Source organism: Massilia sp. Se16.2.3, from assembly GCF_014171595.1.
Classification (GTDB): Bacteria; Pseudomonadota; Gammaproteobacteria; order Burkholderiales; family Burkholderiaceae_D; genus Telluria.
Window position 1 is genome coordinate 4,209,077 of the sequence record NZ_CP050451.1, and the last position, 115,343, is coordinate 4,324,419.

At 63.1% G+C, this 115,343-nt stretch carries 95 protein-coding genes, 6 tRNA genes and 9 pseudogenes (2 of these 110 running past the window's edge); 42 read left to right on the forward strand and 68 right to left on the reverse strand.

Translation table 11 applies throughout. The features are described 5' to 3' along the window. Together G4G31_RS19215 and G4G31_RS19220 are read left to right on the forward strand one after the other, a co-directional pair. Positions 1-2,593, forward strand: partial view of an efflux RND transporter permease subunit gene (locus tag G4G31_RS19215; RefSeq protein WP_182988971.1) — the 3' portion only. The gene continues 578 nt to the left of window position 1, outside the view; the window shows 2,593 of its 3,171 coding nt (coding positions 579-3,171); the start codon falls outside the window, past its left edge; the stop codon is at positions 2,591-2,593. 276 nt (positions 2,594-2,869) lie between these two features. After that, positions 2,870-3,163, forward strand: a complete 294-nt coding sequence (locus G4G31_RS19220) for an H-NS family nucleoid-associated regulatory protein (protein ID WP_082493945.1) — start codon at positions 2,870-2,872, stop codon at positions 3,161-3,163. A 58-nt stretch (positions 3,164-3,221) separates the two neighbouring features. On the opposite strand, the gene G4G31_RS19225 is transcribed toward G4G31_RS19220, so the two are convergent. From G4G31_RS19225 to G4G31_RS19280, 12 genes are all read right to left on the reverse strand, one after another. Then, positions 3,222-4,616 (reverse strand): hypothetical protein, encoded by a 1,395-nt coding sequence (locus G4G31_RS19225; protein ID WP_182988972.1) that lies wholly within the window; start codon positions 4,614-4,616, stop codon positions 3,222-3,224. Positions 4,617-4,623: 7 nt separating this feature from the next. Further along, entirely contained in the window at positions 4,624-6,969 is a 2,346-nt protein-coding gene (locus tag G4G31_RS19230) for a heavy metal translocating P-type ATPase (protein WP_202033660.1), read from the reverse strand. Between the two features lie 239 nt (positions 6,970-7,208). Further along, on the reverse strand, positions 7,209-7,538 hold the full coding sequence (locus G4G31_RS19235) for a four-helix bundle copper-binding protein (protein WP_182988974.1): 330 nt from the start codon (positions 7,536-7,538) through the stop codon (positions 7,209-7,211). Between the two features lie 79 nt (positions 7,539-7,617). After that, on the reverse strand, positions 7,618-8,334 hold the full coding sequence (locus G4G31_RS19240) for a DUF305 domain-containing protein (RefSeq protein ID WP_182988975.1): 717 nt from the start codon (positions 8,332-8,334) through the stop codon (positions 7,618-7,620). A gap of 701 nt (positions 8,335-9,035) precedes the next feature. Then, on the reverse strand, positions 9,036-9,746 hold the full coding sequence (locus tag G4G31_RS19245; RefSeq protein WP_182988976.1) for a copper resistance D family protein: 711 nt from the start codon (positions 9,744-9,746) through the stop codon (positions 9,036-9,038). Between the two features lie 189 nt (positions 9,747-9,935). After that, complete coding sequence (copC, locus tag G4G31_RS19250) at positions 9,936-10,304, reverse strand: copper homeostasis periplasmic binding protein CopC (RefSeq protein ID WP_056344022.1); 369 nt, start codon at positions 10,302-10,304, stop codon at positions 9,936-9,938. Positions 10,305-10,328: 24 nt separating this feature from the next. Next, a complete protein-coding gene (locus G4G31_RS19255; RefSeq protein WP_056344019.1) occupies positions 10,329-10,757 on the reverse strand; it encodes a DUF4440 domain-containing protein in 429 nt (142 codons plus the stop codon). A gap of 92 nt (positions 10,758-10,849) precedes the next feature. Then, positions 10,850-11,470, reverse strand: coding sequence for a DUF305 domain-containing protein (locus G4G31_RS19260; RefSeq protein WP_056344016.1), 621 nt, complete (start codon positions 11,468-11,470; stop codon positions 10,850-10,852). Positions 11,471-11,563: 93 nt separating this feature from the next. Continuing rightward, positions 11,564-11,914 carry a copper-binding protein gene (locus tag G4G31_RS19265; protein ID WP_056344013.1) on the reverse strand — a complete coding sequence of 117 codons (351 nt, stop codon included), beginning with the start codon at positions 11,912-11,914 and terminating at the stop codon, positions 11,564-11,566. A gap of 87 nt (positions 11,915-12,001) precedes the next feature. Next, positions 12,002-13,393: a multicopper oxidase family protein gene (locus G4G31_RS19270; protein ID WP_182988977.1), complete on the reverse strand. Its 1,392-nt coding sequence runs from the start codon at positions 13,391-13,393 to the stop codon at positions 12,002-12,004. A 13-nt stretch (positions 13,394-13,406) separates the two neighbouring features. Further along, positions 13,407-14,825, reverse strand: a complete 1,419-nt coding sequence (locus tag G4G31_RS19275) for a TolC family protein (RefSeq protein WP_182988978.1) — start codon at positions 14,823-14,825, stop codon at positions 13,407-13,409. An 828-nt stretch (positions 14,826-15,653) separates the two neighbouring features. Then, entirely contained in the window at positions 15,654-16,091 is a 438-nt protein-coding gene (locus tag G4G31_RS19280) for a hypothetical protein (protein ID WP_182988979.1), read from the reverse strand. Positions 16,092-17,473: 1,382 nt separating this feature from the next. On the opposite strand from G4G31_RS19280, the gene G4G31_RS19285 reads away from it, so the two are divergent. Next, on the forward strand, positions 17,474-17,680 hold the full coding sequence (locus G4G31_RS19285; RefSeq protein WP_182988980.1) for a heavy-metal-associated domain-containing protein: 207 nt from the start codon (positions 17,474-17,476) through the stop codon (positions 17,678-17,680). A gap of 143 nt (positions 17,681-17,823) precedes the next feature. On the opposite strand, the gene cueR is transcribed toward G4G31_RS19285, so the two are convergent. Both cueR and G4G31_RS19295 read right to left on the reverse strand, forming a co-directional pair. Further along, positions 17,824-18,225 (reverse strand): Cu(I)-responsive transcriptional regulator, encoded by a 402-nt coding sequence (cueR, locus tag G4G31_RS19290; protein WP_056343996.1) that lies wholly within the window; start codon positions 18,223-18,225, stop codon positions 17,824-17,826. Continuing rightward, on the reverse strand, positions 18,225-20,648 hold the full coding sequence (locus tag G4G31_RS19295; protein WP_182988981.1) for a heavy metal translocating P-type ATPase: 2,424 nt from the start codon (positions 20,646-20,648) through the stop codon (positions 18,225-18,227). The genes cueR and G4G31_RS19295 overlap by 1 nt, the downstream gene beginning before the upstream one ends. A gap of 612 nt (positions 20,649-21,260) precedes the next feature. Between G4G31_RS19295 and G4G31_RS19300 the strand changes: the two genes are divergently transcribed. From G4G31_RS19300 to G4G31_RS19310, 3 genes are read left to right on the forward strand one after another with little or no spacing between them, the layout of a single operon-like run. Further along, on the forward strand, positions 21,261-22,577 hold the full coding sequence (locus G4G31_RS19300; protein WP_182988982.1) for a TolC family protein: 1,317 nt from the start codon (positions 21,261-21,263) through the stop codon (positions 22,575-22,577). Next, positions 22,574-24,193, forward strand: a complete 1,620-nt coding sequence (locus G4G31_RS19305) for an efflux RND transporter periplasmic adaptor subunit (RefSeq protein ID WP_182988983.1) — start codon at positions 22,574-22,576, stop codon at positions 24,191-24,193. The genes G4G31_RS19300 and G4G31_RS19305 overlap by 4 nt, the downstream gene beginning before the upstream one ends. Further along, positions 24,190-27,324, forward strand: a complete 3,135-nt coding sequence (locus tag G4G31_RS19310; RefSeq protein WP_182988984.1) for an efflux RND transporter permease subunit — start codon at positions 24,190-24,192, stop codon at positions 27,322-27,324. Before G4G31_RS19305 ends, G4G31_RS19310 begins: the two co-directional genes overlap by 4 nt. 1,125 nt (positions 27,325-28,449) lie before the next feature. On the opposite strand, the gene G4G31_RS19315 is transcribed toward G4G31_RS19310, so the two are convergent. Next, a complete protein-coding gene (locus G4G31_RS19315; protein WP_182988985.1) occupies positions 28,450-28,836 on the reverse strand; it encodes a hypothetical protein in 387 nt (128 codons plus the stop codon). A 162-nt stretch (positions 28,837-28,998) separates the two neighbouring features. On the opposite strand from G4G31_RS19315, the gene G4G31_RS19320 reads away from it, so the two are divergent. Both G4G31_RS19320 and G4G31_RS19325 read left to right on the forward strand, forming a co-directional pair. Next, positions 28,999-29,226, forward strand: a complete 228-nt coding sequence (locus G4G31_RS19320) for a helix-turn-helix domain-containing protein (protein ID WP_182988986.1) — start codon at positions 28,999-29,001, stop codon at positions 29,224-29,226. 62 nt (positions 29,227-29,288) lie between these two features. Next, positions 29,289-29,975: a hypothetical protein gene (locus G4G31_RS19325; RefSeq protein ID WP_182988987.1), complete on the forward strand. Its 687-nt coding sequence runs from the start codon at positions 29,289-29,291 to the stop codon at positions 29,973-29,975. Between the two features lie 757 nt (positions 29,976-30,732). On the opposite strand, the gene G4G31_RS19330 is transcribed toward G4G31_RS19325, so the two are convergent. The 7 genes from G4G31_RS19330 to G4G31_RS19360 all read right to left on the reverse strand — a co-directional run bounded on the left by G4G31_RS19330 (position 30,733) and on the right by G4G31_RS19360 (position 38,982). Next, positions 30,733-32,973, reverse strand: coding sequence for a hypothetical protein (locus G4G31_RS19330; protein ID WP_182988988.1), 2,241 nt, complete (start codon positions 32,971-32,973; stop codon positions 30,733-30,735). Next, on the reverse strand, positions 32,970-34,562 hold the full coding sequence (locus G4G31_RS19335) for a site-specific integrase (protein ID WP_182988989.1): 1,593 nt from the start codon (positions 34,560-34,562) through the stop codon (positions 32,970-32,972). The genes G4G31_RS19330 and G4G31_RS19335 overlap by 4 nt, the downstream gene beginning before the upstream one ends. Further along, entirely contained in the window at positions 34,513-35,640 is a 1,128-nt protein-coding gene (locus G4G31_RS19340) for a tyrosine-type recombinase/integrase (protein ID WP_182988990.1), read from the reverse strand. The genes G4G31_RS19335 and G4G31_RS19340 overlap by 50 nt, the downstream gene beginning before the upstream one ends. Before the next feature lie 268 nt (positions 35,641-35,908). Beyond that, complete coding sequence (gene yiaA / locus G4G31_RS19345; RefSeq protein WP_182988991.1) at positions 35,909-36,301, reverse strand: inner membrane protein YiaA; 393 nt, start codon at positions 36,299-36,301, stop codon at positions 35,909-35,911. Between the two features lie 175 nt (positions 36,302-36,476). Further along, positions 36,477-36,851, reverse strand: coding sequence for a fluoride efflux transporter CrcB (gene crcB / locus G4G31_RS19350; protein ID WP_182991844.1), 375 nt, complete (start codon positions 36,849-36,851; stop codon positions 36,477-36,479). Then, positions 36,848-37,327 (reverse strand): molybdopterin synthase catalytic subunit MoaE, encoded by a 480-nt coding sequence (gene moaE / locus G4G31_RS19355; protein WP_182991845.1) that lies wholly within the window; start codon positions 37,325-37,327, stop codon positions 36,848-36,850. Before moaE ends, crcB begins: the two co-directional genes overlap by 4 nt. 35 nt (positions 37,328-37,362) lie before the next feature. Beyond that, a complete protein-coding gene (locus G4G31_RS19360) occupies positions 37,363-38,982 on the reverse strand; it encodes a DUF349 domain-containing protein (RefSeq protein ID WP_229425117.1) in 1,620 nt (539 codons plus the stop codon). Here G4G31_RS19360 and G4G31_RS26865 point away from each other — a divergent pair. Together G4G31_RS26865 and G4G31_RS19370 are read left to right on the forward strand one after the other, a co-directional pair. Next, entirely contained in the window at positions 38,981-40,033 is a 1,053-nt protein-coding gene (locus tag G4G31_RS26865) for a hypothetical protein (RefSeq protein WP_229425118.1), read from the forward strand. The genes G4G31_RS19360 and G4G31_RS26865 overlap by 2 nt on opposite strands. A gap of 385 nt (positions 40,034-40,418) precedes the next feature. Next, entirely contained in the window at positions 40,419-40,988 is a 570-nt protein-coding gene (locus tag G4G31_RS19370; protein ID WP_182988994.1) for a hypothetical protein, read from the forward strand. 156 nt (positions 40,989-41,144) lie between these two features. Here the strand turns inward: G4G31_RS19370 and G4G31_RS19375 are convergent, their stop codons facing one another. The 3 genes and pseudogenes from G4G31_RS19375 to G4G31_RS19380 form a co-directional block, all read right to left on the reverse strand. Then, entirely contained in the window at positions 41,145-41,798 is a 654-nt protein-coding gene (locus G4G31_RS19375) for a DUF2804 family protein (RefSeq protein WP_229425119.1), read from the reverse strand. A 23-nt stretch (positions 41,799-41,821) separates the two neighbouring features. Further along, complete coding sequence (locus G4G31_RS26870; RefSeq protein ID WP_229425120.1) at positions 41,822-42,124, reverse strand: DUF2804 family protein; 303 nt, start codon at positions 42,122-42,124, stop codon at positions 41,822-41,824. Further along, a pseudogene (locus G4G31_RS19380) lies at positions 42,121-43,361 on the reverse strand (winged helix-turn-helix domain-containing protein). The gene G4G31_RS26870 and the pseudogene G4G31_RS19380 overlap by 4 nt, the downstream one beginning before the upstream one ends. A 129-nt stretch (positions 43,362-43,490) precedes the next feature. Between G4G31_RS19380 and G4G31_RS19385 the strand changes: the two are divergent. From G4G31_RS19385 to G4G31_RS19435, 12 genes and pseudogenes are all read left to right on the forward strand, one after another. Further along, positions 43,491-44,732, forward strand: coding sequence for an exonuclease SbcCD subunit D (locus tag G4G31_RS19385; protein WP_182988995.1), 1,242 nt, complete (start codon positions 43,491-43,493; stop codon positions 44,730-44,732). Then, positions 44,729-45,121, forward strand: coding sequence for an AAA family ATPase (locus G4G31_RS26875; protein WP_229425121.1), 393 nt, complete (start codon positions 44,729-44,731; stop codon positions 45,119-45,121). The genes G4G31_RS19385 and G4G31_RS26875 overlap by 4 nt, the downstream gene beginning before the upstream one ends. 3,056 nt (positions 45,122-48,177) lie before the next feature. Further along, complete coding sequence (locus tag G4G31_RS26880) at positions 48,178-48,489, forward strand: SbcC/MukB-like Walker B domain-containing protein (RefSeq protein WP_229425644.1); 312 nt, start codon at positions 48,178-48,180, stop codon at positions 48,487-48,489. Positions 48,490-48,607: 118 nt separating this feature from the next. Beyond that, complete coding sequence (locus G4G31_RS19395; protein WP_182988996.1) at positions 48,608-49,855, forward strand: hypothetical protein; 1,248 nt, start codon at positions 48,608-48,610, stop codon at positions 49,853-49,855. A 435-nt stretch (positions 49,856-50,290) separates the two neighbouring features. Further along, on the forward strand, positions 50,291-50,500 hold the full coding sequence (locus tag G4G31_RS19400) for a hypothetical protein (protein ID WP_182988997.1): 210 nt from the start codon (positions 50,291-50,293) through the stop codon (positions 50,498-50,500). After that, positions 50,493-51,640: pseudogene (locus G4G31_RS19405) on the forward strand (methyltransferase). The gene G4G31_RS19400 and the pseudogene G4G31_RS19405 overlap by 8 nt, the downstream one beginning before the upstream one ends. An 86-nt stretch (positions 51,641-51,726) precedes the next feature. Then, positions 51,727-51,803 (forward strand) — tRNA-Met (locus G4G31_RS19410). A 66-nt stretch (positions 51,804-51,869) separates the two neighbouring features. Further along, on the forward strand, positions 51,870-52,121 hold the full coding sequence (locus G4G31_RS24710) for a hypothetical protein (RefSeq protein WP_210283916.1): 252 nt from the start codon (positions 51,870-51,872) through the stop codon (positions 52,119-52,121). Positions 52,122-52,155: 34 nt separating this feature from the next. Further along, positions 52,156-53,562 carry an ATP-dependent RNA helicase DbpA gene (dbpA, locus tag G4G31_RS19420; protein WP_182989000.1) on the forward strand — a complete coding sequence of 469 codons (1,407 nt, stop codon included), beginning with the start codon at positions 52,156-52,158 and terminating at the stop codon, positions 53,560-53,562. A 127-nt stretch (positions 53,563-53,689) separates the two neighbouring features. Then, positions 53,690-55,066 carry a hypothetical protein gene (locus G4G31_RS19425; RefSeq protein WP_182989001.1) on the forward strand — a complete coding sequence of 459 codons (1,377 nt, stop codon included), beginning with the start codon at positions 53,690-53,692 and terminating at the stop codon, positions 55,064-55,066. Then, complete coding sequence (locus G4G31_RS26885) at positions 55,063-55,236, forward strand: hypothetical protein (protein WP_229425122.1); 174 nt, start codon at positions 55,063-55,065, stop codon at positions 55,234-55,236. Before G4G31_RS19425 ends, G4G31_RS26885 begins: the two co-directional genes overlap by 4 nt. Positions 55,237-55,246: 10 nt before the next feature. Next, positions 55,247-55,723: a TssQ family T6SS-associated lipoprotein gene (locus G4G31_RS19435; RefSeq protein ID WP_182989003.1), complete on the forward strand. Its 477-nt coding sequence runs from the start codon at positions 55,247-55,249 to the stop codon at positions 55,721-55,723. A gap of 71 nt (positions 55,724-55,794) precedes the next feature. Here the strand turns inward: G4G31_RS19435 and G4G31_RS19440 are convergent, their stop codons facing one another. From G4G31_RS19440 to G4G31_RS26890, 4 genes and pseudogenes are all read right to left on the reverse strand, one after another. Next, on the reverse strand, positions 55,795-57,333 hold the full coding sequence (locus G4G31_RS19440; RefSeq protein WP_182989004.1) for an amidase: 1,539 nt from the start codon (positions 57,331-57,333) through the stop codon (positions 55,795-55,797). Between the two features lie 231 nt (positions 57,334-57,564). Further along, complete coding sequence (locus tag G4G31_RS19445; RefSeq protein ID WP_136218665.1) at positions 57,565-58,140, reverse strand: elongation factor P; 576 nt, start codon at positions 58,138-58,140, stop codon at positions 57,565-57,567. Positions 58,141-58,208: 68 nt separating this feature from the next. Further along, positions 58,209-59,374 (reverse strand): annotated as a pseudogene (gene earP / locus G4G31_RS19450) (elongation factor P maturation arginine rhamnosyltransferase EarP). Between the two features lie 313 nt (positions 59,375-59,687). Next, a complete protein-coding gene (locus G4G31_RS26890; protein ID WP_229425123.1) occupies positions 59,688-60,356 on the reverse strand; it encodes a hypothetical protein in 669 nt (222 codons plus the stop codon). On the opposite strand from G4G31_RS26890, the gene G4G31_RS26895 reads away from it, so the two are divergent. The 3 genes from G4G31_RS26895 (at position 60,342) to G4G31_RS19465 (ending at position 62,965) form a co-directional block, all read left to right on the forward strand. Further along, positions 60,342-60,695, forward strand: coding sequence for a hypothetical protein (locus tag G4G31_RS26895; protein ID WP_229425124.1), 354 nt, complete (start codon positions 60,342-60,344; stop codon positions 60,693-60,695). The genes G4G31_RS26890 and G4G31_RS26895 overlap by 15 nt on opposite strands. Positions 60,696-60,778: 83 nt before the next feature. Beyond that, on the forward strand, positions 60,779-61,030 hold the full coding sequence (locus tag G4G31_RS19460) for a hypothetical protein (protein ID WP_182989005.1): 252 nt from the start codon (positions 60,779-60,781) through the stop codon (positions 61,028-61,030). Between the two features lie 204 nt (positions 61,031-61,234). Beyond that, entirely contained in the window at positions 61,235-62,965 is a 1,731-nt protein-coding gene (locus G4G31_RS19465) for a S8 family serine peptidase (RefSeq protein WP_229425125.1), read from the forward strand. A 448-nt stretch (positions 62,966-63,413) separates the two neighbouring features. Here G4G31_RS19465 and G4G31_RS19470 read toward each other — a convergent pair. The 13 genes and pseudogenes from G4G31_RS19470 to apbC all read right to left on the reverse strand — a co-directional run bounded on the left by G4G31_RS19470 (position 63,414) and on the right by apbC (position 75,769). Continuing rightward, positions 63,414-63,489 (reverse strand) — tRNA-Glu (locus G4G31_RS19470). 44 nt (positions 63,490-63,533) lie between these two features. Continuing rightward, positions 63,534-63,609: transfer RNA gene (locus G4G31_RS19475), tRNA-Glu, on the reverse strand. Between the two features lie 40 nt (positions 63,610-63,649). Beyond that, a tRNA-Ala gene (locus G4G31_RS19480) sits at positions 63,650-63,725 on the reverse strand. A gap of 86 nt (positions 63,726-63,811) precedes the next feature. Beyond that, positions 63,812-63,887, reverse strand: a tRNA-Glu gene (locus G4G31_RS19485). Between the two features lie 27 nt (positions 63,888-63,914). Beyond that, positions 63,915-63,990: transfer RNA gene (locus tag G4G31_RS19490), tRNA-Ala, on the reverse strand. Positions 63,991-64,130: 140 nt separating this feature from the next. Then, positions 64,131-65,528: a glutamate--tRNA ligase gene (gltX, locus tag G4G31_RS19495; RefSeq protein WP_182989006.1), complete on the reverse strand. Its 1,398-nt coding sequence runs from the start codon at positions 65,526-65,528 to the stop codon at positions 64,131-64,133. Between the two features lie 276 nt (positions 65,529-65,804). Next, positions 65,805-67,679, reverse strand: a complete 1,875-nt coding sequence (locus tag G4G31_RS19500) for an acyl-CoA dehydrogenase family protein (protein WP_229425645.1) — start codon at positions 67,677-67,679, stop codon at positions 65,805-65,807. Then, positions 67,571-69,538, reverse strand: a complete 1,968-nt coding sequence (locus G4G31_RS26900; protein ID WP_229425126.1) for a fatty acyl-AMP ligase — start codon at positions 69,536-69,538, stop codon at positions 67,571-67,573. The genes G4G31_RS19500 and G4G31_RS26900 overlap by 109 nt, the downstream gene beginning before the upstream one ends. Further along, positions 69,531-69,662, reverse strand: coding sequence for a hypothetical protein (locus G4G31_RS27735; protein WP_267873686.1), 132 nt, complete (start codon positions 69,660-69,662; stop codon positions 69,531-69,533). Before G4G31_RS27735 ends, G4G31_RS26900 begins: the two co-directional genes overlap by 8 nt. A gap of 18 nt (positions 69,663-69,680) precedes the next feature. Then, positions 69,681-70,795: pseudogene (locus G4G31_RS26910) on the reverse strand (aminotransferase class I/II-fold pyridoxal phosphate-dependent enzyme); the annotation flags it as partial. Positions 70,796-70,951: 156 nt separating this feature from the next. After that, positions 70,952-73,486 carry a diguanylate cyclase domain-containing protein gene (locus tag G4G31_RS19510; protein ID WP_182989008.1) on the reverse strand — a complete coding sequence of 845 codons (2,535 nt, stop codon included), beginning with the start codon at positions 73,484-73,486 and terminating at the stop codon, positions 70,952-70,954. Positions 73,487-73,645: 159 nt separating this feature from the next. Beyond that, positions 73,646-74,664 (reverse strand): annotated as a pseudogene (locus G4G31_RS19515) (RNA methyltransferase). 16 nt (positions 74,665-74,680) lie between these two features. After that, the gene (gene apbC, locus G4G31_RS19520; protein WP_182989009.1) at positions 74,681-75,769 is read right to left on the reverse strand and encodes an iron-sulfur cluster carrier protein ApbC; all 1,089 of its coding nucleotides are present in this window, start codon (positions 75,767-75,769) and stop codon (positions 74,681-74,683) included. 144 nt (positions 75,770-75,913) lie between these two features. Here apbC and metG point away from each other — a divergent pair, with 144 nt between their 5' ends. The 6 genes from metG to G4G31_RS19550 all read left to right on the forward strand — a co-directional run bounded on the left by metG (position 75,914) and on the right by G4G31_RS19550 (position 82,665). Continuing rightward, positions 75,914-78,064, forward strand: a complete 2,151-nt coding sequence (metG, locus tag G4G31_RS19525) for a methionine--tRNA ligase (RefSeq protein ID WP_182989010.1) — start codon at positions 75,914-75,916, stop codon at positions 78,062-78,064. A 201-nt stretch (positions 78,065-78,265) separates the two neighbouring features. After that, positions 78,266-79,582 carry a hypothetical protein gene (locus G4G31_RS19530; RefSeq protein WP_182989011.1) on the forward strand — a complete coding sequence of 439 codons (1,317 nt, stop codon included), beginning with the start codon at positions 78,266-78,268 and terminating at the stop codon, positions 79,580-79,582. Between the two features lie 73 nt (positions 79,583-79,655). Beyond that, on the forward strand, positions 79,656-79,856 hold the full coding sequence (locus G4G31_RS19535) for a DUF3460 family protein (RefSeq protein ID WP_182989012.1): 201 nt from the start codon (positions 79,656-79,658) through the stop codon (positions 79,854-79,856). Positions 79,857-79,868: 12 nt separating this feature from the next. Beyond that, complete coding sequence (locus G4G31_RS19540; protein ID WP_182989013.1) at positions 79,869-80,795, forward strand: ScpA family protein; 927 nt, start codon at positions 79,869-79,871, stop codon at positions 80,793-80,795. A gap of 41 nt (positions 80,796-80,836) precedes the next feature. Further along, positions 80,837-81,676, forward strand: coding sequence for a pantoate--beta-alanine ligase (gene panC, locus G4G31_RS19545; protein ID WP_182989014.1), 840 nt, complete (start codon positions 80,837-80,839; stop codon positions 81,674-81,676). Between the two features lie 224 nt (positions 81,677-81,900). Further along, positions 81,901-82,665, forward strand: coding sequence for a PilZ domain-containing protein (locus tag G4G31_RS19550; RefSeq protein ID WP_229425127.1), 765 nt, complete (start codon positions 81,901-81,903; stop codon positions 82,663-82,665). 464 nt (positions 82,666-83,129) lie between these two features. Here G4G31_RS19550 and G4G31_RS19555 read toward each other — a convergent pair. The 15 genes and pseudogenes from G4G31_RS19555 to flhD form a co-directional block, all read right to left on the reverse strand. Next, positions 83,130-84,337: pseudogene (locus G4G31_RS19555) on the reverse strand (EAL and HDOD domain-containing protein). A gap of 69 nt (positions 84,338-84,406) precedes the next feature. After that, a pseudogene (gene cheZ, locus G4G31_RS29460) lies at positions 84,407-85,049 on the reverse strand (protein phosphatase CheZ). A gap of 2 nt (positions 85,050-85,051) precedes the next feature. Further along, positions 85,052-85,444, reverse strand: a complete 393-nt coding sequence (gene cheY / locus G4G31_RS19565) for a chemotaxis response regulator CheY (protein WP_182989015.1) — start codon at positions 85,442-85,444, stop codon at positions 85,052-85,054. 125 nt (positions 85,445-85,569) lie between these two features. Continuing rightward, positions 85,570-86,634 carry a chemotaxis response regulator protein-glutamate methylesterase gene (locus tag G4G31_RS19570; RefSeq protein ID WP_182989016.1) on the reverse strand — a complete coding sequence of 355 codons (1,065 nt, stop codon included), beginning with the start codon at positions 86,632-86,634 and terminating at the stop codon, positions 85,570-85,572. Between the two features lie 19 nt (positions 86,635-86,653). Further along, entirely contained in the window at positions 86,654-87,247 is a 594-nt protein-coding gene (gene cheD / locus G4G31_RS19575; protein ID WP_182989017.1) for a chemoreceptor glutamine deamidase CheD, read from the reverse strand. 42 nt (positions 87,248-87,289) lie between these two features. Beyond that, entirely contained in the window at positions 87,290-88,144 is an 855-nt protein-coding gene (locus tag G4G31_RS19580; protein WP_182989018.1) for a CheR family methyltransferase, read from the reverse strand. 61 nt (positions 88,145-88,205) lie between these two features. Further along, positions 88,206-88,694 (reverse strand): chemotaxis protein CheW, encoded by a 489-nt coding sequence (locus tag G4G31_RS19585; protein ID WP_182989019.1) that lies wholly within the window; start codon positions 88,692-88,694, stop codon positions 88,206-88,208. Positions 88,695-88,714: 20 nt separating this feature from the next. After that, entirely contained in the window at positions 88,715-90,847 is a 2,133-nt protein-coding gene (gene cheA / locus G4G31_RS19590; RefSeq protein ID WP_182989020.1) for a chemotaxis protein CheA, read from the reverse strand. Positions 90,848-90,896: 49 nt separating this feature from the next. Further along, positions 90,897-91,262: a response regulator gene (locus G4G31_RS19595; protein ID WP_136218645.1), complete on the reverse strand. Its 366-nt coding sequence runs from the start codon at positions 91,260-91,262 to the stop codon at positions 90,897-90,899. A gap of 44 nt (positions 91,263-91,306) precedes the next feature. After that, positions 91,307-91,855 carry a chemotaxis protein gene (locus tag G4G31_RS19600; RefSeq protein ID WP_182989021.1) on the reverse strand — a complete coding sequence of 183 codons (549 nt, stop codon included), beginning with the start codon at positions 91,853-91,855 and terminating at the stop codon, positions 91,307-91,309. 25 nt (positions 91,856-91,880) lie between these two features. Further along, a complete protein-coding gene (motB, locus tag G4G31_RS19605) occupies positions 91,881-92,819 on the reverse strand; it encodes a flagellar motor protein MotB (protein WP_182989022.1) in 939 nt (312 codons plus the stop codon). Positions 92,820-92,881: 62 nt separating this feature from the next. Beyond that, positions 92,882-93,742, reverse strand: a complete 861-nt coding sequence (motA, locus tag G4G31_RS19610) for a flagellar motor stator protein MotA (RefSeq protein WP_182989023.1) — start codon at positions 93,740-93,742, stop codon at positions 92,882-92,884. Between the two features lie 139 nt (positions 93,743-93,881). Next, positions 93,882-94,454: a class I SAM-dependent methyltransferase gene (locus G4G31_RS19615; protein ID WP_374011264.1), complete on the reverse strand. Its 573-nt coding sequence runs from the start codon at positions 94,452-94,454 to the stop codon at positions 93,882-93,884. A gap of 239 nt (positions 94,455-94,693) precedes the next feature. After that, positions 94,694-95,260, reverse strand: a complete 567-nt coding sequence (gene flhC / locus G4G31_RS19620) for a flagellar transcriptional regulator FlhC (protein WP_182989024.1) — start codon at positions 95,258-95,260, stop codon at positions 94,694-94,696. A gap of 102 nt (positions 95,261-95,362) precedes the next feature. Continuing rightward, positions 95,363-95,680, reverse strand: coding sequence for a flagellar transcriptional regulator FlhD (flhD, locus tag G4G31_RS19625; protein ID WP_182989025.1), 318 nt, complete (start codon positions 95,678-95,680; stop codon positions 95,363-95,365). A gap of 632 nt (positions 95,681-96,312) precedes the next feature. Here flhD and kynU point away from each other — a divergent pair. The 5 genes and pseudogenes from kynU to G4G31_RS19650 all read left to right on the forward strand — a co-directional run bounded on the left by kynU (position 96,313) and on the right by G4G31_RS19650 (position 100,159). Beyond that, entirely contained in the window at positions 96,313-97,569 is a 1,257-nt protein-coding gene (kynU, locus tag G4G31_RS19635) for a kynureninase (protein WP_182989027.1), read from the forward strand. A 17-nt stretch (positions 97,570-97,586) separates the two neighbouring features. After that, positions 97,587-98,429, forward strand: coding sequence for a tryptophan 2,3-dioxygenase (gene kynA / locus G4G31_RS19640; protein ID WP_182989028.1), 843 nt, complete (start codon positions 97,587-97,589; stop codon positions 98,427-98,429). A gap of 24 nt (positions 98,430-98,453) precedes the next feature. Further along, positions 98,454-98,651: pseudogene (locus tag G4G31_RS28630) on the forward strand (RBBP9/YdeN family alpha/beta hydrolase); the annotation flags it as partial. A 71-nt stretch (positions 98,652-98,722) separates the two neighbouring features. After that, the gene (locus G4G31_RS28635; RefSeq protein WP_308621752.1) at positions 98,723-98,998 is read left to right on the forward strand and encodes an alpha/beta hydrolase; all 276 of its coding nucleotides are present in this window, start codon (positions 98,723-98,725) and stop codon (positions 98,996-98,998) included. Positions 98,999-99,067: 69 nt separating this feature from the next. Next, positions 99,068-100,159: an acyltransferase gene (locus G4G31_RS19650; RefSeq protein WP_182989029.1), complete on the forward strand. Its 1,092-nt coding sequence runs from the start codon at positions 99,068-99,070 to the stop codon at positions 100,157-100,159. Positions 100,160-100,330: 171 nt separating this feature from the next. On the opposite strand, the gene htpG is transcribed toward G4G31_RS19650, so the two are convergent. Continuing rightward, complete coding sequence (gene htpG, locus G4G31_RS19655) at positions 100,331-102,250, reverse strand: molecular chaperone HtpG (protein WP_182989030.1); 1,920 nt, start codon at positions 102,248-102,250, stop codon at positions 100,331-100,333. Between the two features lie 154 nt (positions 102,251-102,404). Beyond that, positions 102,405-103,202: a hypothetical protein gene (locus G4G31_RS19660; protein WP_182989031.1), complete on the reverse strand. Its 798-nt coding sequence runs from the start codon at positions 103,200-103,202 to the stop codon at positions 102,405-102,407. A gap of 221 nt (positions 103,203-103,423) precedes the next feature. On the opposite strand from G4G31_RS19660, the gene G4G31_RS19665 reads away from it, so the two are divergent. The 4 genes from G4G31_RS19665 to G4G31_RS26920 all read left to right on the forward strand — a co-directional run bounded on the left by G4G31_RS19665 (position 103,424) and on the right by G4G31_RS26920 (position 105,838). Then, a complete protein-coding gene (locus G4G31_RS19665) occupies positions 103,424-103,885 on the forward strand; it encodes a RidA family protein (protein WP_182989032.1) in 462 nt (153 codons plus the stop codon). Between the two features lie 131 nt (positions 103,886-104,016). Then, entirely contained in the window at positions 104,017-105,222 is a 1,206-nt protein-coding gene (locus G4G31_RS19670; protein ID WP_182989033.1) for a PLP-dependent aminotransferase family protein, read from the forward strand. Between the two features lie 185 nt (positions 105,223-105,407). Further along, on the forward strand, positions 105,408-105,590 hold the full coding sequence (locus tag G4G31_RS26915; RefSeq protein ID WP_229425128.1) for a hypothetical protein: 183 nt from the start codon (positions 105,408-105,410) through the stop codon (positions 105,588-105,590). A 44-nt stretch (positions 105,591-105,634) separates the two neighbouring features. Further along, positions 105,635-105,838 (forward strand): hypothetical protein, encoded by a 204-nt coding sequence (locus tag G4G31_RS26920; protein ID WP_229425129.1) that lies wholly within the window; start codon positions 105,635-105,637, stop codon positions 105,836-105,838. Here G4G31_RS26920 and G4G31_RS19680 read toward each other — a convergent pair. From G4G31_RS19680 to G4G31_RS19705, 9 genes and pseudogenes are all read right to left on the reverse strand, one after another. After that, entirely contained in the window at positions 105,747-106,151 is a 405-nt protein-coding gene (locus G4G31_RS19680) for an EF-hand domain-containing protein (RefSeq protein WP_182989034.1), read from the reverse strand. The genes G4G31_RS26920 and G4G31_RS19680 overlap by 92 nt on opposite strands. After that, positions 106,148-107,737: a S10 family peptidase gene (locus tag G4G31_RS19685; RefSeq protein ID WP_182989035.1), complete on the reverse strand. Its 1,590-nt coding sequence runs from the start codon at positions 107,735-107,737 to the stop codon at positions 106,148-106,150. The genes G4G31_RS19680 and G4G31_RS19685 overlap by 4 nt, the downstream gene beginning before the upstream one ends. A gap of 468 nt (positions 107,738-108,205) precedes the next feature. Further along, entirely contained in the window at positions 108,206-108,571 is a 366-nt protein-coding gene (locus G4G31_RS19690) for a hypothetical protein (RefSeq protein ID WP_182989036.1), read from the reverse strand. 133 nt (positions 108,572-108,704) lie between these two features. Then, on the reverse strand, positions 108,705-108,866 hold the full coding sequence (locus G4G31_RS26925; RefSeq protein WP_229425702.1) for a hypothetical protein: 162 nt from the start codon (positions 108,864-108,866) through the stop codon (positions 108,705-108,707). Between the two features lie 90 nt (positions 108,867-108,956). Beyond that, positions 108,957-109,816, reverse strand: a pseudogene (locus G4G31_RS27740) (FGGY-family carbohydrate kinase); the annotation flags it as partial. Then, positions 109,771-110,268, reverse strand: coding sequence for an FGGY family carbohydrate kinase (locus G4G31_RS27745; protein ID WP_267873632.1), 498 nt, complete (start codon positions 110,266-110,268; stop codon positions 109,771-109,773). The gene G4G31_RS27745 and the pseudogene G4G31_RS27740, both read right to left, overlap by 46 nt. Next, on the reverse strand, positions 110,258-111,046 hold the full coding sequence (locus tag G4G31_RS28640; RefSeq protein WP_308621756.1) for an FAD-dependent oxidoreductase: 789 nt from the start codon (positions 111,044-111,046) through the stop codon (positions 110,258-110,260). The genes G4G31_RS27745 and G4G31_RS28640 overlap by 11 nt, the downstream gene beginning before the upstream one ends. Then, entirely contained in the window at positions 110,935-111,882 is a 948-nt protein-coding gene (locus G4G31_RS28645) for an FAD-dependent oxidoreductase (RefSeq protein ID WP_308621758.1), read from the reverse strand. The genes G4G31_RS28640 and G4G31_RS28645 overlap by 112 nt, the downstream gene beginning before the upstream one ends. 8 nt (positions 111,883-111,890) lie before the next feature. After that, positions 111,891-113,486 (reverse strand): FAD-binding oxidoreductase, encoded by a 1,596-nt coding sequence (locus tag G4G31_RS19705; RefSeq protein WP_182989037.1) that lies wholly within the window; start codon positions 113,484-113,486, stop codon positions 111,891-111,893. A 70-nt stretch (positions 113,487-113,556) separates the two neighbouring features. Here G4G31_RS19705 and G4G31_RS19710 point away from each other — a divergent pair, with 70 nt between their 5' ends. Both G4G31_RS19710 and dapC read left to right on the forward strand, forming a co-directional pair. Next, a complete protein-coding gene (locus tag G4G31_RS19710; protein ID WP_182989038.1) occupies positions 113,557-114,606 on the forward strand; it encodes an AraC family transcriptional regulator in 1,050 nt (349 codons plus the stop codon). Between the two features lie 83 nt (positions 114,607-114,689). After that, on the forward strand, positions 114,690-115,343 hold the 5' portion of the coding sequence (gene dapC, locus G4G31_RS19715) for a succinyldiaminopimelate transaminase (RefSeq protein WP_182989039.1). The gene runs 567 nt beyond the window's last position; 654 of the gene's 1,221 nt are visible here — the first part of the coding sequence; it begins with the start codon at positions 114,690-114,692; its stop codon lies off the right edge, out of view.

Consider the following 115,343-nt stretch of genomic DNA (forward strand, 5'->3'; position numbering starts at 1 on the left):
GTACCACGTCGCCCCAAATCCGCAACGCCTGGCCGCATACGGCTTTACGATGAAAGACATCGTCGAGGCGATTGACCGTAACAACAGCACGGCAGGCGCCGGATATATCGAGCGCCGGGGCGAACAGCTTCTGGTTCGCGCACCGGGACAGGTACGGTCACTTGATGAGATTGCAAGCATCACGTTGGGAAACGCTCAGGGAATCCCAATTCGCGTTCGAGATGTGGCTGAGGTAAGTATTGGCCAGGAGCTTCGTACGGGCGCCGCGACTGACAACGGGCGCGAGGTAGTGCTTGGCACGGTCTTCATGCTTATCGGGCAGAACAGTCGCGCCGTGTCCCAGGCGGTCGACCTGAAGATGAAGGAGATTAATCGAACCCTCCCGAAAGGCGTGCATGCAATAACGGTCTATGACCGAACCGTGCTGGTCGACAAGGCCATTAATACCGTCAAGAAGAATCTGGTAGAGGGCGCGTTGCTCGTCGTCGCAGTGCTGTTTCTCTTCTTGGGGAACATCCGCGCTGCAATCATCGCTGCGATGGTCATACCGCTTTCGATGCTCTTCACCTTTACAGGCATGGTCACGTACAAGGTCAGCGCTAACCTGCTCAGCTTGGGCGCCCTGGACTTCGGCATCATCATCGACGGGGCTGTGGTTATCGTCGAAAACTGTGTGCGAAAGCTTGCAGAAGCGCAGGGACGGCTCGGTCGCCCTCTCACTCGAGCCGAACGCTTCGAACAGGTCTTCGCTGCGTCTCGCGAAGCGCGCCGGCCCCTTCTCTTCGGCCAGCTCATCATCATGGTGGTCTACCTGCCCATCTTTGCCCTCTCTGGGGTTGAAGGCCGGATGTTCCATCCGATGGCGATAACCGTCGTCATCGCCCTGCTCGGAGCCATGATTCTTTCGATTACTTTCGTTCCTGCCGCCGTAGCGCTGTTCATCGGTAAGTCGGTGGCGGAGAAGGAAAGCAGATTGATGCACCAAGCCAAGCGGCTCTACGAGCCGCTCCTTCGCAAGGTCATGGCCAACGGTGCTGTTGTCATTACGTTCGCTGTGGTCAGCATCGTACTCTCGGGCCTCCTAGCGACGCGTCTTGGCAGCGAATTTGCGCCAAGCCTGAACGAGGGAGACTTTGCCATCAACGCAAACCGCATCCCGGGTACAAGCTTGTCCCAAACAGTAGCTATGCAAGCTCAGCTCGAACGTGAGCTGAAAGCCAAGCACCCGGAAATTGAACGGGTGTTTGCCCGCACAGGAACGTCTGAGGTAGCCTCTGACCCGATGCCGCCAACGATGTCTGATGGTTACGTGATGCTCAAGCCAGAAGCACAGTGGCCGAAGCCGAAAAAGTCCCGCGACGAGTTGCTCGAGGCGATTCAAGCAACTGCAGCAACTCTGCCTGGTAACGCCTACGAGTTCTCTCAGCCAATCCAGCTCCGGTTTAACGAACTCATCTCTGGGGTCCGTAGCGACGTTGCTGTCAAAGTGTTCGGTGATGATATGGAGGTGCTCACCGAAACTGCTGAGCGACTGTCCAAGGCCTTGGCGAAAGTCGCTGGCGCGACTGATGTGAAAGTTGAGCAGGCAACCGGCTTGCCGACGCTAACGATAAATATCGATAGAAACAAAGCATCGAGATATGGCCTGGACATAAGCGATGTCCAGAACGCTGTCGCTACTGCTGTAGGGGGTACGGAAGCGGGACCGGTATTCGAAGGAGACCGTCAATTCGGCATCGTAGTCCGGCTTCCGGAGGGCACTAGGAACGATTTGGATTCGATGGGACGCCTGCCAATTGCGCTCCCACGCTTCGAGCAATCGACCTCTGGCCCGCGATTCATTCCGTTGCGTGAGGTTGCTACTCTGGAGGTTGGCCCTGGGCCCAACCAGATTAGTCGAGAAAGCGGAAAGCGGCGCGTTGTCGTGTCAGCGAACGTTCGCGGGCGAGACATCGGTTCTTTTGTGAACGAAGCCCGGGCGTCGATTGAAAAGTCCGTGTCGGTACCTGCAGGGTACTGGACAGTGTGGGGTGGCCAGTTTGAGCAGTTAGAGTCAGCGACCGGCCGGCTAAAAGTTGTAGTCCCGCTGGCTCTGCTTCTAGTGTTCACTCTGCTCTTCGCGATGTTCGGGAACCTTCGAGATGGGTTGATTGTGTTTTCCGGGATTCCGTTCGCGCTTACCGGTGGAGTGCTTGCACTATGGCTCCGTGGGATTCCGCTCTCAATCTCAGCCGCTGTCGGCTTCATTGCGCTATCAGGTGTTGCGGTGCTAAACGGACTGGTAATGGTCTCGTTTATCAAACGCCTGCAGGAAGAAGGAAGGCCACTTCATGACGCCATCCACGATGGGGCGTTGACCCGTCTGCGACCAGTGCTTATGACCGCTCTCGTGGCTTCAGTCGGGTTTATCCCAATGGCCATCGCAACTGGGACTGGCGCCGAGGTCCAGAGGCCGCTGGCAACGGTCGTCATTGGCGGCATTCTTTCCTCTACGGCGCTGACGCTGCTTGTTCTGCCAATCTTGTACCGGTTCGCCTATCGCCGCAGAAATGGTGTCATGGGGGCTGGCATGAAGCAGGAAATTATCTCTTAACCGGTTCCAGCAGCGGCTGAGGGAATAGCTCGGCCGCTGCGGATTAAATGCACCTACGCATTGGCATTATTTGCAAAGGTAAGCGTTGTTGGCCCCTTCTTCGCACAGGCAATAAAGAATCTTAGCAGTTTCATTAACGCCCGCGCGCCGACACGGAAGAACTACTTAATAAGCAATACCAAGCGATGTTGTAAACACGCGTGGAATTTGCTGTATCAGTCGATTCAAGCGTTGTCGTGATAAATTGCTGACTCCACATATCAGAAAAGATAAGCTATGCCAACCTATCAGGAATACCAGGAACAAATTGCAAAGTTGCAGATTCTTGCCGAGCAAGCACGCCAAGATGAGCTTAATGATGCCCGTCGAAAAGTTCGTGAGCTCATGGATGCGCACAAGCTATCGCCATCCGACTTTGCTGAGCCAAACAAGAAGGCAAAGCAGTCAGAGAAAAAAGGCACGGTTCAGGCTAAGTATCGCGACCCGGACTCCGGAGCAACTTGGACGGGCCGCGGCCGGGCACCACGTTGGCTCAACGGTCGAGACAAAGAGAAATTCCTTATCAAATAACAGGTAGTTCCGTCCTGATAAATTGAAATGGCTGTCGGTTTAACGGCGGTACGCTCAGTCATTTGCAGTCATTAGCGCAGCAGCTCCTGCTGCCTGCTGCCTCACTGATGGCCTTCAGCTCCGCAGTCACTTCTTCATCGCCCAGGCTGTACACGGGTGCGAATCCGCCGCCTGGAGTCCTGAAGTTCGTGGTCTGGCCCTGATAGACACGCGCGGCTGTCCACTGGACTCGGCTGTTGTACACGTAGCTGCGCAAGTCGAACTTCAAAGTCTCGGGACTGTCAGCCGTACCGGAAACCCGAACGCCAGGAGCGACAACTCGCTGAGCGATGTATTCGCCCGACAAGATTTCCTGCCAAACCCGCTTCGTTACCTTATCGCCCCGGTAGGCCGCTCTCCCTCCGTATCCAGCGACAGGCTTGAAGAACAGATTGCGTCGCTCGTTCCACAATCGTTCCGCGTTTTTGGTCGTGACGCTCTCGGTAAAAGGCACGTTGGCAACCAATATGTCGATAGTATCTTGGGGCACTCCCAGCCCTTCGAGCGTTGTGGCGTCACTCAGTATGGTGAGATTGCGCTTGTTCGCGTAGAGGGCATGAGCTTGAGGATGCGGGGTGAGTACAACCGCATCGTCACAGTACGCGTCATGCAAAGCACGCGACTCCGGCGCCTCAAGCATGAAATCAGTCAGCCGGTTGTAGACCAAGTCAATCATCAGCTCACCAAACCACAGCGCGCCGTCTCTGAAAACAAGTTCACTCGGGTCTGTAATGACTGCATTGATATCGTTTTTGGCGAACAGCCGCTGAAACAGAATAAATTCCGGGTAGAGGTATTGTTGCTGAGGTTGAGTGTCGACTATCGCAATGGTTCGCAAAGGCGAAGCTCGCTTTGCGCAGGCCCATTCGGCCTGGAACATCTGCACTATCTCGTCCTCGAACATTGCGCCGGAAAGGACAGCTTGTGCCAGCTGCGTATCGTCTAGGCAGCAGGTTCGATGCGCCCTTGCCATAGCAGCGTTGAGCATCGCACCTCCAGCATTTGTGTTTATTTCGATGAGGCCGAGGTTCGCGCCGTCCGGATGGAAGTCGTATCCGAAAAACACTCCTCGTGCGCCGTTTGCCCCTCTCTTGGCAATGTCGGGCGCATCAGCCAGTACAAGCTCCTGGTACGCGGGCAACTCAATGACAGACTCAAGGGCACGCACTACCTCCTCGATTCTGTCCGCCTGAGTCCTGGAGATAAAAACGGGCCGTGCCGAGAACAGATAAGGGCATCGCTCCTCTATCAGCTCGAAAAGCATGTTGTCGTGCAGTTCGCAGGACAACGCCGACTTCAAAGCAGACTTATCCAAGCTGCTGCAAAAGCAGGAACTGTTGAGCTGTTCTGCTGGCAACCTGGTCGAGTCGTAGTCGCTTGTCTGGTTGTCGGCAACGATGTCGGAATTTCGCATATGGTCCCTATCCTGGGTGCGAGCTCATGGCTCGGGTGCTCGGCGCCGCATGCCCGCGAAGGCGTAACGCGTTAGTAATTACAGAGACCGAGCTGAGGCTCATGGCGAGCGCGGCAACCATGGGTGACAACAGCTGTCCGGTGAAGGGATACAGCACTCCTGCAGCCAATGGAATCCCGAGCGCGTTGTAGACGAAGGCAAAGCCGAGGTTTTGCCACATATTCCGTACCGTCTGTACAGAGATGGAGCGAGCGACCGCAATGCCGCGTAAGTCCCCCTTCACGAGGGTGATGTGGGCACTATTGATGGCCACGTCCGTCCCGGTACCCATGGCGATGCCAACATTTGATTTAGCGAGCGCCGGCGCGTCATTGATACCGTCGCCGGCCATTGCAACGATGCGCCCTTCTTTTTGCAGCTTGTCGACCAATGCGAGCTTGTCCTGGGGCTTCACTTCGCCGTAGAACTCGTCTATTCCAAGTTTTGAGGCAACAGAGCGCGCCGTCGTGATTCCATCCCCGGTAGCCATCACAACAGTTATCCCATCGTTACGGAGGTTCGTCAGCGCCTCTACTGTCGTGGCTTTGATAGGGTCAGATACTGCCAGGAGGCCTACTAGCACGCCCCCCTCGGCAAGGTACATTACGCTGGCACCCTCGGCTCTCAAGCTCTCAGCAGGTCCCGTGAGGGCGTGCCAGTCGACATCCATAGACTCCATCAGCGCGGTATTTCCGAGTGCAACCCGCTTTCCGTCGACGGTACCCGTCACCCCAATACCGCTGGCAGACTCGAAGCTTTCAGGCTTTGATAGCAAAATCCCTCTGCTCTTTGCCTCAGCTACGATTGCGTGAGCCAGCGGGTGCTCGCTGCCCTGGTCAAGGCTGGCGGCGAGCTCAAGGACGTACTCGTCGTCGTACCCTGGCGCCGCGACAACGGTGTTGAACGCCGGCTTTCCTTCCGTTAGCGTGCCCGTCTTGTCGACGATGATGGTATTCACCTTTCGAAGGTCTTCAATAGCTGCAGCGTCGCGGAATAACACACCCTGCGTTGCCGCGCGGCCGGTTGCCGCCATGATGGACATAGGCGTGGCCAAGCCGAGCGCACAGGGACATGCAATGATAAGCACTGCCACCGCGTTAACGAACCCAAAGACCCAGCTTGGTTCCGGGCCGAACAGTCCCCAGACCACAAGGGTCAGAAGCGCAATTGCCGCGACAACGACCACGAAGTACCCAGCCACGGAGTCAGCGAGGCGCTGCATTGGCGCGCGCGAACGCTGTGCCTGCGAGACCATCTGAACAATCTGAGAGAGCATTGTTTCTGACCCAACCTTCTCTGCGGTCATGACGAGGCTTCCGCTTGTGTTAATCGTTGCGCCTATTAGTCGGTCACCAGGTCGTTTTGTTACGGGCACGGGTTCGCCAGTGAGCATCGACTCATCAACGGCGCTTTCCCCTTCCGCCACCAGTCCGTCTACCGGGACCTTTTCGCCTGGACGAACTCTGAGGGAATCTCCCACGTGTACATGGGTCAGTGGAACATCTTCTTCCCTACCGTCTGAAGCGATGCGGCGCGCCGTCTTGGGAGCCAGACCCAGCAACGATTTGATAGCAGCAGACGTTTGGGAGCGCGCACGGAGTTCGAGGATTTGACCGAGCAGAGTCAGCGAAACAATTACTGCCGCCGCCTCGAAGTAGACACCGATGCGGCCATGGCTCGCGAAAGTGACCGGAAAAGCGTTTGGCGCTAAGGTGGCCACGACGCTGTAGCCATACGCAGCCATGACCCCTGAGCCAATGAGCGTCCACATATTCGGGCTCCTGCGCACCAGGGACTGGAACCATCGCACGAAGAATGGCCAGCCAGCCCAGATAACGACCGGTGTGCTCAGCGCTAACTCAATCCAGTTCTGCCCAGGCAAGCCTGCCGGGAAAAGTACATGGCCGAACATTGCCAGCGCAAATACAACTACTGTCAGAGGTAGCGTCCACCAGAAGCGCCGACGGAAGTCCACCAGTTCCGGATTTTCTTCGTCGTCCAAGGAAGGAAGTTCAGGCTCTAACGCCATGCCGCATATTGGGCAGTTGCCTGGCTCGGGCTGCCGAATCTCGGGATGCATCGGGCACGTATAAATCGTCCCTGCAGGAGCGTCCGTTGAACGGACGTCTACCGGTTTCGCGGCAGCCAAATAACTCTCCGGCGCGGCCCTGAACTTCTCCATGCACTTTGGACTGCAGAAATGATAAATCTCGCCCCCAAACGTAATTTCTCGCTCAGGGTTTGGTCCGACCTTCATCCCGCATACTGGGTCAGTGAACGGTTTCGCGTCTGTCGGCTGGTTAGGAGAAGGCATGTTGTCTCCTACGTGAACATGACCTGTGAGTTGCACTCCAGAGTGCTTATGCGCTTTGTGGTCGCCATGCGTTTCGGTCGTCATACGTAGCTCCTAAAGACTTGCAGTTAGCTCATTGAACCAAAGCGTGATGACTCACTGTAAACCCTCCCATAATTGGAAGGTCAAGCGGTTTTCAGACATTCAGATACCGCGTGAGATGCGATATCTGAACTTCCTACTTATGAGAGGGTTTAGCTTTAAGCTGCCATTCGCTGGCACTCAGCCGCGCACTGTCGGCAGGCTTCGGCACACTTTTGGCAATGGTCCATTTGATGCTGTCCACACTCATCGGCGCAGGCTTCGCAGATTTCTGCGCACATGCGGCAAGCTGCCGCCGCGTGTGCGCTCCCACGCGCCATCAATGCTGCAGCGAAGCGGCAGGCTTGGGCGCAGTCCATGTCCAAAGCGATGCACTTTGCCATCGCGGCGACGTGCTCTTCCTTTAAACACATTGCTGCGCAGTTGTCACATGCGTTGGCGCATGCGTTGCATGCATCGATACAGCTTTGAAAAGAATTCATTTCCATGTCGTTCTCCAAATGTGAAGGTCAAGTTACTCGTAGTACGAAATTGGGTCGCGTCGGAGACGACCCAAGCGGGTGACGGTTAATCAAGTCTGCGTACGTTTGCAACCGGGACGAAGTCACAGTCACGGAACTGCTTGCACAGCATTTCCCTCATGTCGTTAATTGAGTTCTTCTGCATCGTTACGATGTTGTCGCAGTACCGGCGAAGACCATCGTGAGACAGGTCGCTTTTGACTTGGCATTCGAGGCTAGGGCTTAGCGCAGCAAAGTGGTGGCTGCTAAACACCTTGAGAAATTGTTCATCAAACTGGCGTCCAGCAGGGGTACGCTCAAGCATTTGAATCATCTGCATCCCGGAGGGGGCGAGCTTAGGCACGTACGAGACGCCGTACCACTCACGCAGCATTCGCTGGGCCTTTGCAATTTCCTCACGCTGACCGCGGTTGGCTTGGCGCGACATCGAACGAATTTCTTCGGCGGATGCCTTAGGGATGCTTTCTGCGTAGCCTGGCGTAGGTGTCGTACCTTCATCAGGGTTAATGATGGCCGGGTCCCGGACCCGGTCACTACCTGCCGCAAGTTCCGTCATACGTAGGGCCGAGTAATGGTGGTCAATGATGAAGGTCAAATAGTTCTTCTCAAATCGTGCCGTTCTTCCATCGCCTGGGCCTTCAGCGGACGCCGCGGACGAGAGAAGAAGAGCGCCGGCAGCCGTGACAGCAACAGCCGCCTGACTCCAGCCTGAGCGATAGGCGCGACCTGCCCTTCCGGTATTTGCGGAGAGTTTGGAATTCATGATTTCCTCTTAACGTAATGAAAGCGATAAAGTGCATGCAAGTTCGACGGCCGTCGTAACGAAAACGGCAGCCAGGGACAAGCTGGAATGCTTACAGGATTACGAAGAGGAATTTCGGCGGTCGCTCTAAGCCAGCTGAGATGTGGCTTGCGAATATGCCAGGGGGAGTTACTACGGGGGAGTCGCTTTTGAAGGACTGAATTTTGGCCGAGTGCACTGACGGGGGAGCACCTGCTCCTAGACCGCATGCTGCGCAAGGCTTGCATGAGCCGGTTTTCTTTGGATGCAGTTGGGAAGGTTCGCCGGTCGAGTCATCCTCAACCATCTGCATACTGCCTGTGTCTTCGCACGGCATCTTCGAATTTACTCTCGCTTCACCTCCCCCAGGCACCAAAATCATCGACTGTGTCTGTGCGCGTACGCAGCACCCTCCTACCACAGCAGCTAGTCCCTGTAGAGGGACCGCCACCAGTAGGAGCCAGAGCATGCACACGCGGAAAAGACCTCGTTTCATGTTGGCAGTCTAGCAGCGAGAAAAAACCTGGGGCACACCGTACTGTCAGGAAAACCTAGATACGAAAACGCTAGGTTGAAGTCCGTCCTTTGAAGCTAGACTGGCGCCAGGCAACTACTTGGCAAGTACTCGTCGCTTACTGTGGAGTATGCGCCTCGCCCGCCAAGCAGCCTGCTGCCGTCTAACGTCACATGGCCGCTGGTGGCTGCTGTGAGGTCAGGACAGCGGCCGCAATTAATGCGGCTAGTAGAACAACGCTCTCAACAATCAAAACAAGTCTTACAGACTGCAGCCCCGGCGTAGAGTGCCGTGCACGTGCAAGTCCAAACACCTTGTTATATCCACCGAGGACAAGTGCCACGCTTACAAAGCAAAGCTTCACTAAGAGTGCCGTCGTGTAGAGACTACTGGCAAACAGGTTGTCTACGGTTCCAACCCTGTTCCATGCATTGAACAAGCCCGTTGCGAATACTGCTACGACTGCGACCACAGCTGCTGCAGACATCGATTCCAGATAGTGAGCTTTTCGGTTCAAGTCAGGTTGCCCTGCGCCGTTGTCCATCGCTTTCCACGCTGAGACAGCTACTAAGCCCGTCCATGCGCCCATCGCAGTCAGATGGACTACCTCCGCTGCGAAAGGCAGAGTCCAGTAACCGTTTTCGCCGGCATGCCCCATTGACGCGCGTACAAACGCGAAGAGGCCTAGACCTGCCAGCACTGTCCACTCACGCCACACTGCAGTCGAACGAAGTGCTCGAATGACCAGTACTAGGGTAATCGCGAAAAATGAGATATAGCCGGCCCGCCCAATGCTTGTCATGGTCAACATCTGCCAGACTACGTCCTTGGCTTCTTGTAAGCCAACACCGCCCATTACGGCGGCGGATGCCCACAACATAGCGCCCGTCCCTAGTACGCCGAGTGTAGCTGCGGCGATGTCGCCTGAGCGTAGCAGGGCTTCAGCGTCGGTACGTGAGACACCTGACGCCACAAGCCAACGGCGCGCCAGCCATGAGCCGACAAGCCACGCGAACGCGGCGTTCAAGGCGACGACTGACCCAACTTGAAGGCCCAGGACGCTATCCACTTATTTCACCGAGAATGAGAACGTGCCCGTGCGGCGGTGACCGTCGTGACCAGCGACGGCCCATTTAACGGTATAAGTGCCAGTAGACAGACCTTTGGTTTGGAGACGCACAATTGCTGGGTTGGCGGTATCGACCTTCGCCTTATCGGTCTCAACGACCTTGCCGTCGGTATAAGTCAACGTCACGGTGCTAAACGCTTGCTCAACTTTCTCGTTGAAGGTCAGAGAAATTTCGGCCGGCGCCGTTTCCAGTACAGCTCCTGGCGTCGGGTTCGAAGCTGTAAGCTTTGCGTGCGCCATCGCGAGCGGGGCTGCGAGGGTAGCTACCGCAAAGACACATGCGGTTACGATTTTTTGAACGGTTTTCATGTTTGACCTCTATGTAGGTTTTGGTTACTTAGCTTTACGGGAAGACCAGTGAACATGCGTTATGAGCCACTTGTCACCTTGCTTTTCCAGTACGGCAGTCTCTGTCCCAAACGAGTGAACGTTCGTTCCTTTGAACTTGCCCTTTGTCTCCGTTTCGCGTGTGACGATGGCGATATTCCCCTCAATTCGCTCGTTCTGGCGAATGACCGTCTGGCTCGTCGCTTTGGCAAAGGCCATGTCACTTGGCAGATGGTGGCCAGCATATTCGTCGCGTGAACGCTCAACGTAACCCGACTCGAAAATCTGGATAGTCGAGGAGAGGAAGACGGTAGCCGCATCAGCCTTCCCCGCTGACAGCGCGTCATGAAACGCAGAGACGGTTTCGAGTGGAGTCGCAGCGAATGCCTGGAGGGACGCGGCAGAGAGCGCGATGGCAAAAAGTGTTTGGCGCATAGATTTTTATATGTTTGTAATGGTTGGGGGCAGCACGACAAGCCGATTTTCGATTACTAGACTTGTCGTGCTCTTAACTGCTCTCGAACTTCTTACTTCTTCGGCGCTGCCCAAGATTTTTTCATCTCAGCCATGTGCGCTACTTCCTTCTTCTGCATTTCGACGAGCTTGTTCGCAAACTCCTTAACTTCGGCATGCTGGAGTTTTGGCGCTGCAGTTTGGGCCATTTTGATGGCGCCCTTGTGGTGCTGGGTCATCATGTCCACGAACTGCCGGTCGAACTGTTCACCCTTGGCGGAAGTCAGCTTTTCGCTTGACATCCCTTTCATCGACTCCGGCATCCCTGGCATCTTCATGTTCATCGCCTCCGGCTTGCCGGCATACCACTGCTCTTTCCATCCCTTGAGCTGGGCAATCTCTTTTTCCTGCTCGGCCATCATCTTCTTAGCCATGTCTTTGAGATGCTGGCTGTCAGTACGACTGTCTACCAAGCTGGCCATATGCATCGCCATCTGATGATGCATTGCCATCGTGTCCAAAAACTGCTGTTCGTAGGGCGCTTTTGCGGCGTTCGGTGAGCTCTTGTGCATCGAGTGCATATTCGCCATCTCGTGTCCGGCGCCGCCGTGCGAGCCGCTTTGATGCTGTGGCATAGCACTTGCTGACATAGCGATGAACATGAACGATGCGAGTGCGATTTTCGAGATTTTCATATTTACTCCTTGGTTGGTTGCAAACATACTCATCCCCTTGCGACTAGCGTCGACGGTGAGTTAGGACGACGACGCCTTGTACTAGCTGGCTACTTACTTCTGAACTGCGAGCTGCGTGACGACGTATCGTCCCTCGAGCTTTTCGGCGACAAACTTGATTTTGTCGCCCGCTTTAAGGGCATCAAGCGCCGACGCATCCTTTACCCCAAACACCATCGTCATCCCAGGCATGCCCAGATTTTCGAGTGGACCATGTTTGATGGTGAGGCGGCCGGTGTCTTTGTCTACTTTCTTGACTTCGCCGTCGGACATGGTCGTCTCCTGGCCGGCGATGGCAGTAGGTGCGTGATTTCCGTGGTCATGCGATTGGGCCATGGCGCCATTGACGGCGGTAAGCGCAAACGTAGCCGCGGCGAAGTGGGTGACGATTTTTGCGATTTTCATTGGTATCTCTTCTTTCAAGTTAGGTAGCGGTCGTTTCTAACCGCCAGTTGCACGTTCGATTCGGTTACTCAGCAACCCTATTTCCTGTCAGTGCCCGGAGTGGCCTGACGGCTTGCGGACGTTAAACTCTACGTTCTGCGCTGGCTTCGGCCCAGGCATGGATTGCCCGCCGGCCGATGTACTTCTAACTGCTTCAGGTGGCGCACCGTTCCATTCGTAAGCGAGCGTGCCAGCTGGGTGCTTGTACCAACCAGGGTCGCTGTAGTCGCCGCGCTTCTGGTCTTTACGGACCTTCATCACGGTGAACATACCCCCCATTTCAACTCCACCGAAGGGGCCTTGGCCACCCATCATCGGAAGAGTGTTTTCCGGCAGCGGCATCTCCATCTCACCCATCGAGCCGCCCGTAGAGCCCATCGCCATGTAATCCGGAATAATTGAACTAATCTTCTTCGCAGCGTCGCGTTGGGAGACGCCAATCATGGTCGGAACGTCGTGGCCCATTGCGTTCATGGTGTGATGGGACTTATGGCAGTGGAATGCCCAGTCACCTGGGTTATTCGCGACAAACTCGATGGCACGCATCTGGCCCACGCCAACGTCAACGGTCACTTCTGGCCAACGCGATTCCGGCCGGGTCCAACCACCGTCCGTGCCAGTCACTTCGAATTCGTGCCCGTGCAGGTGAATCGGGTGATTGGTCATCGTCAAATTGCCGAAGCGAATACGCACACGCTCACCCTGGCGCGCGACCATCGTGTCGATACCTGGGAAGACGCGACTGTTAAATGTGAACAGATTAAAGTCCAGCATGGTCGAGGTCTTTGGCACGAAGCTTCCTGGCTCAATGTCGTAGCTTCCGAGCAGGAATACGTAATCGCGGTCGACCTTCATGAAGTTAGGATTCTTCGGGTGGGTTACCCAGAATCCCATCATCCCCATGGCCATCTGCACCATTTCATCGGCATGCGGGTGGTACATGAACGTACCGGGCCGCTTGGCCTCGAACTCGTACACCATCGTCTTACCAGGCTGGATGCCTTTTTGCGTCAAACCGGTAACACCGTCCATACCATTTGGAAGTGGTTGGCCATGCCAGTGGATGCTGGTGTGCTCCGGCAGACGGTTGGTCACGAAAATACGAACACGGTCACCTTCGACCACTTCGATGGTCGGCCCCGGTGACGCGCCGTTATACCCCCACAGGTTTGCCTTCATGCCAGGCGCAAACTCACGCACAACCGGCTCAGCAACCAGGTGGAACTCCTTAACTCCGTTGTTCATGCGCCATGGGAGCGACCACCCGTTAAGAGTCACAACCGGGTTGTAAGGACGGCCGTTCGGTGGCGGTGGTGGAACCTGCGTCGCAGCGCTCTGCATGATTACTGCTTCTGGGAGGGATGCTGCGCCGACTCGGCTAACCACCCCGGCCCCGACCAGTGCCGCGGCACCGGTGAACAAATCTCTACGTGAAACCATCTCAACTCTCCAATTAATGTTCAGCCGCTGGCGCGGAACTCGACGCTGCAACGGTTGGCTGTGAAACGGCCCCTCCGCTGCCGTTTATGGCCGCTTGCAGCTCGGTCTCTGCAATCCAGAAATCTCGTTGCGCTTCAATGGCGCCGTTGACGCTCGTGATTTGGTCGCGCGAGTCAGCCAGCAATTCGAAAACACTGGCAAGCATCCCGTTGTACCGAAGGAGGACCTCTTCCGAAATCTGCTTTCTTAGCGGGACCACCTGGTCGCGATAGTGCTTGGCGACGTCATAGGTCGTGCGGTACGCCGAGTACGCTTCTCGCACTTCCGAGCGCGCGCGAACAGCAGCGTCGGCGGTGCGATTGACCGAGAGCATGTACGTTGCCTTCGCACGAGCACGTCGAGCCCCACCCCAGTCGAAGATAGGTAGCTCAAGCGATATTTCGTAGCCGTTCTCACGAGGCGCGCCGGTAGTGCTTTTGTTGGCGTATCCAGCGTCCAGAACATTGATAAAGCCTGTAGCGTTCGTCAGGCCCAGTGACCGAGCGGTAGCATCAACGTCCCGCTTCGCAATCTGGATGTCGAGTCGCTGCTCCATCGCAAGAGCCTCGAGCGCCCCCGGCTCATTCGGCTTTTGGGGGAGGTCTGGCAGACGGTCGGGAATCTTATAGTTGACGTTCGAACCCCAGAGGCCTAGTAAGCGGGCAAGTTGCTCTCGCGTTGCCGTAGCAGCGTGCCGGGCGCGGGCATACTGCGTCGTCGCCTCCGCGTAGAAAGCCTGCTCACGTGCCCTGTCCAGTTTGCTCCAGTTGCCAACCTTGGCTTGCTCCTGTGCGAGCTGGGCTCCAGCCTCGGCAGAAGTCACTACCTGGCTCATAAATTTCTCTGTCTGAGCAGCTGCAACAGCGCTGAAGTACGCACGACGTGTTTCGCCAGCCAGACGAACTGCTTCTGATGCAGCCGTTATCTTGGCTTGCTCGAATCGGCCCTGCTCAATAGTGCTTCGCAGTGGAATAGTCAGCAGACCAATAAGGTCAAACATCACGCTACGTTCGATTTCGACTTCATCGCCGCCACGCATCCGGCTGAATGAAAAGCCCGGGTTACGCATACGGCCGGCTTGGACAAAGTCGGCTTCGGATACACCGAGCTCAGCGAGCGAAGCTTGAAGGCCGCGGTTGTTGAGCAATGCAATCTGCACCGCAGAATCAGGCGTCAACGGCGCTGCCAGGAGCTTGGAGACTTGGGCAGAGCTAGCCTGCGCGTCGCTGTCGGTTCTTTCGCCGGTCACTCCAAAGCCGATACGGGGCTGCGTCAACTTCGAGACGTCGCTCGCCCCGCCGTCATTGGACAACGTCGAACATCCGGCTAAAACCGATACGGCCAGCAAGAGACTGGAAGTCTTGAGTAATGGTGTGAATACGATAGGCTTCATTTTTTCGTCTCTTTTCCTTGTTGCTGATGCTGTTCATGCGACGCCTCATTCGCCGCACCCTTTGCAGGGGCTGGGCGAGTAGCATTGGCCGGCATTTTTTCCTGGCCCATCTGGTGTCCTGCATGGGGGTCGGGCTTTGGCACCGGCGCCATCTGGTGCCCGGCGTGTGGGTCAGGCTTTGTCACCGGCGCCATTTGATGACCCGCGTGTGGCTCCGGCTTAGTCATTGGTGCCATCTGGTGCCCTGCGTGGGGGTCCTGCTTTACCGCCGGTGCCATTTGATGGCCTGTATGCGCTGCCGGCGAACGTTGGCCAGTCGGGGCCGCTGGAGCGATAGCTTGAGCTGGCATCTGATGACCCGCATGTGGGGTCTGGCCAGCCGGTTCGGCTGGTGTTCCGTGGCCGGCATGGGCGCCCGAAGTCGCGCCTTGAGTCGGCATCGTGTGGCCACTGTGGCTCCCTGCACCTTGCGCTGCTGGCGCGTGGCCCGCATGAGCGCCACCGTGCATACCCTCACTCGCGACAGTAGCGTTAGCCTCTTTCCAAACTTTGTCAGGCGAGACGTTATCCGTAGCAGCCGGTATGTAAGTAGAGAAAGCAGACGTGTACGTCGTTTGTGAAACCTGCGCAGCCGGGTCGGCCGCTTTGAGTGAAGCTGGTGGCTCGCCCGCGACGGACGCGAACGATGTTACGGCTACCGCACTGGCGGCAACAAAACGTTTGGAGAACATAGTCGTCCCATAATCGAAAGTAGACGCGCAGCAGTAATGCGCGACAAAAGCACAACGGAATACGAGCGAGTACGCGCGTCGTTGCTACCGAAAACGATTAAGCGGCGAGAAGCCGAGGGGGACGTTCGAGACTGTCGGGAATGAAACCGGCGACGAGAGTAGAGCCAAAGGTCACATAGACCTCAGCGCTATTGAAGGAAGGTTTGAAGGTCAACAATTGCGGTGGTGCAACGGCACAAACAAAGCACGCAGCACAAGCACTGCATGACCCATGTTTGAGCGATTTGGAAGCGTCGTTATCTTGGTCGTCTGAGGACGCCATTTCTGAGCACTCTTCCTCATCACCTGACTGCTGGTCCATAACGGCATCGTGTGAACTTGCCGACGCGTCGCTGTGGTCCATCGAGGTGGCTGCGACCATGGTCATGCCCTGATGGCCAGAATTGCAAGTGCGCAGCACATTTGCCGCGAATGCCTGGAAGGGCATCACGGCAATTAGCAGCCATAGCAAATAGGTTTTCAGGGTGCGATTCATTGGTCGAGAGTGTAGCACGGTCGTTTATATCGTCAAGGCGACGCAAATTGAACGATACAGCTTCCCACAATGGGAAGGTCAAGCGAAATCGTAGACTCCCCGATAAGAAAAACGATGTATGCCCCGCCGCGCGCCGATGGCAGTTGTCATTAGTGCAAAAAAGTAGTACTTATGCTGAGCAACGATATATTCTGTCCTTGCACCTTGCAATTAATTACACTTCACCGCCCTCATCCAACTAATGAACCTCGTCCGCCTTCTGCTTTCACTGTTGCTTCTCGTGTCCGCACACGCAGGCGCCCAGGATGCGAAACTCAGCCAAAACTATCGCTTCTGTGAAGCTGGCTACTCAAGCTGTGACGTATCCCTCTTAAACGCGTCGCAGCTTGAGCAAGTACGCCAGTCCGCCCTGACGCGAAATTTTCGGTATTGCGACAGCGGGTATTCTAGTTGCGATTTGGGTCTGCTGACAGAACGTCAGCGAGCACAGGTTCATGGCTCGGCCCTGGCACGCAACCTCCGTAACTGTGATAGCGGTTACAGCAGTTGCGACCAATCCCTATTGACACCGTCCCAGCAAGTTCAAGTCAGCGAATCGCATCTAAAGCGAAATTTCCGCAACTGCGACAGCGGCTATTCATCCTGCGACCCGACTTTGCTGACCCAGCAACAGCAGGGAAAAGTTGCAGTCTCGGCCTTGGACCGAAATTTCACGAACTGCGACAAAGGTTATTCGGCGTGCGATACGGCTCTGCTGACAGCAGCGCAGCGCAAGCAAGCCGAGGTATCCGGCCTTACTCGCAACTTCCGAAACTGCAACAGCGGATACTCTACCTGCGATACCAGTCTTCTCACAGACATCCAGCGCACCACGGTTGAACAGTCTGCATATCGTCGGAATTCGTACAACTGCCAGAAGGGGTACAGCAGTTGTATCTACACAGCAAGGGCGTCAGCCACACTACCTCCGGCGTCAGGGCGCACTGCGAACGCGTCGCATGCGCGCGCCGAATCCAATAGTACAGGTGGTAAACAGCCTGCGTACGAGAGGCCTTACAGCGCGTCCATCAAGCCCCATGCACCAACTACGGCTCTAGTTTCGGGGGCAGCTGAGTCAGCTCCGTTGCCCGCGCCAAGCGGACCTTCTTGCGCTGAGAATGGGTCCTGCTACGGAGACATTAGCTCGGCCACTATGCGGCCTAAGACAACACATGTAAGCGGGTACACCCGACGTGACGGCACTTACGTTCGCGGACATTATCGCAGCAAGTAGCCCATCAATTATTGACATGGCGCGACCAAACTTTCCTCTCGAAATTTGGTCTTGACCTTCCCATCGTAGCAACCACTATCTTGGAATCCCACCCTTCCAAGGAGCTGTTATGTATGAACTGAATGTCCTAAAAATGAACTGTGGAGGATGCGTCCGCGGTGTTACACAGGCGGTGCAAGCTCTCGACGGCGCTGCTCGTGTCGAGGTCGACCTCGCAAGTAAGAAAGTACGCGTAGCTACAGATATGGACTTCGATGCCGTCAAGTCGGCAATCATCAATGCTGGTTACCCGGTGATAGAAGCCGCTGGCTCCTAATGCCACCAGGCAGAGCGGGCAACCCGCTCTGCCTCGCTTTCGCAACTACTCACTTGGCATGCGCCTGACCAAGTGTCCGCAACCGGCATCCTGCTTCGCAAAAGTTCCCAACCCAAATACCTCACCTCCAGCGAGCGCCCGAGCTAAGCGCAGGCATGTGGCTTCGCTAACTCATCAAGAATCGGACAATCTGGATGACTGTCGCCATGGCAGTTGTTGGCCACGTGGTATAACTGAGCCCGAATCGACTGAAGTTTCGCAATGTCCTCATCGAGCTCAGCGATGTATCTCTGGGCTAACTCTTTCACGTCTGCGCTATGTCGGCCGCGGTCCTGCCAGAGGCTTAGCAAGGTTTTGATGCGCTCAATTGAGAATCCCAGGTCGCGAGAGCGTTTGATGAAGCGTAAGGTTTGCACGTCATTCGTAGTGTATTGACGGTAACCAGAGTCAGTGCGATTCGCAGCCGTAATCAGGTCTATGCTTTCATAGTACCGAATCATCTTGGCGGTAACGCCTGAGGCGTCGGCAGCTTGTCCGATGTTCATCATTTACCTCCGATAGCAAAGGCCGGCTTCCACCGGCGGAGAAGCAGCGCGTTCGATACTACGCACACGCTTGAGAGAGCCATTGCAGCTCCTGCAATGATTGCGTTGAGGTAGCCCAGGGCAGCAAGTGGTATGCCTACAATGTTGTACACGAAGGCCCAGCCTAAATTTTGCTGAATCTTCCGGTACGTCTTCTTCGATATGTCGATAGCATCCGCAACCAGCCTCGGGTCTCCCCGCATCAACGTAATCCCTGCGGTATGCATCGCTACGTCCGTGCCGGTAGACATAGCAATCCCAACGTCTGCAGATGCAAGAGCCGGCGCGTCGTTGATGCCATCGCCTACCATTGCGACGACCTTGCCACCGCTCTTTAGCGCGGCTACTACATCGGCCTTGTCAGAGGGGAGCACCTGGGCACGAAAATCGTCTATACCTACAGCGATGGCTACACTTCGAGCGCTACCAGCGTTGTCCCCGGTAAGCATGACTGAGGCCACGCCGATATCTCTCAAACGACTCACTGCAGCCTTGGCCGATGGCTTCAACGTATCCCCAAACGCGAGCAATCCAGCCAGCTCGACTTTGCCATTCTGTTGCACAGCAAGCCAAGAGACCGTTCGGCCGGCGGCTTCATGGCGCGCTGCCGACGCGTCAATATCGCTGAGCACGACGCCTATCTCCTCCAACAGCCTACGGTTTCCCAGAAAAACCGTCGCCCCTTGGACGTCGGCGCGAACGCCTCGACCGGGAAGTGCCTGTGCATTCGTGGCTGGAAGCCTCCTAACTCCGCTCTTCTGAGCTTCTGCTTCAACCGCCTTCGCAAGGGGGTGGTCACTATATTGCTGGACAGCCTGCGCTAGGGAGAGAACCTCGTTTTCGGTTCTTCCAATTCCTTCGGTAGCAACCACAGCTGGCTTGCCCTCAGTCAGGGTGCCGGTCTTATCGAAAGCCACCACGTTCACTGCGTGCGCTGTCTCAAGCGCCTCCGCGTCTTTGATGAGAATCCCGTAACGTGCTGCGACGCCAGTTCCTGCCATTATCGAAGTGGGAGTCGCAAGACCGAGTGCACAAGGACAAGCGATAACTTGCACTGCTACGGCGTTGAGTAGCGCTTGCTGCCAGTCGCCCGTCAGCAGGCCCCACCCGAAAAAGGTCACAACTGAAATAAGGAGAACAACCGGTACAAACACGGCGCTGACCTTGTCGACTAAACGCTGAATTGGTGCCTTGACCGCTTGCGCGTCTTCGACGAGCCTGATGATATTGGACAGCATAGTGTCGCCGCCAACCGCAGTGGCCTGCAGGACAAGCATGCCCTCGGCATTCACTGCACCACCGGTGACCAGGTCGCCGACGTTTTTCGCGACCGGCAGGCTTTCGCCGGTAAGCAGCGATTCATCAAGATGACTGGTACCTTCGACGACCTTGCCATCGACCGGTACACGGTCGCCTGGCCGGACAATGACCAGGTCACCAACGACGACCTGTCCAACTGGAATCTCGGCATCATGGCCACCTCGTCGTACCAATGCGACTGTGGCACGTAACGACTCAAGGGCACGCAATGCGGCGACAGTCTGATGTTTCGCTCGTGCCTCTAACCATTTGCCGAGAAGAACTAACGTAATCACGACGGCGGAGGTCTCGAAGTAAAGATGCGACATCCCCTCATGATTGCCTTGTGTGAGAAGTAGATACACCGACAGCCCGTACGCCGAGGTGGTCCCGAGAGCGACCAAGAGGTCCATATTCCCTGTACGCGCAAGGAGAGCTTTCCAGCCAGCCTTATAGAATCGGGCGCCTAGCCAAAACTGGACTGGCGTTGCCAACGCCAGCTGCAGCCAGCCAGGTAGAGCCAGGTCTAAGCCGAACGGCATAAGCAGCATCGGCAACACGAGCGGCAGACTTAGTAGCGCTGCCGCCGCAACCGGCCACCAAGTTGGGAAACCGCTCTGCAGAGCGTCCTGTTGAGCAGAGGCGTCAGTTGCGGCGACAGCATGATAGCCGGCCTTTTCGACAACTCCAATCAACTGCTCAACTGTCACGCCGACAGCGGTGACACGTGCCTTCTCGGTCGCGAGATTCACCGAGGAATCGGTTACGCCAGGCACGTTCTTGAGTGCCTTCTCGACACGCCCCACACAGGATGCGCACGTCATTCCAGAGACCGAGAGTGTGAACGTTTCACTGTGCACTTCATAACCAGCCTTTTCGACAGCGGTATAGAGCGTATTGGGACTCACCCCTGAGACAACGTGAACGGTCGCCTTTTCTGTGGCCAAATTGACAGCAACGCGCTCTACACCAGCAACGGCCTTCAAGGCTTTCTCAACACGGCCGACACAGGAGGCGCACGTCATGCCGCCCACTGGGAAAGTGAAGGCCGCCGCTGCGACGGTAGGTTTGATGACTGCATTCATTTTGATTCTCCGGTCCTCGATTAAAAGAAGGATAGACCTTCCAGCGATGGTAAGGTCAAGGACTTGTTGCAGTCGAACGTAAGGTCGAAAAGCTCTGAACTCGACACAAGACTGGGATAGAATCGGTGCCTACATGATTACTGTTTAGATAATTCCATCCAATGCGGCGCTCTTTCCCGTCACTCTTCCGCTACGTTGCTCTGTTGTTGGTGCTTACCGTTTTCAATACGGGAATTGCCATGGCTTCGTACGTCTGTCCAGAGCTGACGACGAAAGTGATGGACTCGCAGATGATGGACGGCATGCCATGTGCTGGCATGGATATCGAAAAACCGGTGCATTGCGCTGAACTTTCTGCAGACACCAAAGCATCGCTGGAGCACCACAGCGGACCTCCAGGTTTGGCACCGCTCTCGAATCCAGCGTTAGTGCGAATCCTTGTACCCCTGCTGCAGATGGCGTCGCCCACGTCGTGGTCTGGCGAGATTCCCGAGCCTGGCGTCGCCCCGCCGTACCTCCGTACGCTCAGAATCCGAATCTAATTTCCTCCCCGCCTGCTTAACGCCCGGCTAGCTATTGCCGCCGGCGCTCGTTTTCATTCGCGGAGGATTTATGCTTTCTATTTTCACGTTGTATACATCCGTGCTATGCGCCACTGCACGGAAACGCCACACCCTGCTCGCGGCTGTACTGCTTCTTACCTCGAGCCTAGCTAACGCCAGCCCAACGCTGCTCACGTTCGACGAGGCGCTACGTCTAGCGGCAGCTGCCTCCGCCTCTGCCAAGGCCTCTCGTGCTTCGGTCGCGGCAAGTTCTCAGGCGGCAGCAAGAGCCGACCAACTACCGGACCCGATGCTTAAGCTGGGCCTCGACAATCTGCCTGTGTCGGGTCCCGACAAATTCCGTCCCAATGCCGACTTCATGACAATGCGTCGGATTGGCATCGAACAGCAATGGGTCTCCCGAGACAAACGCCAAGCGCGGTCAGAACGCGCTCAACGCGCGACGGAGAGCGCTGAAGGTGCATACCTCGAAAAGGTCGCGACTGTACGCGAAGAAGCCGGCAAAGCTTGGCTAACTGTTCTGTACAGACAGCGGGCAGTAGTGCTATCACGGTCCGTTGCACGCCAGATGGAACAAGACCTCGCAGCCCTTCAGGCGGCACATCGCGGCGCCAAGGCTTCGGCTAGCGATGTGCTGCAGGCGAAGACGGAACTAATCTTGAGTCGCGACTCGATACACGCGGCGGAGCAGGAGCTGGAAACTGCGCGAATTAACCTGCGCAGATGGACGCGCACGGACATTGTCGGGGTGGCAGACACGCCCCCTGAACTCACAACACACGTTCCGACTCTGCCGGCCTCGGACCTTGAACGCTATCATCCTACCGTTCTCAACGCGCGCCGTGCAGTTAGCCTCGCTGACGCTGACAAAGCGGTGGCCGTCCGTGAGCGTAATCCTGATTGGTCGTTTGAAGCCGGCTTTGCCCAACGTAGCAGCCAGTACTCGAACATGGTGTCGTTCGGCGTGAGCATTCCGCTAACCCTCAACCGAACCCAGCGACAGGACCGTGACATCGCGGAGAAGTCCGAGCTCGGAACGAAAGCCAGACTGGAATATGAAGAAGCGCTGGTTGACATGCAGTCGACGATACAGGTGCAGTCGGCTCAACTCGAAAGCCGCAAGCGCCGTATTGCGCAGCTCAATTCGGAACTGCTCCCAACTGTCAATCAACAGGGTGACTTGGCACTTGCTGACTACCGCGCTGGCACAGGCACGTTGACTGCGGTTTTCAGGGCCAAGCGTGCTTTGCTCGAAAAGCGTTTGCAAGTGAATGCACTAGAAGAGGAAGCCGCCCTTATCTGGGCGAGCTTGGAGTTACACCTAATCCCGCATGACATCGCAACGCAATCGAGAGCAGCACAATGAACAAGGTCAACAAATCACGAGTTGCAGTCCTCATCGTCGCAGGTTCCCTTCTTGCCTATGGCGGCTACTGGGCGGGCACGAGAGCGACTGTATCGGGAACCGGTACTAGCACGCGCGGTACTGCGCCATTAACGGCCTCGCCAGCGTCTAACGTCGACCCAGCCACAGGGAAACGAGTCCTGTACTGGCATGACCCTATGGTCCCAGGCAAGCGCTTCGACAAACCAGGCAAGAGCCCTTTCATGGATATGCAGCTCGTCCCTGTGTACGCAGAGGAAGGTGGTGAAGCGGCCGGCGTAAAAATCTCACCGTCACTTCAACAAAACCTCGGCATTCGATTTGCGACCGTCCGGCGCGCCGAGCAAGCGGCTTCTCTTGAACTTGTAGGCAGTACCCAGTTCGATGAAAGCAAAGCCGAAGTTGTACAGAGCCGCGTGGCAGGCTTCGTCGATAAGCTACATGTACGCGCACCACAACAGCAAGTGAAGCGCGGACAAGCTTTTGCGTCTATCTATGTCCCAGACTGGCTGGCTCCGCAGGAGGAGTATCTGATGCTGAAGCGCAGCGGCGACACCACCTTAACGGCTGCAGCTCGCCAAAGGATGCGTGCCCTATCTATCCCAGACTCGATGGTGGCGGCCATGGACCGTACAGGTCGACCACAAAGCCACCTATCGCTCTCCTCTCCAGTTTCCGGCGTCGTCACCGAACTAGCGGTCCGAGAAGGGGCGCAGGTTACGCCTGGGATGACGATTGCAAAAGTCATCGGTATGAAAACGATTTGGCTGCTTGCTGAAGTGCCAGAGGCAGTTATCGGTTCAGCGCGTCCTGGTATGCAGGTAACCGCAACCTTCGGCGGAGACCCACAGCGCACTTACCAGGGCAAAGTACGTGAGATTCTGCCAGGCGTAAGTACCACCACCCGGACAGCCCAAGCTCGACTGGAATTGGACAATAAGGATGGGAGCTTGATTCCGGGAATGCTTATGCGAGTCAGGCTCAGCGCTGCGAAACCTGAATCCCGTCTCCTTGTTCCATCCGAGGCCATCATCGCGTCGGGTAAACGCTCCATCGTTTTTGTTGCTGACGAGAAGAACAGCATGCGCCCAGTGATTGTCGCTCCAGGACGAGAAATCGGCGACGAAACTGAGATTCTCAGTGGGCTGAGCGAAGGCCAGCGCGTAGTAGCGTCTGGTCAATTCTTGATTGATTCGGAAGCGAATCTGAAGTCGATACTGCCGAAGCTTGTGACCGACGCCTCGATGCCCCCTACAGACGTCAGTCCAAGCGCACCGGCACCGGACGCGCAACCAAGTCCAATGCCACAGATGTCGATGTCCCCTAAGACGACAGATACGAAGAAACCTGTCCAACCATCGTCACCATCCCACCAAGGAACTGGCAAAGTCGAACAGGTAACTGGCGAAGCGATAACGCTGTCGCATGGCCCTATCGCCACTCTGCAGTGGCCTGCAATGACGATGGACTTTAAGAAGCCGAAGCCTGATTCGTTCAAGGAAATCAAGGTTGGCCAGACCGTCCAGTTCTCGTTTGTCGAAAGCGAAGACGGTTATGAGCTCAAAAGCGTTGTGGCCGCGGCCGGAGGTAAGCCATGATTGCCCGCATCATACGGGCGTCAATCGCAGGGCGTGTCTGGGTTCTCATTGCGGCCGTGTTGGTAGCGGTCTGGGGCGTCTACTCCTTGCGCGCAACGTCCCTCGACGCCCTTCCCGACCTTTCAGACACTCAGGTCATTATCCGAGCCCAGTATCCCGGCAAGGCGCCGCAGCTAGTCGAAGACCAGGTCACCTATCCATTAACGACGGCTCTCCTCTCGGTGCCGGGAGCGAAGACCGTTCGCGGCTACTCGTTCTTCGGAGACTCATTCGTCTACGTCTTGTTCGATGACGATACTGACCTGTACTGGGCGCGCTCACGTGTTACCGAGTACGTCAACCAGGTGCAGAATCGCTTGCCCGCCGGCGTGCGAGCAGAACTAGGACCTGACGGCACCGGTGTTGGATGGGTGTTTGAGTACGCCTTAGTCGACCGAAGTGGGAAGAACGACCTTAGCCAGCTTCGCGCTATCAACGACTGGTTCCTGAAATTCGAACTCAAGACCGTGCAGGACGTTGCCGAGGTAGCGAGCATTGGTGGGATGGTCCGTCAGTATCAGATTGTGCTCGACCCGGACAAGCTGCGGGTGTTTGGCATGTCGCACGCCCAGGTACTCGAAGCAGTCCAAGATGCAAACGAAGAGTCAGGCGGTTCTGTCATCGAGATGGCCGAAACTGAGTACATGGTGCGCTCCCACGGTTATTTGCGCTCGTTGGAGGACTTCCGAAATATCGTTCTTAATGCGAGCGATGCGGGCACGCCAGTCCTGCTTCGCGACGTGGCCTCGGTCCGCCTGGGACCAGAGATGCGCCGCGGGATAGCGGAGCTGAACGGGGAAGGAGAGGTAGCAGGCGGCGTTGTCATTATGCGCTCGGGGAAAAACGCGCTCGACACCATCGAAGCAGTGAAAGCCAAGCTAGCGACACTTCAAGCGTCCCTTCCGAAAGGTGTCGAAGTCGTGACCACTTACGACCGTTCGAAACTGATTTCAGCGTCGGTTGCGAACTTGCGTGACAAGCTCATCGAAGAGTTCGTGGTCGTCGCTATCGTATGCGCTGTCTTCCTCTTCCACGTTAGGAGTGCGCTCGTCGCTGTCGTGACACTTCCACTCGCAGTACTCGCCGCCTTCATTGTGATGCGATACCAAGGTGTGAATGCAAACATCATGTCCCTCGGCGGCATCGCTATCGCGGTCGGGGCGGCAACCGACGCTGCTCTAGTACTTATCGAGAACGCGCACAAGCACCTGGAGGCGCATGCGCACGCCCATCCGAAAACGAGCCTCGACGCTCGTACCCGCTGGGACGTCATCGCGAAGTCGTCCGTGGAAGTCGGTCCTGCACTCTTCTTCTCGCTTCTCATCGTCACGCTTTCGTTTATTCCTGTGTTCGGCCTCGAGGCGCAAGAAGGCAAACTGTTTGCACCTCTCGCCTTCACAAAGACGTATTCGCTTGCCGCGGCAGCTGCACTTTCAATTACGCTGGTACCAGTGCTGATGGGTTACCTCATCAGGGGACGCATACCCAGCGAGGAGTCCAATCCAGTAAATCGGCTGCTTATCAAAGGCTACCGGCCACTTCTGGAAGCAACTTTGAAACATCCTTGGACAACGCTCGGCATGGCTTTGATTGCACTACTGCTGACGGCTATCCCTATTTCGAAACTGGGAGGAGAATTCCTTCCCCCATTGAATGAGGGGGACCTGCTGTACATGCCCTCAGCGCTTCCAGGGCTTTCTGCAGCGAAGGCCAGCGAGCTGCTCCAGCAAACAGACCGCCTCATCAAAACCGTTCCCGAGGTGGCCACTGTATTCGGCAAAGCTGGTCGCGCAGAGTCCGCGACCGACCCAGCTCCGATGGAAATGTTCGAAACGACGGTTCAGTTCAAACCACGAGACCAGTGGCGTTCGGGCATGACGCCAGAGAAGCTCGTAGAGGAGCTCGACAAAGTTGTGAAGGTTCCCGGGCTCTCGAATGTCTGGGTGCCGCCGATTCGCAATCGCATTGACATGCTCTCCACCGGCATTAAAACCCCAGTCGGTGTCAAAGTATCAGGCCCCGACCTGGCTCAAATCGACAAGATTACTACCGCAGTTGAGGCGGCAGTAAAGACAGTCCCAGGTGTCACCTCTGCCCTTGCTGAGCGGCTAAGCGGCGGCCGGTATATCGACATCGACATCGACAGACTTCGCGCAGCAAGGTACGGCATGAGCGTCGCGGACATACAGACCATCGTGTCGTCGGCAATCGGTGGTGAGAACGTTGGAGAAGTTGTCGATGGGCGCCAACGTTTTCCGATAAACGTACGCTATCCGCAGGACTATCGGAACTCTGTCCAGTCCTTGCGCGAGCTTCCCATCGTGACCGGACGTGGTGCCCAGATTCAGCTCGGCGACGTCGCATCGCTAAGTGTCACCGACGGCCCTCCCATGATTCGTAGCGAGAACGCAAGGCTTTCAGGATGGGTGTATGTAGACGTCCGCGGCGTTGACCTGTCGACAGCCGTTCGCGCGATGCAGGAGCAGGTGCATGACAAAGTGAAGCTGCCGCCTGGTTACGCCGTGGGATGGTCCGGGCAGTTCGAGTACATGGAACGTGCGGCCGGTCGGCTTAAGACAGTGGTGCCGCTTACCCTGCTGGTCATCTTCCTGCTGCTCTACCTGGCATTCCGTTCCACTGCTGAAGCCGCGCTGCTTATGCTGACCGTACCGTTCGCCCTAGTCGGAGGATTCTGGTTTATTTGGGCTCTCGGACATGCAGTATCGGTGGCAACGGCGGTTGGGTTTATTGCACTTGCAGGACTTGCTGCAGAGTTTGGCGTAGTGATGCAGGTGTACTTACGAAATTCACTTCAGGCTCGCCTAGATGGGGGACAGCCCCTGACACGCGAGTTGATTCTGGATGCGATACGTGAGGGCGCCCTGTTGCGAGTACGTCCCAAAGCAATGACTGTCGCGGTCATCCTTGCTGGCCTGCTCCCAATCATGTTCGGTGATGGTGCCGGGTCCGAGGTCATGCAGCGAATTGCCGCACCAATGGTCGGAGGGATGGTGACGGCGCCGCTTCTCTCGCTGTTCGTCATCCCAGCTGCTTGGCGTCTGCTGCAGGAGCGCGCTATACCAGGACGCTAGGTACTCGACCGCAAGCTCTGACTGTGGCTGGGCTAACAAAAGCAGTTCGCCCAGCCGGTGCGGCTTACAACGTCGTTGCGGCATACGCAATACAACCGTGCATAAAACCATTCGCTACACATTGGCCTACTGAAGTCGACACTTCGTCAGGACTTCGGTGAGCCTTTGTAGAGCAGCCTGATGACCACGTATCTGGAAATTGATGAACTAGCCGTATTGTTGGGAAGAAGCGCCCATACAATCAGGCGGGACCTCCTCCGAAACCCAACAGCCGTGCCGCCAAGGATGTACATCCATAGGACGAAAATGCTTCGGTGGCGGGCACACGAGGTAGAAATCTGGATGCATGAGACTGGCTGGACTCGACGTCCCTCGTAGTTGGGACAGCGAGGACCTGACGCATTGACCGCCATCGCGGTCGGTCGAGAAGCCACAGCCTCAAGGCCCGCATCGGCCGGGGAGATGATACCCAGCTTGCCATCGACAACGCGCAAAAGTTGAATGCAATACGCTGCTGCCGATTTGTGTACCTGCTCAGCCCTACCGGTGCAGCGCTGGTCCAGGTGTGCTAGAAAGACGCACGGAACTGCCCAATTGCCTGCACAAGAGTACGCAGATTCAGGGAGCATTTCGCCCTTGATTGTAATGACGGACGAATCCGCTCAGTATCACCGCAAGCTACGGCACGTGGAAGTCAGCGGCCTCATGAACGGAGCCAACCTCACGCACATACGCAGATTTAGGGAAGCTTGCGGCCGAGCGTGTAGCGAGACCATCTGTCGCGGCCTTGGCCTTGTTGCGAGGTAAAAGAACTGACTACACACGACATAGGCCTCTATCGGAATTGATGGCTAGCCAGCGTATTTGAGCGGCCGCCCGGTAGGCTTACCGTCTGTAGTAGGACGCCGACCTACCGAAAAACTAGAGCGATGGCCGTGGCAATTAGGCTTATCAGCAATGCGCCCATCCCCAAGCTGACCAGGAATATGGGCGCTCGCTTTTCGTCCTGCAAAATCACACGTATTTTCTTAAGCATTCGTAACCCTCATCAAGGCCGTTGCCACTCATCCGCAAGACTTCAATCTGAACTCGCGACAATGAACGGGCTTCGAGTGCGACATCTACCTAACACTCTGCAGTGCATACCGGGCGCGCCAAAACTTTCGCAAACTGAACATTTAAGCTCTCTTTTCGGAGGTCGTACTCGACCAATCTTGATACCAGTTCGTCGCGAGCGTGGACATATAGCTCCTCGCAAAGACCGGGGATGAGTTCGTTCGCGTTTTCGTCGAGATACGCCAGCCATTCCTCATCCTGCATCTTTACCAATTCGCGAATGTAGCCCCGGAGAACAGGCGCTAACTCAGCAATTTCCTCATCACTCGTCCCGCTGTCTACCAATAGCGCTAACTCTCGAATCAGTGCGATAAGCAGGTCAACAGGAAAAAAGCTGGGCAGCAAATTGCGACCTGTACGGCGCGAAAGCTCCAGTTTTACCGTAGCTACTGACATAAAAAGTCCAGTCTGTGAATGAAGTTTTTAGGGTTGAAGGCAGCCGTTTCCATCGCCTCAGAGGGTGCTGCTCACGAAGCGGTCATGTGCATGCCGTATCGTGAAATATTGTATACTATACTTTATAGACGTACTATGGGGATTCGCACATGCTGCTGGCACATGAGCGCTCCCTTCAAATTTTTAACCGCCCGAGAGCGGTTTGCCCGCAATTTACGCGAGTGGCGTTCTAAACGCGGTCTCAGCCAAGAGGCACTTGCAGCAGAATCTGGCCTCTCAAGAGTGTTTTTGTCCCGAGTCGAAACCGCTGCCGCTACAGTTTCATTAGATAACGTGGAAAAGCTGGCCCACGTTCTAGGCATCGACATCGTAGATTTGCTGCTGCCATAGAGACTTCGAGGCCTGCTGCGCTCGTCACTTTGCTACCGAGACAGTTGATGAGAGGGGGCGATATGCCTAGGAAATTGCCGGACTATTTGCCAGCGGACTGGCCAGAGCATGCAGGAATTCCTACCAAAGACGAGTGGGAGCGCGCACAAGAAGAAGACCTTATTGCCGAGGTAGCGTTCACCCGGATGAGGGAGCACCCGCCCTCCACGGTACCAACGCCAGAATCAATCGCCGCTGGCAACGCCGCCATGGCAGAAGCTTACGCGCGCGCAGCACAGCTGGTTGTGCAAAGGATTGAGAGCAGAGAATTGCTAGGCATTGATGAGTTTTGCGAGGAGGTCGGTGTAACTCGCGACTGGCTGAGCGATGCCTTGACAGAAGGTAGGCTGTTTGCAATTACCGGACCTCAAGGGCGTAGTTTCTTCCCCACTTTTTATGCAGATGCCAGTGTGAAGCGTACCGATATTGAACAGGTCGCCCGTGTGCTGTCACCACGTGACCCGGGTTCTCAATACTGGTTTTTCACTAGCATCAGGACATCACTCCAGGGGACACCGCTCGATGCGCTACGCGCGGGTCGACTTGATGCTGTACTCAGAGCGGCAGAAATGCACGTGGAAGGTGCCCCGCCCCGTGTGCTTTCGGTTGTCGAGGAACTTGCAGGGCAGTCCGGACCGCTGACGGTGCCTCAGCAGCATGACCCATCTGAGTCGTTTGCTGACGTGTTAAACGGTGCTACGAGAGGCTGATACATGGTACGTGTGTCCGCAAATACAATGAGTACGTGACAAACATAGTGTCCACAGCTCCGGCAAACGAGACGGCAATGATTCCTCAACGACCGAAGTATGCATGGACGAGCAGTAGAATAAAACAAAGCCGGTATTGCCATCCGAACAACAGAGCGCACATCGAACAAGACTCGCTGTCCACAAGCTTCAGGATGCGCTGCAGTTAAGAACGCTCCCGTGGCCCTCCAATAGACGACCGAGCTGCGGGTTCGGACCTACTTCTAGAGGTCTAAGCGCATTGGTCCTCTACTTTTTTATTTTACGGGGTTTCTTACTTTCCTTAACTGAAACGTCCGTATCAGGCCGCGAATTTCGGTCGATATCGGGCAACGGAAGGTCCAACTGGTCCGTAGACATCCCAGCCGCTGTAGCGTTGTACAGCCATCGCATGAATTTTTCTACAAGAAATCGATTCTCAGCAGTCAATCTTGTAACAGTCGCCTCAAGTGATTGAACGCGAGGGTCGCGGACTTCCTCGCTAAGCGCTGGCGATTTTTTATGCTGTGACCGTTGGTCCCGCAACATTCCCACACGAATGGTATATGCGGACTTTATCTGGGGTTGTCGGTCTAGGGCTTGGCGCGTGTACGTAGGAAGACCGGCGGCGGTCAGTGCCTCAATCAGAAAGTCCCATGTAAGTTTATTCGTTGGCCAAGCGTCAATGATTTGAACTGCGACACGGACAATCTCGTCATCTATGTTCTTAGCCCGAACCTTATTCATTATCTGCGCGCCTCGTTACGCCTTTACGCCTGCTGTTTAGCAGTCGCTTCTGGCCGCCCTGCTGTTCGTCCGAAACTTTGCCGCTCGCATCTTTAAGTACCATCACCGGACTCGCAAAGGGGGTTCTAGGCTCACCCCCTATTTTACCGACGCTTACGCTTGGAGTGGTGGCTTCCATCGCCGCCCGTAGGCGACCAGCCTCACCCACTTTGGAAAGTGATTCAGAACCTGACAGGCGAATCAGCGCTCCGGCCTCAACCCGCGGGTCATCCAGAATACTAACAATTTGCTTGAACCTCTCGACATTAGCCTCATGCGTTTCCAGCCAAATCTTTGCGGATAGTTGGCCAGCGTTAAGAGCAGCTAACGCGCGCTCAACCAGCAATTGATTTTCCATCAACGAGGCCCGAAGACGCGTTTCGACAACCGCATCCCCCTTCACGACCACATGCTCGTCGCAGCTTATATGGTCACCAAATTTCGGGCACGGCATCATCACGAAATCGTGCACGCAGTATCCCAAATCCGTCGTATGCCCGGCCTGAACACGCTTCGCCAACCATTCAGAACGAAGAATCGGGATGTAAGTCTTTGTGGAGACAGGGGGAGCGAAGGAGGCGGTAGCGCGTCCAACAGAATCGCGCATCTCTTCAATACGTTCCGCTGCACTCACATGGTCATACGCCGAATTCTGAGCGACGTTCTTTCGCCCGGACCACGCCGCAATATCGAAGGCATCCATATTCGCGCTTTGCGCAATCGTGTTCAAAAAATGTCGCAGCTGGTGTGACTGAATCCTAATTGGCCTTCCTTCGCTGTCACACACGCCGGTACTTTTAAACAATGAAGGCATACTACGTGCGGTACTCTCATCAACAGCCCGAGAGATTTCGTACTCCCCAACAGGCCTTAACATGCATACCAAAGTTTTCTTGCGAGGATTATATTCATGTACTCGCGAAATGCACAAGGCTTCGCTGTACTTAAGTCCGCTTCGTTTATGAAATATTGGAAATCCAACAGGAAGCATGCTGATAATTTTTCGTTGCAATTCAGCAAACCGAATCCGCGGCACGTCTATCGCCCTAATTTTTCCGGGGGCGCCACGCAAATCGTCGCCCACCCCAATGTCATTTCTTCCGCACCACGTCAATACGTCTGAAAGTGTTTTACGGTCAGACTCTGCATCCGTTCCATCGCCAATCGGAGCTGAATCGCCCCACAAAATATTGTCGACTTCACGTGCTGAAAGCAACCGCTTTAAACGCAAATGACTGTTTTTTTTAGACAGGTAGAGTCGACCAGGGTACGCCTCGTAGTGTCGAGCTAACGCCCTAGCCGGCGCAGAGTAATCGACCAGCCTCTTAACGGCCTCCTGTGCAACCGCAGACATAGTCGCCGACACCGGCTTTAGAATTGCCCCCCCGCCCTTAGCGGCCCAATAGCGCAGCAGGAACCCAGGCTTGCCGTCCCCCCTTGGAACCAGACAGTCGACAGTCAGACGTATCACTTCACTTAGTCGACCTGGCTGGCAAATAAGCAGACCCAAGACGGACGACACCAGCAAGTCACGAGGTTTCTCAGCTCGATGGAACGCCTCTCCCAATGCTTCCAAATGCTCTTGCATCGGGAGTTTCTCGCTGCGACGCTCATCGAAGTCAATACCAAGCTTGACAGAAAAATCAGTTGGTACAGCTAAAAAGTTAGTCCATGCACTTCCCACTCTCGACAGCCGATTGTCATCAATGAAGCGACTTAGACGGCTAAGAGCATTCCCAATTTGATAGGCCTTACCGACACCAAAATGTTTTTTTGCAAGGCTTGCCGCCTCATCAAAAGTGGTCGACGTGATTTTCGTAGGGCAGAATTCACCCCTTCCAACTAACGCCTGCTCGACCATTTGTAAGGCCCTAAGTCGTGTCAAGGTCGGCGTGGCACTTACAGGCTCGATTGCATGCATATATCGAATATAGCCCTTAGCAAAATCTGAAAATCCGGCGGCTAAGGGCACTTTATTGGCACGAGACCGCGCTGTAAGAAAGGTGCAAAACGAAATGCTGCTATTCCCACGTTTGTTATCCGAATTAAGCGCCGTTCCGACTTCCCATTTGTCCGCGTCAAAATCTATTGCCCCATAGACGGTCAGTTCATCCCGACACAGAGCAACAAACCTACGAAGATTTAGTAACGCCGTCGAGCTCGGAAATGGGATAAATGTTGCTGAGGATGTCACGATACGTCACCTGAAGACGACCTCTTCGAATATTCATCAGCGCACTGAACAATTACGCTGGCGACGGCCATCATTGCCCTATCATTCACGCTGACAATGGCCGCTGAGCAGCCGGCCTTCAAAAGCCGAGCTCTATCTTTCTCAAGGTAGTCATACACTAACTGGTGTGGGCCATCCAGCCATGCATTGAAGAGAAAACAAGTGTAGCAAGCAATCGGCTTATTAAAGCCACAAAAGTCCTCCTTGCCACATCGACCTACACCTTTTTGCATTGATTTGTCGATTATAGGACTGGTGATATGAAGTGCCGGGTCTAAGTCTGCGTTAGTCACAGTTTTTATCAACACGCCTTTAAATGCCTGGGCAATAGTCCCCAATCGCGCAGCAGTAGAAAACTCGACCCTATCGTGTAACTCGAATGCACCCGCTAGCGCCACATACGGCCGCACGCTTATAGTCGTCGTATGGCCAAGTCTGAGTGCAGTTCCCGCTACCCCTAACCCCTCCCGTATACAATTTGTACCCAACGTGTACCTAAAACGATACACATTAAATACCATTTGCGCACCCGTTCTTTCGCTGATGGCGCTAAGATTAGAAAACGTGGCACGAATCTCGTCCGTTATCGTCACCGCCAACATGTGATACTCAAAACCCTTAACGTTCGCGCCAGCGCTCTTTCCCCTACTTGGAAAAAGAGGACCAGACTCGGGGTCGGGGAGCAAACCAACATATTGGTTCAGCATTTGGCTCTTGTACTCAAGCATCAACGCAGCCAACTCAGGTATTAAGTCCATTTCCTGGAACCGACTCCGTTCTGCCTCACCCCGTGCTTTAACCTGTGGAATTTTCAAAACACAGCGCTCACGACTGTCCTCGCGTATAATTTGAAGGTCCAATAATTTGAGAAGCGCATATTGCTTAGGACGCTGCCCAAATAACGCGACTAGCCAAGCCAGCACATATCTTGAAAGCGGAATACTGCCGTTTGCGTAACCTGAATACAACGCATCAAATATAGTCTCCCGTTCCATGTCTGTAAATGGACCAACAACCGGGTCTAGCTGACTAATTACACTACCGCTTGTAACGCCGCGAAGTTTAGTCTCTGACAAGTACTTTGCTCCGCACGCAGAGATTCCAGGAAAACCAAGCTTACCCATGCGTTTTAGAAAAGGCCTGCAGCTTCGAAAACAAATTTCGCTCGGGTCAGATTCTTTTAACACGTTGCGCGCATTGAGAAGACTGACCGCCGTAAAACTTCTAGTCAAGCCATCTGCGCCTCCCTTGATAACTCTACACAAACGGCAGAGATTCTCGAATGTAGCGCTCAATGTCCCTGCGGCCAAGTTCTCTGCCGTCCATATAAGTGTCTTCCGTAATCCCCAGTGCAGCTCCTCACCAAGTTCGACCAGACTCGAAAAATCGATATGCACGGATTTGGTACCATCCTTGAAACTCCACAGGTCGCTTCGTGGGTCAAAGACCACACCATTTGCAGTTGTTGCAACAGCCGATATTTCGAAACGACCCGAGAATCTATTTGATACCGTCGTGTTTGGATGTGTGACGCTTGGCATATTGTTCATTCTGTGCTTTCAATGACGATTGATGCGCTTTCTCTTTGATGCGACGCTTGTTGTAATGGTCGGGCATCGTTGATATCGCTGACCACCGCATCAGAACTCTACGCCGTTGGGCTTCATCCGTGTCTAATACCCCATCTCTCTCGAACCCAAGTGATAAGATGTAGTTACATGTATGGCGGCACATTTGAGATGATAATTTTTTGGGTAGCGCGGGACACGACTCACGAATCTTCCGAAAAATATGTTGAAGTGCACTTTCTGTCAACGCTCCACCGCCTCGTGCCAAAAATAGAAATGGCATATCGTCTTGTGCTTGTGATTTTCGTAAATTTGGAGAAACTATATATTCGTAAGTTGCTGCCATAAGGTCATGAGACAGCGGAATTTCACCTTCTATGGTTTTGACTTTTGCAGGCCGACGACGCTTATCTACCTTAGAATCTTGGCGCCTAAGAACCCGGACGACGGCGCGCTGCCAATCGATATCTTCAAGTCTAATACCTAATAATTCGCCACGACGCAATCCCAAAAGGATGAGCCACTGCATAAGAAGAGCGTTGCGATAGCGACCGAATTCATCTCGGAAGGGATTTTCGTCAGCCAGGGGGTCGGTAATGCGCCACAAGTCATTGATTTGCGACTCACTTAAGGAAGTGCTTTGTTCCTTCGGCTTGGGCCTTGCAGGAACCCTCGCATCAAACATCTCGAACGTGTGAACCCGTGCAGTCTCGAGTCGGAGGTATCGCTCGTTATCTCGGTCAAGCGAATATAGAGCACGCAGGGCTCTCTCGTTGACGTAGTCGCGTATGTAGGCAACTCGGTCGCGATAGGATGTTATCGCATCTCGCTTTGGGACTGTAGGAAGCTTTTGGTACAGCTTCATAATTTTCACATTGCGCCCATGCAACGCAACTTCCTTGACTTCCAGGAGCGGTAGGATACGCTCGAGCTTCTGTTTGCAAAGGTCAACTATTCTTTCAACTTCGAAAAGTAAGAGTAGTTTGCTTGATTTCAACCTCTCGGTCAGGTCAATATCGAGAATGCGGCAGGCCAGTTCTAACACCATAATTGCACGCAAGTGTGCCTCTATGGTGTTTACGGCTAAGTGTCTGGACCGTAGATTCTTTAATGCGTATAAAGTCGGTTCAATGAGAGGGGCGCCGCTCTCGGAATCGACCAGTGAGACGAAATTCTCGCCCGACTGCAGTCGAAAATGACGAATACCAAACGGATTACGCATTTGTTTACACTTCTCTGCAATGACACCATTGCACAGTGCGCTATTTACATTTTTTTGTCAAGCTCGATATTTTCCAGCTGTTTGCCTATGAGAAATTTAAGGTTGTTTACGGTTTATTCAATATGATGCTTGACTTCTGCACGGCGACCACGGCGAACAGGCTCAGCACGAAGGACATCGCATAGAAACCCTTTTCGCTCGGCGCCAGCGTCGCGTTCCACAGGCCGACCGTCAGCAGCGCGATGACGGCGAACAGCGAAAACCAGCACAGGCCGAAATACAGACCCGTCACGGGAATGCCCTCGCTGCGGTCGCGCACCGATTTCTGCAGCGAGATCGCGGCGAACAAACCGTAGAGCAGCAGCGACAGGTAATAGCCCTTTTCGTTGAGCTGCATCTGGGCATTCCACAGTCCCCACAGGAAGGCAGCCGCGCCGATGATCAGCGCACCCCAGGAAGCACCCACGAAAGCAGCGGTCGGTCGTTGAACGGTAGTCACAGCGGGCTCCAAGAAGTTTGTTCGCGGAAAGTTTACCACTAGTAAGTCTCAAGGAGTCGTAAATCGGTATGCATGCCCTGTCCGCTCAAGCGGTCGCGGTGGACAGGACCGGTGGGATCGCCGGGCGATACCGGCGCCAGGGCCAGGCCGATCTGCGCGGGCTTTCCCTATGAAACTAGCCGCGCAAGGCGCGCCAGGTGGCGAAGCCGGCGACGCACAGGACAAGCGAACCGACCAGGTGCAGCAGCGTATGCGCGAGCGCCCAGCCGTAGGCGCCGCGTTGCATAAGTACTACTGATTCGCCTGAAAAACTCGAAAAGGTCGTCAAACCGCCGAGAAAGCCCGTGACGATGAAGAGGCGCCACTCGGGCGCGATGTGCGGGTTGCCCGAGAAAAAGCCGAGGGCGATGCCGATCAGGTAGCCGCCGATCAGGTTCGCGGCCAGCGTGCCCCCCTGCAGCTGGGCGTGCGCGTTCGTCAGCCAGTTGCCGAGGCCCCAGCGCAGCCAGGCGCCGATCGCCGCGCCGGCGCCCACCGCCAGCCAGTTCAAGCCTGGACCCACTTCGCCTTGGCGCTGTCGTCGCTGATGCGGGCATCGACCCAGCGCGCACCCTCTGGCGTCTGTTCCTTCTTCCAGAATGGCGCGTCGGTCTTGAGGTAGTCGATGATGAACTCGCAGGCGGCAAAGGCCTCGCCGCGGTGGGCGGCGCTGCAGGCAACGAGGACGATCTGCTCCATGGGCTTCAGCGGGCCGACGCGGTGGATCACCAGGGCCTTGTAGAGCGGCCAGCGCGCATGCGCCTGCGCCACGATGTCTTCCAGCGCACGCTCCGTCATGCCCGGATAGTGCTCGAGTTCCATCTCGGCGACCTGGGAACCTTCGTTCATGTCGCGCACGGTGCCGACGAAACTGACGACCGCGCCGACGCGGGCGTCGTTCTCGCGCAGGCGCGCCAGCTCCTGGCCGAGGTCGAAGTCGGCGCTCTGGACGCGCACCTGGCCCGTTTGCCCGCTTGAAGGCGCGATCGCCTGCGCAATCACCTGCGCACCCACTGGCGCGCTCACCTGGCCTCGCCCGCCGTGCGCATCACGAGCTGCTCGACGCGCATGGCAGTGCGCTCGTCGGCCAGGGCCGGCAGCGCGCACAGGCTGCGCAAGCCCTGCGCGGCCGCACCCTGTCCTGCGCCCTGTCCTGCGCCCTGCCCGACTCCCTTGCCCGCGCCTTTGCCACTGTCCTTGCCGCCTGCTTTCAGCGTCGATTGCAGGGCCTCGACCTGGAGCCGCAAGCGGTCGCGCGCGAATTCGGCGCCGCTGTCGATGCCTGCCGCGACTTCCTGGCGCAGCAATTCGTTGAGGAGGGTCGTGCGGTTCGCTTCGAGCAGGCGGGCGTAGGCGCCGCGGTCGCCGTCCGTGGCATGCAAGGCGGCCTCGAAACGGGCGTCGAGTACCGTGTCGTACTCGGCACCGGCAGGCACCAGGGCGGCCCAGCGCTGGCGCCACTCGCCGGCATCGAGCACCACGTCCTGGCGCGCCAGTGCGTCTTCCAGCGCCTGGCAGGTGCGCAGCTTGTCGCGTACGGCGCCGGCAACAAGCATGCCGGCGGCGCGACGGGCCAGGTCGGCGTGGTGCTGCACCTTGGCCACGGCCTCGTGGTAGCGCTTCTCGACGCGCGCCTCGTGGGCCCGCGGTACCGGGCCGATCGCCTGCCATTCGGCCGCCGCCTCGCGCAGCAGCTTGCCGGCGCTGGCGGGGGTGGCGTCAGGCGCGGCCGCTTCCAGCCGGGCGCTGATCGCCTCTTTCGCCGTCTCGTGGGCGCGCCGCTCATTGTCCGCCGCGTGCGCGCTCTCCTTGCGCCGCGCGAACAGATCGTCGCAGGCGGCGCGGAAACGCTGCCACAAGGCCTGCTCGGCCTTGCGTTCGAGCGGAAGCGCGCGCGCATGTTCCTGCCAGCGGGCCTGGATGTCGCGCAGGCGGTCGACGGCGTGGCGGTCGTGCGGGTCGAGCGCCGCGACTTCCTCGATCAGGCGTTCGCGCCCGCTCACTTCCATCTTGCGCTGCTCTTCGAGCGGTCCCTGCAGGGTTGTGAGCGCGGCACCGAAGCGCTGGTCGAGACGCTTCTTGTCCTTGCGGTCGATGGCGCCCAGGTGGCTCCAGGCCAGGCGCAGGCGCTGCACCGTGCCGGCCACGTGCTTCCAGTCGGCTTCGCCGGACTGCAGGCGCGCGATCTCGGCCTCGGCTTCCTGCACCAGCGCCTCGCCGCGCGCGGCATTCGCGTGGCGCTCGTCGGCCAGGTGGCGGAAGTGTGCGGCGGCCGGGGCGTAGGCGGCGCTGCAGGCGCGGTCGAAGCGCTCCCACAGGCTTTTCGGCGCCGCCCCGGACAGGCTGTCGAGCGCCTTCCAGCGCTCGCGCATGCTGCCCACTTTCTTGGCCAGTTCCGCCATCGGCAGGTTCTGGGTCGTCAGGCCTTCGACCGTCTTGATGAGCTCTTCGCGCGAGACGTTGCCGCCCCAGCGCGCCCAGTCGGACAGGCGTTTCAGTTCCGCGCGCAGCTGGGCCAGGCGGTCGGCCTGGGCGGCCGTCAGGCGCATGCCCGTGCCCTTGGTCTCCTTCAGTGACTTGTCGAGCTCGGCCGCGGTGCCGAGCGAGCCCTGCTGGAGGGCCGCTTCCAGCGCGTCCATCATGTCGATGAAGCCCCTGGTCGGCGCCTTTTGGTGGACGGGCGGGCCCGGCGGCGTGGCGGCCATCTGCAGTGCCCTCGCTCTCCGGATGGTCCGGCGCTGGGGTGTGCCCGGCATCCGGCCCTTTCTGCCGGCCGCCGTGGGCGGCACCCGGAGCGTGCGTGACCGGCGCGGGTTCGCGCTTGCGCACCGGTTGCGGCAGGCTGGCCAGCAGCGCATCGAAGCGTGCCTGCAGCGCGGCGGCGGCGGCCGCGGCAACATCGGCCGGCGGTGCCGGCAGCTTTTGCCAGGCCTTGCGCAGGTTGTCGGCATGCAGTTCGGCTGGAGGCTGGGCCTGCCATTCGGCCAGCAGGGCCTCGCGTGCGGCCAGCGCCGCCCCGGCCTGTTCGAGCGTGGCCAGGCTGGCATGCAGGCGTGCGTGCTCGGCGGCGAATTCCGCCACCAGCGCGCGCGGCAGCGAGGCGTGTTCGGGCGCGGCCAGCGCAGCTTCCTGCTCCTGCCCCATGCGTTCCAGGCTGGCCGCCAGCTCGGCGGCATTCAACCCGGCCGTTTCCAGGCGGCGCAGCGCCGCCAGGCGGTCGATCATGGCGCGCTGCAATTGCACTTGCGTTTCCAGGCGGGTGCCGAGCCGGGCGCGCACGGCGGCGAAAGCCTCGGCCAGCTCCGGCGCCTTGATGACCGACCATTTACGGTCGAGGTCGGCGACCTGGTTCGGCGTCAGGTGCGCGTCGCCTTCGAGTGCCTGCGCGCTGTCGAGCACGGCCTGGCCACGGGCGAGCTCGGCGTCGTGGTGGCGCAGGGCATCGAGCCGTGCCTGGGTCAGCTTGGCGACGCGGCGGTCGAGGTTGCGCATGGCCGTGTGCACGCGTTCGAGCGCTTCGCGGCTGTGCAGGTGCTCGGCCGCGGCCAGGCGCAGCTCGGAAAAATCGGCGTGCAGGATGAATTCGACAGCGCGCATTTCGTCGCCGCCGAGCGACTTGAGCTGTTCGGCCTGCTGCTCGCGCTTGCGGGTGTTCGCGGCGGCACCGGCGGCACCGGTGCCGGTGCCGGCTGACGGGGCGTTCGCTCCGCCCGCGCCGGATCCTGGGCCGTCCGCTTGCGCACCCCGCCCTTCGCCGGACTTGCCGCCCTGGCGCTTGAATAGGAATTCGAACATGATGAAATCGCGCTTCCAAAACCCCCATCATAACAAAGAAACATGGCGGCTTTTCTGGCGCGCCCGGCAGGCGCGCGGGACGCGGGTCGTACCCGGCAACGCGGTCCGCCAGCAAACCGTCCACGCACCGCGCCGCGGCAGCTTGCCGGGGCAATCCACGCCGGCAAGGCGCGCCGGTCAGTGCGCGTAGACGGGTGGCCCCTGCCTGCGTGCGTGTTCGCTGCTGCGCGGCCCGGGCCGCAGGGGGCGGCTCGCGGCTGCGGCGTTCCTCGCGGTAGGCCTCGTGCGCGAGCATCTGGTTGGCAACCGCAAACCAGGTTTCGCCCGCAATGGCCGCCCGGGCGACCGGGAACAGTTCGCGCTCCTCGCGCTCGAAGCGCTGCGTCAGGGCGGCGCAGAACCGTTCGACGGCGGCGCAGAAGGCGTCCACTGTCTCTTCGTCGTCGATGCCCTCTTCCTGCAGGCGGCAGGCGTCGCCCAGGGCGTCGGCGGCGCAGCGGCTGAGCATGTCGAGCTCGCGCAGCAGGGGGTCGGCATCCGGGCCGCTACCGCGCAGCGCCGGCAGCAGGAAGGTATCGAGCTTGCGGCGCAGGCTGCCTTCATACAGGCGACGCAGGGTATCGCATACATATTCCGCCTGGCCATGGGTCAGCGCAGTCTGGCGGGCATAGGCTTTCTGGACGAGCTGGTGCACGGCATGCAGGCTGACGCGCAGGTTTGTCTGCTCGACAGACAGCGCAACGAGCGTATAGGTCGCGGTAAGCATTCGGTCTCCTCTCGGTGTCGCCAACGCAGGAGCATGCTCCGCGTACATACGCGGGAAGCGCCTGGCTGGACATACTGGTTTTGGTGAGGCTGAATGTATTGTGTCGTTCTCATCAGCCCGAAGGAACTAGTAGTTTAGGGAGCCACCGTGATGCAGGTTTGATATATCGCAAACGCGTGGGAGTCCCTGGCGACGTGCGGGTCAACCGCCCTGCATGCGCTGCGTTGCTTTTTGTCTTGTCTCTTACCAGACGGCGCGGTGGTCCTCGGCCAGGCCGCACAGGTCGCTGACCGGATGGCGCGGGCCGTCAGCCCGCACGCGCACCCAGCCGTCGAAGCGGCCGATTCCCCGGCGCAAGCGGCTGCTCGCGACCACCAGGTGCTTGTCATCGTGGCGCATTCCCTCAGGCACGAAGCGCAGCGCCAACAAGCCGTCCTCCGTGTCGAGTTGCCAGGCGCCGCTCGCCTCGACGGCGATCCGCACCGCCCCCAGCGGGATCAGTTCGCCATCGAGCCAGAGTGCGTTCTCGGCGTCGCCAAAATAGCCTGTTTGCAAGTTAAAACCGAGCCGCGGCCCATGCGCCGAGATCCAGCGCCAGTGCGTCTGCCGCCCCAGCAGGCCATTCGAATAATCGTAGCTGGCGGTGCCGCCATCCAACCGGTAGTGGCGCCCGCCCGCTTCCAGCCTGCCCTCCAAGGCCAGGCCGGGCGACTTCTGGGTGCTGTGGACGGCGCCGCCGTCCAGTGTCGGCCCGACCGCCAGCAGGCGCGGCCCCTCGCCTGCGTAGCGGGCGTCGATGCGCATGCCGCCGGCGCGCACCTGCAGCCGGTGCCCGTGTGCGCCATCCGCGTCGATGACGATGCGCCGCCCCGGCAATGCGAAGCGCGCGCCTTCCATTGCCGTGTGTCCGACGCTGGCCGTCAAGCCCGGAAGGCCGAGCGGCGAGAACGCATCAGGAAAGCGCCCGTGGCGCGGTCGAACACATAGGCAAAGGCCGTGTTGCTCCAGCCGATGTCGACCACCGCCACGGCGCAGAACACCTCCTCGGTCGCCAGCGCCACGAAATGCCAGCGCTTGTGGTGCAGGCGCCGCCACAGGGCGCCGCGTGCGTGTGGCGCTGCCAGGTGCGTCCAGCCGGGTGCGCCGGCCAGGCCCCGGAACCGCCCGCACAGCGGCAGGCCGTCGCTGCCGACCACATCGACCGGGGCCGGCGCCAGGCTCATGCCGCCTCGGTCTCGCCAGCCAGCGGGGCCAACCGTCTAGCCAGTCCAAGCGGCTCGGTGCGCTGAACCAGTACTTGCGGGCAGCCGTGCCAGCGGGCGCAGCGCGCCAGCGCCGCGGCCACGTCGCGCAGCAAGGCATCCGTGAGTCGCAGGCCGGGCTCGAACCAGGCATCTTGACTTCGAACACGCCGCCGGCGCGGTGGGCCTTGGCATCGATGCGGCCGACCAGCTGGCCGCGGCGCAGCAGCGGCAGCGTGAAGTAGCCGTGGCGGCGCCTGGCGGCCGGCGTGTAGCACTCGAGCCGGTAATCGAAATCGAACAGTTCGAGCGCGCGGCGCCGGTCCCACACGACCGGGTCGAAAGGCGACAGGATCGTGGTCAAGGTCGGCGCCAGCTTGCCCTGCTCGGCCTGGCGCGCCAGCTCCAGGTGGCCCGGATGAACGTACAGCGGCTCGTTCCAGCCCTCCACCCGCACGGGCAGCAGCAGGCCTTCGTCCGCCAGCGCGGCCAGGTCGACATGCGGGCGGCGGGTGCGGTGATAGTCGGGCACCCAGGCCGCGCGCGCCACGCCGAGCGTCTTGACCGTCTGCAGTGCAAAAGTGCGGCGCACCTCCGCCAGCGCGGGCATGCGCGCATCGTCCCAGCCCGGCAGCACGCGTTCGGCCAGGTCGTAGACGCGCTGGAAATTGTGGCGGCGCGCGATCATCAGCGCCCCCGACGTGAATAGCACCTCGAGCGAGCGCTTTTCCGGCTTCCATTCCCACCAGCCGTTGGCCTTGCCATCGGTGCGTTCGAAATCCGACGAGCGCACTGGCCCGTGGGTGCGCACATGCGCCAGCAGCGCCGCCACCTCGCCCGCGCGTTCGCGCATCCAGGTGGCCGAATACTTCCAGCCCATCGCAGCCGGGTCGAGCATGCGGTGGCGATACAGGCCGTAATCCTCGACGGGAACGAAACAGGCCTCGTGCGCCCAGTACTCGAACAGCTTTCCTTCAGCCAGCAGTTCGTCGAGCCAGGCGGGCTGGTAATCGCCCAGCCGGCTCCACAGCACCAGGTAAGGGCTGCGCGCGACGACGTGGATGGTGTCGATCTGCAACATGACCATGCGGCGGATGGCATCGAGCACATCGGACCTGGTGGCCTTGCGCCGGCGCGGCTGCAACAGGCCCTGGGCGGCCAGGTGCAGGGCCCTGGCGTCCGCTTTTGACAGGTGCAACTGGTTCTCGTAAATACTCATGCAAATATTCTAATGACGAATCGGCATCCGCCGCACATCGATGCCGGAAATTTTTTGAAGCGGCCCGGCAGCTGCGCTATAGTGCAGCCGAAGCATCCCATCCCTCACAAGACCCGAACGCGATCCTCCATGCGGCTGTTGCACACTTCCGACTGGCACCTTGGCCAGACCCTGCACAACTACGACCGGACCTACGAACACCAGTGCTTCCTCGACTGGCTGCTCGATACCATCGTGCAGGAAGAAGCCGACGCGCTGCTGATCGCGGGCGATATCTTCGACAACGCCAATCCCTCGTCCGCCGCCCAGCGCCAGCTCTACCGTTTCCTGCAGCAGGCGAAAACGCGCGCGCCGCGGCTGCAGATTGTCGTCATCGCCGGCAACCACGATTCGCCTGGCCGGCTGGAAGCGCCCGGCCCGCTGCTGGAAGCGCATGGCACCATCGTGATCGGCAACGTCGTGCGCGGCCCGGACGGCACGATCGACCTCGAGCGCCTGGTGGTGCCCCTGAGGGACAAGATGGGCGAGGTCAAGGCCTGGTGCCTGGGCGTGCCTTTCCTGCGCCCGGGCGACGTCCCGCGGCCGGATACCGAAGGCGACGCCTACCTGAACGGCATCGCCCTGCTCTACCGCCAGGCCTTTGAACGCGCGAAGGCGCGGCGCCACCCCGGCCAGGCGATCCTGGCCATGGGCCATTGCCACATGGTCGATGGCCAGTCCTCGATCGACTCCGAGCGGCGCATCGTCATCGGCGGCACCGAGGCGCTGCCTGCTTCGATCTTCGATCCCGAAATCGCCTATGCCGCGCTCGGCCACCTGCACCTGGCCCAGCGCGTCTGGAAAAAGGACCACCTGCGCTATTCCGGCAGCCCCCTGCCGCTGTCGTTCTCGGAGATCGGTTACCAGCACCAGGTGCTGCGCATCGACCTCGATGGACCGGTGGCAAAGGAGGTCACGCCGCTGTTCGTGCCGCGCGCGGTCGAGCTGCTGCGCGTGCCGCCCAAGCCCGCTCCCTCTGCCCGAGGTGCTGGGAGCGCTCGACGCCCTCGAGCTCGATCCCGACCTGCCGCCGCAATGCTGGCCCTACCGGAAGTGCGGGTGCTGCTCGACGGCCCCGAGCCGGGCCTGCGCGCGCAGGTGGAGGCCGCGATTGCGGGCAAGCCGGTGCGCCTGGCGAAGATCGAACCGACCCGTAAAGTCGTCACGCGCGCGGATGGCGCCGACGCATTGACGCTCGACCAGTTGGCCCAGCTGCAGCCGGACGACATCTTTCGCCGCCTGTGGCAGCAGCGCTTCGGCGAAGACGCGCCGATTGATCAGCTGACGGCCTTTGCCGAACTGATGCTGCCCGGCGACACGGAGCGCGCATGAAGATCCTGCGTATCGCGGGACGCAACCTGGCGTCCCTGGCGGGCGACTTTTGCGTCGACTTCGAGAGCGAGCCGCTGGCGTCAAGCGGCCTGTTCGCCATCAGCGGCCCGACCGGCGCGGGAAAAAGCACCCTGCTCGACGCCCTCTGCCTGGCTTTTTATATGGCAACACGCCGCGCCTGCAGGGACGCGGCAGCCGTGGCGCCCTGCCCGACGCCGGCGGCGAATCGGTATCGACCCTCGACGCCCGCAACCTGCTGCGCCGCGGTGCGGCCGAGGGCCATGCGGAAGTCGATTTCGTCGGCAACGACGGCGTCCACTACCGCGCGCGCTGGAGTGTGCGCCGTTCGCGCAACAGGGTCAGCGGCCTGCTGCAGGCCTCGAACATGACCCTGCACCGGCTGCCCGAACTGGCGCCGCTGGGCGGCACCAAGACCGAGGTGGCGGGAGAAATCGCGGCCCGCATCGGCCTCTCGTTCGAGCAGTTCACCCGTTCCGTCCTGCTGGCGCAGAACGAGTTTTCGGCTTTCCTCAAAACCGACGAGAACGAGCGCGGCGAGCTGCTCGAAACCCTGACCGGCAGCGCCGTCTACAGCGAGATCTCGAAGCGCGCCTACGAGCGCTATAAACAGGAGCAGGACGCCGTGCGCCGCTTGAGCTCGCGCCTGGCCGACCACGCGCCGCTGGCGCAAGAGGCGCGCGAGCAGCTCGACGCCGAACGCGCCGCGGCGGAGGTGGCGCTGCAGGCCGTCGACGTGCGCCGCGCGCTGTTAGAGGCCCAGCTGCGCTGGCACCAGGAAAGCGAACGCCTGCGCCAGGGCGAAGCGCAGGCGCAGGCGCAGCTGGAAGACGCGCAATCGCAGGTGGCAGCGGCGCAGGAAAGGCGCGTGCGCCTGGCCACGCTCGACGAGGTGCAAGCCGCGCGGCCCCTGATGACGGAACTGGCGCGCCTGGATGCCGAGCGGGTGCAGGTCGAGGCCACGCTGGCGAACGGCCAGGGCGAACTGGCGCGTGCCGTCGACGCGGCGCGCCAGGCGGTGCAGGAAGTGCAGGATGCCGCCGCCGCGCTCGAGGCAGCGGAAGCGGCACAGTTGCAGGCTGCGGCGCAGTTGGACAGCGCCAAGGCGTTGGATGCGACGATTGCCACGCTGGCCGGCGCCCATACCCAGCTGGCCAGCCGGCGCGACGAGGCCGCGGCCGACAGCGCGCGCGCGCGTGCACTGCTGGAAGATGCGCAAGCCCGGCTGGCGCAGACCCGGCAGGCCGCCGCGCGCAGTGCCGAATGGCTCGCCGCGTACAGCCGTCACGAGACCCTGGCCCTGCAATGGCCACGCTGGGACAAGCTGTTCCACCAGGCCGCGCAAGCCGCCGCGGCCGAGGAAGCCAGCCTGGCGGCGCTGGCGAAGGCCGAGCGCGCCCGCGTGAACGCGGCCGCCACCGCGCAAGCGGCGCAGGACGCCGCCGAACGCGCCGCGGCACGCATCGCCGAACTCGATAGCGCGCGCCAGGACGCGACAAAGGCACTGGCCGGCTTCGACCTCGACGCCTTGCAGTCGGAACGCGCCGCGCTCGAGGCGCGCCGCGAAGCCCTGGCCACCGCCACGCGCATCGCCAAAGGCCTGCACCTCACGCGCGAGCACCTGGCACGCATCGATGCCGAACGCGAACGCACCCGCGCCTCGCGCGCGGCGGCAGAAACCGCACTGGCCGCAGCCGCAGCGGCCGAACCCGCCCTGGCAGCCGCTGCCGCCCAGGCCGAGCATGCGTTGAGCGCCGCCGAACTGGCCATCGCGGACAAGGTCGAGGCCCTGCGCGGCGCGCTGGTCGATGGCGAGCCTTGCCCGGTCTGCGGCAGCGAAGCCCACCCCTATGCCCATCAGGACGAGCGCCTGCATGCGGTCTTCGACCTGCTGCGCGGCCAGGTGGCCGAGCGCCGCGCCGGGGTGCAGCGCAACCTGTCGGAACAGGCGACGCGACGCGCCCAGGTCGAGTCCAGCGGCGAACGCCTGACATCGCTCGACGCGGAGCGCATCGCCCTGGCGGCAGACCTGGCTGAACTCGACGCCGCCTGGCAGGCCAGTCCGGTGGCGCAGGATGCCCCTGCCGCGGGCGAGCGCCAGCCCCGGTTCGAAACCCAGACGGCGGCCGTGATCGAAGCCTTTGCGGCAGTCGACACACGCCAGCAGGCGGCGCGCCGCGCTGCCCAGGCGCGCGAGTCGGCGCAGGCGGCCTTCGAGGCGGCCACCACCGAGCACGGGCGCCTGCAGGGCAGCGCCCAGAATGCACGCAACGCGCTCGCCGCGCTCGAGACCGAGCACAAAGCCCTTGGGGCCCAGCGCGAGCGCGAAGGCGCGGCCCTGGCGGCCGTGCTGACGGAGCTCGATGCCGTGCTGAGCGAGTCCGCCGGTGACGGCTGGCAGGCGCTGTGGCGCCGCAATCCGGCGCAATGGCATGCCGCGCGTGCCGCGGAGGCCAAGGCATGGAACGCGCAATCGTCGCAGCTGGCCGAGCAGCGCGCCGCCTTCGCCTCGCTCGACGCGGCGCAGCGCGAGGCCGCCGTACGCGCCGAACACGCCGCCAGGGCCGCGGCTGCGGCTGCCGAAGCATTCGAGCGCAGCGAAGCGCTTTTGCGCGAACAGCGCCTCGCCCGCGTCGCCCTGTTTGACGGCCGCGCCGTCGGCGAGGTGGAAAACGCACTGCGCCGTGCGGTCACTGGCGCACGGGAACTGCTGGCCTCGCGCCAGGCCCGGCGACGGGCGCGGCGGCGGTCGAGACACGCGTACGCACTACCCTGGCCCAGGCCCGGGGAACGCATTGGCTCGCTGCAGGACGATGCGCGCGACGCCGCCGCGCGCCTGGCCGACTGGATCGAGGAGTACGCGGTCCACCACAGCGACCTTGAACCGGTCGACAACCAGTCCAGGCTGGCGGGCCTGCTCGCGGTCGGCGCGGCCTGGATGGCGGCGGAGCGCGGCGAACTGGCGGCACTCGACGCGGCGCTGGCCAAGGCCGCCGCCGTGCTGGCCGAACGCAAGAGCCAGCGTACGCTGCACGAGGAAAGCGCGGCGCAGGACGCTGCCATGGCGGACGGCGCGGCCGTGGCCGATGCGCTTGCCGCCGTGCTGGAAGAACGCAGCGCCGTGCACGAGCAGGCCACCGCCCTGCGCCTGCAGGCGTTTCATGACGACGCGCGCCGGGTAAAGGCGCAGGCGATGCTGGCCGAGATCGAGCGCCAGCAGGCGATCGAAGCGCGCTGGGGACGCCTGTCGGAACTCATCGGCTCGGCCGACGGCAAGAAGTTCCGCAACTACGCCCAGCAGTTCACGCTCGACGTCCTGCTCGGCTACGCCAACAGCCACCTGAACCAGCTGGCGCGGCGCTATCGCCTGGAGCGGGTCGACAACGCGGGCGCCCCCTCGCTGGCGCTGATGGTGCGCGACCAGGACATGGGCGGCGAGATCCGCTCCGTCAATTCGCTCTCGGGCGGCGAATCCTTCCTGGTGTCGCTGGCGCTGGCCCTGGGCCTGGCTTCGCTGTCCTCGAACCGGGTACGGGTGGAATCGCTCTTCATCGACGAAGGCTTCGGTTCGCTCGACAGCGATACCCTGGGGGTGGCGATGGACGCGCTCGACGCCCTGCAATCGATGGGCAGGAAAGTCGGCGTGATCTCGCACGTGCACGAAATGACGGAGCGGATCGCGGCGAAGATCCTGGTGCGGCCGAGTGGCGGGGGCAGCAGCACCGTGATGGTGAACTGAGCGGCGGCAGGCACTTCTTTTCTTGCCAAGTTGGCAAGTTCGGTCGTACACTGGCCCGCGCCTTCGTCGCGTTGCCGGCATCCGACCGGCCGTCGCAGGCTTTTCTTGAACCTGCCCAATGTTTCGACGACTCTTTCTCGCCCTGCTGAGCTTTGCCTTCTCCCTGCCTGGCTGGGCCTGCATGCCGCCCACCCAGGGCGAGAGCGCAGGCTTCGTGCGGCCCGACCTGGGACGGCTGCCGAAAAACGCACTCGGCGTGATGTTCAACCCGCCTGGCGACAGGGTGAGCGCGCGCGACTTCCAGGTCAGCTCCGCGCAGGACAAGCGCCTGCTCGCCGTGCGCGTGCGCGAATTCGGCAAGAACATCGCCTGGGTGCGGCTCGAGCTGGCCGGGGGGTTCCAGCCCGGCGCCAGCTACACCTTCCGCTACCTGCCCCGCCATGGCGACTGGGAATATCCCGACCGGATGAGCGTGGCCATCGACGATGCGATCGTCTCCACCGATGGCCCTTATGCGCTCGCACTCGAACCCCGGCCCCGTCACCGCGCGATCCGGGTGCCGACTTCCTCGGGCGAGTGCTTCGCGCCGTCTGCGGCGATGGTGCGGGAGTTCGCCCATACCGTTCCGCCGGCGCTCGCGCCCTATGCCGATGCGCTGCATTACGAGGATTATCTGGCTCCCGTCGCAGGGCGCGGCCCCGCAGCTGCAAGTCTCAGCGACGGCTGGCGCAGCATGCCGACGCTGTACGAGAGATTCCGTTACTCGCTCGGAGGAGAAGCCAGCAAGCACTACAGCATGCGCAACAATGCCGTGGTCGTCGCTTGCGGCGTACGTGCGCCCCTCATGCGGCTGAGCAGCAGCGTTACCTTTCCCGAACTCGACTTCCGCGAACACCGGCTGCCTGCAGTCGATATCGACATGAACCGGGACGTCGCAGGGCAGTGCAGCCAGCTCGACGCCTTGCTTGCCAGCCTCGACCCGCGTGCGCCGGAGACAGGCTTGCGCGAACTGTGCCGCAACTACCTGTTCGTCATGTACCCGATGAGCGATCTCGGCATGCGCGGCACCCAGCGGGCAGCCTTCGAACTGGACGAATGGAAGCGTGCGCTGTCCTTCTTCCGGGGTATGTCGCCAACCTGCACGCTGACCGGCCTGGCCCATCTGTGGCATACGGGGCGGTACCGGACAGACCCGCCGGCACTGCACCAGCTGGGCACGGCCCTGGGTGAAGGCATCGGCGGCGCCGACGCGCCAACCGCCGAGGCGGCCATCCATGCGCTGGGCTACCTCGTCGACCAGCTCCCGCCGCGTACCGGGCCGGCATCGCGCGGAACCTGCTGGCGCCCGTCCAGCCGGCGCTGGTAGAGGCGCTGGCGAGCGACCGCCCGCCCCGGCCGGATGAGGTCGCCCGACTGATCGTCCTGGGCGGCAGGCCGACGCCGGCGCTGCGCCGGCTACTGCAGGATATCGTCAGGCGCGGGGCGCCCGCGACCCTGCAGGCGCGCGCGATTCTTGCCGTCGAAAGCGCCCGCTAAGTACTCGACCGAAAATAAATGGGAGTTTTGGCAAACAGAACTGGATGCGGTGCAAGGCGGCGAGCGCGCCGCAGTGCGAGCACTGCAAGCGCGAACCGACGCAGCAACGCGCCGGTTCTGGAAGCCAAAAACACATTTATTTTTGGGTGAGTACTTAAGTCCCTGTGCCGACCCGGTCACCGGCGCGCGAGGACAGGCATTGCGCCCGCCTGCGTGCCGACACGCGATGTACAATGCCGCCTTTGCACATCCACGCCCAACCACCATGAAACCCGCTCGCACCCTCACCTTCAAATGCGCCAAGTGCGCCAAGAACGTCACCGTCTTCCTGCAGAAAGTCTCGGCCTGCTCGCACATCCAGCCTTACCAGGGCATCTGCGGCTGCGGCGAAGTACGCCGCCATGCAACCGGCAATCCGGACGCCGTGAAATCGTTCATGGAGTCGGGCGACGGCAACTGGCATCACCATCATTGACATGACGCGTATCGAATGGCAGGAAGGTGGCGGGCAGCGCTCGGCGCTGTGGCGTTCCGGGAGCGGCTGGCCGGCCCCTCAAAAGATCGTGATCGCCGACGACACGATGACGGCCGATGCGGCCTACCGCCTGGCGCTGGACGGCACCGCCCTGCTCTGGCGCGGCGACTTCCAGAATGCGCGCCAGCTGCTGCAGGCGCTCGCGCGCCGCATCGACCAGAAGCCGGCACGCTCAAAACGCGTCAAGGCTGGCGCCATCGCGCCGACAATCACAGAACAGTTCCACCGGCACCGCCTGGCGCAGCTGCAGCGTGCGCGCACGCTGGCCATGCTCCTGATCCCGTTCGATCTCGACTACACGATCCCGCTGCGCCGCGCCCCCGATGTGCGCCAGGCCTGCAACGAGGCCTATGGCGCACAGCAGGAACCGTTCGTGGTCTCGCTGCGCGAGCTGCTCGGCCTGATCGGTGCGCACGAATGGCGCAGCAAGGGCGTGCCGATTCCGGCGCTCGATGCACGCATCCATCCCCGGTACGGCGTGTTCTCGCCGGTGCGCGGCGAATACGTCGAGCTGGTGGCGCAGGCGCCCTTGCCCGCCCATGCGAAGACCGCCTTCGATATCGGCGCCGGCACCGGCGTACTCTCCGCCGTGCTGGCGCGCCGTGGCCTGCGGCGCGTCCTGCCACCGACATGGACGCGCGGGCGCTCGGCTGCGCGCGCGAAAATATCGCGCGCCTTGGCCTGGACGAACAGGTCGACGTGGTCGAGGCCGACCTGTTCCCCGCAGAACCAGGCCGACCTCGTCGTCTGCAATCCGCCATGGCTGCCGGGAAAACCCAGTTCCGCGATCGAATATGCGATCTACGATCCGGACAGCCGCATGCTGCGCGGCTTCCTCGGCGCATTGAAGGATCACCGGCACCCGGCGGCGAAGGCTGGCTGGTCCTGTCGGATTTTGCCGAGCACCTCGGCCTGCGTTCGCGCGAGCAGCTGCTGGGCTGGATCGCAGCGGCCGGGCTGGCAGTGGCGGCCCGTCACGACGTGCGTCCGACCCATCCGAAGGCCCAGGATGCGGACGATCCGCTGCATGCGGCGCGGGCGAAGGAAGTGACCTCGCTGTGGCGCCTGCGCGTCGCATAGCCGGCTTCCTGACGCGCGGAATGCCCCGAAAACGGACGGCGCATTCACATATTTGCATCCTGCGGCGCGAAGCAGTACAATAGCGCTGCGGGGTGGAGCAGTCTGGCAGCTCGTCGGGCTCATAACCCGAAGGTCACAGGTTCAAATCCTGTCCCCGCAACCAAACACGAGTATCAAACGAGCCCGACTCTTGCAGCCGGGCTTTTGTTTTCTGGGCCCTGCACGCCGGATGAGAGACAAGAAAGACAACGCCACGATCGATCTGCCGGGTTTCGAAGCGGTCGCTCCGCTCGAAGCCGGCGTTCTCGCCCAGGCCGCGCAGCTTGACTCCAGGCGCGCACCCCGTCCCCGTCGCACGGCCTTGAAGCAGGAACAGATATCCCTGCTCGAAGAAACCGATACCACCGGCCTGCCCGTCTGGCGCCGCGACGATCACCTTGATTTGACCGGATTGCCGGTCTGGGCGCCGGCTCCAGATTAGTCGGCCCTCGCTCTCTGTACTGGCTGGAGCCCGCATGACTACTTCTTTCTCCGCGCTGCCGCTGGCACCGCAATTCCTCGCCAACCTGGGTACGCTCGGCTACAACGAGATGACCCCGATCCAGGCCGAGAGCCTGCCTGCCGTGCTTGAAGGGCGCGACCTGATCGCGCAGGCGGCCACCGGCAGCGGCAAGACGGCGGCCTTCGGCATCGGCATCCTGAACAAGCTCAATCCCGCCTGGTTCGCAGTGCAGGGCCTGGTGCTGTGCCCGACGCGCGAACTGGCCGACCAGGTAGCCGGCGAACTGCGGCGCCTGGCGCGCGGCGTCGGCAACGTCAAGATCCTCACGCTCACCGGCGGCGTCGCCATGCGCCCGCAGATTGCCTCGCTCGAGCATGGCGCCCACATTGTCGTCGGTACGCCGGGCCGCATCCGCGACCACCTCGGCCGCGCCACGCTCGACCTGTCGAAAGTCCAGACCCTCGTGCTCGACGAAGCCGACCGCATGACCGACATGGGTTTCTACGACGAGATCGCGAACATCGTGACGGCCTGCCCCCAACGCCGCCAGACCCTGCTGTTCTCGGCCACCTACCCCGACGACATCCGCCACGCCACCGCCGGCTTCCTGGTCGACCCGCTCGAAGTGGTGGTGGAAAGCCGCCACGACGACAGCAAGATCGAGCAGCGCTTCTATGAAGTCGGCTTCGACAACCGCGACGAGGCCGTGGCCCGCCTGCTGCGCCACTATAGGCCGGTGTCGGCGCTGGCCTTCTGCAATACCAAGGCCCATTGCCGCGAACTGGCCGACACCCTGCGCGACCAGGGTTTCTCGGCGCTCGCCCTGTACGGCGAACTCGAACAGCGCGAACGCGACGAGATCCTGATCCTGTTCGCCAACCGCAGCTGTTCCGTGCTGGTGGCCACCGACGTCGCGGCGCGCGGCCTCGACATCGCCAACCTGGAAGCGGTGATCAATGTCGACGTGTCGAAAGACGCCGAAGTGCACGTGCACCGCATCGGCCGTACGGGACGCGGCAGCGAGACGGGCCTGGCCCTGTCGCTGTGCGCACCGAACGAAAAGAAATGGGTACGCCTGATCGAGGAAATGCAGGGTTCGCCGGCCAGCTGGTACAAGCTCGACGACCTGGGCGACTCCGTCCTGCCCGCGGAGCCGGCGCCGATGATGACCCTCGTCATTTCCGGCGGCAAGAAGGACAAGCTGCGTCCGGGCGACGTGCTGGGCGCGCTCACCGGCGACGCCGGTCTCGCCAAGGAACAAGTAGGCAAGATCAATGTTACCGAGTTCCAGACCTATGTCGCGATTGCGCGCGAGGCGGCCGACATGGCCTTCCGCAAGCTCAACGCGGGAAACCGCCTCGGACCGGACTTCGGCAACTTCAAGGGCCGCAGTTTCAAGATGCGTTTCCTCGAGCTCTGACAAGTGGGCGCGTGCGCGGAACTCCTCGGTGCCGTCCGCGGCCGGCGATGCCGCGCACGTTTGACTCAGCAGCGACACAATTGCTGCAAATCTGGCATGATTTTGCTAAAGATAAACTTTTAGCCCAATGACCAGTCCAAGCACAACCATCTACACCCCGTTCGCGGACGGACGTACGGTGCACGACATCGTCGAGCACAGTCCCGCGCTGGTGAACGAAGCGTGGTGCAGGAATCTGTTACGCCGGGTCCTCGATTCGCTCGAACAGCAATATGCCAGCGGGGCGCCGCACCGCCGCATCTCGCCCGAGACCCTGGTCATGCTCAACAACGGCGAAGCGCTGCTGCTGCCCGCGGCCGAGGATGGCGGCGAGGAATTGGCCGGCGCCGAGCCCACGCTGGCCGGCGACCTGCATGCGCTGGCACAGGTGGTGCACTACGCCATCACCGCCGAACTGCCGCCCGATGGCCCGGTCGGCCCCCGCCTCTACGACAACTACAGCGACGAGCTGACCCAGGGCATCGACCGCTGCCTTGGTCCCAACCTGCGCCTGCGCCCGAAAACGGTTCCCGAGATGCGCAGCCTGCTTGGCCTGGAAGGCGGCGCGTTCGCGGGTGGCGAGGCGCGGGCGCAGGACGATTCGCTGCCACAACTTCACGGCGCCGGCCCGGTACAGTCTCGCATTGTCCTCCAGCCGGAAAACGCGGCCATGACAGGCGAGCACGCGCTGGACGCCGCGCATGGGGCGGGGCCGATGCATGCGAACGACACCGGCCTGCACGCGGCTCCGGTCGAGGCCCACGGCATTGCCGGCTTTGCGCCGGTGGACACCGCCCTGCCGCAAGCGGCCGTCCGCGCAACCGCCGCGCATGCGGAGGCGAGCCTGCTGCGCCAGAGCGCGACTGAGGCCGGCCCAACCGCCGCGACGGTCGCCACGCCGGCCCCGGCAAAAGGACCGGCCGGCGCTGCCGCCGCAACACCGGCCTTCGGACACGCGCCATGGGAAGGCAGCCGCCAGCGCCGCATCCAGCGCTGGGCCATGATCGCCGGCGCGGCCGTCGTCCTGCTGGCGGCGGCGGGTGGCGCCCTCGTCTCCTTCCTGCAGCAGAGCGATTCGGCCGATATTCCCGCGCTCGCGCTGCCGCCTGCCGCACCCGCCGCGGCGGGTCCCGACGCCGGCGCCGCCATACCGGCCGATACGGCAACGGCAAACGCATCCGGCGCGGTACAGGATAGTGGCAGTATGCCGGCGCCAAACGCGCAGGCGCCCCTTGACCCCGGCGCGCCTGCGGACGCCTCCGGCAATGCCCCGGGCGCCATCGCCTCGGGCGCGGCAGATCCCGCAGCCGTCGCTGCTGCGCCGGGCACCGCCCGGAACCGGGCGTCTTGCCCGGCGCCCCGCCGGGGACGACGCCTGGCCTTGCTGGCGCGCGCAGCGCCGACGCGGTCGTCAACGGCACGACCTATAAACTGCGTATCAAGCCCTGGGGCACGGTGTACGTGAACGGCGTTGCCCGCGGCGTCAGCCCGCCGGTCAAGCGCCTCACGCTCGGCCCGGGCAAGCACACGATCCGGATCGTCAACCCGAACTTCCCCGAGCACGTGAGGACCCTCACGGCCGGCGGACAGGAAGGTGCGACGATCGAACACGATTTCACGGCTCCGGCCGATTAAGGAAGCTGCCATGACCCGTTTCCTCCCGCCTCGCCTGTTCTGCGCGCTGCTGGCGAGTGCCCTCCTTGCCGGCTGCGCCGAGCTGGCGCCCATTTTCGACCGCAAGGCCGAACCCGAGCGCGACCGTACTCCGGCCCGCGAAGCCAGCCGCGGCGAGGCGCGTACCTCCGCGCGCAGCGATCCGCGCGCCGACTCCGGCCGCGACCAGGTGGCCCTGCGCGAAGGCATCCGTCTCTACAACGAGGGCGATTTCAACGGCGCCATCAAACGCCCGGGCTCGGCCGACATCCGCGGCGGCTCGCCGCTGCGCACGCGCGTCACCGCCCTGAAGTACACGGCATTCAGCTATTGCGTCACCTCGCGCCCGAAGCAATGCGAGCAGGCTTTCGAGAAGATCCTGAAGATCGACCCCGACTTCACGCTCGAACCGGGCGAACAGGGCCACCCGCTGTGGGGACCGGCTTTCGAGCGCGCCAAGCGTAACTGAAGGGCGGCGCCAGCCCAGCCTGGCGCTGTGCCGCCAGGCTGGGCTGCCTCGGTCCCTAGCCCTGTCGGCCCCTACCCCTTGATGTTGACGCTGGCCGGGAAGGTCGGTGCGCGGCGGCGCTTGCTGGCCTGTTCGTAGGCATAGGCCATGCCGATCAGCGTCGCTTCGCTCCAGGCGCCGCCAACAAACGACAGCCCGACCGGCAAGCCGTGCACGAAACCGGCCGGCACCGTGATGTGCGGGTAGCCCGCCACCGCCGCCGGCGACGAGAAGCTCATGCCGTAATGGTCGCCGTTGATGTAGTCGGTCAGCCAGGCCACGCCGCCGGTGGGCGCCACCGGGGCGTCGAGCTTGTGCTCGCGCATCACCTTGTCGATCCCCTCCTCGCGCGCGTAGCGCCGGTTGTTCGCCAGCGCCTCGCGGTAGGACTTCGCGTCCAGTCCTGGCTTGCCCTGGGCGGCGACCAGGTGCTCCTGGCCGAAATAAGGCATTTCCCGGCTGGCGTTCTTTTCGTTGAAGGCGATCACGTCCGCCATGTTCTTTACCGGCGCATGGGGCGCGTAGCCTTCCAGGTAAGCAGCGAGGTCAGGCTTGAATTCGCAGAGCAGCACTTCGACTTCGGTCTCGTTGTACTTGTCGGTGTTCGGCACCTTGACATCGACCAGGATCGCACCCTGCTCCTTCAGGATCGCCAGCTCCTTCTCGACGATCGCGTCGATGGCGGTGCTGCCGCCGAAGAAATTGCGCGCCACGCCAATGCGCTTGCCGCGCAGGCCATCGGGACGCAGCGCCGCGGCGTAATCGCTGCCCTTGCCGGCGCTGTCCTTTGTGACCTCGTCGCTCGCGTCGACGCCCGTCATTGCCGCCAGCATCAGGGCGGCATCGGCCACGCTGCGCGTCATTGGCCCGGCGGTGTCCTGCGAGTGCGCAATCGGAATGATGCCGCTGCGGCTGACCAGGCCCAGTGTCGGCTTGAAGCCGACGATGCCGCAGCTCGAGCTGGGCGAGACGATCGAGCCGTCGGTTTCGGTGCCGACGGCGAGCGTGGCCAGGCTGGCGGCGATGGCCGCGCCGGAGCCGGAACTCGACCCGCTCGGATTGCGGTCGAGCGCGTAGGGGTTGCGGGTCTGGCCGCCGCGTCCACTCCAGCCGCTGACGGAATGGGTGGACCGCATGTTCGCCCATTCCGACAGGTTGGTCTTGCCGATGATCACGGCGCCGGCAGCGCGCAGGCGCTCGGCAACGAAGGCATCGCGGGTGGCGCGCACGCCGGCCAGGGCGAGCGAGCCGGCGCTGGTGCTCATCTTGTCGCCGGTGGCGATATTGTCTTTCAGAAGCACGGGAATGCCGTGCAGCGGACCGCGCAGCTTGCCGGCCGCGCGTTCACGGTCGAGCTCGGTGGCGATGGCGACGGCGTCGGGATTGAGTTCGATGACCGCGTTCAGGCGCGACCCGGCCTTGTCGAGGGCCGCGATACGCGCCAGGTAGCGCTCCACCAGCTTGCGCGAGCTGGTCTTGCCGGCCGCCATGGCCGCGCCCTGCTCGCGTACACCTGCCTCGAGCAAGGCGTCGGTGGCGCCGGCCGCGGCTGCCTTCGGCTTGGCCGCCATGGCCCCCGCTCGCTCCGGCAACCGCACCCGCCGCCACGCCCAGCCGAACAAAATCCCTGCGATCCATGTGTCCCCCAATTATTTATAGTGAAGCAATAGGATAGCAGTGCTTGCCATTCGACACCATTTGCACCTGGACAGGCGGTGCGCGTCCGGGACAGCGAATGCTGGCGGCGAAAAAAAACGCTGCCATCGCGGCAGCGTTTTTTGTACAACGCAAGCAGGTGTCGATCAGTTACGGACGACGCGCTTGTATTCGTTGGTGCGGGTGTCGATCTCGATGGTGTCATCCTGGCTCACGAACAGCGGCACCATGACGATGTGCTGGTGGGCTTCGATGGCGTTCTCGATCTTGGCTTCCTTCAGGACGTTGCCCGAAGTATTGCCTTTGACCGCAGGCTCCGAGTAGACGACCTGGCGGGCGATCGTGGTCGGCAGTTCGACCGAGATGGCCTTGCCGTCGTAGAACACGGCTTCGCATTCCATACCGTCTTTCAGGTAGTGGAGCGCGTCGCCCAGGTTTTCTTCTTCGATTTCGAACTGGTTGTACTCTTCGTCCATGAAGACGTACAGCGGATCGGCGAAGTACGAGTAGGTTACCGGCTTCTTGTCGAGGACGACGACGTCGAACTTGTCATCGCCGCGGAACACGTTTTCCAGCGGTGCGTTGGTCAGAAGATTCTTCATCTTCCACTTGTAGGTGAAGCCCGTGCGGCTCGAGCCGTTGACATCGGAACGCAGGACGATAAAAGGCTTTTCATCAACCATGATGATGTTGCCGACACGGATCTCTTTTGCGGGTTTCATAAGATTAAAAGTAATCAAAAAAAGTGGTTGCAGTAACAGGGCATGATACCACGTAACGGGGGCCTTGCCTAACGAAGTGAGGAGGCGAAAGCAAGCAGGTTCGATGCGAGGTCGCCGTTTTCCAACATCTCGGCCTGCCATTCGGCTGCGCGTGCCTCAATCGCCGGCATCTCGGCCTTCAGCGCCGCCCACAAGCCGGGCCAGTCCGCGTCCGCGGCCGGGAGGGCGCTGTTCCAGCAGAGCGAGAACGCACGGGTTGCTGCCTGCGCAGCATAGCGGTCCAGGAAAGCGCGCAATTTCTTGTGGTGCAGGTTTTCATCCTGCGGATAGATATGCCAGACGAAGGGTTTGCCAGCCCACTGGGCGCGCACCCATGAGTCTTCCCCGCGCACGAAGTTCAGGTCGCAGGACCACAGGAGACGGTCGTAGTCGGGCTGCGACACGAAAGGCAGCACGCGCACGGTCAGCGCGCCGCGGGTGGCGACCGCGCCGGCCTCTGCCGCGGTTCCGAGGAAGTCCTCGACGGCGGCGCGCGCCACGCCCTCGGGCACCAGGCAGGTCAAGGGCTCGCCCCGGCCTGCCAGGCCGCGAACAGGGCGGCCACAGGGGCGTGCGGATAGCAGAACAGCGAAACCTTGAAGGCGTCCAGCTCGGCGGCGCCCAGGCCCAGGCGACCGAGAAACGCGCGCGCCGGCGCGGGCGTGGCCAGGAAGTCCCGGCGCAGGTCTTCCAGCGCGCCCTCGCGCAGCAGGCCGCCCGTCCTGTTCGTAAATCCCGGAAAGAAGAAGTGCTTGGTCAGCTTCAGGCGCGGATGCATCGAGGGCAGGCGGTGGCAGCCTTCGACCCACTCCTCGGCCGTCAAGCCTTCCAGGTTCAGCCAGACCGGGCGCGGCTCGCACCTGGCCATCGCCTCGATATAGCCAGGTGGAATGTCGCAGGCAAAGAATTCGATGACGATATCGGCCACGTCGCCTGGAGCGTAGCTGCCTTCCTGGCCTTGCCAATGGCGCACCACGACGCCGCCGACTTCCTGGCACGCGGCCGCGACGTCCACCTCCGGACAAATGCGGCGGAAGCTGGCCAGGTCGTCGACCCAGAGGGTGACGGCAAGGCCGTGCTCCGTGCACAACTGGCGTGCCAGGCGCCAGCAAATGCCGATGTCGCCATAGTTGTCGACGACCTTGCAGAAGATGGCGAGGGACAGCGGACGCGCTTCGAGGTGATGGGCAGACATGGTGGAGTTGGATAGGTGGCGTCGGCGGGCAAAGCCCTTCGAGGGGCCGGCACCGGCCGGCGGCAAGGGCGGGATTCTAACCGATCGGGCAGCGATCTTGCATGACGTCCATGGCTTGTCTTGAATATCGGCCGCGCGCGGCAGGGTTTTCCGGGCGCGGATTCCCGTTCATCTGCGTTAGCGCAAACCACACCAGCATATTGCGGAATGATCACCTGGAGGCTCAAACTTCGCCGCCGGCGTCCAGTCCAAATCCTACCTGCAGGGAGAGCGGACTCGGTCGTCCGCCCTGCACTGCGTCCGCTTTCCGACCTTACCGGGAGCGGGCGTCCACTTTCGCGGCCGCTTGCAGCGCGTGTAAGGGAAACGCAATCAGCCAGGCATGCCGTCGCGTGCGCGGGCTGGCGTCGTTGCCGGCTGCCGCACCCCAATGGAGGAGTCGAGCATGAATGAATTTCAGCAACCCGCAATTGGGCAAGCTCAGTACGCGCCGCAAAGCCTGTTCGGCGGCATGTTCGGTGCACCGCTCGGCGGCCTGATCGGCCGCGGCATCGGTGGCATCTTCGGCAACCCCAACCTGGGCAGCCGCATCGGCGAAGTGGCCGGCGGCATTGGTGGTGGCCTGTTGCCGTTCGGCGCAGACCCGTCCGCCATTGCTGCCCAGCCGCAGCAGCTGCAGCAGCTGCAACAGCTCCAGCAACTCCAGCAACTGCAACAACTCCAGCAACTGCAACAGCAACAGCAGCAAGCCCAGCTTGGCCAGCTGACGCCGCAAGGCGGCTTCTTTGGCGGCCTGATCAGCCAGTTCGGCAAACCTGCCGGCAACCTGATCGGCAACCTGGCCGGAAGCGGGACGCTGGGCAATATTATCGGCAGCGGCCTGTCCGGTCTGGGCAGCCTGCTGCCCTTCTCGGCCGATCCGCAAGGTGGCCAGGGCGCGGTAGTGCAGCAACTGCAGCAACTCCAGGTGCAACAGCAGCAATTACTGCAGGCGCTGCAACAGATCCAGCAGCAGGCAGCGGTGCTGCAGCAACAGCTGACGCAGCAACAGGTCAGCCAGCAACCGCTCGGCCAGCAACAGGGGCAGGGCCAGGTGGCGCCCCAGGGCTGGCTGGGCAACATGATCGGCAAGGTTGCGGGCCCAGCCGGCGGCTGGATCGGCAGCCAGTTCGGCCACCAGCAGCTGGGCAGGACGATCGGCGACTATGCCGGCCAGCTGGGCGGCATGCTGCCGTTCTCGGTTGACCCATGGAGCGCCTACGCCCAGCAGGTACAGCAAGCCCAGCTGGCGCAACTGGCGGGCCAGCAGACGGTCCACTGACCGGGCGCGATCCGCATTGTCCGGCCTCCTGCCGGCAACCAGCCTTCCCGCCGCCGGCGGGGAGGCTTCAATGGAGAACATTCATGCCAGTTTCCGCTACCACAGGCCCCGGCAGCCGCTACATCGTGCGTGCGGCGGGCGACGATGGCGCCCTTGCGCGCTTCCTCGACAGCATCGGCGCCGATCCGGCGCTGCACGTTCTCGAGACCATCGGCCCGGCCGCGGCGCCCCACACGCTCGTCGTCGAAGCCGATCCCGCCGCCATCGACCAGCTCAGGCAACGCACGCTCAACCAGTTGATGATCGAACCGGACCGCCCGCTGTCGCTGTTCTGACGCGCCTGGCCCACCCATCGAAAGGACAAGCATCATGCCCAAGAATCCCCAAGGCGGCCCCGGCGATCCGCAAGACCGGAGCGGCCAGCCGCCAGACGGCGCCGACAGGCTCGGCGACGGAGCCACTGCCCCCACCGCTGCCGCCGCCGCCGCCGCCGCCGAGCAGCGTGGCCGCCCGGTGGCCGAACGCAAGAAGAAATACCGGTGGCGCCACGCCAGCCCGCGGTCCTGGGGGCCTTTGGCCTCTCCGGCGCCGGCCTGCCTCCCCTGCCCCTGGCCGCCGTCGAGCGGGCCCTGCGTGCCACACCCGAAATCGAGGTGGTCGACACTATCGGCACCCGGGGCAGCGTGGCGACCGCTGGACTCGACGGCGGCAGCGAGGGCATCCTGGTCGCACGCATGACCGATCGCCAGGCTGGAGAACTGCACCAGCGCGGCGGCGGCCGGCTGCTCGTCGAGCGCGACCAGCACCTGCACCTGCTCGATCCGATGCTGCGCCGTCCTGACCTGGTCAGCTCGCTCACGCCCTACACCGGCGCGGCGACCGAGGTCGCCATCACCGTGCTCGGCAGGGACGGCGCGCCGCTGGCCGACGCCGAGGTCTCGCTGTTCGGCGGCATGCTCCCGGCTGCGGCTGTTACCGACGCCAGCGGCACCGCACACATCCGCATGTATGGCGACGACCCGCGCGCGATCAGCGGGCTGTACGTGAAGCCCCGTGCCGACTACTGGAGCTTCTTCCAGCGCGATCCCGAGCTCGACCCGAACCAGGCCAACATCGTGGCGCTGCATCCGCTGTCCGAATCGCCGGCCTTGCAGAATTTCCCGCGCCAGCAAGCACTCGGCTGGGGCGCGCGCGCCATGCGCCTGGACGCCGTCCCGCCCCAGTTGCGCGGCCAGGGCGTAAAAATCGCTGTCATCGATTCCGGTGCGGCCACCAGCCACGCCAACCTGGCGCGCATACGCAACGGTTTCGACATCATCAACAAGCGCACCGACCCCGGCACCTGGACCGAGGACACCCTCGGGCATGGGTCGCACTGCGCAGGCGTGATCGGGGCGGCCGATATCGCCTGGGGCATTCGCGGTTTTGCGCCCGATGCCGAAATCCATGTCTGCAAACTCTTCCCCGGCGGCCAGGTCAGCCAGTTGATCGAAGCGCTGGAGTATTGCATCGAGCAGGGGATCGACGTCGTCAATATGAGCCTCGGTGGCGGCGCGCCCTCGGAGGCACTCGAACGGCAAATTGCGCGCGCCAAGGCGGCTGGCGTCGCCTGCATCGCCGCTGCCGGCAATTCCGGCGGTCCCGTCCAATATCCCGCCGCCTCGCCCAACGTGCTGGCGGTGGCTGCCATCGGCAAGCTCGGTGAATTCCCACCCGACAGCTATCACACCGAAACCCTCAGCTCCGATGTCGACGGGCTGGGCTATTTCACCGCGAAATTCAGCTGCTTCGGTCCGCAAGTGGACGTGTGTGCGCCCGGCGTGGCGATTGTCTCGTCGGTGCCTCCGAATAATTTTGCGGCCTGGGACGGTACCTCGATGGCGGCGCCGCATATAACCGGCCTGGCGGCACTCATTCTTGCGCACCGGCCGGAATTCCAGGGGCTGGGCGGCATGCGTTCACCCGAGCGGGTGGAACGCCTGTTCCAGTTCATTCGCCTGAGCGCGCGGCGGGTCACGCTGGCCGATCCGACACACATCGGGAGCGGCATGCCCGATGCGCTGGCGGCACTCGGTTTGTCGTCAGCGCCCAGCCCGCAGCTTGGCGCCTGGCAGCCGATGTTCGGTGAACTGGTGGGCGTCGGCAACGGCAACGGCGGTCGTGCGCCGCTCTATGCGGGGACGAATCCCTATCTGCTCGGCACTGCTCTGGCGACGCAGGGCTTGCAGCTGGGTCTTCCGCCTGGCGGCATGGGACTGTCTGGCTGGTGAGTTTGGCGGCTGGGGCGCGAGCGTGCGCGCGCCTGGCGGTGCGCGAGCACGTTCGCGTGGCCGTGCGCGTGCACCTTCGCGTCGCCGTGCGCAAGCACCGCCACTGAACTGACATTGACACAGGGGGATGCCCATGCACGATGCCGGCACGAACGGCAGCCCTGGCTGACGCTGGTGCCGTATGCCGATCCCCCACGCGTGCGAGCGATGGCAAGGTCACGACGAGGACGAGGACGAGGAAACGCGTAACGGCGAGCGGGGGAAGATGCGTGCGCTACGGCGAATGCGCGAAGTCGAATGAGCGACGTCGAATGCGCGGAGACGAGTGCGCGAAGTCGCATGCGCGGAGACGAGTGCGCAAGGACGAACAGGCAAATAAGCGAGCAGGCGAAGACGAGCTGGACGGCAAAAAGCAAAAAACCGCTCGAAGGCGGCTTTTTGCTTTGACTGGCGTCCCCACGGGGATTCGAACCCCGGTACTCACCGTGAAAGGGTGATGTCCTAGGCCTCTAGACGATGGGGACCTAAAACTGTTTGCACTGCTCAGATACTGCTGCTGCCAAATTCTTGGCGTCCCCACGGGGATTCGAACCCCGGTACTCACCGTGAAAGGGTGATGTCCTAGGCCTCTAGACGATGGGGACCCTGGAACTACCGATACTACACATTGCGAATTCTTCTACGTGGTGGAGGTAAGCGGGATCGAACCGCTGACCTCTTGCATGCCATGCAAGCGCTCTCCCAGCTGAGCTATACCCCCCACGGGGAAACAACATCATACCATACTGCCTGTACTTCCACTACTGCTGCCGCTGGCGCAGCTTGGTGGCAAACCACTGCCAACCCTGGCGTCCCCACGGGGATTCGAACCCCGGTACTCACCGTGAAAGGGTGATGTCCTAGGCCTCTAGACGATGGGGACCCTGAACTACCGAACTACACTTCAACTTGGTGGAGGTAAGCGGGATCGAACCGCTGACCTCTTGCATGCCATGCAAGCGCTCTCCCAGCTGAGCTATACCCCCGTGCTGCTGAAGTGCGAGCATTATAGCGGGGGTTCTTGCATTACGCAAATACCGATTTGACGATCATCATGCGAACCGCAAACGGTGCCACACAAGCGGCATCACCAATGGAAATCAACAGCCGGATTCCGATCCCCCAGTCACAGGCCCTTTGCCACGCGCGCCAGTACGGTGTCGCGCCCGAACAGCTCGAGCACGGCATCGATGGCGGGCGTTTGCAGCTGGCCCGTGACGAGCAGGCGCAGCGGCATGGCGATCTGCGGCATCTTCAAGCCATTGGCCGCCAGCACTTCCTTGAGCATGGCTGCAATCGCCGCCTTGTTCCACTCGACCGTCTGGCAGCGCTCGGCAAACTGGGCCAGCGCCGGACGCACGGCGTCGGTGAGGTGCTGGGTCATGAGGGCCGCGTCCGGCTGCGGCTGGCGATAGAACAGCATCGCAGCGTCCGCCAGCTCGTTGATGGTGTTGGCGCGATCCTTGACCAGGGCGAGTACGGCCGGCAGCGCCGGCGCGCCGTCGAACTGCGCGCCCTCCATCTTGGTGCGTACCAGGCCGGCCAGGCGCTCGTTGTCGGCCGCCTTGATGTAGTGGTTGTTCAGCCAGGCCAGCTTTTCCGGATTGAACTGGGCGGCCGAGGCCGTCAAATGCTCGAGGTTGAACCACCCGGTGAACTGTTCCATCGAGAAGATCTCGTCGTCGCCGTGGCTCCAGCCCAGGCGCGCCAGGTAGTTCAGCATCGCTTCCGGCAGGTAGCCCTGCTCCGGGTATTGCATCACGCTGACCGCGCCATGGCGCTTCGACAATTTCTGGCCGTCCGGGCCGAGGATCATCGGCAGGTGACCGTACTCCGGCAGCTCGGCGCCCAGCGCGCGCAGGATATTGATCTGGCGTGGGGTGTTGTTGACGTGGTCGTCGCCGCGCAGCACGTGCGTGATCTTCATGTCCCAGTCGTCCACGGATACGCAGAAGTTGTAGGTCGGCGTGCCGTCAGGGCGGGCAATGATCAGGTCGTCGAGTTCCTTGTTGGCGATCGTGATCGGGCCCTTGACGACGTCGTTCCAGGTGACTTCGCCATCAAGCGGATTCTTGAAGCGCACGACGGGCTTGACGCCTTCGGGGACCGGCGGCAGGGTCTTGCCCGGCTCGGGACGCCAGGTGCCGTCGTAGCGCGGCTTTTCGCCAGCGGCACGCATGCGCTCGCGCATGGCCTCAACTTCTTCCGGCGAGCAATAGCACAGGTAAGCGGTGCCGGCTTCCAGCATGCCCTTGACGACCTCACGGTAGCGGTCCATGCGCTGCATCTGGTAGAACGGGCCTTCGTCGTGCGACAGACCCAGCCACTGCATGCCGTCCAGGATCGCCTGCACCGCTTCCGGCGTCGAACGCTCGAGGTCGGTGTCCTCGATACGCAGGATGAAGGTGCCGCCGAAGTGGCGGGCATAGGCCCAGGAATAGAGCGCGGTGCGCGCGCCGCCGAGGTGGAGGTAGCCGGTCGGGCTGGGGGCGAATCGGGTACGGACGGGGGTGCGGACGGTCATGGCGGAAAGCGGAATGATAAAACGGCTATTCTACCTCCATGCGCCCGCCACAGGCAGCGTCGACGTCGCGGCACATGGCGTCGGCGTGACTGCTGGCCGGCTGATTCTCGGCCTCGTTGAAGGTCGATCGCGGCACCGCGTTCGACCTGCCATCGCCCCGCCGGCTTGCGGTCCGGGCCTCTGGCAGCGCCCTCCCCGTTGCCACCGGCGCTCAGGATGCACTCCGACGTTCAGCCACTCGCCCAGCGCGCGTTCCGGCTGCGGCGTCGTATATCGTCAGCCCGGCGCCACGCCAACTGATTCTTCCACCAGCGCGCCCGGGCCGTCGCGCAGGCCGTCCACGTACTGCGCCAGCGCGCGCGCCGTGGGGTAGTCGTAGAGCAGCTCGGCGCTGACTGCCACACCACAGGCCGCTTCCAGTTCCAGCGCCAGCGGCACCGAAGCCAGCGAATCGATGCCGAGGTCGCCGAACGAGGTATCGGCATCGACCGCCGGCATCACCGCGTCGCCGGCGCCGCCTTCGCGGAACCATTTCAGAATGCAGCCCAGCACTCGCTCCAGGCTCGCTGCGGACACCTGTCCCGCAGCGTTGGCCGCTACCTGCCGTGATGCCTGTTCATGTCCGGCGGGCTCAAAAGATAGCGGCGACGGTGCTGCGACATCCTCCGCGCCGGGTTCAGCCCCCCGGTCCTGCTTCGTCACGCAGTTGGCAAATGGCGCGAGCATGGCCTCGTACTGACTGTCAGCCACAATCGGCGTCCGTTCGCGCGCCAGCATGGGGTCGATGCCTTGCGCTTCGCCGGGCGACACCGCGTCGCCGTCCCCGATGCTCGCCGCGTAGCCGGCAACCCGGGCCAGCACTGCCTCGGCCGCTGGACAGTTGCCTGCCTGCGCCGTTTCACTCTCGATGCGCCGGCGCAGGGCGTCCAGGCGCTGGCGTACCCAGTGCGCCGATTGCAGGGGGCGCCGCCGCGGCCAGCAGGGTCCAGGCCGCGAACTCGCCATTGCGTCCGTCCTGCCACTGCCCGGGGGCTGGAGCAGGCAGCCTCTCCAGTTGCCGGGCAAGCGCGGGCGCGCCGAAGCGGCTGCCGACGGTATGCGCGAGGCGGTTGCCGGGCAGCCGCGCCAGCGCGCCAAGGTGGGCATACAGGACTTCGCTCGGCCCCTCGAGAATGCGCAGCGCACGGGCATCGCGCAGCAGTTGCGGCGCCAGGTTGTTCTCAGGTAGCCGCGCCCGCCCAGCATCTGGACCAGGCGATCGGCACTTTCCCACAACAGTTCCGACAGCACGCACTTGGCTGCGCTGCAGGCATCGAGCGGCAGCGCCCCGCCCTCGTCGACCTGTGCCGCCAGAGCGGCGACGAGCGCCTCGCCCGCCGCGATGGCGCAGTCGAGCTCGTGCAAGTGCAGGCGCGTCGCAGGATTGTCGAGCAGCCGCCCTCCGGCCACCTCGCGCCGCGCGGCGTAGCGCGCCATCAGCTGGGCACAGCGTTTCATCGCGCCGACGCACAGCGCACCGATGCCGAGGCGGGCGAAGCCCATCGCGTCCTTGGCCACTTCCATGCCGCTGCCGGGCGCGCCCAGCACCTGCGCATCCGGCACGAACACGGACTCCAGGCGGACGGCGTTCTGGACGATGGCGCGCATGCCCATGGTGAGCGCTTCCGGCCCCTGGAGGAGCCCCGGCGCATCCTCCGGCACCAGCAGCGCGACCGTGCCCAGCGCCCTGCCCGCCGGGTCGAAGGCCCGGGCAAACACGGTCAGCACGCCGGCCCAGGAGGCCAGGCCGATCAGGTGCTTCTCGCCGCTGACGCGCCAGCCGCCATCCACCCGCAGCGCGCGGGTACCGATCGCGCGCGGGTTCGAACCCGCCTGGGGCTCACTCATCGCGAAGGCCGCCAGCTGGCGCCCGCCAGCGAGCAGCGGCAGCCAGCGCGCACGCAGCGCCAGCGGCGCATGACGCATCAGGGGACGCAAGCCGAGGCCGTTGTGCACGCCGACCAGGGTCGCCAGCGTCAGGTCGATCGCGGCCAGCTGCTGCATCACCCGCACCAGGTCGACGGTCGCCAGCGCCAGCCCGCCCGTCCCCAGCGGTGCCTGCAGGCCGAACAGGCCCTGTCGTGCGAAGTCGAGCAGCACATGCGGCGGCAGGCTGCGACGCTCGTCGGCCAGGCGCAAATCGAGGCGGCGCGGGGCGTACTCACGCAGCCAGCGGATCGCCGCGTCGGCGCGGCCGGCACTGCCTCCACCATGCGTGCTGCCGATATCGCCTGCGCCCCGGTGCTCGCGCGCGGGGGCAGGGGCAAGGCACCACCGAGCAGCAGCGCCTTGCAGCGGCCGCGCCGCAGCTTGCCGCTGGTCGTGCGCGGAAAGCCGCCCGGTGCGGCGAAGACCAGTGTATCCAGGGTCACGCCAATACCGTCGGTGACGGCTGCGCGGATGCGTCGCCCCAAAGCCGCCAGGTCGGCATGGCGCGCCAGCGTACGCGAGGCCTCGACCGCCAGCGCCAGCCGCTCGCGGCCCTCGCTCTCGACGGCGAAGGCTGCGCAGCTGTTCGGTGCCAGTTCCGGGAAGGCGCTTTCGACCAGCTCTTCGATATCCTGCGCGTGGAGCTTGCGCCCGTGGACGATGACGATGTCCTTGCGCCGCCCGGTGACGAACAGCTCGCCCTCGTGCAGGAAACCCAGGTCGCCGCTGCGCAGGTAGCGCATGCCGGGATCGACCGGGCCTGCGTCGGCGATACGCGCGCCGAACACGTCCTCGCTGTCCCGGGCTGGCCCGCGGTAGCCGCAAGCGACGCCCGGACCTGCGATCCATATTTCTCCAATTGCGCCTGGCGCCACGCGTCCACGGCGCAGCGGGTCGACGATCGCGACCTCCACGCCAGGCGCCGCGGGACCGCAGCTCACCAACACGCGCGCGCCATGGCCATCCCGGCCAGTCTCGCGCACCTCGCCCAGTTCGAGCGCGCTTGCTTCGAACGCGCGTATGCGCGGCTGCCTGGCGCGCGGCCCGCCGGCGACCAGCAGCGTCGCCTCGGCCATGCCATAGCAGGGAAACGGCGCGCCAGGACGCAGCCCGCAGCTTGAAAAAGGCTGCCTGAAGCGCTCGAGCGTGGCCGCACGCACTGGTTCGGCCCCGTTATAGAGTACCTCCAGGCTGGATAGGTCCAGGCCGCGCTTGCACTCCTCGCCCACCCGGCGCACACACAGGTCCCACGCGAAGTTCGGCGCACCGCTGCAGGTAGCGCGAAAGCGCGTGATCGCCTCCAGCCAGGCCCCTGGGCGGCGCAGGAAGGCGCCGGGCGCCATCAGTATCGAACGAAAGCCCAGCATCAGCGGCGCGCACACGCTGCCGATCAAGCCCATGTCGTGAAACAGCGGCAGCCAGCTGACCATCACGGTCGCCGGTCCGAAGCCGAAAGCGCTGCCGATCGCGCGCACGTTGGCATCGATATTCGCGTGGATGATCTCGACGCCCTTCGGCTGTCCGGTGGAGCCGGAGGTGTACTGGAGGAAGGCGACAGCGTCCACACATGCCGCAAACGTGGGAGGCGTCGCCCGGCCGCCGCAGGCTTCTTCGCGCAGCAGCGGCGTCGCACAGCGGGCGCGTTCGAGCGCGGCAGCCGTCGCTTGCTCGAGTTCGGGCGCGCATAACACCAGTGCAGGCGCGGCGTCCGCCAGCAGCGCCGCCAGGCGCGCGCCATCGCGCGGCCGATGCGCCGGCGCCGCCGGCACCGCCACCGCGCCGGCAAGCAGGCAGGCAAGGAAGGCGACGACGAAATCGATTCCCGACGGGTAGAGCAGCAGGACAGGCTCGCCGGGCTGCACGCGGTGGGCCAGGCGCGCCGCGAACGCATCCACCCGCGCGGCCAGCCCGGCATAGCTGATGTCCTCGACCTCGCCGCTCTCGCGCAGGAAGCTGTAGGCGACGCGTTGCGGCGTGCGCGCAGCGTGCAGGCGCAGTTGCCCCGGCAGCGTGCGACTGTGCGGCTCGCCCGATTCAGCCACGTGCACGCTCCCCGCGCCACGGCTGGCGCGACGGTTCCACGCCCAGCGCCGCACCGGCGCCGCCGACGCTGGCACCGATCAGGCGCGCGCCGTGGCGCAGCTGCTCCGGCGTGTGCGCGGCCATGACCTGCAGGCGCAGGCGCGCGGCACCGAGCGGGACGCCGGGGAACTCGACCGCGTTGACGAACACGCCCGAGCGCGCCAGCGTGCGGCCCGCCAGGCGTGCCACCGATTCGCTGCCGATCCACAGCGGGACGATGGCCGACGGGATGCCGAGGCAGCGCATGCCGGTTTCGGCGAGGTGGGCACGCAGCGCGAGCGCATTGCGCAGCATGGCGGCGCGCAGCGTGTCGCCTTCGGCACCGGTGACGATGCGCAGCGCCGCCAGCACGCTGGCCGCCTGCAGCGGCGACAGGGCATTCGAGAACAGGTGAGGGGCCAAAAAAGCTGCAGCTGGCGCTTGACCGCGCGCGAGGCGCTGGCGACAAAGCCTCCGTTCGACGCGAAGGTCTTCGAGAAAGCGCCCATCACGATGTCGACCTTGCCCAGCATGGACTGTTCGCCGACGCAGCCGCTGCCGCCCGGGCCGAGTGCTCCCAGGTCATGCGCCACGTCCACCAGCAGCGTGGCGCCGTATTCGCGGCACAGGTGCTGCATCAGCGGCAGGTCGGGCGCATCGGCATCCATGCTGAACAGGCCCTCGGTGACGACCAGGATGCCGTTCTCGGGATCGCGGGCGCGGATCGCGGCCAGCAGTTCGCGCACGTGGCCCGTGTCGAGGTGGCGATGCAGCAGCACGTTGCGGGTGGCGGCAGCGGCGCCCTGGCGCAGCGAGGCATGCGCCAGCTGGTCGATCACGACGTAGTCGCGGCCATTCACCAGCGCCGTGATGACCCCGAAGGCGGCGCCCCAGCCGGTCGGAAACAGGGTCACGTGTTCCTGCCGCAGCAGCGCGCCGAGCGCTTCCTCGAGCGCCAGCGAGTGGCGGCTGTTGCCAAGCAGGACAGCCGAGCCGGCGCTGTGCGGCCCGGATTCGTCCAGCGCGGCCATCGCGGCGGCGCGCACGGTCGGATGCGAGGCCAGCGACAGGTAATCCTGCGAGGCGAAGTTGATGCCATGCGTGGCCGGCAGGATGCCGCCCTCCTCGCACACGCTCGCCTCCGGCGCCGGCGCACCGTCCACCGCGCGGGCATACTGCCAGACACCGTGCCTGGTGCGCAGCTGGCACCAGGCATCGAGCGCTTCGGTACGGCGCATCAGGTCGGCACCGCGCGGCTGCGCGAACTGGGCGACGCTGCCGCGCAGCGCGCCGCAAGCGCCCAACTCGGCAATATCGTCGTCCCGCTCGAAGACCGGGGTTTCTTCGTGCACGGTACACCTCCTCGTTGACTGCTGATTGATCGGCAAGAACGTTCAGGCCGGGACGGGCGCCGCCAGCTGCTGCGCCTGGCGTGCCAGCAGCGCCCCGACCTGCTCGGGCGGCAGCGGACGGTGGAACAGGTAACCCTGGGCCTCGTCGCAGCGCATCGCGGCCAGGTCGGCCAGTTGTTCGGGCGTCTCGACCGACTCGGAAATCACTTTCAAGTCGAGCCGGTGCGCCATCGCCACGATCGCCTCGGCAATCGCATAGGAGCGCGTGCGCGGGCCCTGGCCGAGGCGGCGCACGAACAGGCCATCCATCTTGAGGATGTCCACGGGCAGCTCGGACAGGTAGTTCAGGCTGGAGTAGCCCGTGCCGAAGTCGTCGATCGAGACCAGCACCCCGGCCGCGCGCAATTCGCCCATGATGCGGCGGTTGGCCTCGAGATCCTCGATCAGGATGCCTTCGGTGATTTCGAGGTCGATGCAGCCGGCGGGCAGGCCGGTTGCGTCGACGATCTCCAGCACGCGCGCGGCGATGCCGGGGTGGCGCAGCTGGCGCGCCGACAGGTTCACGGCCGTCTTCACGCCCGGCAGGCCGGCATCGCGCCAGGCGCGGTTCTGGGCGCAGACGGTGCGCAGCACCCAGTCACCGATTGGGACGATCATCCCCGTCTCTTCGGCCAGCGGAATGAAGCGGCCCGGATCGATGCGCCCGTACACCGGATGCTGCCAGCGCAGCAGCGCCTCGACACCCTCGATGCGGCGCGTGGCCAGGTCGACCTGGGGCTGGTACTCGATATACAGTTGGCCACGCGCGAGCGCGTCGCGCAGGCCGTTCTTCAGGGTCAGCCTTTCGTTATGCGGGGCGCAAGCCGCGCTCGAATACATGCGCACGCTGTTCTCGCCCCAGGCACGCGCGCTGCGCATGGCGATGTCGGCGCGCTTGAGCAGGGCATCGAGGTCGCAGTCCTCGGCCGGGTACAGCGCCACGCCGACCGACAGCGTGACGAAACAGTCGCGTCCGCCGGTGGCGAGCGGCAGCCCGAAGCGGTCGAGGACTTTCTCCGCCACCTGGCGCGCGTCGCCCTCGTCGGCCAGGTCTTCGAGCAGCGCGACGAATTCGTCGCCGCTCCAGCGCGCCACGGTGTCGCAGTCGCGCAGGCAAGCGCGGATGATGGCGCCGACCTGCACCAGCAAGGCGTCGCCGGCCTCGTAGCCGAGGGCATCGTTGACTTCCTTGAACTTGTTGATATTCAGGAGCAGCAGCGCGACCGGACGGGCATTGCGGTCGGCCCGGTCCATCGCATGGCGCAGGCGGTCGCGCAGCAGGCGCCGGTTGAGCAGGCCGGTGAGCTGGTCGCAGCCCACGCCGTCGAGCATGCGCCCGACGCTGGCGCCCAGGTCCTCGCGTTCGTCCAGTGCATCGGGCGCGCCGCCACGCAGGGCCAGCATTCCGGTGGCCTCGTCCTGGCCATGGCAGATCACGCGATTGCGCCCGCTCGACTTGGCGAGATACAGCGCCTCGTCGGCGCGGCCGACGGCCAGGCCGATCGCCTCGCCCATCTGGTACTGGGCCACGCCGATCGACACCGTCAGCGCGATCTCGCTGCCGCCCTCGACGCAGCGCAGGTTCTCGATCGCCACGCGCACGCGCTCGGCCAGCACCGGGGCCTCGGCCGGACCGGTTTCGGGCAGCATCAGGAGGAATTCCTCGCCGCCGTAGCGGCCGAAACTGTCGCTGGCGCGCACGTGCGCCTGCACGACCCCGGCAAAGGCGCGCAATACGGTGTCGCCCGCGCTGTGGCCCCAGGTGTCGTTGATGCGTTTGAAAAAATCGATGTCGAGCAGGCACAGGCAGAACGGACGGCCGCTCCTGTCGCTGCGTTCCTTTTCATGTTCGATCAGGCGCATCAGGTAGCGCCGGTTGTGGCTGCCGGTGAGCTCGTCGCGGATCGCCAGCTCGTTGATCGTTCCCAGCGCCTGCTCCAGCTTGACGAAGCCCTGGGTCTTGGACAGCTCGAACAGCAGCGCGAACACCAGCACCACCACGAACAGGCCCAGATGGCAGACCAGGTACAAGAGCGCCATGTCCGAGACCGGATGGGCCGGCAGGGCCGCCGCCGGCAGCGAATACAGCACGCCGGCCGCGCCGCAGCTGAGCGCCAGCCAGAACAGGGCGCTGGCCAGACCGCCGAGGAACATCGCCACCAGCGGCGCGGTGATCAGCCAGCTGGCGGTGGGCGCGCTGATCCCGCCCAGGTGGAAGCTGAGCCAGCTGAAATTGAAGAACAACGCGCACAGGAACAGTTCGCGCGCGGCCCAGATGCTGCCGCTGGCGCGCAGCAGCATCGGAGCGGCGAGCATGAAGAGGCAGCAGGCGAGGATCTCGGCGGCGGCCGTGCCGAAGCCCAGCATCCCGTAGGCGAGCGCATAAAAGGGCCCCGCGGTGCCGGCCAGCAGCGTCGCGTTGACGACGTTCTCGGCGCGGGTGCGGACCGCGGCCGGCCCTTGCAGGATGGCGGCTGGAATGAACCAATGAGTTGCAACCAGGTAACGGTCGCTCCATCGCGCGCAGGTGCTGTTCATATGTCCTTGGTACGGCTTGGCAGCCGCATGGCGAATGAGGTCAAACGCCAGTGTAAAAAGGAAATTTTTTACAGACTTTATTTTTAAACAGATTCAACGCGGAAAAACATGCGCGCAACGCTTGACAAACAAAACGGTCGAGTTGGCGTGGGAGAAACTTCAGGCCTGCTTCAGGACGATCATGCGGCCTGCGCGCGCGCGCAGCTGGCCGCAGCCGCCATCGACCTCCTGCCCGGCCGAATCGCGCAGCTTGGTCAGTACGCCGCGGCCATGCAGGTGGGCGGCGATCTCCCGCGCGCGCTCCCAGCTCGGGCGGCGGAAAGCGAGGCCATCGATCGTGTTGTAAGGGATCATGTTGAGGATGGCGTACTTGCCACGCAGGAGAGCGACGATATTGTCCAGCTCATCCTGGCCGTCGTTCACCCCTTCCAGCAGGGTCCACTGGTACTGGATCGGATACCCGGTCTGGCGCGCGTAGCGCTCGCCGAACGCAATCAGTTCCTGGGGCGACAGGCGCGGCGCACGCGGCAACAGTTCGGCGCGCAGTGCCGGCTTGGTGGTATGCAGGGACAAGGCCAGCGCCGGCTTCACGCGCCCGGCAAGCAGGCGCTCGAAGGCGCGCGGGTCGCCGACGGTCGAAAACACCAGGTTCTTGTGGGCGATATTGCCCTCGATGCCCAGCAGTTCGATGGCCTCGAGCACATTGTCGAGGTTATGGGCCGGTTCGCCCATGCCCATGAAAACCACTTTCCTCACGGGCCGCAGGCGCCGCGCCAGTACCCACGGGCGACGATCTCGCCGCTGGTCACTTGCCGCAGCAGCCCGTCGCGCCCGGTCATGCAGAACTGGCAGCCGACCGCGCAGCCCACCTGGCTCGAGACGCACACGCCATCGCGCGGCAGCAGCACGGTTTCGACCGCCTGCCCGTCGGCGAGGCCTACCAGCAACCGGGCCGAGCCGTCCGCAGCCGGATGCTCGCTGAGCACGCGCGCCAGATCAGCCAGTTCCAGGTCGAGCGCGGGCAAGGCCTCGCGCACCGCCTTCGGCAGGTAATCCGCGGGGCGGCGCCGGCCGCGATCGTGCGGCGCGCCCTGCACCCAGTCGCGCAGTACGCGCGCCCCGTGCTCCGGCAGCGCGCCCAGGCTTGCCAGCCGTGCGCGGATCGCCTCGATGCGCATGGACTGGCGACCTGCGTCAGTCGTTCTTGACGACGATGCTCGGGAACTTCGCCGACATGTCCTTTACGCGCTCGGCCACCTTGACCGCCACCTTGCGCGCGATCTCCTTGTAGACGGCGGCTACGGCGCCGTCTGGATCGGCGACCACGGTCGGGCGGCCGGAATCGGTCTGCTCGCGGATCGACATCGTCAGCGGCAGCGCGCCGAGGAAGTCGACGCCGAAATCCGCGCACATCTTCTCGCCGCCGCCGTGACCGAAGATCGCCTCGTTGTGGCCGCAGTGCGAGCAGATATGGGTGCTCATGTTCTCGACCACACCGATGATCGGAATGCCGACCTTCTCGAACATCTTGAGGCCCTTACGCGCGTCGAGCAGCGCGATGTCCTGCGGCGTGGTGACGATCACGGCGCCGGTAACCGGCACCTTTTGCGACAGGGTCAGCTGGATGTCGCCGGTGCCCGGCGGCATGTCGACGATCAGGTAATCGAGGTCGCGCCAGTTGGTTTGCTCGAGCAATTGCTGCAGCGCCTGGGTTACCATCGGGCCGCGCCAGACCATCGGCTCGTCCGGATCGATCATGAAGCCGATCGAGGACACTTGCACGCCATGGTTTTCCAGCGGCTCCATGGTCTTGCCGTCCAGGCTCTCCGGGCGTGCATTAATGCCGAGCATCATCGGCTGCGAGGGGCCGTAGATGTCCGCGTCGAGCACGCCGACACTGGCGCCCTCGGCGGCCAGGGCCAGGGCCAGGTTCACCGCCGTGGTCGACTTGCCGACGCCGCCCTTGCCGGAAGCGACCGCGATGATGTTCTTCACGTTCGGCATCACTTTCAGGCCGCGCTGCACCGCGTGCGAGACGATCTTGACCTGGACGCCGACGCTGACATTACCTACGCCGGGCAGCGCCTTGACCGCATTCACGGCGGCAGTGCGCAGCGAAGCGACCTGGCTTTTCGCCGGATAACCCAGCTCCAGGTCGAGGGCGACGTCTGGCCCCGTCACCTGGACGTTCTTGACCGATTTCGAGGACACGAAGTCCTTGCCCGTATTAGGATCGATGACCTTTGCCAGTGCGGCCTTGACGTCGTCTGCAGTGATGCTCATGTGTTTCTCCAATGTGATGGGCGCAGTGTAGCAAAAATTGACGAATCGGCTCTTGCCCGAATGGCAAATGCCGGTAAGCGCAGATAGGTTCTTGGAGCCATCCGCTGGTAAAATGTTTTTTTCATCTAACTCATAGCGTCGACCATGACCCGCAAGCTGTTCGTCACCACCGCCCTGCCCTACGCCAACGCCGCCTTCCACATCGGTCACATGATGGAGTACATCCAGGCCGATATCTGGGTCCGCTTCCAGCGAATGCAGCGCGACGGAGACAAAGAGCGCCAGGTGCACTTCGTCTGCGCCGACGATACCCACGGCACGCCGATCATGATCGCCGCCGAAAAGGAAGGCCTGAGCCCGCAGGAATTCGTCGCCAGGATCGCCGCCGGCCGCCCACAGTACCTGGACGGCTTCCACATTGCCTTCGACAACTGGTACTCGACCGATTCGCCGGAAAACGTGGAACTCTCGCAGGGCATCTACCGCAAACTGGTTGATGCCGGCCTGATCGTCACGAAAACCGTCGACCGCTTCTTCGACCCGGTCAAGGGCATGTTCCTGGCCGACCGCAACATCAAGGGCGAATGCCCGAAATGCCACGCCAAGGACCAGTACGGCGACAACTGCGAAGTCTGCGGCGCCGCCTACCAGCCCACCGAACTGGTCAACCCGTATTCCGTCTTCACCGGCTCGACCCCGGTCCTGAAGCCTTCCGAGCAGTACTTCTTCAAGCTGTCCGACCCGCGCTGCTTCCACTTCCTGAAGGAGTGGCTGAACACCCCGGGCCGCCTGCAGCCGGAAATGGTGAACAAAGTGTCGGAGTGGTTGGGCGAATCCGGCGAAAAGCTGGCCGACTGGGATATTTCCCGTGACGCACCCTATTTCGGCATCCCGATTCCGGACGCGCCGGGCAAGTTCTTTTATGTGTGGCTGGATGCGCCGGTCGGTTACCTGGCGTCGCTGAAGAACTATTTTGAAAAACAGGGCCTCGATTTCGACGCCTTCCTGAAAGACCCGAACGCGGAGCAGGTGCACTTCATCGGCAAGGACATCGTCTCCTTCCACCTGCTGTTCTGGCCCGCAATGCTGAACTTCTCGGGCCACCCGATCATCGACAAGCTGCGCGTCGCCGTCCACGGCCACCTGACGGTCAACAACGAAAAGATGTCGAAGTCGCGCGGCACCGGCATTTCGCCGCTGCGCTACCTGGAACTGGGCATGAACCCGGAGTGGCTGCGCTATTACCTGGCCTTCAAGCTGAACGCGAAAGTGGAAGACCTGGACTTCAATGGCGACGATTTCGTGGCCCGCGTAAATAGCGACCTGATCGGCAAGTACGTCAACATCGCCAGCCGCTGCGCCGGTTTCATCACCAAGAAATTCGACGGCAAGCTGGCCGCGAACCTGTCGGAGTCGGCCCGCGGCTGGATCGCAAAGGCCTTGACGGTCGACGGTGTGGAACGCCAGGCAGGCATCGCCACCGCTTTCGAGGCCCGCGAATATGGCCGGGCGCTGCGCGAGATCATGGAAATCGCCGACGTCACCAACCAGTTCGTCGACGAGAACAAGCCCTGGCTGCTGGCCAAGGACGAGACCAGGGTGGCGGAACTGCACGAAGTCTGCACCGTCGCCCTGATCCTGTTCCGCCAGCTGACGATCATGCTCTCGCCGGTGCTGCCGCAAGTGGCTGCGCGTGTCGCGGAATTCCTCGGCGACGCAGGCTTCAGCTGGGCCGACACCCAGGGCGAGGCCGTGACGGGCGCCATGCTCGGCCGCACGATCGGCGCCTACAGTCACCTGATGCAGCGCGTGGATGCCAAGATGGTCGAAAACCTGTTCGACAAGCCGGCTCCGGCGGGCCCTGCCGCCGTCGTGACCAGCGCCGGCCTGGCCGAAGCCGCCCTGGCCCCGGAGCAATCCGCGACCGAAGCGGCCGATATCGAAGAACTCGCACCCGAAATCTCGATCGACGACTTCACGAAGATCGACCTGCGCGTGGCCCGCATCGTCAACTGCGAACACGTCGAAGGCGCCGGCAAGCTGCTGCGCCTGACGCTGGACGTTGGCGAAGGCCGCCACCGCAACGTGTTCTCGGGCATCAAGTCGGCCTACAAGCCGGAAGACCTGGTCGGCAAGCTGACCGTGATGGTGGCCAACCTGGCGCCACGCAAGATGAAGTTCGGCGTTTCGGAGGGCATGGTGCTGTGCGCATCGAGCGCCGACGAGAAGGCGAACCCGGGCCTGTACCTGCTTGATCCGATGCCGGGCGCCACCCCGGGTATGCGTATCAGGTAAGCAAGACTTCGCAGGGTGCGCACGCCATTCGATGCCTGGCGCGCCCCGAAACCTGCCGCCACCGCCCCTCGATAGCGTTCCAGGGGCGCGCGGCGGCGTTATAATGCCGTTTTTTTGAAGAAACATCGCAGCCAGGAATGTCAGCGGATGTGTCGCACGCTCCCGGATGCTCCTTCAAACCCCTTGTTAGGCAGATAATAAATGACCGAATTGACTCCCCTCCGCCACATCCCTACCGCCAATGTCTTCCGCAAGGGCGACGTCTTCGTCCTGTTCGGCGAGCTGTTCGGCCGTGGCTATGTCAACGGCCTGATCGATGAGGCGCGCAAGTCGGGCATGACCATCGTCGGCATCACCGTCGGCCGCCGCGACGAGACCGGCGCCCTGCGCGCCCTGACTCTTGAAGAACACCAGGAAGCCGAGGAAAAGCTGGGCGGACGCATCATCAATGTGCCGCTGATGGCCGGTTTCGACATGGATGCGCCGGAGGGCGAGCAGAATCCAACGGAAATGCTCTCGGGTATCACCCTGAAGAGCTGGCAGGAAGACAAGCTGGACTGGGAAAAGATCGAGCGCTGCCGCGAAGCCGGCGTGCGCCGCTTCACCACCAACGCCGCCCAGGTGATGGGCGAGATCGACAAGCTGATCCCGGAAGGCGCGAACGTCTTCTTCGCCCACACGATGGCCGGTGGCATCCCGAAGATCAAGGCCTTCCTGGCCATTGCCAACCGCATCTACAAAGGCCGCGGCGACCGCTTCATGTCTTCGCGCGCCCTGTTGGAGAGCGACCTGGGCAAGCTGATCCTGATGAACTTCGACGAAGTCACCGCCAACACGCTGAAATACCTGATCGACGCCTCGAGCACGATCCGTGAACGCGTGACGAAAGCCGGCGGCGAAGTGCGCTACACGGCCTACGGCTACCACGGCACCGAGATCCTGATCGGCGGCAAGTACCAGTGGCAGACCTATACCAACTACACCCAGGGCTACGCCAAGATGCGCCTGGAAAGCGTGGCCCAGGCGGCCTGGAACCAGGGTATTGCCGCGACGGTCTTCAACTGCCCGGAAATCCGCACCAACTCGTCGGACATTTTCGTCGGCGTCGAACTGTCGCTGTTCCCCTTGCTCACCGCGCTCAAGCGCGAAGGCGGCGGAGAATGGGCTGAGAAACAATGGGCAATCTGCCAGGAGCTTTTAGGCGAAGGCACATCGCTGCAGTCGCTGCTCGACACCATCGAGAAATACAACAACGATGCGACCAGCGCCCACTTCCGCAATTTCGAAGCCTGGCCGATGGACAACACGCCCGAGCTGGCCGACGTGATGATCGGTACCTCGGAAGAGATCACCGCCCTGCACAAGGATCGCAAGGCCTTGATCACCGACCACCTGTCGGCCCTGGTGCTGGAAGGTGCCGGCCCGCTGATGTTCTATGGTGCATCCGAAAAGATTGCACCGGTTGTGTGGCTGAGCCACGACATCATCGCCCGTCAGCTCAACGCCCTGCATGCATAAACCTTGACGCCGGGACGGCTGGGCAGAACAATCTGCGTCGCCGTCCCGGCTTTACTTTTTCTTAGTCATTACAATGCCAAAATTCAGCGCTTACGTTTCCGACCACACCAAATTCATCGAGGAACTGAAGTCCAAAACGCCGGGCATGGAAGAGCGCCAGCAGGAAGGCCGTTCCCTGCTGTGGGACAAGGCCCCGATTTCGCTGGACGAACAGGAGCGCATCAAGCAATCGCGCCTGCGCCAGGGCGCCTATCCGTACCAGTCGAAGGTCTAAAGGACGGCAAGCATGCAGCCGGACCGGGCCGCGCAGGACGGGGCCGTGCAGGACGCGCCGGCTGATGCCGTGATCGACGATGCAGACCTGCCGGAGGACCAGGTGCCCGAGGGCGTGTCCGTTCCCGACTCCACTTCGCCCGACCTCGACGACATCGCCGCGGCAGCGATCGCGCGCCTGTATGGCGAGCCGCTGCTGCGCATGCCGAACGACCTGTACATTCCACCGGACGCGCTGGAAGTCTTCCTCGACGCCTTCGAAGGCCCGCTCGACCTGCTGCTGTACCTGATCCGCAAGCAGAACTTCAATATCCTCGATATTCCGATGGCGCAGGTGACCCTGCAATACCTGGAATATGTCGAGGAGATCCGGCGCAGCAACCTGGAGCTGGCGGCGGAATACCTGCTGATGGCGGCGATGCTGATCGAAATCAAATCGCGCATGCTGCTGCCGCGGCGCCAGGACGACCTCGTCGAGGATGTCGGCGACCCGCGTGCCGAACTCGTGCGCCGCCTGCTGGAATACGAGCAGATCAAGCTGGCCGCCCTGCAGCTGGGCGCCTTGCCGCAGGAAGGACGTGATTTCCAGCGCCCTTCGCTGCCCGTCGAGCAAGGCCTGGCGCCGCTGTTGCCCCAGGTCGAACCGCAGGATCTGCAGCGTGCCTGGCTGGACGTCGTGCGGCGCGCGCGCCTGACCCAGCACCACCGCATCGGACGCCAGGAATTGTCGGTGCGCGAGCACATGTCGGCCATCCTGCGCACGCTGCAGTCGCAACGCTTCGTCGAGTTCGGTGAACTCTTCGCCGGCCAGGGCTCGGTGCCGATCGTCGTCGTGCACTTCGTCGCCCTGCTCGAACTGGCCAAGGAAACGCTGGTTGAAATTACCCAGGCGGAACCGTTCGCACCGATTTACGTGAGGCTGGCATACTCGCCGGCATAAGCCCGCGCCTTGCCGCCTCCTCACCCTACCGTATCCATATCATGAAAATCATCTCGACCATTGACGAACTGCGCGACCAGCTGCGCGGCCAACTGCGCACCGCCTTCGTGCCGACGATGGGCAACCTGCACGAGGGCCACCTGTCGCTGATGCGCCTGGCGCGCAAGCATGGCGACCCCGTGGTCGCTTCGATCTTCGTCAACCGCCTGCAATTCGGTCCGAACGAGGACTTCGACAAGTACCCGCGTACCTTCCAGGCCGACGTCGAGAAACTGGAAAAGGAAGGCGTCTATGTGCTGTTCGCGCCGACCGAGCGCGACCTGTATCCGGAACCCCAGGAATACCGCGTGCAGCCGCCGGACACCCTCGGCAATACCCTCGAAGGCGAGTTCCGTCCAGGCTTCTTCAACGGCGTCTGCACGGTGGTGACGAAGCTGTTTTCCTGCGTGCAGCCGCGCGTGGCCGTGTTCGGCAAGAAGGATTACCAGCAGCTCATGATCGTCCGGAACATGGCGCGCCAGTTCGCCCTGCCGACCGAGATCATCGGCGCTGAAACCTGGCGCGCTGAAGACGGCCTGGCGCTGTCGTCGCGCAACATGTACCTGTCTCCCGAAGAACGCGCCGAGGCGCCGGCCCTGTACCAGGCGCTGAACTTCGTCGCCAATGAGATGCGCAACGGCCACCTCGACATCTTCTCGGTCGAGCGCGACGCCATGGCCCAGCTGGCCGCGCGCGGCTGGAAGCCGGACTATATTTCGATACGCAAGCGCGCCGACCTGCAAGCGCCGAACGCCGGCGACCTCGCCCAGGGCGCGCCGCTGGTGGTGCTGGCGGCGGCCAAGCTTGGTACCACGCGCCTGATCGACAACCTGGAAATCTGAGGCCGCGCCGACGAAGCAGCGTACCATTTTGCAAATAGGAATTAACGTTTTGCAACACCCGGCCCGGCGGTTTATACTAGGAGCGCCTAACATAACCGTCAGGGCAAGGGATGCGGCCACCCGACGCGGCGACGAAGACAGTACAACTGTACGGCAGGGAGCCGCAAGGCGGCTATGGCGGTCATGTTAGGCGCTCTCAGGCTATTGCTGCAAGGACCTCCTCCGTGACCGACATTTCCTCCCGCCCGCCCCGCAAGGGTCCGCCCCGTGCCACCGACCTGATCGCGCGCATCGCCGCCAGCGCTCCGGCACACGAGATGCGCGATCCTTATGACATCGGCGAGACCCTGTCGACGCTCGCCGGCACCGGCGAGCCGCTGACGATCTACCCGGCCGGGCTGGCCGAGCCGCTGTTGTGCCGCGTCGAGTCCGTGCATCCGGAAGACCCGCATTTCACGCTGGACATCGCCGATGGCGCCGTCATTCCTCCAGGCCGGGCGAGTTTCGTGGCTGCCCTCGCCGGCAACGCCAAGCTGCAGTTCGACCTCGAGGGCGACTGGGCCGCCCTGCCCGGCCAGCCCAACCTGGTGCCGGCCGTATTCCCCGACACCTGCCTGGTGCTCAACCGGCGCGCCTCGCCCCGTCTGGATACGCCGGTCAACGGCAGCTATGCGGCAAGCTTCACCCTGCTCAACAAACAGTTCGAACTGCCCCTGTGCGATTACTCGACAAGCGGCGTTGGCCTGCGTGCCACGCCCGACCAGGCGGCCGAGCTGTACCTGGGCAGGAAGCTGCGCAGCGTGCGCCTGCAGCTGGGACCGGCATTGACGATTGTCGCCGACCTGGAAATCCGCCTGCTACGCCCTTTCCGCAGCTTCCTGCTGGGCGAGCAGGTGCAGGTCGGCTGCGCCATCAGCAATATCGAGATGCAGATGCAGCAGACGCTGGAGCGCCTGGTGACCTCGAATCGGGGACGGCCCGCGGCTTGAGAAGAGCGCAGCCGCGGAGGCTGCTTCGCGAGAACCGTAGGGTGGAGTCCCGGCTCCACGTCGTCGGACGCAGGAAGGCTGCGCGGTGCGCAGGATGAGAGTGCGCGCGTTCCGGTCGGGTCTCAGATCTCGAACCGCTGACCTTGCACCGCGTGGCGTCATTGAAGCCGGGGCTTCAATGACGACTCCACCCTACGATTCGTGGCCCTGCATGCGCGATGTGAACGCATGGGGTCATTCAGTAGCCGTAGGGTGGGCTCTTGAGCCCACGCTGTCGTACTGCTGCATACCTCGGAAAACGCAAACATCCGACATGCAAGCGCTTCGGGTGATGCGTCGTATTTCGAACCGCGTACGTTGCACCGCGTGGGCTCAAGAGCCCACCCTACGATTCCTGGCTGCCCATGCGTGGGTTGAACGCGTAAGGCCATTCAGGCTGGGGGCCTGATGACAAGCCTTCCATCCTACGCCGTGACCGCCTGGGCCCAGGCCAGCGCCGACAGGTGCGCCTTGTTGACGTCGAGCGGGCTGAGCTCGAGCGAACCGGCCAGCGAACCGACCAGGTGCGAACTCAGTTCGCAGGCTTCCGCCAGCGCCAGGTATTGGCCGTACTTGCCTTCACGGCGCAGCAGCGCGTGCACGACCTCGGTCGGCAGCGGGATGGTGTCGAGCACTTCCTGCATCGGCAGGCCAAGCAGGCGGTCGAGCAGCGAAAACATGCCTGCCACGAACAGGTTCTCGCCCTCGCCCTTGCCCAGCGCGGCCTGGCCCAGCAGTTCGGTCAGGCGGCCGCGTACCACCGCCGTTTCCATCAGCACCGGCGAATAGCCGCTGGTGCTGGCGCTGGCAAGCAGCAGGGTCAGCCAGCGGTACAGCGGCGCATAGCCCATCAGGCTGATCGCCTGGCGGATCGACTGCACTTCGCGCCCGGCACCGAAGCCGGCCGAGTTGATGTTCCTGAGCAGCTTGTAAGTAAGCGCCGGGTCGCGCTTCAACACGCTTTCCAGCTTCGGGATGTCTTCGTTGTTCTGCACCATCTGCATCAGCTGCAGGATGACGGTCTGGGTCGGGTTCAGGCCCTTCACCGGGTTGCCGGGACGCGGGGTCAGGTGCAGCTTGCCCACGAACGCGTCCAGGCCCAGCGCCGCAGAGGCATCGTAGTCGACCCAGTTCGTCACCGGCCGGCCGACCATGCGCAGCGAAGACTGCCGGGCGGCTGCGCGTAGGTGCGCGCCTGGGCGCCGACGTCCACGCCCGAGAAGCGCATTTCGATGTGCGAGGCGTAGGGCGCGAGCGCCGGGGTGAGGTGCTTGACCTCGAGACCGCGGATCGAGACGCCGACGCCGCCGGCCCGCACCGCCTGCACGGCGGCGCGCGTGTCCGGATCCATCAGGTGGCGCGCCTGCAGGCTCAGCACGGTGCGCTCGGGCGGCAAGGCAAACAGGGCGTCGGTCGAGAGCATCGCCGGCACGGCATCGAGGAAGAGCAGCTTGTCGCGCAGCAGCCAGCCGTCCTCGTCGTCATTGAAATGCTCGGCCACGAAGCCGACGAGGGCTTCGAGGTCGGCGTCCGTTACTGCCCCTTCGCCGTGCTTCCACAGCAATTCGTAACCGATGACACGCTGCGCAGGATCGAGCAGCGGTTCGCGCACAATAAAGTTGGTGTGATGCATGGATCAGTCGCGGAAGTTTAGCAATGAGGTAGCAATGCGGGAGTGAAAACGGCGGCACTGCCGCCGTCCTCAGAAACCCAGGCTGTCGAGCAGGTCGTCGACCTGGCCCTGGTTGGCCACCACCTCGACGTTGCCCTCGGGCTTGATCTGGGGGCCGTTCAGGAGACCGTTATCGAGCTCGCGCTTGATTTCGCTCGGCGCGAAATCGATCAGCACCTGCACCAGCTGCTTTTCCAGGTCCTGGGCGATCGAGGTGATCTTGCCGATCACCTGGCCGGTCAGGTCCTGGAAGTCCTGGGCCAGCATGATGTTCATCAGCTCGGAGCGGGTGGCAGCCGCGGCGCGCTCGTTCTCGCGCATGACGGCGATGCTGCGCTCGGCCAGGGCGCGCCAGGCGCCGTCGCCGGCACCCCTGCTCCCCGCCGTCGAGCAGCGCCTGCCAGGATGCACGCAGCTCGGCGCTGCGGCTCTCGATGGCGTCCTGCAGCGGGCTTGCCGTATCGGTGGCGTCGAGCACGCGCTTGGCGGCCTGCTCCGACAGGCGTGCCACGTAGTCGAGGCGATCGCGTGCGTCGGGAATGTCGCTGGCGGCTTTCTCGACCAGCTTGTCAAGGCCCAGGCCGCGCAGGCTGTCGTGCAGCGTGCGCGTCATGTGGCCGACCCGGATCAGGACTTCGTCATGCGAAGCCTGATCGGCGATAGGCTCGACCATGCTCAGGCCTTTTCCATTTTCTCGAAGATCTTGTTCAGCTTCTCGTCGAGGGTGGCCGCGGTGAACGGCTTGACGACGTAACCGCTGGCGCCGGCCTGGGCCGCCGCGATGATGTTTTCCTTCTTCGCTTCCGCGGTCACCATCAGCACCGGCAGCTTGGCCAGCGCGGGATCGGCACGGATGTTCTGCAGCATGGTCAGCCCGTCCATGTTGGGCATGTTCCAGTCGGAGACCACGAAGTCGAACTGCTCGCTGCGCAGCTTTGCCAGGCCCTGGACGCCGTCCTCCGCTTCGTCGACGTTCGCGTAACCCAGTTCTTTCAACAGATTCTTGACGATGCGGCGCATCGTCGAGAAATCGTCAACAACCAGGAAACGCATCTTTGGATCAGCCATGAAATACTCCGTTGATTCTTCTACTAATGGTTAGTGTGGCTTGAGTCGCTGCAACAAGCAACCTCAAGAATAGCATTTTTGTTGCCGTACGGCGATAAAACAGGCCGAAAAGGGCGTAATCCGGATCAAACGCGCAACGCTCGTCCGCCGTGGGCGGCCAGGTGACCCAGCACCATAGCCGGCAAGGCGGTCAAGGCGCCGACTTCGTGGGCGCCGCCCAGGGCAATGGCCTCGCGCGGCATGCCGAACACGACGCACGAGGCCTCGTCCTGGGCAAAATTGTGCGCGCCCGCGTTCTTCATTTCAAGCATACCAGCAGCGCCGTCTTTACCCATGCCCGTCAGGATCACGCCGACCGCGTTCTTGCCGGCGGCCACGGCCGCGGAGCGGAACAGCACGTCCACCGACGGACGGTGGCGGTTGACCGGGTCGGTCTGCTCGATCCTGGTCATGTAGTTGGCACCGGAACGCACCAGCAGCAGGTGCGAGTGGCCGGGGGCGATATACGCGTGGCCAGGCAGCACCCGTTCGTTGCCCTGCGACTCGACGACGCTGATCTTGCACAGCGAATCGAGGCGTTTGGCGAACGAGGAAGTAAAGCCTTCCGGCATGTGCTGGGCGATCAGGATGCCCGGGCAGTCCGAGGGCATCTGCATCAGGAATTCGCGGATGGCCTCGGTGCCGCCGGTCGAGGCGCCGATGATGATCAGCTTTTCCGACGAAGTCAGCGGACTGCGCAGCGCCGGCAAGGCCGTCGTCTGCCCGCTCGCCTGCAGCGTGCGCGCCTTGACGCGGGCACGGCTGGCCGCCCGGATCTTGTCGGTGATGAGTTCGGTGTACTCGCGCATGCCGGACTGGATCGAGATCTTCGGCTTGGTGACGAAATCGACCGCGCCCAGTTCCAGCGCGCGCATCGTGATTTCCGAGCCGCGCTCGGTCAGGCTCGACACCATCAGCACCGGCATCGGGCGCAGGCGCATCAGCTTTTCGAGGAAATCGAGGCCGTCCATCTTCGGCATCTCGACATCGAGCGTGAGCACGTCGGGGTTGGTTTTCTTGATCAGGTCGCGCGCGACGAGGGGATCGGGCGCCGTGCCCACCACTTCCATGTCGGGCTGCGAGTTGACGATCTCGCTCATCACGCTGCGAATCAGGGCCGAGTCGTCGACGATCAGGACCTTGGTTTTCATTCGTAATCCTTCAGACAGGTCAGAACAAATCGATATCGCCGCCCACGGGCTCGACCTTGAGCCGCTTGGCGTAGTCGAGCTCGCGCTTGGCCAGCGTATCGTTCTGGGTTTGCATCAGTTTTTTGACCAGCACCTTGCCCGTGCGCGGGAAGAAATACACCTTGCGCGGGTGGATGTCGTTCAGGTCTTCGGCCAGCACGGGAATGCGCTCGGTCTTGAGGAAACTGGTGACGAAAGCGGCATTGCGTTCGCCGACGTTCATCGCCGTGAAGCCGCGCAGCACGGCGCCGCCGCCGAACACCTTCGCTTCCAGGTTCTCGCGGCGGGCGCCCGCTTTCAACAGGTCGTTGATCAGCACTTCCATCGCGAAAGTGCCGTAGCGCATCGACGCCGAGACCGGGCTGCTGCCGTCGCCGCTGTCGGGCAGCATGAAGTGGTTCATGCCGCCCAGGCCGCTGATGCGGTCGCGGATGCAGGCCGACACGCAGGAACCGAGCACGGTCACGATCAGCATGTTCTTCGCGGTGTAGTAATACTCGCCCGGCAAGATCTTGGCCGCATCGACATCGAAGGTGCGGTCATAGTAGACATTGGTGGCGAACTGGCTGTTCATGGATTTTCCTGTGGTGCGCGTCGGGTGCGATCTGCGGGTGCGTCAGGCGCGACGATCGCTGAGTTCGTAGACGGTCTTGCCGCGCAGGCGCAGCGCATTCGACACGTACAGGAAGTTTTCGGAGTGGCCGGCAAAGAGCAGCGCATGCGGCTTCATCAGGGGCACGAAGCGGGACAGGATCTGGCGCTGGGTGTTCTTGTCGAAGTAGATCATCACGTTGCGGCAGAAGATGGCGTCGAACTGTCCGCTCACGGGCCAGTTGTCACTCAGCAAATTGAGCTGGCGGAAGCTGACCAGCTGGCGCAATTCCTGGCGCACGCGCACCATGCCTTCGTGCCGGCCCTTGCCGCGCAAGAAAAAGCGCTTCAGGCGCTCTTCCGACATCTTTTCCACCCGGTCCAGGCCATACACGCCTTCGCCCGCCGTGGCCAGGACGTTGGTATCGATGTCGGTGGCGACGATCTGCACCGGCGGCGTGAGGGTATTGAAGGCCTCGCACAGCGTCATCGCGATCGAATACGGCTCTTCGCCCGTCGAACTGGCCGAGCACCAGATGGTCAAAGGGCCCGGCTCGCGTCCTCGCAGGGCCAGCACGTGCTCGGCCAGCAGCGGGAAGTGATGGGCTTCGCGGAAGAACGAGGTCAGGTTGGTGGTGAGCGCATTGGTGAACGCTTCCCACTCTTCCTTCATGCGCCCCGCTTCCAGGTCGTCGAGGTATTTCGCGAACGACACGATGCCGGTGGCGCGCAGGCGCCGCGCCAGGCGGCTGTAGACCATTTCCTGCTTGCTATCGGCCAGCGAGATGCCGGCCTGGCGGTAGATCAAGGCGCGCACGCGCTCGAAGTCGGCGCGCGTGAAATCAAATTCCTTGACGGTGTCGGATTTATGTAACGGCACGTTGCCTTAACCTTGAAGTCTTTGCCGGCGAGCCGGGTTCCATTGCTCGGTGCCGTTCGACTTACGCCGCGAGCTTGTTATCGATCAAACCCATTTCGGCGGACGACATCAGGCGGTCGATGTCGACCAGGATCAGCATGCGCTCATCCACCGTACCCAGGCCGATCAGGTAATCGTTGCTGAAGGCGGTGCCCATGTCAGGGGCCGGCTTGATCTGGTCCGGGGTGAGCGTGGTCACGTCCGACACGCTGTCGACCACCATGCCCATCACGCGCCCGCCGATGTTCAGGATGATCACGACCGTGAACTGGTCGTAGGTCGGGGTGCCGAGCTTGAACTTGATGCGCATGTCCACCACGGGAATGATGATGCCGCGCAGGTTGATCACGCCCTTGATGAATTCCGGCGCATTGGCGATGCGGGTGACGGCTTCGTAGCCGCGGATTTCCTGCACTTTCAGGATATCGATCCCGTATTCTTCCGAACCGAGCGTGAAGGCCAGGTATTCGCTGCCGGCGCCGTCGTGGGCGATCGTCTGGGTAATGGACATGATGCTTTCCTTGTTGTAATTCAAATGGAGGCCACTGCCTCGTCGGCCAGTTGGCGCGACGAGCGGACCAGGGCCGCCACGTCGAGGATCAGGGAGACGCCGCCGTCGCCCAGGATGGTGGCGCCGGAAATGCCCGCCACCTTGCGGTAGTTCGCTTCCAGGTTCTTCACCACCACATGCTGCTGGCCGACCAGGTCGTCGATCAGGAGCGCCGCGCGCTTGCCTTCGGACTCGAGGATGACGACGATGCCGTCGGCCGGCTCGAGCGACTGCGGTTCGATGCCGAAGAAGGCATGCAGCTTGAGCAGCGGCAGGTATTCGCCGCGCACCTTCAGCACCTGCCCGCGGCCGGCGATGTCGCGGATGTCTTCGCGGCGCGGCTGCAGCGACTCGACCACATACCCCAATGGAAGGATATAGATTTCTTCGCCGCAGCGGATGGTCATGCCATCCAAAATGGCCAGGGTCAGCGGCAGCGAGATCGAAATCGTGGTGCCGAAGCCACGCGCGGAGCGGATATCGACCGAACCGCCCATGGCCGTGATGTTACGTTTGACAACATCCATGCCGACGCCGCGGCCGGACACGTCGGTCACCACATCGGCCGTCGAGAAGCCCGGCGCGAAGATCAGCTGCCAGACTTCGGTGTCGCTCATGCTGCTTGATACGGCAAGCCCGTTCTGGGCCGCCTTGGCCAGGATGCGTTCGCGGTTCAGGCCGCCGCCATCGTCGGCCACTTCGATGACGATGTTGCCGCCCTGGTGGCCGGCCGACAGGAACAGGCGCCCCGCTTCCGACTTGCCGGCGGCAGCCCGTGCTTCCGGCATCTCGATGCCGTGGTCGATGCTGTTACGCACCAGGTGGGTGAGCGGATCGACGATGCGCTCGATCAGGCCCTTGTCGAGCTCGGTCGCGGCGCCGTGGGTGATGAAGTCGACCTTCTTGCCGAGTTTACCGGCGAGGTCGCGCACCATGCGCGGGAAGCGCGAGAACACGAAGTCCATCGGCATCATGCGGATCGACATCACCGCTTCCTGCAGTTCGCGGGTATTGCGGGTCAGCTGGGACACCGAGGACAGCAGGCGCTCGTGCAGCATCGGGTCGAGATTGCTGGAACGCTGCTCGATCATCGCCTGCGTGATGACGAGTTCGCCGATCAGGTTGATCAGCTGGTCGACCTTTTCGACCGAGACGCGGATCGACGACGATTCGGCGCCCTTCTCGTCTTTCTTGGCAGCCTTTTTCTCGACTTCCTGGAGCTCGGCGGCGACGGCGACGGCCTTGACGGCGGGCGGGCTCGTTTGCGCCATCGCACGGATCTGCTCGATCGGCTGGAAGAAGCCGTAGCCGCGCTCGTCGTCCGACGGCTCGGCGCTGGCGGGCGCGATCTCGTCGGCCGGGTCGAAGAAGCCGTAGCCCTGCTCGTCCTCGATGCGGGCGCGTTCCGCCGCTTCCAGCGCACGCTGCTCGGGCGTGAGGGGCGGCGCCTCGAAGATCTTCAGGTCTTCCGGGTCGAGCACGAACGAGCAGATGGCGATGATGTCGTCCAGGCTCTCGTGGGTGGTGATGACGAGCGCGGTGCGGCCGCCGTCGAGCGGGGTGACGGAGACCCGGCCCATCAGGCCGAGTTCGTCCACCAGCGCGTTGATGTCGCGCTGTTCGACGTTCGGCAGTTCGATCTTGAAGCGGCGCGCGCCTTCGCCCGTCTGCGCCTTCGGCTCGGCGTGCAGGAAGGACGGGGCAACGATGGAGGCCGCCGGCACCAGGCCTTCGGACAGGTCGTGCAGCATCATGCGCACGTTGGCGACCGTGTCCTGGTCGACGGCGGCGCCATTGCGGTGGCCGTCGAGCTGCATCTTGAGCGTGTCCTTGGCCGCCAGGAAGGCGTCCACGTGCTGGCTCGTCAGGGCCATCTCGCCCTTGCGGATGCGGTCGAGCAGGCTTTCGAGCACGTGCGTGACTTCGCTCATGTCGGTGATACCGAAGGTCGAGGCCCCGCCCTTGACCGAGTGCGCGGTGCGGAAAATCGCGTTCAGGTCCTCGGCATCGGGCGCACCGACGTCGACGCCGAGCAGCAGCCGCTCCATTTCGGCGAGCAGCTCTTCGGCCTCGTCGAAAAAGACCTGGTAAAACTGGCTGATGTCGATCGTCATGGTGAAATCCTGCGCATATTCCCGAGCATGTGCTGCTGCATCATCGCAATCAGCCGATCACTTTCTTGACGACTTCGATCAGGCGCTGCGGATCGAAAGGCTTGACCAGCCAGCCGTTGGCACCGGCCGCGCGGCCCTTCGATTTCATTTCGTCGGACGATTCGGTGGTGAGCATCAGGATCGGCACCTTCTGGTACTCGGGCAGGCCGCGCAGATGCTTGATCAGCGACAGGCCATCCATGCGCGGCATGTTCTGGTCGGTCAGCACCAGGTCGACGACCTGGTTCTTCGCCTTGTCGAGGCCATCCTGGCCATCGACGGCTTCGACCACCTGGTAACCGGCGGCTTTCAGGCTGAACGCCACCATCTGGCGCAGCGAGCTCGAATCGTCGACCGCGAGAATTGTTTTAGCCATGTTGTGCTCCTGCTGTTTTCTTGGGTTAGAGGGTGAACGAACTGTCAGAACAGTTCGATGTCGCCGCTTTCGAGATGCTGTTGTTCGACCGACTTGCGCAGCACGCTGCGCAGCTCGAGGGACTGGATCGCCAGCGCCATGCTGACCTTGCCCAGGCGCTCGACGATTTCCTCGCTGCATGTTTCGGGCCGGATGTCGGCATTGTGCTCGTCCAGGGTGCCGAGGAAGTCGCGCAGGCCGGCCACGCGCTTGAGCGTACGCTCAATCAGCTGGCTCGTCATGTCCTGGAACTGCATGCTCGTAATGGCCGTGTTGACGTGGGTGCCGATCTCGCTTGATGTCGCCGCCAGCGCGGCGCTGTCTTCGGCGGAGAGGGTGCCGCTGGCGAGCAGGCGGTCGATCGTCTCCTGGCGCGCACCGACGGCGCCATGGATGGCCAGGAAGCTGGCCGTCAGTTTTTCGACCGCTTCTTCGAGCAGCAATTCCGTCTGCAGCAGGTCGGTCTCGACCTCGCTCAGGTGGCGCCGCCCGTGCGTGGAGACGCCCGACAGCAGGCGCTTCACGTGCGATCCCAAAATCTTTTTTCTTGTCATGATCATCTCCAGGCCTCTTCCGGCTTTACTTCGCCGCCGCGGTCATCGCCGCCGCCGCCTTCGGATCGGCCTTGACATCGTTCGCGGGTACGTCGAGCGTGGCGGCGTCGCGCATGACCGCTTCTTCGGTACGCTTGTTCATGACGATGATGCTGATGCGCCGGTTGATCGGGTTGAACGGGTCGGCGCGGTCGAGCGGCGCGGCCGCGGCCAGTCCCACCACGCGCAGGATCTTGTCGTCGGACAGGCCGCCCACCACCAATGCGCGGCGCGAGGCGTTGGCACGGTCGGCCGACAGTTCCCAGTTGCTGTAGCCGGCATCGCTGAAATACGGCGTCGAATCGGTGTGGCCGGACAGGCCGATGCGGTTCGGCACATCGTTCAGCACCAGGCCCAGCACGTGCAGGATGTCGCTCGTGTAGGGCTGCAGCGTGGCTTTGGCCAACGCGAACATCGGACGGTTCTGCTCGTCCACGATCTGGATGCGCAGGCCTTCGCTGGTGATGTCGAGCAGCAGCTGGTTCTGGTATTTCTTCAGCAGCGGATTGGCTTCGATGACCGATTCGATCTTCGCCTTCAGCGCGGCCAGGCGCTCGCCCTCGGCGCGTTCCAGCACTTCCTTGGCGTCGTTCAGGTCGTAGGTCTTGTGGTTGGTCTGGGTGTCGCCTTTCTTCACCTGGCCGTTGCGGCGCGTCAGGTCCTCGCCGCCGCCCTTGATCACCGACGAGCTGTCGCCCGAGCCGGAACCGCCCGACATCGCCACTTTCAGCGGGTTCTTGAAGAATTCCGAGATACCGTCGAGGTCGCCCTTGGAGGTCGAACCAAGCAGCCACATCAACAGGAAGAAGGCCATCATCGCCGTCACGAAGTCGGCGTAGGCAATCTTCCAGGCGCCGCCATGATGCCCGCCAGCGGTCTTCTTGATCCGCTTGACGATAATCGGGCGCATTCCTTCATCGGCCATGGTGTTTCCGTGCAGTCAGGTTGAGTCGTCGAAAAGGCGTACGGGCGGCGAGCAGCGCTTGCTTACTTGCTCTTCGACTTCTTGATGTGCTCTTCGAGCTCAGCGAAGCTCGGGCGCTCGGTCGAGTACAGCACCTTGCGGCCGAATTCCACGGCCAGCGCCGGCGCATAGCCGTTCAGGCTGGCGAGCAGCGTGACTTTCACGCACTGGAACATCTTGCTCGATTCCTCGAGCTTCTGCTCGAGCAGGTTCGCCAGCGGACCGACGAAGCCGTAGGCCAGCAGGATGCCGAGGAAGGTACCGACCAGCGCCTTGGCGATCAGGATACCGAGTTCCGCCGGCGGGATGCCGACCGATTCCATGGTGTGCACCACACCCATCACCGCCGCCACGATACCGAAGGCCGGCAGGCCGTCGCCGAGCTTGGCGATCACGTGGGCCGGCACGGCACCCTCGTGGTGGTGGGTCTCGATCTCGTTGTCCATCAGGTTTTCGATCTGGAAGGCGTCCATGTTGCCCGACACCATCAGGCGCAGGTAGTCGGCCATGAATTCGATGATGTGGTGGTCGGCCAGCACGAGCGGATACTTCGAGAACAGCGGGCTCGCTTCCGGCGACTCGATGTCGCCTTCGATCGACATCAGGCCTTCCTTGCGCACTTTCGAGAGCACGTCGAACTGCAGCGACATGAGTTCCATGTACATCTCTTTGGTGTACTGCGATCCCTTGAGCACGGTCGGCAGCGCCTTCATGGTCGCCTTGATCGCCTTGTTGTTGTTACCGACAAAGAAGGCACCGAGGGCCGCGCCACCGATCATCAGGAGCTCGATCGGCTGGAACAGCACGGCCGCATGGCCGCCGGCCATGACGAAGCCGCCGAAGACGGAAGCGCAAACGATGACGTAACCGATAATGACTAACAAGACACAGCTCCAGAAGGCGGCCCGCCAGGCCTGAGGTAAGGTATGTTCCGAGACTAGTCGTCTCGGAAAAGTTTTTCCGTAGGGAACTACAATAGCGGGAGAATGGCCCACGGGCAAGTAAAACAGCCCGGATTGTCGCCTAAAAGTGCCAAATGTAGAGAGTTCGACCAGTATCTTGTAGATAGACAGATAAGGTCGGCGGACACTCCTCGATAGCGAACTCATAACTCATGAGCATGCTGCCAACACGCATCTCGCGCCTGGCCTTTTTCCACAGCGCCGGCATCGCCGCCGGTGACAGGTAGGCAAACACCACGTCGAACTGTGCGAAGTCGAGTTTTTCGTAGTCGCCGAGCAGGAAGCGGGCGCGGCTGCGCTGCAGGCGCGCCCGCAGCCAGCTCGCCAGCCAGGGCAGCGGCGCCAGTTCGATGCCGACCACGCGGGCGTCGAGCCGGCGCCGCGCCAGGTCCAGCACCAGGCCGCCGAGCCCGCTGCCGATGTCGATCACCGAGATCGCCCTGCCCTGCGGCAGCAGCTCGGCCACGCGCGCCCAGGCGCTGCGCCCGGACGGGTAGTACGGTACCTGGGTGCGGAAGGTCGACCAGTACAGCACCAGCATGAACAGGAACACCACCGGGAACACCAGGGCGGCAGGCCGAGGCGGCCGGCACCCAGCAGGGCCAGCGGGAACAGCAGCGCGATCGCAATCCACCGGGCGCCAGGCGCCAGCACCAGGTCAGCGCGGCGGCGAACAAGCCTTGCAGTAGTGCGGCGGCGGGATAGCCGGGCGCGGCACCGGCACGGGCGAGCACGAAGACGGCAAGCAGGGTCAGGGGAAAGGCGGCGCACTGGCACAGCAGCGCGCGGATCGACGGCGGGCGGAGGATACGGCGCAGGAAACCAGTCGGCGAAACGGCGCCGCCGGCATCGCCGGACGGCTGCCCGGACGAGTCAGGCTTCCGAAGCATCCTGCCGGGCGGCGGCTTCGGCGGCATCCTTGGCCTTGCGTGTCTTGCCCGCACGCGAAGGCATGTGGCACAAGCCGCACAGGTAGCCGCTGTTCAGATCGAGGGTATTGACGACGAACTTGCCCTTGCATTTCTCGCAAGGCGCCAGCTTGAGCATGCCGCTCTGGAAGAAACGCACCAGGGTCCAGGCGCGCGTGAGCGACAGCAGGGGCTCTTCGCCTGGCGCGGCGGGCATTTGTTCGAGGTAGAGCTTGTACGCCTTCATGACGGCCTCGACGCCAGTGGCACCGGCGTTCTCGACCAGGAAGTTGTAGATGTTGATGAACAGCGAGGAATGGATGTTCGGCTGCCAGGTCAGGAACCAGTCGGTGGAAAACGGCAGCATGCCCTTCGGGGGCGAGACCCCCTTCAGTTCCTTGTACAGCTTGATCAGGCGCTCGCGCGACAGCGAGACTTCGCTCTCGAGCAGTTGCAGGCGCGCGCCCAACTGGATCAGCTCGATCGCGAGCTGGATTTCCTGCGCTTCTGTTACGACGCTTTTTTTACTCATCCGACACTCCCGCTTCAGTCGTGATCATCCTACACCATCGGCCACAACTCAGCGGGACATCCGGGGCAAAAAAACATGCCTGGCGCATGAGCGCCGGGGCAATTACACGATTTCTTCGGCAGGCTGGCCGGCCATCAGGATGGCGGCGTGCGATTGTGCCAGCGCACGATCCTTGCTGTGGCTGGTCAGCATCGTCAGGATCGCGGTGTCGTCGAAGCGGAAGCGGGCCAGCATCATGTTGCCGCCGGCGAGCTTCAGGATCTGGGCATTGCTCATGCCTTCGATCAGGTCGGCGATGTCGGCCGAGATGCCCAGGCGGAAGATAGCGGTGACCTTGTCGGCACGGATCATTTGCTGAGCCAGCATCAGGTAGCTCAGGTTGGCATCACGGATTTCAGCCATCATGTCGTTTGCAGTCATTTTTATCTCCATCTTCCTGTTTGAACCTGGCGCAAGTATTTGCGGTTAATTCGTGTTGCCAGTGAGATAGATTCTGACTGTAGAGAAACTTTTGGGGAATCGGACGGACACTGTATTTTGCGTCCGGCAAAGACGACAGCATCCGTAGGAGTTTGTCTTACAAACCCTTGCAGATGGGGGATGCGCTCCTATGAAAAAGGAGGCGGAGATCATGTAGCGAAGCGCCCTGTTCCGACTTGCTCGATAGTTGCCGGAACGGCTCATGTGTTGGTTTACGTCAACTCATCCATGAACTTTAGGGTGATTTCCAACTTTTTTTCACCGTGCTTCCTGCTGCTCAAGCTCTTTAACGGCGGCCTCCGGAAGAACTTTAGGGGTGTTGAAAAATATTTTTGAAATATTTTTCGACCACGTCTTCTGCCCTTCTGTACCCTTAACGGCGGGTTCGGCGGGAACTTTAGGGTGTTCGACAATTATTTTTCGATACATTCCAAACATTCGCATGCACGGCGGGTACCGGCGTCAAAAGATGTTAAATCGTCATCCTCGATCGTCGGCGCTCGCGCTTTTCTTGTTACACTGCCGCCGAACGCCGTCCAGCGCACCCGACTTGATCCCATCCATATAAAGATATGAACAACAACATCACCCGCGCCGATTGCCTCGCGCGCGACGCCCAGGATCCGCTGGCGCCCCTGCGCGACCGTTTCGACCTGCCGCCCGGCACTATCTACCTCGACGGCAATTCCCTCGGCGCCCGCCCACGCGCGGCGCTGGCCCGCGCCCGGGACGTGGTGGCGCGCGAATGGGGCCAGGATCTGATCAGGAGCTGGAACACGGCCGGCTGGTTCGACCTGCCCAAGCGCCTCGGCGACCGCCTGGCGCCCCTGATCGGCGCCGGTACCGGCGAAGTGGTCGTCACCGACACCACCTCGCTGAACCTGTTCAAGGCCCTGGCCGCCGCGCTGCAGATCCAGGCCCGGGGGCCGGCCAGCGCCCGCCGCGTCATCGTCACCGAACGCAGCAACTTCCCGACCGATATCTACATGGCCGAGGGCCTGACCCGCTGGCTCGAGCGTGGCTATTGCCTGCGCCTGGTCGACTCGATCGACGAACTGCCGGCCGCGATCGACGCCGACTGCGCCGTGCTGATGCTGACCCATGTGAACTACCGCACCGGCTACCAGCACGACATGGCGGCGCTCACCCGCCTCGCGCACCAGAACGGCGCCCTCGTCGTCTGGGACCTTGCCCACTCGGCCGGCGCGGTGCCGGTGGACCTGCGCGGCGCCGAAGCCGACTTCGCCGTCGGCTGCACCTATAAATACCTGAACGCCGGTCCCGGCGCTCCCGCCTTCATCTGGGTACCGCAGCGCCACCAGGCGCAGTTCGCGCATCCGCTCACGGGCTGGTGGAGCCACGCGAAACCCTTCGCCATGGCACACGGCTTCGAGGCCTGCGAGGGAATCGGCCGCGCGCTGTGCGGCACCCAGCCGGTGCTGTCGCTGTCGCTGGTCGAATGCGGCCTCGAGATTTTTGAAGAGACCAGCATGGACGCCATCCGTGCCAAGTCCCTGGCCCTGACCGACCTCTTCATCGCGCTGGTCGAAGCGCAGTGCGCCGGCCATCCGCTGGGCCTGGTCACCCCGCGCGAGCACGCGCGCCGCGGCAGCCAGGTCAGTTTCACCCATCCGCATGGCTATGCGGTGATGGCGGCATTGATCAAGCGCGGCGTGATCGGCGACTACCGCGAGCCGGAGATCATGCGCTTCGGCTTCACACCCCTGTACACCAGCTTTGCCGACGTCTGGGACGCGGTGGCGATCCTGAAGGAACTCCTCGACCGCGAAGACTACGACGTGGCCGCCGAACGCAGCAACGTGACCTGATCCTTTTCGAGAACCGCATGAACGACACCGATACCAAGCCGGCCGAGTGGCACGGCGCCAGGATGGATTTCAAGGAATCGATGAGCTATGGCGACTACCTGGGCCTGGACCAGGTCCTGTCGGCCCAGCACCCGCTCTCGCCGAACCACAACGAGATGCTGTTCATCATCCAGCACCAGACCAGCGAGCTGTGGATCAAGCTGATGCTGCACGAACTGGCGGCCGTGCGCGAGCAACTGCGTGCGGGCCAGCTCGATCCCGCCTTCAAGATGCTGGCGCGCGTGGCCCGCATCATGGACCAGCTGGTCCATGCCTGGGATGTCCTGGCGACGATGACGCCGTCCGAATACACGGCCATCCGCCCCTACCTCGGGGCCTCGTCGGGCTTCCAGTCGCACCAGTACCGCGCGCTCGAGTTCATCCTCGGGAACAAGAACCCGGCCCTGCTCGCCGTGCACGAGAAGCGCCCGCAGTCCCACGCCGTGCTGGCGCAGGAACTGCACGCGCCGTCCATCTACGACGAGTCGGTGCGCCTGCTGGCACGCGCCGGCTTTGCCATCGCCCCCGAACGCCTCGAGCGCGATACGACCCTGCCTACCGAGCATGACGAGTCGGTGAAGCTGGCCTGGCTGGCCGTCTACCAGGATCCGGACAAGCACTGGGGCCTGTACGAACTGGCCGAGAAGCTGGTCGACCTGGAGACGGCCTTCCGCTTCTGGCGCTTCCGCCACGTGACGACGGTCGAGCGCATCATCGGCTTCAAGACCGGCACCGGCGGCACGGCGGGCGTGAGCTACCTGCGCAAGATGCTCGATGTGGTGCTGTTCCCGGAACTGTTCGCGCTGCGCACGGCACTCTAAGCCTGACTGACCAACGGGGGCGCCATGGATTATGACGTACTGATTCTTTCCGGCCTGTGGAATTCGGGCCCGCAGCACTGGCAGTCGCACTGGGAAGCGCGCCATCCCGCGTGGCGGCGGGTGCAGCACCGCGACTGGAACGCGCCGCGGCAGGAAGAATGGGTGGCCGAACTCGATGCGGCCGTTGCCACCTGCAGCGGCGCGCCGGTACTGGTCGGACACAGCCTGGGCTGCATGCTGGCCGTGCAGTGGGCGCAGTCCGGTTCGCCCCTGCGCGCGGCCGGCGCCTTCTGGTGGCGCCCAGCGACGTCGAAGCCGCCTCCTACCCGATCGACGCCAACGGTTTCACGCCGATCCCGATGGCGCGGCTGCCCTTTCCCAGCATCGTCGTGGCCAGCACGAACGACGAATACGTGACACGCGAACGCGCCCGGGCCTTTGCGGACGCCTGGGGCAGCCGTTACCTGGAGATCGGCGACGCCGGCCATGTGAACGCCGACAGCGGCTACGGCGACTGGCCCGAGGGAGAGCGCATGCTGCAGGACTTCCTGGCGCAGCTGCGCGGCTAGCGTCCACCCAGCCGTGCGCGCCGTGGGCCGAGGCGCGCTATCATGGCGGCTGCATAACCGGGCGCAACCATGGTTCCTCCGCCACCTCCGCTCTCCAGAGCACTGTCGCTCTACCTCGACTGCTGCCGCCTGCTCGCGGCCGTGCTGGTCGTGGCCAGCCACCTGGAACCATACGGGGTCATTGCAGACGGTAACGCCTGGTGGCTGAAGCTCGGGCGCGAAGCCGTCATTGTCTTCTTCGTGCTGTCCGGTTTCGTCATCGCCTACACCACCGAACAGAAGAACCCGACCCTGCGCGACTATTGCCTGGCACGCTGCACGCGCATCTATTCGGTGGCCCTGCCCCTGCTGCTGCTCGCCTTCGGCGCGGCGGCGTTCCTGTCGCTGGCCAAGCAGGCGCAGTTCTACCAGCTCGCCAAGCCCTGGCTCTACCTGCCGCTGCACCTGCTGTTCATGGGAGAACTCTGGACCATCTCCGAGCCGCCGCCACTGCTGGCGCCCTACTGGTCGCTCGGTTACGAGGTCTGGTATTACGTGCTGTTCGGCGCCCTGTTCTACCTGCGCGGCAGGCGGCGCCTGGTGGCAGCCACCTCGGTGCTGCTCTTCGTCGGGCCGAAACTGTGGCTGCTGCTGCCGGTGTGGGCGAGCGGGGTGCTGCTGTATCGCTGGCAGCGCAGTGAAACGCCGGCGCACACGCTGGCGCGCCCGCTGGCGCTGCTCGGCTGGTGCGCAACGCTGGCGCTGCTGGTGCTGTTCAAGCTCTCCGATCTCGATACCGCGCTGCGCGCCTATGCCAATGCCCACTGGCCCTTCCCCGGCCTGCCCCTGAAAAGCGCCGACCGGGTACTGGCCGACTACCTCGTGTGCCTGCTGGTGCTGGCCAACTTCCTGTGCGCGAAGAGTGTCGGTTTCACGGGGCTGCTGCGCGTGGAAAAGCCGATACGGGCGCTGGCCTCGTATACCTTCACGCTGTATCTCGTGCACGCCCTGGTCATGCGCCTGTGGCTGATATTGTATGCGCACCAGCGCTCGGACCCGGTCGACGTGAGCGCCCTGATCGTGCTGATCGTGGCCTCGACCTGGGTGATCGGGCACATCACGGAGCAGCGCAAGGCCTGGTTCGGGGGTCTGTTTGCCAGGCTCGCGGCGCGCCCTACGTAGGGTGGGCTCTCGAGCCCACGCGGATCTGCGGCTGCGTTCCACGACATCTCTGATCAACCGCCGTAGCGCGTGGCACAAGTGCCCACCCTACGAGCCCCGCCGTTCACCGTTGACGATGCAGACGAAAAAAAACCGGGCCCGCAGGCCCGGTCTTGCATGATACGGTGACGCTTACCTGGCGCCCGCCAGCAGCATCTCGTTCATGCGTTTCACGAATGCCGCCGGGTCGGAGAGGCTGCCGCCTTCGGCCAGCAGGGCCTGGTCGAACAGGATGTGCGACCAGTCGCCAAAGCGCGGGCTTGCCGCGTCCTCGTACTTCAGGCGCGTCACCAAGGGGTGGTTCGGGTTGATCTCGAGGATGGGCTTCGATTCCGGCGCATTCTGGCCGGCGGCTTTCAGCATGCGTACCAGGTTGGCCGACAGCTCGTGCTCGTCCGCCACCAGGCAGGCCGGCGAATCGGTCAGGCGGAAGGTCACGCGCACATCCTTGGCCTTGTCCGCCAGCGCGCCCTTCATGCGTTCGACCAGTTCCTTGTACTGGGTCTCGGTCTCCTCGTGTTCCTTCTTCTCGGCTTCGTCTTCGAGCTTGCCGAGATCGAGGCCGCCCTTCGCCACCGACACCAGTTCCTTGCCGTCGAAGTCGTTCAGGAAGGACAGCATCCATTCGTCGACGCGGTCCGTCATGAGGAGCACTTCGACACCCTTCTTGCGGAAGATTTCCAGGTGCGGGCTGTTCTTCGCGGCGGTATGGCTGTCGGCGGTGACGTAATAGATCTTGTCCTGGCCTTCCTTCATGCGCGATACATAATCGCCGAAGGACACGGTCTGGTCCGCGCTGTCCACATGGGTCGAGGCGAAGCGCAGCAGCTTGGCGATGCGGTCCTTGTTGGCGCTGTCCTCGCCAATACCTTCCTTCAGTACCTGGCCGAATTCCTTCCAGAAGGTCAGGTACTTGTCCTTGCCTTCCTGCTCCTCGGCGTTCGCCATTTCCTCGAGCATGCCCAGCACGCGCTTGGTCGAGCCTTCGCGGATCACGCGCACGTCGCGCGACTCCTGCAGGATCTCGCGCGAGACGTTCAGCGGCAGGTCGGCCGAATCGATCACGCCCTTGATGAAGCGCAGGTAGGTCGGCATCAGCTGCTCGGCGTCGTCCATGATGAAGACGCGCTTGACGTACAGCTTGATCCCGCCGCGCTTGTTGCGGTCCCACAGGTCGAACGGGGCGTGGCTCGGCACGTACAGCAACTGGGTGTACTCGCTGCGGCCTTCCACGCGGTTGTGGGTATAGGCCAGCGGGTCCTGGAAGTCGTGCGAGACGTGCTTGTAGAACTCGTTGTACTGCTCCGCCGTGACCTCGCTCTTGCTGCGTGCCCACAGCGCGCTGGCCTGGTTGACGGTCTCGAATTCGTCCTTCAGCACCGTCGCCTTCTTCTCCTCGTCCCACTCTTCCTTCTGCATCAGGATCGGCAGCGAGATGTGGTCCGAATACTTGCGGATGATGGATTTGAGCTTCCAGTTCGACAGCAGCTCTTCCTCGCCCTCGCGCAGGTGCAGGATGACGTCGGTGCCGCGGCTCTGCTTCTCGATGGTCTCGATGCTGTAGTCGCCCTCGCCGCTGGACTCCCAGCGCACGCCGTCGGAAACGAAGGCGCCCGCGCGGCGGGTATTGACGATGATTTTCTCGGCGACGATGAAGCCCGAGTAGAAGCCCACGCCGAACTGGCCGATCAGGGCCGCGTCCTGCTTCTGGTCGCCCGAGAGCTTGCTGAAGAATTCCTTGGTGCCGGATTTGGCGATCGTGCCCAGGTGCGAGATCACTTCGTCGCGGCTCATGCCGATGCCGTTATCGGAGATCGTGATCGTCCTGGCATCCTTGTCGAAGGAGACGCGGATCTTGAGTTCGTGGTCGTTGCCGTACAGGGCGTCGTTATTGATCGCCTCGAAGCGCAGCTTGTCGGCCGCGTCGGACGCGTTCGAGATCAGTTCGCGCAGGAAGATCTCCTTGTTCGAATACAAGGAGTGAATCATCAGTTGCAGCAGCTGTTTTACTTCAGCTTGAAAGCCAAGGGTTTCTTTTTCGGCGGACGCCATCTTGTTCCTCGTGGTGATACGGGTTGACGATAAGGTGCTACGGATTGCAGCAATATTGGGTGAGTAGATCGGTTTTCAAGAGGTCTGTTATACAAGAAATCTTACAAAAACCTCAACACTGCAGATCACCCGGTGGCGCAGCCGTCCCGCCTTGTCACGACAAGGGAGCTAGACCCTGGATCCGGCCGCGACGGGTGACGGCGCCAGCATGCGCCGTGCCGCCAGGTGCACGACCAGCGCGCAGCCCAGTGCCAGCGCAAAGGCGCTTCCGAGCGCGCCCGGGCGCAGCTGCAGCGCCAGCGTGACGCAGAACACGGAAAAGCCGAAGTAGCCGGCCACCATGCCGCGTAGCAGGGCCACGGCGCTGGCGCGGCCGCTGCCGGCATGGGCAAAGCCCACCAGCACGGTGCTCATCACGGGGAACATGGCGAAAAAAACCGGACAGGCGCGCGCCCAGTTGCGTCGCGGCGGCAGTAACGGCCAGCACCAGCAGGACCGCGGCCAGCATGCGCCACGGCAGGTCGTTGCGCCGCGCGCCGCTGACACCTTCCTCGACCTGCGGGAACAATCTTGAAGCCAGCAGGCAGGCACCCCACACCAGCACGAACGCGACGCCAAGGGGCGGACGCGCCGCCTGCAGCGCCGCCACGGCACCCCCATAGGCGAGCAGGGCCACCAGCATCGAGCCGGCCACCTGGAAACGGCTCGAGGCCCGGGCATAGGCGATGCTGAACACGAGGATGGCGAGCACCGCCAGCAGGGTGCCTTCGGCGGCATGCGCCCCGAAGGCGGCGCCCTGTTCCACGCTCAGAGTGAAGAGGATGGGCCCTGCGACGATGGGAAAGGCCGACAGCCAGCCGGCCACTTGCGGCCCCCAGCGCCGGCCGGCCAGGGTGACGAGATAGATCAGGAAGGGAACCAGCGTGAGTTTGAGTGCGAGCACCGGGGTCATGGCCTGGATTCTCCAGTCGAACCGCCCCGCGGGGCAATCCATGATGATAACACCGGGCAATATCGGTTTGGCAACTTCAATCCCTTCGGTGCAGCCGGGTCCACCGTGCAGCGACGGCAGTCAAGGCGGGGCCTCGAGAGGGCGCGCCCCGTTCAGTTTCGGTGTGCAGCAGGGCTTTCAAGTCGTACAATACCGGTCTCATTCACCGCATTGGAATTTTCATGTCCGTCTACGACAAACTCAAGGAACTGAACATCACCCTGCAGCCGGCCGCCGCACCAGTCGCCGCCTATGTCATGTATGTCCAGACCGGCAACCTGATCTTCGTTTCCGGCCACATCGCCAAGAATGCCGACGGTTCCGTCAACGTCGGCCAGCTCGGCAAGGACAAGACCACGGCGGACGGCCAGGCGGCCGCGCGCGCCATCGCGATCGACCTGATGGGCACGCTGCAGGACGCCTGCGGCGGCGACCTGACCCGCGTCAAGCGCATCGTCAAGCTGATGAGCCTGGTGAATTCGACCCCGGACTTTACCGAGCAGCACCTGGTGACCAACGGCGCCTCGGAACTGCTGGGCGAAGTCTTCGGCGACGCCGGCAAGCACGCCCGTAGCGCCTTCGGCGTGGCCCAGTGCCCGCGCGGCGCCTGCGTTGAGATCGACCTGGTCGTCGAAGTGGCGTAACGCCTGCTTCTCGACCAGCACGGCGGCGCGGCCGGGCCATCCGCCCTCCTGCGCCGCCAACGACAGGGCGTCCTACCCGGCGCGCCCACCCGGCCGGCAAGGCCCGCGCTTTCCCTCTTAGCGAGACCAGCATGAACAACGAGACGTCGCAACCCATCGAGTGGCAGTTTTCGCAGCGTGCGCAGCAGCTGCAAAGTTCCTTCATCCGCGAGATCCTGAAGATCACCCAGCGCCCGGAAATCATCTCCTTTGCCGGCGGCCTGCCTTCGCCGGCGACTTTCCCGGTCGAGCGCATGAAGGCGGCCTACGACAAGGTGTTATCGGAGACCGGCAAGGTCGCGCTGCAGTACGGCCCGACCGACGGCTATGCGCCGCTGCGCGAGTGGATCGCCAATTCGCTGTCCACCGAAGGAGTGAGGATCGTGCCCGAGCAGATCCTGATGACCTCGGGCTCGCAGCAGGCGCTCGACCTGATCGGCAAGGTCCTGATCGACGAAGGCAGCCGCGTGCTGGTCGAAACGCCGAGCTACCTCGGCGCACTGCAGGCCTTCTCGGTCTACCGCCCGGAGTTCGCCTCGGTCGCCACCGACGACGACGGCCTGGTGCCGTCCTCGATTGCCGATGTGGCCGGTTCAGGTGACAAGCGCGCGCGCCTGCTGTATTCGCTGCCGAACTTCCAGAACCCGACCGGCCGCAGCCTGTCGCTGGCGCGCCGCCGCGAACTGGTCGACACCTGCGCCCGCCTCGGCCTGCCGCTGATCGAGGACGATCCCTATGGCGCGCTGTCGTATTCGGGCGTGCCGATGCCGAAGATGGTGGCGATGAACCCGGACGGCGTCATTTACATGGGCTCGTTCTCGAAGGTGCTGACGCCCGGCATCCGCCTCGGCTACGTCTGCGCGCCGCTGCCTTTGGCGCGCCGCCTCGAGCTGGCCAAGCAGGCGGCCGACCTGCACACCGCCCAGCTCACCCAGATGGTGGTGTACGAGGTGGTCAAGGATGGCTTCCTCGACGAGCACATCCCGACGATCCGCACCCTGTACGGCAACCAGTGCCAGGCCATGCTCGATGCGATGGCCGAGCACTTCCCGGCCCAGGTGACCTGGACCAAACCCGATGGCGGCATGTTCATCTGGGTGACGCTGCCGAAACAGATCGACGCCATGAAGCTGCTCGACACGGCCATTGCCGCGCGCGTGGCTTTTGTTCCGGGCGCGCCCTTCTACGCGACCGACCCGGCCAGCAACACGCTGCGCCTGTCGTTCGTCACCGTACCGCCGGAACGCATCCGCGAAGGCATTGCGATCCTCGGCAAGCTCATCGCCGCCATGCTCTAAGCCGCCCCCCGGGCTGGCCGCCATCGGCCAGCCCAGCCCAGCCCGCGCCTGCCCGCGGCGGTCTCGCGTTCCCGGTTGCGCTGTTGCAACAATGGGAACTGACCTCAAGGCAACAATAAATAGCCCGACGACCGACATCGGGGTGTGATTTTGAACGCCATCAAACTGTCCCCGACGACACCGCAATGCCCCATCTCGCCTCAGCAGCCGTCGCGCCTGCCCGTCCGGCTGCCATCCTGCTCGTCGACGACGCGCCGGCGCAACTGGGCGCGCTGCGCTCGATGATGCTGGAACAGGGTTACCAGAGCTTCATTGCCAACAGCGGCGAACGGGCGCTGCCATTGCCCGGCGCGCCCTGCCCGACCTGATCCTGCCCGACCTGATCCTGCCCGACCTGATCCTGCTCGACCTGGTGCTGCCCGGCCTGGACGGCATCGAAGTCTGCCGCCGCCTGAAGTCCCACCCGGCCACGAGCGAAATTCCCGTGATGTTCATGAGCGCGCGCACCGGGACAGAGGACGTCGTCACGGCCTTCGAGTGGGCGCCGCCGATTGCCTGCTTAGCGCCTGTCGGCCTTGGGCCCGTGCCAGATGCATGCGCAGGTCGTCGAAGCTGACGGCGCCGCGGCGCGCGGTGTCGATGTCGTCGAAATGCCGGGCAACGAAGCCGAAGCCCTTCGCCTCCTCAGGCGACAATTGTCCATCGCCATTCAGGTCGGCCGCCTTGAACTGCGCCTCCAGCTTCGCCAGCGCCTGCGCACGCAGCGCCGCGCCTGCGGCTGCTGGCGGCGTATCGCGCGGGCGGTTGCGCAAGGCCGGCGGGAGCTGGCCGTCGGCGCCGATCGGCGTCTGCTCTTGCACCGCGGCGGCAGCCGGGGCTAGCACTGACGCCGCACCCAGGAACAGGAAAATGACAGGCATGATCTTCATTGTGCCACCGATACGCTGTTGTAGAAGGCGCGCAGGTCGGCCTTCTGGAGGCGGCGCACGCGGTCGTCGAGATAGCTCATGTGTCCACTGTCGTAGTTGCGGATCTGGACGCCCGCCCCCGCACCCAGCCGCGCCAGGTCCAGCTCGGTCTGGTAGAACGGCGTGGCCAGGTCATGGTAGCCGCTCATGGCCATCACTTTCAAGGCGGGATTGAGCGTCAGGGCGGCGGCCAGGTCCGGGATCGTATCCGGCAGCGTCTTGCCGTCGTGGCTGAAATTCCATTGCGGCAGGACGTTGTTGGAACTGATGTAGGGCGTGGATGCGGTATAGCGCAGCTCGGTCTCGAGATAATTGTGGATGGTGCCGACGAAAGCGTTGTTGACCAGCGTGAGCGAAGGGTCGCCGCCGGCCGCCAACGCACTGCCGCCGGGCGCCTTCACCCTGGCGTCGTAGCGCCCGATCACCTGCCCCGGCAGCAGGCGTGCGCGGTAGCCTCCCGGCGTCATCGAAAAATCCTGGCGCCAGGTCTGCGTCGACAGGCCGGTATAGGCTTGCAATTGCGCCAGCGTCGCCCCGCTTGGCGCCGTTCCGCTGGCGATGTAGGCATTGACCTCGCTGCGGTAAGAGCCGGCGGCGAAGGCGCGCGTTTGCTGCAGTACTGACGAGAAGTCGCTCGGCAGGCTGCCGTTCTGGTGGTAGTAGGACACCGCTGCATAGCTCGGGATATAGCCCTCGCAGCTGACCTGCCCCGGATTGAACATGCCGCAGTTGCTGTTGTAGTTCATGGCGGCCGACTGCAGCATCACGCCGGCGACGCGCACCCCGGCACTCTCGAGCAGGTTGGCCAGCACGGCTGTGCGCGGCGCGCCATAGGATTCGCCGAACAGGTAGACCGGCGACGCCTGCCGGTTGTTGGCGACCAGAAAGCGGCGGATAAAATCGCGGAAGGCTTGCGCGTCCCGGTCGACACCCCAGAACTGGGCGTTGGTATAGGGCGCGATCGCCTGGGAATAACCGGTGCCGATGGCGTCGACGAACACCAGGTCGGAGTGGTCCAGCAGCGTTTCCTGGTTGTCGACCAGCTGTCCGGCGGCAGGCGGCGGCACGGTTGCCGGGAAATTCGTTGCCAGCCGGCGCGGACCGAATGCGCCCAGATGCAGCCAGATCGAGGCCGAGCCCGGGCCGCCGTTGTAAAAGAACGTGACCGGCCGCTGCGTTGCCGGCTGCGCGCCGGCGGTGTAGGCCACATAGAAGAACGATACGGCCGGCTGCCCGGTCTGCAGGTCCGTCGCCGTCAGGTGGCCGGCGCTGGCCGTGTAATCGAGCTGTTTTCCGTCCAGGGTCATTCTCGCCTGAACCTTGGATGCGCCTTCCTGGGCGCTCGCGAGCGCGCTTGTCGCCGCGCCTGAATAGCCGACCGGATCGGCATAACTGCCCGGCAATGCCGCTACCGGCGGCGGCTGCGGCGCCGGATCGCTCCCGCCGCCCCCGCCGCACGCCGCCAGTGTGGATGCGAGCAGCAGGCCCGCAAGATGGGGAACTCCGCCGGGGCGGCGCGACTGTCGGGCAGCAGCTTGATGGGCCATGATTGTCCTGGTGGGATAACGGCAAGGATGACCTTGATTATCCACGGACTATGAAATAACTCAACAGCAATCGGCGCGCGGAGGCTGGGATCAGACGGCTGGGGTCAGGTCTGACAAACGGACACGAGCTCTGCCTTTAGCCGCGATATGTGCATCGTACAGCTGAGATCGTGTCCGAATGACAGACCTGACCCCAGGGTTCTCCAAACGGACACGAGCTCTGCCTTTAGCCGCGATATGTGCATCGTACAGCTGAGATCGTGTCCGAATGACAGACCTGACCCCAGGGTTCTCCACGAGCTTCGCGCAGGCAAAGGATCAAACGGCTGGGGTCAGGTCTGACAAACGGACACGAGCTCTGCCCTTAGCCGCGACATGTGCACCGTACAGCTGAGATCGTGTCCGAATGACAGACCTGACCCCAGGGTTCTCCACGAGCTTCGCGCAGGCAAACGCTTCAGGAGGATTTCACGGTTTCGGGCGGGCCGCTTCGCGCACGAGGCCATCCAGGGCTGTATCGCTCAAGGCCTGCAAGTCCTTGAGCGCGGCACCGGAAGCGGTCTTGCTCCCTGTTCCTTCACCAACAATCCGGTAGCGGCCGGCTTCACGATACACGGCGAAGTAGAAGGGACCGGCGGGATTGCCTGCAGCCGAGACAATGACCGCCATCGTCGCGTCATCGCAGCCGTAGACAAGCCACTTTGTTTTTCCGAAGGTTTTTTCCGTTGGCCCGATCGTGCAGCTTTTCTGGCCGCCTGCCTGGCTGGCGGGTTCGCCTGCCGACGCGTTCAACATGACGGCGAAGACCAGTATCAGTGCGCACAGCTTGTTCATCCGCTTCCTTCATCGTTAGCGCGTCGATCGGATCGGCACGTCCGCTCCCCGTCCAGTGCGGACGGGCCATCGGGTTGCCAGTTTAGTCGATAGCTTGCCTGTAGGGAAATATTTTCGAATCGCGGCCAGGCGTTCAAGGCTGGCGCGGATACCCCGTGATCTCGGCAATGTCCCGGTACAAAGGCTGCAGCTGCTTGTACATCCTGCGGTACACGCGCCGGTACAGGCGGTCATAGATGGCCCGGTTGCCTTCGATCGGCTGAAACACGCGCCCTACCCGCGTCATCGCCGCCACGGCGCTGGCGAAATCCGGGTACAGGCCGAGCCCGACGGCCGCGTCGATCGCCGCGCCCAGTCCCGAGGTTTCGTACACGTGCGGGCGCGCCGTCGGTAAACCAAAGATGTCGGCGGTGAGCTGCATGGCCGCGTCGCTTTGCGAGCCGCCCCCGACACGCGCAGTTCCGTGATGCGCACGCCGCTCCGCTTTTCGATGCGCTCCTTCCCTTCGCGCAGCGCGTAGGCCAGGCCTTCGAGGATGGCGCGGTAGACGTGGGCGCGGGTATGCACGTCGCCGAAGCCGATGATGGCGCCCTTCGCTTCCCGTCCGGGCACGCGGATGCCGGGCGTCCAGTAGGGCTGCAGCATCAGGCCCATCGAACCCGGCGGCACCGATTCGGCCAAGGCGTCGAACAGCTTTTCGGGCGCGATGTCGTCGGACAGGGCGCGCTGCTGCTCGGGATGGCCGAACTGCTCCTTGAACCAGTTCACCATCCAGTAACCCCGAAACACCTGCACTTCCAGGCTGTAGGTGCCGGGCAGCGCACTTGGGTAGGGCGGCACGAAGGGCGTCACCTCGACGTAGCGGCTGCTGGTGGTGTTGATGGTCGCAGTGGTACCGTAGCTCAGGCACCCAACGTGCGGCTCATTGCAGCCGGCGCCCAGCACCTCGCAGGCCTTGTCCGCGGCGGCGGCGAACAGCGGCGTGCCGGCCGGGATGCCGGTGGCACCGGCCGCCTGACTGTCGACCGTGCCGAGGCGCGTGCCGGGGGCAACCAGCTCGGGCAGCATGCGCGCCTCCACCGCAAGCGCCTGCCACTTCCAGTCGCGCGCGCCGGCCCAGCGGTGGCGCTTGTAGTCGAAAGGCAGGTAGCCCACCTGCGAGCCGCTGGAATCGGCGAAGCGCCCGCACAGGCGCCAGTTCAGGTAGCCCGACAGCAGCAGGAACTTGTCGGTCGCGTTCCACACCGGGGCTGGTGGGCGCGGATCCAGTTGATCTCGGCCTCGCCGCGGAAGTAGTCCACCGTGTTCTTCACCCGCGCGAGGCGGAACGCCGTGCGCCAGAAGGCGCCGATCGGCGGCACGGTGTCGGTGCGGCGCTGGTCGAGCCAGGTAATCGCCGGGCGCAGCGGCTTGCCGTCGCGGTCCAGGTTGACGACCGTGCCGCGCTGGGTCGTCACGGCCACGGCCTGTACGAGCGTGCGGTCGACACCGGGCTGGGTCCAGAGGCCCTGGCAGGCGCTGCACACGGCCTGCCAATAGCCTTCCGGTTCATGCTCGGCCCAGCCGGGCTCGCGCGAAAAATAAGCTTCCAGCATGACCTGGGACTTGGCGACGATGTTCCCGTGCAGGTCGAACAGCAGCGCGCGCACGCTTTGGGTGCCGTTGTCGATGGCGAGGATCAGGGGTTCAGGCTTCATGCGTGGTGCTCGTGCCTGCCGCTGTGGGCAGGCTGTAATGGTTGTTCCAGAGCGACCTGTAGCGTGCCGCTTCCTCGTCCCAGCGCGCATCGAGCCAGCCCAGCTCAGGCTGGCAGATGGCGCGGATGCGCGGCAGGTGTTGCAGCCCTCCCCCACGCAGCAGCAGGCCGAGGCGGGTGCGGCGCAGCAGCAGGTCGTCGAGATGCTCGACGGCTTCTAGGCGCGCGGCCCAGCGCAGCTCGGCCCACAGGGTTTCCGTGCCCGGAATCGCTTCGAGTTCGCCCGGCTGCGCCGCGTCGACCAGGGCTTGCGCCGCCTCGCCATGGCGGCCGGCCAGGCGCCGCAGCACCGGTGCCGCCAGCCTGGCCTCGGTGTGCGGCAAGGCGACCGGATCGAACACGGCGCACGGCGCCAGCGCGTCAAGCCAGCCCGGCAGCTGGCCCCGCGCCTGGCGCAGCACGTCCAGCGCGATCGCGCGGAAGGTCGTCAGCTTGCCGCCGGTGACGCCGACCAGGCCGTCGCCGCACCAGATGGCATGCTCGCGCCCCGCCTTCGATGGCGCGTCGACCGGTCCGCTGTCGACGACCGGACGCACACCGGCGTAGGTGGCGAGGATGTCGCCCTCGTTCAGCGCCAGCTCGGGGAATTGCGCATGCAGGGCCGCCATCAGGTAATCGACTTCGGCGCGCGTGATGACCGCTTCCCGCTCCAGGCCGTCGCCGTGGTCGACGTCGGTGGTGCCGACCAGGGTCGCGCCCTCCCGGGGAAAGGCGAACACGGGGCGGCCGTCGCTTGATGCATCAGGCTGATCGCCTGCGCCAGCGGCAGGCGCCAGGCCGGCAGCACCAGGTGGCTGCCGCGCAGCGGGCGCAGGCGCGGTGCCTTGCCGGTGCTAGAGTCCAGCCGGCCCGCCCAGACGCCGCCGGCATCGATGACGAGCCGGGCGCGTACTTCGTAGTCGTTACCCGCAACGGCGTCACGCAGCCGGGCGCCGGCAACCCGCCCGCTATCCGAGACCGGGGACTGCACCGCCAGGTGGTTGACCGCGACGCCGCCATGGCGGCGTGCTTCGCCCAGCGTGCGCAGTACCAGGCGCGCATCGTCGGTCTTCGCGTCCGTGTAGATCACCCCGCCCTGCAGGCCAGCGCGCACGGTGTTCGGTGCGAGCAGCGCGAAGTCGGCGGCGTCCAGCCAGTGCGGCTCGCGCCGGCCGGCGAACAGGTCGTACAGTGCCAGCCCGGCCAGCATGGTGCGGCGCTTCTTCGGGCTGCTGCCGTAGTCGGGAAAGGCAAAGCCCCGGCGCTCGACCAGGCCGGGCGCATCGCGCAGCAGGGCTTCCCGTTCGCGCACGGCTTCGCGCGTGAGTCCCAGGTGGCCCTGCGCCAGGTAGCGCAGGCCGCCGTGGACGAGCTTCGAGGAGCGGCTCGACGTGCCCCAGGCGAAATCGTGCGCCTCGACCAGCAGCGCGCTGAGTCCACGCCGCGACGCTTCCAGCAGGATGCCGGCGCCGGTGATGCCGCCGCCGACGATGAGGATGTCCCATTCGCGCCCGAGCAGCGCCGGCAGCCCGGCGCGCCAGCCGCGCTGCCAGGACAGTGCGCCGTGTGTTCGCACGTCCGCCTTCACGGCGCCACCAGTTTGCCCGGGTTCATGCGCCCGTCCGGGTCCAGGGTACGGAACAGCGCCCGCATCGCTTCCAGCCCCAGTTCGCCCTTTTCCGCCGCCAGCCAGGGCGCGTGGTCGACGCCCACGCCGTGCTGGTGGCTGATCGTGCCGCCTCCTGCGACGATTGCCTCCGACACCGCGCCCTTGAGCGACCGCCAGCGCGCCAGATCGGTCTCGTAGTCGCCGGAGAGGCGGTAGACGAAGGTCGAGTAGACGCTGGCGCCTTGCGGATACAGGTGCGACAGGTGGGTGTAGGCGTGCACGCGTTCGCCGTGCTCGCCCAGGGCAGTAGCGGCGGCACGCTCGATGGCGTGCATCACGCCATCGATGCACGGCCAGTCCGCCGCCGTTTCGACAGTATCGATCGCATAGCCGTGGCCCCAGGCGTTGTTGCGCAGGTAGACATTGCGAAAGCGTCCCTGGCGCCAGCGCTCGCCCATGCCGCGCCCGAGGTGCACGCCGCGCTGTCCGCGGGTGATCGCCAGCGCGGCGCGCAGTGCCGCTTTCGCAGCTGTCTTCTCGCCGCTGGTGCCAATCAGGAGCATGCACTTGTCCCGGCGGCAGCCGCGCCAGCCCGTGTAGCGTTCCAGCAGCGCCACCTGCCCCTTGTGGCCGGCCAGGGCCAGCATGGTGGTGGTTTCCATCGGGTTCGACAGGCGCAGCATCGACAGGCCCAGGCGTGCCTGCGCCAGCGTGCGCACGGCCGCCGCGGCCCGTTCCCAGTCAGGGAAAAAGACGGCGTGGAAAGCTTCGAAGGCCGGCAGTTTGGTCACGCGCACGGTGACTTCGGTGAGGATGCCGAGCCGGCCTTCGGAGCCGAGCACCATCTCGCGCAGGTCGATGCCGGCGGCCGAGGCGGGAAAGGTCGGTATCTCGAGCGTGCCGCCCGGGGTCTCCAGGCGCCCGCCGGCGAACATGGCTTCGATGCGGCCGTAGCGCAGCGATTGCTGGCCGGACGAACGCGTCACCACCCAGCCGCCCAGCGTCGAATACTCGAACGATTGCGGGAAGTGCCCGAGCGTGTAGCCATGGGCGCGCAGTTGCGCCTCGAGGTCGGGGCCGGTGACGCCGGCACCAAAGGTGGCCAGCTGCGATTCACGGTCGAGCGATATCAGCGCGCGCAGGCGCCGCATGTCGACGCACAAGGCCGGACGCGTCGCATCGAGTACATTGACATGCCCTGCCACGCTGGTGCCGCCGCCATAGGGAATCACGACCGCGCCGCAGGCGGCCGCATAGTCCAGCAGCGCGCGCACCTCCTGCCCGCTCTCCGGGCAGGCCACGCCGTCCGGCACCGCGCCAAGTCGTCCGTGGCGCAGGCGCAGCCAGTCCGGCAGGCTCTGGCCCAGCGCGTGCAAGGCCCGCGCCGGACGCGCCGTGTCGACCAGCGGGTGGGGCGGCAGGCGGCTCGCCTTGACGCCTTCGCATGCCTGCACGAAGCTGGCGTCCCGCGGCCCCGTCCCCGGTCCGATGCGCGCCGCCAGAAAACCCAGCGCATCGTCGTTCAGCGCCACCTCGACCGACTCTTCTCCCCAGCCATTCCACCGTCTCATGCAGGTTTCCCTTTATACTTTTGTCATTGCCGCCAGCGTAAGCGAGAACCCGCCCTGCGTATTGCTCTTTATGACAACACCTTGTCCGATTGCGTCACCCGCGGCGCCCGCTGCGTCAACCCGGCGCGTCACCCGCGCCTACCTGCAGCCGCTGCTCGATACGGCGTCCGCGCGCGGGGTCGCGGCCGGCGAGCTGGCACGCGCCTGCGGCCTGGACCCGGCACTGCTGGCGCCGGAGGTCGAGGAACTGGCGGCCGCCGATTACCTGGCCCTGCTCGACGCGGGTGCGCGGCTGACGAACGACCAACACTTCGGCCTGCACGTGGGCGAGCGCGTGCGTCCGGGCACCTACACCGTGTACGGCCTGGTGCTGCTGGCCTGCCGCGACCTGGGCCAGGTGCTGGAACAGACCCTGCGCTACGAGGCGCTGGCGCACGACCTCGGGCGCTCGCGCCTGGCCGTCGACGGCGGTAATGCCCGCTACGAATGGGTGAGCAGCTTCCCGCAGGCCAGCCGCCACCTGGCCGAAAGCGTCTTCGCCGGCATCCAGACCTTCGGCCGCTGGCTGACCGGCGGCCTGCTGCCGCCCGCACGCATCGCGTTTGCCCATGCGCCCGACGCCGGCACCGACCCGGACGAATACCTGCGCGTATTCGGCACCCTGCCCGCCTTCGGCCAGGAAGCCAATGCCGCGCTCTTCGATGCCGCGCTGCTGGCGCTGCCCGTGCCGAACGCCGACACAGGGCTCTATCCGGTATTGCGCGAGCACGCCGAACGCAAGCTGGCCGCGCGCGCTCCCGATGCCCCGGCCATCGTCGGCCAGGTTCGCGCCGCGATCGAACGCAGGCTGGCGCAGGGGAGCGTGCGCCTGGCCTCGATCGCGCAGGAACTGGGGCTGTCCCCGCGCACGCTGCAGCGCCGCCTGCTGGAGGCCGGCACCAGCTTCGGCGGGGTGCTCGACAGCGTGCGCTACGCCCTGGCACGGGATTACCTGCGCCAGCGCAGCCTCTCGCTGGCCGACATCGCCTTCCTGCTCGGCTACCAGGAGCAGAGCGCTTTCACCCACGCCTTCAAGGAATGGTCCGGGGTGAACCCGGGCGCCTGGCGCGACCGCGATTGACCCCTGGCGGCAACACTCCTCTGGCGGCAGGCGGTTTTATCGGCGTTATAATGACCCTTTCGCAATCGCTTTTCGGTATCGTCGTGAATCCACATCTCGCACAACTCCATCCCTACCCCTTCGAAAAGCTGCGCGAGCTGTTCGCCGGCGTGACGCCGAATGCGGCGCTGGCGCCGATCAGCCTGGGCATCGGGGAACCGAAGCACCCGACGCCCGCCTTCATCGAAAAAGCCCTGATGCATGCGGTGGCGGGACTGTCGAATTATCCCAGCACCGTCGGCAGCGAGCCACTGCGCGTGGCGATCGCCGGCTGGCTGGAACGCCGCTACGGCATTCCGGCAATCGATCCAGCGAGCATGGTGCTGCCCGTGAACGGCTCGCGCGAAGCGCTGTTCGCGATCGCCCAGGCCGTCATCGACGCCTCCCGCCCGGAGCCGCTGGTCGTCTGCCCCAACCCCTTCTACCAGATCTACGAAGGCGCGGCCATTCTCGCCGGCGCTGCCCCGTATTTCGTCAACTCCGACCCGGCGCGCAACTTCGCCTGCGACTACGCGAGCGTGCCCGAGGAGGTGTGGGCGCGCGTGCAGCTGCTGTATGTCTGCTCGCCGGGCAACCCGACCGGGGCGGTACTCGGCCTGGACGACTGGCGCGAGCTGTTCGCGCTGTCGGACCGCCACGGCTTCGTGATCGCCGCCGACGAATGCTATTCCGAGATCTACACCGCCTCCACCCCGCCA

What these genes read in the sequence shown, in the direction of transcription:
- G4G31_RS27735 (WP_267873686.1), bottom strand. Translation starts at nt 69,662, where the DNA reads ATGGCCGCGCACACGCCGGAGCAGCTGCGCCACGGCGCGCGCCTGATC.
- G4G31_RS19400 (WP_182988997.1), top strand. Translation starts at nt 50,291, where the DNA reads ATGAAACCCGCTCGCACCCTCACCTTCAAATGCGCCAAGTGCGCCAAG.
- G4G31_RS19660 (WP_182989031.1), bottom strand. Translation starts at nt 103,202, where the DNA reads ATGACCCCGGTGCTCGCACTCAAACTCACGCTGGTTCCCTTCCTGATC.
- G4G31_RS19650 (WP_182989029.1), top strand. Translation starts at nt 99,068, where the DNA reads ATGGTTCCTCCGCCACCTCCGCTCTCCAGAGCACTGTCGCTCTACCTC.
- G4G31_RS19570 (WP_182989016.1), bottom strand. Translation starts at nt 86,634, where the DNA reads ATGAAAACCAAGGTCCTGATCGTCGACGACTCGGCCCTGATTCGCAGC.
- G4G31_RS26915 (WP_229425128.1), top strand. Translation starts at nt 105,408, where the DNA reads ATGCCCCATCTCGCCTCAGCAGCCGTCGCGCCTGCCCGTCCGGCTGCC.
- G4G31_RS19425 (WP_182989001.1), top strand. Translation starts at nt 53,690, where the DNA reads ATGACCAGTCCAAGCACAACCATCTACACCCCGTTCGCGGACGGACGT.
- G4G31_RS19440 (WP_182989004.1), bottom strand. Translation starts at nt 57,333, where the DNA reads ATGGCGGCCAAGCCGAAGGCAGCCGCGGCCGGCGCCACCGACGCCTTG.
- G4G31_RS19240 (WP_182988975.1), bottom strand. Translation starts at nt 8,334, where the DNA reads ATGAATTCCAAACTCTCCGCAAATACCGGAAGGGCAGGTCGCGCCTAT.
- G4G31_RS19230 (WP_202033660.1), bottom strand. Translation starts at nt 6,969, where the DNA reads ATGCCTTCTCCTAACCAGCCGACAGACGCGAAACCGTTCACTGACCCA.
- flhC (WP_182989024.1), bottom strand. Translation starts at nt 95,260, where the DNA reads ATGAGTAAAAAAAGCGTCGTAACAGAAGCGCAGGAAATCCAGCTCGCG.
- cueR (WP_056343996.1), bottom strand. Translation starts at nt 18,225, where the DNA reads ATGAACATCGGACAAGCTGCCGACGCCTCAGGCGTTACCGCCAAGATG.
- G4G31_RS19685 (WP_182989035.1), bottom strand. Translation starts at nt 107,737, where the DNA reads ATGGCCCATCAAGCTGCTGCCCGACAGTCGCGCCGCCCCGGCGGAGTT.
- G4G31_RS19245 (WP_182988976.1), bottom strand. Translation starts at nt 9,746, where the DNA reads ATGTTGTGGGCATCCGCCGCCGTAATGGGCGGTGTTGGCTTACAAGAA.
- G4G31_RS19360 (WP_229425117.1), bottom strand. Translation starts at nt 38,982, where the DNA reads ATGATGGACGCGCTGGAAGCGGCCCTCCAGCAGGGCTCGCTCGGCACC.
- G4G31_RS26880 (WP_229425644.1), top strand. Translation starts at nt 48,178, where the DNA reads ATGGGCGGCGAGATCCGCTCCGTCAATTCGCTCTCGGGCGGCGAATCC.
- G4G31_RS19600 (WP_182989021.1), bottom strand. Translation starts at nt 91,855, where the DNA reads ATGACAAGAAAAAAGATTTTGGGATCGCACGTGAAGCGCCTGCTGTCG.
- G4G31_RS19535 (WP_182989012.1), top strand. Translation starts at nt 79,656, where the DNA reads ATGCCAAAATTCAGCGCTTACGTTTCCGACCACACCAAATTCATCGAG.
- G4G31_RS19585 (WP_182989019.1), bottom strand. Translation starts at nt 88,694, where the DNA reads ATGTCCATTACCCAGACGATCGCCCACGACGGCGCCGGCAGCGAATAC.
- G4G31_RS27745 (WP_267873632.1), bottom strand. Translation starts at nt 110,268, where the DNA reads ATGAAGCCTGAACCCCTGATCCTCGCCATCGACAACGGCACCCAAAGC.
- G4G31_RS24710 (WP_210283916.1), top strand. Translation starts at nt 51,870, where the DNA reads ATGAGAGACAAGAAAGACAACGCCACGATCGATCTGCCGGGTTTCGAA.
- G4G31_RS19395 (WP_182988996.1), top strand. Translation starts at nt 48,608, where the DNA reads ATGTTTCGACGACTCTTTCTCGCCCTGCTGAGCTTTGCCTTCTCCCTG.
- G4G31_RS19510 (WP_182989008.1), bottom strand. Translation starts at nt 73,486, where the DNA reads ATGAACAGCACCTGCGCGCGATGGAGCGACCGTTACCTGGTTGCAACT.
- G4G31_RS19710 (WP_182989038.1), top strand. Translation starts at nt 113,557, where the DNA reads ATGACAACACCTTGTCCGATTGCGTCACCCGCGGCGCCCGCTGCGTCA.
- G4G31_RS19325 (WP_182988987.1), top strand. Translation starts at nt 29,289, where the DNA reads ATGCCTAGGAAATTGCCGGACTATTTGCCAGCGGACTGGCCAGAGCAT.
- G4G31_RS19540 (WP_182989013.1), top strand. Translation starts at nt 79,869, where the DNA reads ATGCAGCCGGACCGGGCCGCGCAGGACGGGGCCGTGCAGGACGCGCCG.
- G4G31_RS19320 (WP_182988986.1), top strand. Translation starts at nt 28,999, where the DNA reads ATGAGCGCTCCCTTCAAATTTTTAACCGCCCGAGAGCGGTTTGCCCGC.
- htpG (WP_182989030.1), bottom strand. Translation starts at nt 102,250, where the DNA reads ATGGCGTCCGCCGAAAAAGAAACCCTTGGCTTTCAAGCTGAAGTAAAA.
- gltX (WP_182989006.1), bottom strand. Translation starts at nt 65,528, where the DNA reads ATGACCGTCCGCACCCCCGTCCGTACCCGATTCGCCCCCAGCCCGACC.
- G4G31_RS19705 (WP_182989037.1), bottom strand. Translation starts at nt 113,486, where the DNA reads ATGAGACGGTGGAATGGCTGGGGAGAAGAGTCGGTCGAGGTGGCGCTG.
- G4G31_RS19280 (WP_182988979.1), bottom strand. Translation starts at nt 16,091, where the DNA reads ATGAATCGCACCCTGAAAACCTATTTGCTATGGCTGCTAATTGCCGTG.
- G4G31_RS19690 (WP_182989036.1), bottom strand. Translation starts at nt 108,571, where the DNA reads ATGAACAAGCTGTGCGCACTGATACTGGTCTTCGCCGTCATGTTGAAC.
- cheY (WP_182989015.1), bottom strand. Translation starts at nt 85,444, where the DNA reads ATGGCTGATCCAAAGATGCGTTTCCTGGTTGTTGACGATTTCTCGACG.
- G4G31_RS26865 (WP_229425118.1), top strand. Translation starts at nt 38,981, where the DNA reads ATGTCGATGAAGCCCCTGGTCGGCGCCTTTTGGTGGACGGGCGGGCCC.
- cheA (WP_182989020.1), bottom strand. Translation starts at nt 90,847, where the DNA reads ATGACGATCGACATCAGCCAGTTTTACCAGGTCTTTTTCGACGAGGCC.
- G4G31_RS19530 (WP_182989011.1), top strand. Translation starts at nt 78,266, where the DNA reads ATGACCGAATTGACTCCCCTCCGCCACATCCCTACCGCCAATGTCTTC.
- G4G31_RS26875 (WP_229425121.1), top strand. Translation starts at nt 44,729, where the DNA reads ATGAAGATCCTGCGTATCGCGGGACGCAACCTGGCGTCCCTGGCGGGC.
- G4G31_RS19285 (WP_182988980.1), top strand. Translation starts at nt 17,474, where the DNA reads ATGTATGAACTGAATGTCCTAAAAATGAACTGTGGAGGATGCGTCCGC.
- G4G31_RS19270 (WP_182988977.1), bottom strand. Translation starts at nt 13,393, where the DNA reads ATGGTTTCACGTAGAGATTTGTTCACCGGTGCCGCGGCACTGGTCGGG.
- G4G31_RS19220 (WP_082493945.1), top strand. Translation starts at nt 2,870, where the DNA reads ATGCCAACCTATCAGGAATACCAGGAACAAATTGCAAAGTTGCAGATT.
- kynA (WP_182989028.1), top strand. Translation starts at nt 97,587, where the DNA reads ATGAACGACACCGATACCAAGCCGGCCGAGTGGCACGGCGCCAGGATG.
- G4G31_RS19435 (WP_182989003.1), top strand. Translation starts at nt 55,247, where the DNA reads ATGACCCGTTTCCTCCCGCCTCGCCTGTTCTGCGCGCTGCTGGCGAGT.
- G4G31_RS19260 (WP_056344016.1), bottom strand. Translation starts at nt 11,470, where the DNA reads ATGAAAATCTCGAAAATCGCACTCGCATCGTTCATGTTCATCGCTATG.
- G4G31_RS19665 (WP_182989032.1), top strand. Translation starts at nt 103,424, where the DNA reads ATGTCCGTCTACGACAAACTCAAGGAACTGAACATCACCCTGCAGCCG.
- apbC (WP_182989009.1), bottom strand. Translation starts at nt 75,769, where the DNA reads ATGAGCATCACTGCAGACGACGTCAAGGCCGCACTGGCAAAGGTCATC.
- cheD (WP_182989017.1), bottom strand. Translation starts at nt 87,247, where the DNA reads ATGAACAGCCAGTTCGCCACCAATGTCTACTATGACCGCACCTTCGAT.
- G4G31_RS19335 (WP_182988989.1), bottom strand. Translation starts at nt 34,562, where the DNA reads ATGAACAATATGCCAAGCGTCACACATCCAAACACGACGGTATCAAAT.
- metG (WP_182989010.1), top strand. Translation starts at nt 75,914, where the DNA reads ATGACCCGCAAGCTGTTCGTCACCACCGCCCTGCCCTACGCCAACGCC.
- G4G31_RS19670 (WP_182989033.1), top strand. Translation starts at nt 104,017, where the DNA reads ATGAACAACGAGACGTCGCAACCCATCGAGTGGCAGTTTTCGCAGCGT.
- motB (WP_182989022.1), bottom strand. Translation starts at nt 92,819, where the DNA reads ATGGCCGATGAAGGAATGCGCCCGATTATCGTCAAGCGGATCAAGAAG.
- G4G31_RS19235 (WP_182988974.1), bottom strand. Translation starts at nt 7,538, where the DNA reads ATGGAAATGAATTCTTTTCAAAGCTGTATCGATGCATGCAACGCATGC.
- G4G31_RS19315 (WP_182988985.1), bottom strand. Translation starts at nt 28,836, where the DNA reads ATGTCAGTAGCTACGGTAAAACTGGAGCTTTCGCGCCGTACAGGTCGC.
- G4G31_RS19375 (WP_229425119.1), bottom strand. Translation starts at nt 41,798, where the DNA reads ATGGAAGGCGCGCGCTTCGCATTGCCGGGGCGGCGCATCGTCATCGAC.
- G4G31_RS19300 (WP_182988982.1), top strand. Translation starts at nt 21,261, where the DNA reads ATGCTTTCTATTTTCACGTTGTATACATCCGTGCTATGCGCCACTGCA.
- G4G31_RS19255 (WP_056344019.1), bottom strand. Translation starts at nt 10,757, where the DNA reads ATGCGCCAAACACTTTTTGCCATCGCGCTCTCTGCCGCGTCCCTCCAG.
- G4G31_RS19305 (WP_182988983.1), top strand. Translation starts at nt 22,574, where the DNA reads ATGAACAAGGTCAACAAATCACGAGTTGCAGTCCTCATCGTCGCAGGT.
- G4G31_RS26870 (WP_229425120.1), bottom strand. Translation starts at nt 42,124, where the DNA reads ATGAGCCTGGCGCCGGCCCCGGTCGATGTGGTCGGCAGCGACGGCCTG.
- G4G31_RS19385 (WP_182988995.1), top strand. Translation starts at nt 43,491, where the DNA reads ATGCGGCTGTTGCACACTTCCGACTGGCACCTTGGCCAGACCCTGCAC.
- G4G31_RS19225 (WP_182988972.1), bottom strand. Translation starts at nt 4,616, where the DNA reads ATGCGAAATTCCGACATCGTTGCCGACAACCAGACAAGCGACTACGAC.
- G4G31_RS19265 (WP_056344013.1), bottom strand. Translation starts at nt 11,914, where the DNA reads ATGAAAATCGCAAAAATCGTCACCCACTTCGCCGCGGCTACGTTTGCG.
- G4G31_RS19445 (WP_136218665.1), bottom strand. Translation starts at nt 58,140, where the DNA reads ATGAAACCCGCAAAAGAGATCCGTGTCGGCAACATCATCATGGTTGAT.
- flhD (WP_182989025.1), bottom strand. Translation starts at nt 95,680, where the DNA reads ATGACTGCAAACGACATGATGGCTGAAATCCGTGATGCCAACCTGAGC.
- G4G31_RS19310 (WP_182988984.1), top strand. Translation starts at nt 24,190, where the DNA reads ATGATTGCCCGCATCATACGGGCGTCAATCGCAGGGCGTGTCTGGGTT.
- dbpA (WP_182989000.1), top strand. Translation starts at nt 52,156, where the DNA reads ATGACTACTTCTTTCTCCGCGCTGCCGCTGGCACCGCAATTCCTCGCC.
- G4G31_RS19595 (WP_136218645.1), bottom strand. Translation starts at nt 91,262, where the DNA reads ATGGCTAAAACAATTCTCGCGGTCGACGATTCGAGCTCGCTGCGCCAG.
- G4G31_RS19295 (WP_182988981.1), bottom strand. Translation starts at nt 20,648, where the DNA reads ATGAATGCAGTCATCAAACCTACCGTCGCAGCGGCGGCCTTCACTTTC.
- G4G31_RS19275 (WP_182988978.1), bottom strand. Translation starts at nt 14,825, where the DNA reads ATGAAGCCTATCGTATTCACACCATTACTCAAGACTTCCAGTCTCTTG.
- panC (WP_182989014.1), top strand. Translation starts at nt 80,837, where the DNA reads ATGAAAATCATCTCGACCATTGACGAACTGCGCGACCAGCTGCGCGGC.
- G4G31_RS19680 (WP_182989034.1), bottom strand. Translation starts at nt 106,151, where the DNA reads ATGAAGATCATGCCTGTCATTTTCCTGTTCCTGGGTGCGGCGTCAGTG.
- copC (WP_056344022.1), bottom strand. Translation starts at nt 10,304, where the DNA reads ATGAAAACCGTTCAAAAAATCGTAACCGCATGTGTCTTTGCGGTAGCT.
- G4G31_RS19460 (WP_182989005.1), top strand. Translation starts at nt 60,779, where the DNA reads ATGCCAGTTTCCGCTACCACAGGCCCCGGCAGCCGCTACATCGTGCGT.
- kynU (WP_182989027.1), top strand. Translation starts at nt 96,313, where the DNA reads ATGAACAACAACATCACCCGCGCCGATTGCCTCGCGCGCGACGCCCAG.